The sequence below is a fragment of the Marivita sp. NO-S04 genome, assembly GCF_059070475.1.
Genome location: NZ_CM180980.1, coordinates 1,332,324 through 1,444,256 on the forward strand (window position 1 = coordinate 1,332,324; position 111,933 = coordinate 1,444,256).

Annotated in this window: 116 protein-coding genes (1 of these 116 cut by a window edge); 90 read left to right on the plus strand and 26 right to left on the minus strand. The window is 60.6% G+C overall.

The window, feature by feature from the left end:
• Positions 1-44: 44 nt before the first annotated feature.
• Positions 45-1,271, minus strand: a complete 1,227-nt coding sequence (locus tag ACK3EW_RS07080; protein ID WP_493809024.1) for a multidrug effflux MFS transporter — start codon at positions 1,269-1,271, stop codon at positions 45-47.
• Between the two features lie 176 nt (positions 1,272-1,447).
• Between ACK3EW_RS07080 and ACK3EW_RS07085 the strand changes: the two genes are divergently transcribed.
• The 6 genes from ACK3EW_RS07085 (at position 1,448) to ACK3EW_RS07110 (ending at position 7,219) form a co-directional block, all read left to right on the plus strand.
• The gene (locus ACK3EW_RS07085; RefSeq protein WP_085629740.1) at positions 1,448-2,980 is read left to right on the plus strand and encodes an acyl-CoA carboxylase subunit beta; all 1,533 of its coding nucleotides are present in this window, start codon (positions 1,448-1,450) and stop codon (positions 2,978-2,980) included.
• A 91-nt stretch (positions 2,981-3,071) separates the two neighbouring features.
• Positions 3,072-3,749 carry a DUF6497 family protein gene (locus ACK3EW_RS07090; RefSeq protein WP_493809025.1) on the plus strand — a complete coding sequence of 226 codons (678 nt, stop codon included), beginning with the start codon at positions 3,072-3,074 and terminating at the stop codon, positions 3,747-3,749.
• A gap of 217 nt (positions 3,750-3,966) precedes the next feature.
• Positions 3,967-4,113 carry a hypothetical protein gene (locus ACK3EW_RS07095; protein ID WP_439121335.1) on the plus strand — a complete coding sequence of 49 codons (147 nt, stop codon included), beginning with the start codon at positions 3,967-3,969 and terminating at the stop codon, positions 4,111-4,113.
• Between the two features lie 63 nt (positions 4,114-4,176).
• On the plus strand, positions 4,177-4,539 hold the full coding sequence (locus tag ACK3EW_RS07100; protein ID WP_439121336.1) for a hypothetical protein: 363 nt from the start codon (positions 4,177-4,179) through the stop codon (positions 4,537-4,539).
• A 337-nt stretch (positions 4,540-4,876) separates the two neighbouring features.
• On the plus strand, positions 4,877-5,092 hold the full coding sequence (locus ACK3EW_RS07105; RefSeq protein WP_493809026.1) for a hypothetical protein: 216 nt from the start codon (positions 4,877-4,879) through the stop codon (positions 5,090-5,092).
• A gap of 126 nt (positions 5,093-5,218) precedes the next feature.
• On the plus strand, positions 5,219-7,219 hold the full coding sequence (locus tag ACK3EW_RS07110; RefSeq protein WP_493809027.1) for an acetyl-CoA carboxylase biotin carboxylase subunit: 2,001 nt from the start codon (positions 5,219-5,221) through the stop codon (positions 7,217-7,219).
• A gap of 72 nt (positions 7,220-7,291) precedes the next feature.
• On the opposite strand, the gene ACK3EW_RS07115 is transcribed toward ACK3EW_RS07110, so the two are convergent.
• Positions 7,292-7,765, minus strand: a complete 474-nt coding sequence (locus ACK3EW_RS07115) for a DUF4174 domain-containing protein (protein ID WP_493809028.1) — start codon at positions 7,763-7,765, stop codon at positions 7,292-7,294.
• A gap of 162 nt (positions 7,766-7,927) precedes the next feature.
• On the opposite strand from ACK3EW_RS07115, the gene scpA reads away from it, so the two are divergent.
• The 6 genes from scpA (at position 7,928) to ACK3EW_RS07145 (ending at position 13,408) form a co-directional block, all read left to right on the plus strand.
• Positions 7,928-10,057 (plus strand): methylmalonyl-CoA mutase, encoded by a 2,130-nt coding sequence (scpA, locus tag ACK3EW_RS07120; protein ID WP_493809029.1) that lies wholly within the window; start codon positions 7,928-7,930, stop codon positions 10,055-10,057.
• Positions 10,058-10,134: 77 nt separating this feature from the next.
• The gene (locus ACK3EW_RS07125) at positions 10,135-10,752 is read left to right on the plus strand and encodes a VOC family protein (RefSeq protein WP_493809030.1); all 618 of its coding nucleotides are present in this window, start codon (positions 10,135-10,137) and stop codon (positions 10,750-10,752) included.
• The gene (locus ACK3EW_RS07130; protein WP_493809031.1) at positions 10,749-11,228 is read left to right on the plus strand and encodes a GNAT family N-acetyltransferase; all 480 of its coding nucleotides are present in this window, start codon (positions 10,749-10,751) and stop codon (positions 11,226-11,228) included. The genes ACK3EW_RS07125 and ACK3EW_RS07130 overlap by 4 nt, the downstream gene beginning before the upstream one ends.
• Before the next feature lie 42 nt (positions 11,229-11,270).
• A complete protein-coding gene (locus ACK3EW_RS07135; RefSeq protein WP_493809032.1) occupies positions 11,271-11,954 on the plus strand; it encodes a TerB family tellurite resistance protein in 684 nt (227 codons plus the stop codon).
• 21 nt (positions 11,955-11,975) lie between these two features.
• Complete coding sequence (locus ACK3EW_RS07140; RefSeq protein WP_493809033.1) at positions 11,976-13,007, plus strand: endonuclease/exonuclease/phosphatase family protein; 1,032 nt, start codon at positions 11,976-11,978, stop codon at positions 13,005-13,007.
• A 35-nt stretch (positions 13,008-13,042) separates the two neighbouring features.
• Positions 13,043-13,408: a hypothetical protein gene (locus tag ACK3EW_RS07145; RefSeq protein ID WP_493809034.1), complete on the plus strand. Its 366-nt coding sequence runs from the start codon at positions 13,043-13,045 to the stop codon at positions 13,406-13,408.
• A 3-nt stretch (positions 13,409-13,411) separates the two neighbouring features.
• Here ACK3EW_RS07145 and ACK3EW_RS07150 read toward each other — a convergent pair whose 3' ends face one another.
• The 4 genes from ACK3EW_RS07150 to ACK3EW_RS07165 form a co-directional block, all read right to left on the minus strand.
• A complete protein-coding gene (locus ACK3EW_RS07150; protein WP_493809035.1) occupies positions 13,412-14,464 on the minus strand; it encodes a YeeE/YedE family protein in 1,053 nt (350 codons plus the stop codon).
• A 215-nt stretch (positions 14,465-14,679) separates the two neighbouring features.
• Entirely contained in the window at positions 14,680-15,660 is a 981-nt protein-coding gene (locus ACK3EW_RS07155) for an ABC transporter permease (protein WP_493809036.1), read from the minus strand.
• A complete protein-coding gene (locus tag ACK3EW_RS07160) occupies positions 15,653-16,690 on the minus strand; it encodes an ABC transporter permease (RefSeq protein WP_439120927.1) in 1,038 nt (345 codons plus the stop codon). The genes ACK3EW_RS07155 and ACK3EW_RS07160 overlap by 8 nt, the downstream gene beginning before the upstream one ends.
• 86 nt (positions 16,691-16,776) lie before the next feature.
• Positions 16,777-18,483, minus strand: coding sequence for a peptide ABC transporter substrate-binding protein (locus ACK3EW_RS07165; protein ID WP_439120928.1), 1,707 nt, complete (start codon positions 18,481-18,483; stop codon positions 16,777-16,779).
• A 263-nt stretch (positions 18,484-18,746) separates the two neighbouring features.
• Between ACK3EW_RS07165 and ACK3EW_RS07170 the strand changes: the two genes are divergently transcribed.
• From ACK3EW_RS07170 to ACK3EW_RS07200, 7 genes are all read left to right on the plus strand, one after another.
• Positions 18,747-20,567 carry an ABC transporter ATP-binding protein gene (locus tag ACK3EW_RS07170; RefSeq protein ID WP_493809037.1) on the plus strand — a complete coding sequence of 607 codons (1,821 nt, stop codon included), beginning with the start codon at positions 18,747-18,749 and terminating at the stop codon, positions 20,565-20,567.
• Positions 20,568-20,598: 31 nt separating this feature from the next.
• Entirely contained in the window at positions 20,599-21,522 is a 924-nt protein-coding gene (locus tag ACK3EW_RS07175) for an exonuclease/endonuclease/phosphatase family protein (RefSeq protein WP_493809038.1), read from the plus strand.
• A gap of 16 nt (positions 21,523-21,538) precedes the next feature.
• Entirely contained in the window at positions 21,539-22,705 is a 1,167-nt protein-coding gene (gene argE / locus ACK3EW_RS07180; protein ID WP_493809039.1) for an acetylornithine deacetylase, read from the plus strand.
• Positions 22,702-24,051, plus strand: coding sequence for an NAD(P)/FAD-dependent oxidoreductase (locus tag ACK3EW_RS07185; protein WP_493809040.1), 1,350 nt, complete (start codon positions 22,702-22,704; stop codon positions 24,049-24,051). The genes argE and ACK3EW_RS07185 overlap by 4 nt, the downstream gene beginning before the upstream one ends.
• Before the next feature lie 57 nt (positions 24,052-24,108).
• Complete coding sequence (locus ACK3EW_RS07190; RefSeq protein ID WP_493809041.1) at positions 24,109-25,278, plus strand: M20 aminoacylase family protein; 1,170 nt, start codon at positions 24,109-24,111, stop codon at positions 25,276-25,278.
• A 23-nt stretch (positions 25,279-25,301) separates the two neighbouring features.
• Entirely contained in the window at positions 25,302-26,465 is a 1,164-nt protein-coding gene (locus ACK3EW_RS07195) for a M20 aminoacylase family protein (RefSeq protein ID WP_493809042.1), read from the plus strand.
• A 177-nt stretch (positions 26,466-26,642) separates the two neighbouring features.
• Positions 26,643-27,008: a DUF983 domain-containing protein gene (locus ACK3EW_RS07200; RefSeq protein ID WP_493809043.1), complete on the plus strand. Its 366-nt coding sequence runs from the start codon at positions 26,643-26,645 to the stop codon at positions 27,006-27,008.
• A gap of 96 nt (positions 27,009-27,104) precedes the next feature.
• On the opposite strand, the gene rsgA is transcribed toward ACK3EW_RS07200, so the two are convergent.
• Positions 27,105-28,142 carry a ribosome small subunit-dependent GTPase A gene (gene rsgA / locus ACK3EW_RS07205; RefSeq protein WP_493809044.1) on the minus strand — a complete coding sequence of 346 codons (1,038 nt, stop codon included), beginning with the start codon at positions 28,140-28,142 and terminating at the stop codon, positions 27,105-27,107.
• Between the two features lie 206 nt (positions 28,143-28,348).
• Between rsgA and ACK3EW_RS07210 the strand changes: the two genes are divergently transcribed.
• From ACK3EW_RS07210 to cysE, 23 genes are all read left to right on the plus strand, one after another.
• Complete coding sequence (locus ACK3EW_RS07210; RefSeq protein ID WP_493809045.1) at positions 28,349-29,155, plus strand: glycosyl transferase; 807 nt, start codon at positions 28,349-28,351, stop codon at positions 29,153-29,155.
• Between the two features lie 159 nt (positions 29,156-29,314).
• On the plus strand, positions 29,315-30,577 hold the full coding sequence (gene fabF / locus ACK3EW_RS07215) for a beta-ketoacyl-ACP synthase II (protein ID WP_439121138.1): 1,263 nt from the start codon (positions 29,315-29,317) through the stop codon (positions 30,575-30,577).
• Positions 30,578-30,580: 3 nt separating this feature from the next.
• Entirely contained in the window at positions 30,581-31,741 is a 1,161-nt protein-coding gene (gene mltG / locus ACK3EW_RS07220) for an endolytic transglycosylase MltG (RefSeq protein ID WP_493809046.1), read from the plus strand.
• A gap of 37 nt (positions 31,742-31,778) precedes the next feature.
• Complete coding sequence (locus ACK3EW_RS07225) at positions 31,779-32,516, plus strand: sulfite exporter TauE/SafE family protein (protein ID WP_493809047.1); 738 nt, start codon at positions 31,779-31,781, stop codon at positions 32,514-32,516.
• 245 nt (positions 32,517-32,761) lie between these two features.
• On the plus strand, positions 32,762-33,109 hold the full coding sequence (locus ACK3EW_RS07230) for a hypothetical protein (protein WP_493809793.1): 348 nt from the start codon (positions 32,762-32,764) through the stop codon (positions 33,107-33,109).
• A complete protein-coding gene (locus tag ACK3EW_RS07235; RefSeq protein ID WP_493809699.1) occupies positions 33,027-34,394 on the plus strand; it encodes a DNA-packaging protein in 1,368 nt (455 codons plus the stop codon). The genes ACK3EW_RS07230 and ACK3EW_RS07235 overlap by 83 nt, the downstream gene beginning before the upstream one ends.
• Before the next feature lie 269 nt (positions 34,395-34,663).
• Positions 34,664-35,839: a phage portal protein gene (locus tag ACK3EW_RS07240; RefSeq protein ID WP_493809048.1), complete on the plus strand. Its 1,176-nt coding sequence runs from the start codon at positions 34,664-34,666 to the stop codon at positions 35,837-35,839.
• Positions 35,832-36,059, plus strand: a complete 228-nt coding sequence (locus tag ACK3EW_RS07245) for a GTA head formation protein, RCAP_rcc01685 family (RefSeq protein WP_493809049.1) — start codon at positions 35,832-35,834, stop codon at positions 36,057-36,059. The genes ACK3EW_RS07240 and ACK3EW_RS07245 overlap by 8 nt, the downstream gene beginning before the upstream one ends.
• An 11-nt stretch (positions 36,060-36,070) precedes the next feature.
• Positions 36,071-36,613, plus strand: coding sequence for an HK97 family phage prohead protease (locus ACK3EW_RS07250; protein WP_493809050.1), 543 nt, complete (start codon positions 36,071-36,073; stop codon positions 36,611-36,613).
• A 29-nt stretch (positions 36,614-36,642) separates the two neighbouring features.
• Positions 36,643-37,824 carry a phage major capsid protein gene (locus ACK3EW_RS07255; protein WP_493809051.1) on the plus strand — a complete coding sequence of 394 codons (1,182 nt, stop codon included), beginning with the start codon at positions 36,643-36,645 and terminating at the stop codon, positions 37,822-37,824.
• Positions 37,825-37,991: 167 nt separating this feature from the next.
• Positions 37,992-38,585 (plus strand): head-tail connector protein, encoded by a 594-nt coding sequence (locus ACK3EW_RS07260; RefSeq protein ID WP_493809052.1) that lies wholly within the window; start codon positions 37,992-37,994, stop codon positions 38,583-38,585.
• Complete coding sequence (locus ACK3EW_RS07265) at positions 38,582-38,917, plus strand: head-tail adaptor protein (RefSeq protein WP_493809053.1); 336 nt, start codon at positions 38,582-38,584, stop codon at positions 38,915-38,917. The genes ACK3EW_RS07260 and ACK3EW_RS07265 overlap by 4 nt, the downstream gene beginning before the upstream one ends.
• Positions 38,914-39,324: a DUF3168 domain-containing protein gene (locus ACK3EW_RS07270; RefSeq protein WP_439121026.1), complete on the plus strand. Its 411-nt coding sequence runs from the start codon at positions 38,914-38,916 to the stop codon at positions 39,322-39,324. Before ACK3EW_RS07265 ends, ACK3EW_RS07270 begins: the two co-directional genes overlap by 4 nt.
• 47 nt (positions 39,325-39,371) lie before the next feature.
• Positions 39,372-39,788: a phage major tail protein, TP901-1 family gene (locus ACK3EW_RS07275; protein WP_493809054.1), complete on the plus strand. Its 417-nt coding sequence runs from the start codon at positions 39,372-39,374 to the stop codon at positions 39,786-39,788.
• Positions 39,789-39,790: 2 nt separating this feature from the next.
• On the plus strand, positions 39,791-40,111 hold the full coding sequence (locus tag ACK3EW_RS07280) for a gene transfer agent family protein (RefSeq protein ID WP_493809055.1): 321 nt from the start codon (positions 39,791-39,793) through the stop codon (positions 40,109-40,111).
• Positions 40,108-40,302 (plus strand): rcc01693 family protein, encoded by a 195-nt coding sequence (locus tag ACK3EW_RS07285; RefSeq protein WP_493809056.1) that lies wholly within the window; start codon positions 40,108-40,110, stop codon positions 40,300-40,302. The genes ACK3EW_RS07280 and ACK3EW_RS07285 overlap by 4 nt, the downstream gene beginning before the upstream one ends.
• Positions 40,295-40,945 (plus strand): RcGTA-type gene transfer agent tail tape measure protein, encoded by a 651-nt coding sequence (locus ACK3EW_RS07290; protein ID WP_493809057.1) that lies wholly within the window; start codon positions 40,295-40,297, stop codon positions 40,943-40,945. The genes ACK3EW_RS07285 and ACK3EW_RS07290 overlap by 8 nt, the downstream gene beginning before the upstream one ends.
• A gap of 12 nt (positions 40,946-40,957) precedes the next feature.
• Positions 40,958-41,590, plus strand: coding sequence for a phage distal tail protein, Rcc01695 family (locus tag ACK3EW_RS07295; protein ID WP_439121021.1), 633 nt, complete (start codon positions 40,958-40,960; stop codon positions 41,588-41,590).
• Complete coding sequence (locus tag ACK3EW_RS07300) at positions 41,587-42,474, plus strand: phage/gene transfer agent baseplate hub protein (protein ID WP_493809058.1); 888 nt, start codon at positions 41,587-41,589, stop codon at positions 42,472-42,474. The genes ACK3EW_RS07295 and ACK3EW_RS07300 overlap by 4 nt, the downstream gene beginning before the upstream one ends.
• On the plus strand, positions 42,471-42,914 hold the full coding sequence (locus ACK3EW_RS07305) for a C40 family peptidase (RefSeq protein ID WP_493809059.1): 444 nt from the start codon (positions 42,471-42,473) through the stop codon (positions 42,912-42,914). The genes ACK3EW_RS07300 and ACK3EW_RS07305 overlap by 4 nt, the downstream gene beginning before the upstream one ends.
• 4 nt (positions 42,915-42,918) lie before the next feature.
• Complete coding sequence (locus ACK3EW_RS07310; RefSeq protein ID WP_493809060.1) at positions 42,919-46,875, plus strand: baseplate multidomain protein megatron; 3,957 nt, start codon at positions 42,919-42,921, stop codon at positions 46,873-46,875.
• Complete coding sequence (locus ACK3EW_RS07315; RefSeq protein WP_493809061.1) at positions 46,872-47,231, plus strand: DUF7742 family protein; 360 nt, start codon at positions 46,872-46,874, stop codon at positions 47,229-47,231. The genes ACK3EW_RS07310 and ACK3EW_RS07315 overlap by 4 nt, the downstream gene beginning before the upstream one ends.
• 75 nt (positions 47,232-47,306) lie before the next feature.
• Positions 47,307-48,116 (plus strand): serine O-acetyltransferase, encoded by an 810-nt coding sequence (cysE, locus tag ACK3EW_RS07320; RefSeq protein WP_493809062.1) that lies wholly within the window; start codon positions 47,307-47,309, stop codon positions 48,114-48,116.
• 121 nt (positions 48,117-48,237) lie between these two features.
• Here the strand turns inward: cysE and ACK3EW_RS07325 are convergent, their stop codons facing one another.
• From ACK3EW_RS07325 to pdhA, 5 genes are all read right to left on the minus strand, one after another.
• The gene (locus ACK3EW_RS07325) at positions 48,238-49,518 is read right to left on the minus strand and encodes a pyruvate dehydrogenase complex dihydrolipoamide acetyltransferase (protein ID WP_493809063.1); all 1,281 of its coding nucleotides are present in this window, start codon (positions 49,516-49,518) and stop codon (positions 48,238-48,240) included.
• 1 nt (position 49,519) lies between these two features.
• Entirely contained in the window at positions 49,520-49,774 is a 255-nt protein-coding gene (locus ACK3EW_RS07330; RefSeq protein ID WP_493809064.1) for a hypothetical protein, read from the minus strand.
• On the minus strand, positions 49,771-51,153 hold the full coding sequence (locus ACK3EW_RS07335) for a pyruvate dehydrogenase complex E1 component subunit beta (protein WP_493809065.1): 1,383 nt from the start codon (positions 51,151-51,153) through the stop codon (positions 49,771-49,773). Before ACK3EW_RS07335 ends, ACK3EW_RS07330 begins: the two co-directional genes overlap by 4 nt.
• Before the next feature lie 3 nt (positions 51,154-51,156).
• On the minus strand, positions 51,157-51,585 hold the full coding sequence (locus tag ACK3EW_RS07340) for a hypothetical protein (protein ID WP_493809066.1): 429 nt from the start codon (positions 51,583-51,585) through the stop codon (positions 51,157-51,159).
• A gap of 116 nt (positions 51,586-51,701) precedes the next feature.
• The gene (gene pdhA, locus ACK3EW_RS07345) at positions 51,702-52,718 is read right to left on the minus strand and encodes a pyruvate dehydrogenase (acetyl-transferring) E1 component subunit alpha (RefSeq protein WP_493809067.1); all 1,017 of its coding nucleotides are present in this window, start codon (positions 52,716-52,718) and stop codon (positions 51,702-51,704) included.
• A 293-nt stretch (positions 52,719-53,011) separates the two neighbouring features.
• Here pdhA and ACK3EW_RS07350 point away from each other — a divergent pair, with 293 nt between their 5' ends.
• Complete coding sequence (locus ACK3EW_RS07350; protein ID WP_493809068.1) at positions 53,012-54,901, plus strand: hypothetical protein; 1,890 nt, start codon at positions 53,012-53,014, stop codon at positions 54,899-54,901.
• 33 nt (positions 54,902-54,934) lie between these two features.
• Here ACK3EW_RS07350 and ACK3EW_RS07355 read toward each other — a convergent pair whose 3' ends face one another.
• Both ACK3EW_RS07355 and ACK3EW_RS07360 read right to left on the minus strand, forming a co-directional pair.
• Positions 54,935-55,237 carry an FtsB family cell division protein gene (locus ACK3EW_RS07355; protein WP_439121292.1) on the minus strand — a complete coding sequence of 101 codons (303 nt, stop codon included), beginning with the start codon at positions 55,235-55,237 and terminating at the stop codon, positions 54,935-54,937.
• 139 nt (positions 55,238-55,376) lie between these two features.
• Positions 55,377-56,552 carry a phosphoglycerate kinase gene (locus ACK3EW_RS07360; protein WP_493809069.1) on the minus strand — a complete coding sequence of 392 codons (1,176 nt, stop codon included), beginning with the start codon at positions 56,550-56,552 and terminating at the stop codon, positions 55,377-55,379.
• 125 nt (positions 56,553-56,677) lie between these two features.
• On the opposite strand from ACK3EW_RS07360, the gene ACK3EW_RS07365 reads away from it, so the two are divergent.
• The 3 genes from ACK3EW_RS07365 to ACK3EW_RS07375 all read left to right on the plus strand — a co-directional run bounded on the left by ACK3EW_RS07365 (position 56,678) and on the right by ACK3EW_RS07375 (position 58,937).
• A complete protein-coding gene (locus ACK3EW_RS07365) occupies positions 56,678-57,184 on the plus strand; it encodes a peptidylprolyl isomerase (protein ID WP_493809070.1) in 507 nt (168 codons plus the stop codon).
• Positions 57,177-57,725 carry a peptidylprolyl isomerase gene (locus tag ACK3EW_RS07370; protein WP_493809071.1) on the plus strand — a complete coding sequence of 183 codons (549 nt, stop codon included), beginning with the start codon at positions 57,177-57,179 and terminating at the stop codon, positions 57,723-57,725. Before ACK3EW_RS07365 ends, ACK3EW_RS07370 begins: the two co-directional genes overlap by 8 nt.
• Before the next feature lie 246 nt (positions 57,726-57,971).
• Positions 57,972-58,937: a DUF3179 domain-containing protein gene (locus ACK3EW_RS07375; RefSeq protein ID WP_493809072.1), complete on the plus strand. Its 966-nt coding sequence runs from the start codon at positions 57,972-57,974 to the stop codon at positions 58,935-58,937.
• A 27-nt stretch (positions 58,938-58,964) separates the two neighbouring features.
• On the opposite strand, the gene tyrS is transcribed toward ACK3EW_RS07375, so the two are convergent.
• Positions 58,965-60,215 carry a tyrosine--tRNA ligase gene (gene tyrS / locus ACK3EW_RS07380; RefSeq protein ID WP_493809073.1) on the minus strand — a complete coding sequence of 417 codons (1,251 nt, stop codon included), beginning with the start codon at positions 60,213-60,215 and terminating at the stop codon, positions 58,965-58,967.
• Positions 60,216-60,312: 97 nt separating this feature from the next.
• Here tyrS and ACK3EW_RS07385 point away from each other — a divergent pair, with 97 nt between their 5' ends.
• Positions 60,313-61,365 carry an anhydro-N-acetylmuramic acid kinase gene (locus tag ACK3EW_RS07385; RefSeq protein ID WP_439121291.1) on the plus strand — a complete coding sequence of 351 codons (1,053 nt, stop codon included), beginning with the start codon at positions 60,313-60,315 and terminating at the stop codon, positions 61,363-61,365.
• A gap of 312 nt (positions 61,366-61,677) precedes the next feature.
• Here ACK3EW_RS07385 and moaA read toward each other — a convergent pair whose 3' ends face one another.
• A complete protein-coding gene (gene moaA / locus ACK3EW_RS07390; RefSeq protein ID WP_493809074.1) occupies positions 61,678-62,682 on the minus strand; it encodes a GTP 3',8-cyclase MoaA in 1,005 nt (334 codons plus the stop codon).
• A gap of 80 nt (positions 62,683-62,762) precedes the next feature.
• Between moaA and ACK3EW_RS07395 the strand changes: the two genes are divergently transcribed.
• A complete protein-coding gene (locus ACK3EW_RS07395) occupies positions 62,763-63,248 on the plus strand; it encodes a hypothetical protein (protein WP_493809075.1) in 486 nt (161 codons plus the stop codon).
• On the opposite strand, the gene ACK3EW_RS07400 is transcribed toward ACK3EW_RS07395, so the two are convergent.
• The 3 genes from ACK3EW_RS07400 to glmU are packed head-to-tail and all read right to left on the minus strand — an operon-like array spanning position 63,237 to position 67,088.
• Positions 63,237-63,920, minus strand: a complete 684-nt coding sequence (locus ACK3EW_RS07400; RefSeq protein WP_493809076.1) for a DNA alkylation repair protein — start codon at positions 63,918-63,920, stop codon at positions 63,237-63,239. The genes ACK3EW_RS07395 and ACK3EW_RS07400 overlap by 12 nt on opposite strands.
• Positions 63,917-65,734: a glutamine--fructose-6-phosphate transaminase (isomerizing) gene (gene glmS / locus ACK3EW_RS07405; protein WP_493809077.1), complete on the minus strand. Its 1,818-nt coding sequence runs from the start codon at positions 65,732-65,734 to the stop codon at positions 63,917-63,919. The genes ACK3EW_RS07400 and glmS overlap by 4 nt, the downstream gene beginning before the upstream one ends.
• A 4-nt stretch (positions 65,735-65,738) precedes the next feature.
• Positions 65,739-67,088, minus strand: coding sequence for a bifunctional UDP-N-acetylglucosamine diphosphorylase/glucosamine-1-phosphate N-acetyltransferase GlmU (gene glmU / locus ACK3EW_RS07410; protein WP_493809078.1), 1,350 nt, complete (start codon positions 67,086-67,088; stop codon positions 65,739-65,741).
• A gap of 105 nt (positions 67,089-67,193) precedes the next feature.
• Here glmU and ACK3EW_RS07415 point away from each other — a divergent pair, with 105 nt between their 5' ends.
• Positions 67,194-67,856 carry an HAD-IA family hydrolase gene (locus ACK3EW_RS07415; RefSeq protein ID WP_493809079.1) on the plus strand — a complete coding sequence of 221 codons (663 nt, stop codon included), beginning with the start codon at positions 67,194-67,196 and terminating at the stop codon, positions 67,854-67,856.
• Here ACK3EW_RS07415 and ACK3EW_RS07420 read toward each other — a convergent pair.
• Complete coding sequence (locus tag ACK3EW_RS07420) at positions 67,853-68,308, minus strand: CreA family protein (RefSeq protein ID WP_493809080.1); 456 nt, start codon at positions 68,306-68,308, stop codon at positions 67,853-67,855. The genes ACK3EW_RS07415 and ACK3EW_RS07420 overlap by 4 nt on opposite strands.
• Before the next feature lie 9 nt (positions 68,309-68,317).
• On the minus strand, positions 68,318-68,788 hold the full coding sequence (locus ACK3EW_RS07425) for a pyridoxamine 5'-phosphate oxidase family protein (RefSeq protein ID WP_493809081.1): 471 nt from the start codon (positions 68,786-68,788) through the stop codon (positions 68,318-68,320).
• A 137-nt stretch (positions 68,789-68,925) separates the two neighbouring features.
• On the opposite strand from ACK3EW_RS07425, the gene ACK3EW_RS07430 reads away from it, so the two are divergent.
• The 10 genes from ACK3EW_RS07430 (at position 68,926) to ACK3EW_RS07475 (ending at position 78,998) form a co-directional block, all read left to right on the plus strand.
• Positions 68,926-70,089, plus strand: a complete 1,164-nt coding sequence (locus tag ACK3EW_RS07430; RefSeq protein WP_493809082.1) for an isovaleryl-CoA dehydrogenase — start codon at positions 68,926-68,928, stop codon at positions 70,087-70,089.
• A 213-nt stretch (positions 70,090-70,302) separates the two neighbouring features.
• Complete coding sequence (locus ACK3EW_RS07435; RefSeq protein WP_493809083.1) at positions 70,303-70,608, plus strand: hypothetical protein; 306 nt, start codon at positions 70,303-70,305, stop codon at positions 70,606-70,608.
• Entirely contained in the window at positions 70,605-72,167 is a 1,563-nt protein-coding gene (locus ACK3EW_RS07440) for an AMP-binding protein (RefSeq protein WP_493809084.1), read from the plus strand. The genes ACK3EW_RS07435 and ACK3EW_RS07440 overlap by 4 nt, the downstream gene beginning before the upstream one ends.
• On the plus strand, positions 72,164-72,652 hold the full coding sequence (locus ACK3EW_RS07445) for a lysozyme inhibitor LprI family protein (protein ID WP_493809085.1): 489 nt from the start codon (positions 72,164-72,166) through the stop codon (positions 72,650-72,652). The genes ACK3EW_RS07440 and ACK3EW_RS07445 overlap by 4 nt, the downstream gene beginning before the upstream one ends.
• A 1-nt stretch (position 72,653) precedes the next feature.
• Complete coding sequence (locus ACK3EW_RS07450; protein ID WP_493809086.1) at positions 72,654-74,285, plus strand: carboxyl transferase domain-containing protein; 1,632 nt, start codon at positions 72,654-72,656, stop codon at positions 74,283-74,285.
• A gap of 63 nt (positions 74,286-74,348) precedes the next feature.
• Positions 74,349-76,289 carry an acetyl/propionyl/methylcrotonyl-CoA carboxylase subunit alpha gene (locus ACK3EW_RS07455; RefSeq protein ID WP_493809087.1) on the plus strand — a complete coding sequence of 647 codons (1,941 nt, stop codon included), beginning with the start codon at positions 74,349-74,351 and terminating at the stop codon, positions 76,287-76,289.
• A complete protein-coding gene (locus tag ACK3EW_RS07460; protein WP_493809088.1) occupies positions 76,286-76,957 on the plus strand; it encodes a glutathione S-transferase family protein in 672 nt (223 codons plus the stop codon). The genes ACK3EW_RS07455 and ACK3EW_RS07460 overlap by 4 nt, the downstream gene beginning before the upstream one ends.
• A gap of 48 nt (positions 76,958-77,005) precedes the next feature.
• Positions 77,006-77,857, plus strand: a complete 852-nt coding sequence (locus tag ACK3EW_RS07465; RefSeq protein ID WP_493809700.1) for a hydroxymethylglutaryl-CoA lyase — start codon at positions 77,006-77,008, stop codon at positions 77,855-77,857.
• Positions 77,854-78,630: a crotonase/enoyl-CoA hydratase family protein gene (locus ACK3EW_RS07470; RefSeq protein ID WP_493809089.1), complete on the plus strand. Its 777-nt coding sequence runs from the start codon at positions 77,854-77,856 to the stop codon at positions 78,628-78,630. Before ACK3EW_RS07465 ends, ACK3EW_RS07470 begins: the two co-directional genes overlap by 4 nt.
• Positions 78,627-78,998, plus strand: a complete 372-nt coding sequence (locus ACK3EW_RS07475; RefSeq protein ID WP_493809090.1) for a hypothetical protein — start codon at positions 78,627-78,629, stop codon at positions 78,996-78,998. Before ACK3EW_RS07470 ends, ACK3EW_RS07475 begins: the two co-directional genes overlap by 4 nt.
• Positions 78,999-79,002: 4 nt before the next feature.
• On the opposite strand, the gene ACK3EW_RS07480 is transcribed toward ACK3EW_RS07475, so the two are convergent.
• Complete coding sequence (locus ACK3EW_RS07480) at positions 79,003-80,325, minus strand: MmgE/PrpD family protein (RefSeq protein WP_493809091.1); 1,323 nt, start codon at positions 80,323-80,325, stop codon at positions 79,003-79,005.
• Between the two features lie 154 nt (positions 80,326-80,479).
• Between ACK3EW_RS07480 and ACK3EW_RS07485 the strand changes: the two genes are divergently transcribed.
• The 29 genes from ACK3EW_RS07485 (at position 80,480) to gph (ending at position 104,611) form a co-directional block, all read left to right on the plus strand.
• Complete coding sequence (locus ACK3EW_RS07485) at positions 80,480-80,956, plus strand: DUF411 domain-containing protein (protein WP_493809092.1); 477 nt, start codon at positions 80,480-80,482, stop codon at positions 80,954-80,956.
• 349 nt (positions 80,957-81,305) lie between these two features.
• On the plus strand, positions 81,306-81,671 hold the full coding sequence (locus ACK3EW_RS07490; protein WP_085629592.1) for an NADH-quinone oxidoreductase subunit A: 366 nt from the start codon (positions 81,306-81,308) through the stop codon (positions 81,669-81,671).
• Positions 81,662-82,195 carry a NuoB/complex I 20 kDa subunit family protein gene (locus ACK3EW_RS07495; protein ID WP_439120838.1) on the plus strand — a complete coding sequence of 178 codons (534 nt, stop codon included), beginning with the start codon at positions 81,662-81,664 and terminating at the stop codon, positions 82,193-82,195. Before ACK3EW_RS07490 ends, ACK3EW_RS07495 begins: the two co-directional genes overlap by 10 nt.
• Complete coding sequence (locus tag ACK3EW_RS07500) at positions 82,192-82,800, plus strand: NADH-quinone oxidoreductase subunit C (RefSeq protein WP_493809093.1); 609 nt, start codon at positions 82,192-82,194, stop codon at positions 82,798-82,800. Before ACK3EW_RS07495 ends, ACK3EW_RS07500 begins: the two co-directional genes overlap by 4 nt.
• Positions 82,797-82,985 carry a hypothetical protein gene (locus tag ACK3EW_RS07505; protein WP_493809094.1) on the plus strand — a complete coding sequence of 63 codons (189 nt, stop codon included), beginning with the start codon at positions 82,797-82,799 and terminating at the stop codon, positions 82,983-82,985. The genes ACK3EW_RS07500 and ACK3EW_RS07505 overlap by 4 nt, the downstream gene beginning before the upstream one ends.
• A 1-nt stretch (position 82,986) precedes the next feature.
• Positions 82,987-83,388 carry a nuclear transport factor 2 family protein gene (locus tag ACK3EW_RS07510; protein ID WP_493809095.1) on the plus strand — a complete coding sequence of 134 codons (402 nt, stop codon included), beginning with the start codon at positions 82,987-82,989 and terminating at the stop codon, positions 83,386-83,388.
• Positions 83,389-83,398: 10 nt separating this feature from the next.
• Complete coding sequence (locus ACK3EW_RS07515) at positions 83,399-84,628, plus strand: NADH-quinone oxidoreductase subunit D (protein WP_493809096.1); 1,230 nt, start codon at positions 83,399-83,401, stop codon at positions 84,626-84,628.
• Positions 84,625-84,912, plus strand: coding sequence for a hypothetical protein (locus ACK3EW_RS07520; protein WP_493809097.1), 288 nt, complete (start codon positions 84,625-84,627; stop codon positions 84,910-84,912). The genes ACK3EW_RS07515 and ACK3EW_RS07520 overlap by 4 nt, the downstream gene beginning before the upstream one ends.
• Complete coding sequence (locus ACK3EW_RS07525) at positions 84,909-85,217, plus strand: hypothetical protein (RefSeq protein ID WP_493809098.1); 309 nt, start codon at positions 84,909-84,911, stop codon at positions 85,215-85,217. The genes ACK3EW_RS07520 and ACK3EW_RS07525 overlap by 4 nt, the downstream gene beginning before the upstream one ends.
• An 8-nt stretch (positions 85,218-85,225) precedes the next feature.
• Positions 85,226-86,485 carry an NADH-quinone oxidoreductase subunit E gene (locus ACK3EW_RS07530; protein ID WP_493809099.1) on the plus strand — a complete coding sequence of 420 codons (1,260 nt, stop codon included), beginning with the start codon at positions 85,226-85,228 and terminating at the stop codon, positions 86,483-86,485.
• A gap of 28 nt (positions 86,486-86,513) precedes the next feature.
• Positions 86,514-87,452, plus strand: coding sequence for a helix-hairpin-helix domain-containing protein (locus ACK3EW_RS07535; protein ID WP_439120832.1), 939 nt, complete (start codon positions 86,514-86,516; stop codon positions 87,450-87,452).
• Between the two features lie 19 nt (positions 87,453-87,471).
• On the plus strand, positions 87,472-87,690 hold the full coding sequence (locus tag ACK3EW_RS07540) for a DUF5337 domain-containing protein (protein ID WP_439120831.1): 219 nt from the start codon (positions 87,472-87,474) through the stop codon (positions 87,688-87,690).
• A 3-nt stretch (positions 87,691-87,693) separates the two neighbouring features.
• Positions 87,694-88,992, plus strand: a complete 1,299-nt coding sequence (gene nuoF, locus ACK3EW_RS07545; RefSeq protein WP_493809100.1) for an NADH-quinone oxidoreductase subunit NuoF — start codon at positions 87,694-87,696, stop codon at positions 88,990-88,992.
• Positions 88,993-89,162: 170 nt separating this feature from the next.
• Positions 89,163-89,495, plus strand: coding sequence for a hypothetical protein (locus tag ACK3EW_RS07550; RefSeq protein ID WP_493809101.1), 333 nt, complete (start codon positions 89,163-89,165; stop codon positions 89,493-89,495).
• Between the two features lie 90 nt (positions 89,496-89,585).
• Positions 89,586-89,981 carry a DUF5333 domain-containing protein gene (locus ACK3EW_RS07555; protein WP_493809102.1) on the plus strand — a complete coding sequence of 132 codons (396 nt, stop codon included), beginning with the start codon at positions 89,586-89,588 and terminating at the stop codon, positions 89,979-89,981.
• A 197-nt stretch (positions 89,982-90,178) separates the two neighbouring features.
• Positions 90,179-92,200: an NADH-quinone oxidoreductase subunit NuoG gene (nuoG, locus tag ACK3EW_RS07560; protein ID WP_493809103.1), complete on the plus strand. Its 2,022-nt coding sequence runs from the start codon at positions 90,179-90,181 to the stop codon at positions 92,198-92,200.
• Positions 92,201-92,244: 44 nt separating this feature from the next.
• On the plus strand, positions 92,245-92,607 hold the full coding sequence (locus ACK3EW_RS07565) for a YNQ4 family lipoprotein (protein ID WP_493809701.1): 363 nt from the start codon (positions 92,245-92,247) through the stop codon (positions 92,605-92,607).
• A 7-nt stretch (positions 92,608-92,614) separates the two neighbouring features.
• Positions 92,615-93,643: an NADH-quinone oxidoreductase subunit NuoH gene (gene nuoH / locus ACK3EW_RS07570; RefSeq protein ID WP_085629566.1), complete on the plus strand. Its 1,029-nt coding sequence runs from the start codon at positions 92,615-92,617 to the stop codon at positions 93,641-93,643.
• Between the two features lie 11 nt (positions 93,644-93,654).
• Positions 93,655-94,149 (plus strand): NADH-quinone oxidoreductase subunit NuoI, encoded by a 495-nt coding sequence (gene nuoI / locus ACK3EW_RS07575; RefSeq protein WP_085629564.1) that lies wholly within the window; start codon positions 93,655-93,657, stop codon positions 94,147-94,149.
• Positions 94,146-94,556 (plus strand): carboxymuconolactone decarboxylase family protein, encoded by a 411-nt coding sequence (locus tag ACK3EW_RS07580; protein WP_435671130.1) that lies wholly within the window; start codon positions 94,146-94,148, stop codon positions 94,554-94,556. Before nuoI ends, ACK3EW_RS07580 begins: the two co-directional genes overlap by 4 nt.
• Positions 94,553-95,155 (plus strand): NADH-quinone oxidoreductase subunit J, encoded by a 603-nt coding sequence (locus ACK3EW_RS07585; RefSeq protein ID WP_085629560.1) that lies wholly within the window; start codon positions 94,553-94,555, stop codon positions 95,153-95,155. The genes ACK3EW_RS07580 and ACK3EW_RS07585 overlap by 4 nt, the downstream gene beginning before the upstream one ends.
• Before the next feature lie 71 nt (positions 95,156-95,226).
• Positions 95,227-95,532 carry an NADH-quinone oxidoreductase subunit NuoK gene (gene nuoK / locus ACK3EW_RS07590; RefSeq protein ID WP_072777106.1) on the plus strand — a complete coding sequence of 102 codons (306 nt, stop codon included), beginning with the start codon at positions 95,227-95,229 and terminating at the stop codon, positions 95,530-95,532.
• Between the two features lie 5 nt (positions 95,533-95,537).
• Positions 95,538-97,643 (plus strand): NADH-quinone oxidoreductase subunit L, encoded by a 2,106-nt coding sequence (nuoL, locus tag ACK3EW_RS07595; RefSeq protein WP_493809104.1) that lies wholly within the window; start codon positions 95,538-95,540, stop codon positions 97,641-97,643.
• Positions 97,643-99,187, plus strand: coding sequence for an NADH-quinone oxidoreductase subunit M (locus ACK3EW_RS07600; RefSeq protein ID WP_493809105.1), 1,545 nt, complete (start codon positions 97,643-97,645; stop codon positions 99,185-99,187). The genes nuoL and ACK3EW_RS07600 overlap by 1 nt, the downstream gene beginning before the upstream one ends.
• A 12-nt stretch (positions 99,188-99,199) precedes the next feature.
• Entirely contained in the window at positions 99,200-100,642 is a 1,443-nt protein-coding gene (nuoN, locus tag ACK3EW_RS07605) for an NADH-quinone oxidoreductase subunit NuoN (protein WP_085629554.1), read from the plus strand.
• A gap of 125 nt (positions 100,643-100,767) precedes the next feature.
• A complete protein-coding gene (locus ACK3EW_RS07610) occupies positions 100,768-101,502 on the plus strand; it encodes a biotin--[acetyl-CoA-carboxylase] ligase (RefSeq protein WP_493809106.1) in 735 nt (244 codons plus the stop codon).
• An 11-nt stretch (positions 101,503-101,513) separates the two neighbouring features.
• Positions 101,514-102,287, plus strand: coding sequence for a type III pantothenate kinase (locus tag ACK3EW_RS07615; RefSeq protein WP_439120949.1), 774 nt, complete (start codon positions 101,514-101,516; stop codon positions 102,285-102,287).
• 3 nt (positions 102,288-102,290) lie between these two features.
• Positions 102,291-103,958 carry a ribonuclease J gene (locus ACK3EW_RS07620; RefSeq protein WP_493809107.1) on the plus strand — a complete coding sequence of 556 codons (1,668 nt, stop codon included), beginning with the start codon at positions 102,291-102,293 and terminating at the stop codon, positions 103,956-103,958.
• Positions 103,955-104,611, plus strand: a complete 657-nt coding sequence (gene gph / locus ACK3EW_RS07625) for a phosphoglycolate phosphatase (protein WP_493809108.1) — start codon at positions 103,955-103,957, stop codon at positions 104,609-104,611. Before ACK3EW_RS07620 ends, gph begins: the two co-directional genes overlap by 4 nt.
• Positions 104,612-104,667: 56 nt before the next feature.
• Here the strand turns inward: gph and ACK3EW_RS07630 are convergent, their stop codons facing one another.
• The 4 genes from ACK3EW_RS07630 to ACK3EW_RS07645 all read right to left on the minus strand — a co-directional run bounded on the left by ACK3EW_RS07630 (position 104,668) and on the right by ACK3EW_RS07645 (position 110,374).
• The gene (locus ACK3EW_RS07630) at positions 104,668-106,158 is read right to left on the minus strand and encodes a DEAD/DEAH box helicase (RefSeq protein WP_493809109.1); all 1,491 of its coding nucleotides are present in this window, start codon (positions 106,156-106,158) and stop codon (positions 104,668-104,670) included.
• A 222-nt stretch (positions 106,159-106,380) separates the two neighbouring features.
• On the minus strand, positions 106,381-108,138 hold the full coding sequence (locus ACK3EW_RS07635) for a glycosyltransferase family 2 protein (protein WP_493809110.1): 1,758 nt from the start codon (positions 108,136-108,138) through the stop codon (positions 106,381-106,383).
• 87 nt (positions 108,139-108,225) lie between these two features.
• Positions 108,226-109,833, minus strand: a complete 1,608-nt coding sequence (locus tag ACK3EW_RS07640; protein ID WP_493809111.1) for a peptide chain release factor 3 — start codon at positions 109,831-109,833, stop codon at positions 108,226-108,228.
• Positions 109,834-109,882: 49 nt separating this feature from the next.
• Entirely contained in the window at positions 109,883-110,374 is a 492-nt protein-coding gene (locus ACK3EW_RS07645) for a hypothetical protein (RefSeq protein ID WP_493809112.1), read from the minus strand.
• 138 nt (positions 110,375-110,512) lie between these two features.
• On the opposite strand from ACK3EW_RS07645, the gene ACK3EW_RS07650 reads away from it, so the two are divergent.
• Together ACK3EW_RS07650 and ACK3EW_RS07655 are read left to right on the plus strand one after the other, a co-directional pair.
• Entirely contained in the window at positions 110,513-111,292 is a 780-nt protein-coding gene (locus ACK3EW_RS07650) for an SDR family oxidoreductase (protein WP_493809113.1), read from the plus strand.
• Positions 111,293-111,295: 3 nt separating this feature from the next.
• Positions 111,296-111,933, plus strand: the 5' portion of a protein-coding gene (locus ACK3EW_RS07655) for a YhaZ family DNA alkylation repair protein (protein WP_493809114.1). The gene runs 505 nt beyond the window's last position; the window shows 638 of its 1,143 coding nt (coding positions 1-638); the start codon lies at positions 111,296-111,298; its stop codon lies beyond the right edge, outside the window.

Here is a 111,933-nt window from a genome sequence, read left to right on the forward strand (position 1 = left end):
GGTTTGCAGCTTTGCAGCCTGTCACATCCGAGTTTGCAAATCTGCTACGCGCTGTCCAGCCCCGCGAGCCGTGCCGACCGCCAGATCACCAGTTGGATTGCGATGATGGCGCAGATGGCTGTGGCCAGCATGATCCAGAGCAGGGGCCAAGCGCCGGTGCCCGGAACAAGCATTGCGCCCGCTAGTGCTGACAATCCCGCGCCGCCGCCCAGCATGATTGCGCCGCCCAAGCCGGACGCAGTGCCCGCCAGATGTGGGCGCACCGACAGCATGCCCGCTGTGGCATTTGGAATGGTCATGCCGTTGCCGAGGCCGACAAAGGTCATGAAGCCGAAGAAGGTCCATTCCGACCCAAGGCCCAGCCAGAAGACCAGCATCGACAACAGGATGCCTGTGCAATTGATCAGCGTGCCAATGAACACCATGCGGTTCACGCCGATCCGTGCCGAAAAGCGGCCGGAGATGAAGTTGCCGCAGAAGTACCCGATGGCCGGTGCGCCGAAGAAGAAGCCCAGAACGGCCGGTGTCATCCCGAACACCTCGGTGCCGACATAAGGCGCGCCGCCGAGATAAGCGAAGAACGCGCCTGACGACATGCCCGATGCAATGGCGTAGCCCCAAAAGCGCGGGCTGGTCAGCAGTTCTGGATATTGCGCGAATTGTTGGCCAAGGCTCAGCCCGCTGACCTTGGCGGTTTCGCCAAGATCGCTCCACGTCAGCCAGAAGAGGGCAAGGCCAAGGATCAGCAGCAGCCAGAAATTCGCCTGCCAGCCGAAATACTGGTCCAGCACGCCGCCAAAGGCCGGGCCAATCATCGGCACCACGGCCATGCCCATGGTCACGTAGCCGATCATCGACGCCGCCTGATCCTGCGGCACGCAATCGCGCACCACCGCGCGGCTGAGGACCATCGCGGTCACGATCACAGCCTGTGCCATGCGGAAGCCGAGGAAGGTGTAGATGTCGGGCGCATAGATGCAGCCCAAGGTCGCCACACAGAACCCGCCGATTCCCCACAGGATCACCGGGCGACGGCCCATCTTGTCCGAGATCGGACCGATCAGGATTTGCAAAACCGCGTTGACCGCCAGATAGACGGCCACGGAGAGCTGCATCAGCCAATACTCGGTCTGGAAATAGGCCGTCATGTTGGGCAGGGAGGGCAGGAAAATGTTCATCACCAACGCCGAAAGCCCTGCGAGCAGGATCAGTGTGACAATATGCGGCGGTGTGGAACGGTCGAGAAATCGGACCTTAGAGGCGTAACTCATTACCTATCGCTACGCCTGCGGTTGATGAATGTCCATATACACAGGCGTAACGATACAATTTGCAGATTTGCAATTTGCAAAGTCACCCATTTTCTGAGTTTGCAAATTTGCTCTTTAACACTTGAGGCATAGCCGCACCGCAGTATGTTCGCCGCAAAGCGACAAAGGGACGGTCCATGAAAGATATTCTGCAAGAGTTGGAAACCCGCCGCGCCGATGCCCGTCTGGGTGGTGGGCAAAAACGTATCGACGCGCAGCACGCTCGCGGCAAGCTGACAGCACGAGAGCGGGTCGAACTGTTGCTCGATGAGGGCAGCTTTGAAGAATACGACATGTTCGTCACCCACCGCTGCACCGATTTCGGAATGGAAAAGAACCGCCCCGCAGGTGATGGCGTGGTCACAGGGTGGGGCACGATCAATGGTCGCATGGTTTACGTGTTCAGTCAGGACTTCACGGTTCTGGGTGGATCGGTGTCCGCGACCCACGCGATGAAGATCTGCAAGATCATGGATATGGCGATGCAGAACGGCGCGCCGGTGATCGGGATCAACGATTCAGGTGGTGCACGCATTCAGGAAGGCGTCGACAGCCTTGCCGGTTACGGCGAAGTGTTCCAGCGCAACATCATGGCGTCGGGCGTGGTGCCACAGATCAGCGTGATCATGGGGCCATGCGCGGGTGGCGCGGTCTACAGTCCTGCAATGACCGACTTCATCTTCATGGTGAAGGATTCATCCTACATGTTCGTCACCGGTCCCGACGTCGTCAAAACCGTGACCAATGAACATGTCACAGCCGAGGAACTGGGCGGTGCGTCCACCCACACCAAGAAGTCCTCTGTCGCTGACGGCGCATTCGAGAATGATGTCGAGGCGCTGGCCGAAGTGCGACGTCTGGTGGATTTCCTGCCGCTCAACAACCAACAGCCCAGCCCGACGCGGCCGTTCTTTGACGATGTGGACCGGGTGGAAACATCGCTTGATACGTTGGTGCCGGAGAATGCGAATTCGCCCTACGACATGAAAGAGCTGATCCTCAAGCTGGCGGATGAGGGCGATTTCTACGAGATCCAGGAAGACTTCGCCAAGAACATCATCACCGGCTTTATCCGCCTCGAAGGGCAGACTGTGGGTGTGGTGGCGAACCAGCCGATGGTGCTGGCGGGTGTTCTGGACATCGACAGCGCCCGCAAGGCGGCACGGTTCGTGCGGTTCTGCGATTGCTTTGGCATTCCGATCCTGACGCTGGTGGACGTGCCGGGCTTTTTGCCGGGGACAAGCCAAGAATATAACGGTGTGATCAAGCACGGTGCCAAGCTGCTCTTTGCCTATGGCGAAGCGACAGTGCCAAAGGTGACGGTCATCACCCGCAAGAGCTATGGCGGCGCCTATGTGGTTATGGCGTCAAAGCACCTGCGTGCGGATGTGAACTATGCGTGGCCCACCGCCGAGATTGCCGTGATGGGGGCAAAGGGCGCGACCGAGATCATTCACCGCGCGGATTCAGGCAATGCCGAAAAGATTGCCGCCCATGCTGCGGAATACGAAGACCGCTTTGCCAACCCGTTTGTGGCGGCAGAGCGTGGATTCATCGACGAGGTGATCCAGCCGCGCAGCACGCGCAAACGGGTCGCGCGGGCGTTCGCGGCGCTTCGTTCGAAGAAGCAAGAAATGCCGTGGAAGAAACACGACAACATTCCGCTCTAAGGGGTGCGGTGCGTGTGACCACGCACGCGGCAAATGGGATCAAATGGCTCGAAACGGGTGGCATATTTTGCGCGATGAGGGAGGGCTGACTATGGCGCGGCACCTTCCTGCGCGTTTTGATGTGTCGGTTGTGTCAGACCTTCCGCTTTGTGATGCCGGCCGTCTGGCGCGACAGGTTCGGCAGGATATATGGCGTGCGTTGCAGCGGGTGAGGGGCTTTTCGCCCGTTGTTCGCGTGGAGCGTCTTGAGGATGTGATGCGCGTCACGGCAGGGGGCCGTTTGCCCCGGTCCAGTCAGTCCGTCTGGGTGTCCGAGCGGCTGGACGCGGTGCTGAACGACCCGCGAAAACGGCATCGCTGGCTTTGTTGGGCTGGTGCGTGCAAGCACTCCGTGCATGTGTTCGCAATGATGCTGGCGCTGCCTGTTTTCGCCTCTGAGCCGCTGGATGTGCCTTCGGGCCAACCGGTGACGTTCCACGAAATGCTGTGGGACCGACCGGGAAATGGCCTCGTCTACCGCTTCCGGTTCGTCGCGCCCGAGATCGGGCGAGATGGCCGGGAATACGAGGATGTGGAAATCGACATGCACCATCTGTGCGAAACCTTCGCGATCCCGCGCCTGTCCCCGGATGTCGGCCCGCAGCCAAACCAGATCGTGATTTCCTTTAGCCAGGAAGAAACCGAATTCGGCGTCGCCACTGAAGACGTCACCCAGTTTTTCGAAGCGTATCGCGTCGAAGACGAGACCTGCATCTTGGAGTTTTTCTGATGCTTCCACCATATGTTGCGACACATCGTTCAGGCCGCGTTCGGGTTGAGTCTTTTGCGTCACAGGGCCGCGATGTTGCGGGCTGTGGATATCTTTTGTCCGTGATTTCAGGGTATTCTGAGGCGGACTGCACCCAAGCAGTCATTACCTCGAACCGAGGACAGGCAGGACCAGCAGGTCTTGTTGGGTCCTTTTTTGAACCTGACAGGAGAACTAGATGTCAAAGAGCATCAAGCTTCTTGCCGCGTTCGGTCTTTTTGCAGTCTTGTCCGCGTGCGGACACAAGCAGGCCGAAGAAGAGTTTGTGGTTATCGACCCAGAGCCGATTAGCTACGAGCCCGTGCACACAGGCAAGTACAAGTAAACTTGAAACGGGGCGGGCAGAGGCGTCCGCCCCCTTTTCGCCGATGCTGTGTGGGGGTGTTCCATGCTGAAGCATCGCGGCTTTCCGGGGCGTCTTCCGGGTTCAGATTTCCAATTTGTCATTCGCAGACCGAACCCCAAAGGGGTGACGCCGTTGATCAAGCGCGAGCGCTATCGCGACCGGCGTCCAGCTGACAAACGGGCCGACACAGCCTTTATGGCAGCGTTGTGGGCACATTTCGGAACAGAGCCGTTTGAGCGGGGCAATCTGGATGCCGGACGTCTGAGCTGGCTTTTCGGGCGGGAAGTGCTGCCCTATGGCGATTCGTTCGATCCTGTCAGCTACGAGTCGCTGTTGATCATCAACGAACCCGTGGCGCGGGCCGCGTTCCCAGAAGCGTTCGACGACAATGAGGATTGGGCGTGATGTCGCTTACCCTTGGTCAATTTGCGCGGGAAAAGGCCGATACCATAGGTTGTGCCGCATTTTCCATTGACGCGTTAGGCGGTTGTGGCACTGTGAGGATGTTCCTAGTGACATGGCGTTGGCAGATTGCGCCATTTGTTCACCGTTACCCTTCCCCTGTCGGGCGCCTTGGTCATACCCCATGCCAAGGGCCCGACTTGTTACATTCTAAATCAGTGTGTTACAGTGACGGGCAAGGTTTTGCCCAAAACGCGTCCTGTAACAGGATTGGCTGGAACCAAGACCCGATCCGGGGTGTTACTCCTGCACAGGCAAAGACCTGCAAAGGAGCAGACACATGGACACTCACACAATCAAACCGGCGCCCGCTTTCGCCCTTGTCGCGCTGCTGGGCCTCGCGGCCTGCGGTGACACTCTTGGCGAACAGGCCCTGCTTGGCGGCGCGGCTGGCGGCGGCACAGCTGTTGCGGCGGGGGGCGATCCGCTCACCGGGGCTGCGGTTGGGGCTGCGGCCAACATTGCCTATTGCCAGACCTACCCGGAACGCTGCTGACTCCTCAGCGCGCCCAAACCACTCACGGATTTCGACCGTTCGGACCACACGTCCGGGCGGTCTTTTTTATGCCATCGCTGCGGGATTGCACCCCGGCCAAGAAAAGACTGACGGAAAGGGACAGACATGTTCGACAAGATCCTGATTGCCAACCGGGGCGAGATCGCCTGCCGCGTGATCAAGACCGCCCGCAAGATGGGCATCAAAACGGTGGCCATCTATTCGGACGCCGACAAACACGCGTTGCATGTCGAAATGGCAGACGAGGCGGTGCATATCGGACCGCCGCCCGCGAACCAGTCCTATATCGTCATCGACAAGGTGATGGACGCGATCAAGCAGTCTGGCGCGCAGGCAGTGCATCCGGGCTATGGCTTCTTGTCGGAAAACCCGAAATTCGCGCAGGCCTTGGAAGCGGCAGGCGTCGCGTTCGTTGGTCCGCCGGTGAAAGCCATCGAAGCGATGGGGGACAAGATCACCTCCAAGAAGATCGCGCAGGAGGCCAATGTGTCGACCGTGCCGGGCTATATGGGCCTGATCGAAGATGCGGACGAGGCGGTCAAGATCTCCAACGAGGTTGGTTATCCGGTGATGATCAAGGCCTCTGCCGGGGGTGGTGGCAAAGGTATGCGGATCGCGTGGAACGACGCCGAATGTCGTGAAGGCTTCCAGTCGTCCAAGAACGAGGCGGCCAACAGCTTTGGCGATGACCGGATCTTTATCGAGAAATTCGTCACTCAGCCGCGCCACATCGAGATTCAGGTGCTGTGCGATGCGCATGGCAACGGGATTTACCTGAACGAACGCGAATGTTCGATCCAACGCCGCAACCAGAAGGTTGTCGAAGAAGCGCCCAGCCCGTTCCTGGACGAAGCCACCCGCAAGGCGATGGGCGAACAGTCGGTCGCTTTGTCCAAAGCCGTTGGCTACACCAGCGCAGGCACAGTGGAATTCATCGTCGATGGAGACCGGAATTTCTACTTCCTTGAAATGAACACCCGCCTTCAGGTGGAACACCCTGTGACCGAGCTGATCACCGGCGTCGATCTGGTGGAGCAGATGATCCGCGTGGCCAATGGCGAGCCGCTGACGATCACGCAGGACGATGTGAAGATCAACGGCTGGGCCATTGAAAACCGCCTTTACGCTGAAGACCCGTATCGCGGTTTCCTGCCGTCGATTGGCCGCCTGACCCGCTACCGTCCGCCCGCCGAAGGCCCGCTGGGCGATGGCATCGTGCGCAACGACACGGGCGTGTTCGAGGGTGGCGAGATCAGCATGTATTACGACCCGATGATCGCCAAGCTGTGCACCTGGGCACCGACGCGCGGTGAGGCGATCGAGACGATGCGCAACGCGTTGGACAGCTTTGAGGTCGAAGGCATCGGTCACAACCTGCCGTTTGTCGCGGCTGTGATGGATCATCCGAAATTCATCGCGGGCGAGATGACGACGGCCTTTATCGAAGAGGAATATCCCGAGGGCTTTGAAGGTGTGACGCTGGGCGACGTGGCGCTGCGCAACATCGCGGCGGCGTGTGCGGCGATGAACCGCGTGGCCGAGATCCGGCGCGCGCGCATCTCCGGCACGCTGGACAATCACGAGCGGCGCGTCGGGGAAGAGTGGAACGTTGCGCTGCAAGGTCAGGATTTCGACGTGACCATCGCCGCCGACCATGACGGCTCGACCGTGCGCTTTGGCGATGGCACCGAGATTCGTGTGAGCGGAGACTGGACGCCGGGTGATCAGCTTGCCCGGATGACGGTCAATGGCGATCCGCTGGTGATGAAGGTCGGCAAGGTGTCGGGCGGGTTCCGCATCCGATCACGCGGCGCTGAACTCAAGGTGCATGTCCGCACCCCGCGTCAGGCCGAGCTGGCCCGGATGATGCCTGAAAAGGTGGCCCCCGATACGTCCAAGCTGCTGCTTTGCCCGATGCCGGGTCTGATCGTGAAGATCGACGTGGAAGAGGGCGACGAGGTGCAGGAAGGTCAGGCGCTGTGCACCGTTGAGGCGATGAAGATGGAAAACATCCTGCGCGCCGAACGCAAGGGCACGGTGACCAAGATCAACGCAGCAGCGGGCGACAGCCTTGCTGTGGACGATGTGATCATGGAGTTCGAATAAGCCTGTGACCTGCGCGGCAAGCATAAGCGTCTTTGGTCCGGTGGGGTTTGACCGCACCGGACGTGACGCATGTCACCCGCGCGGCAACCCATCAGTCTGGTCATGGATTTCCTGCTGGCGCGTCGGCATCTTGTCGATTGCGCGGCTGATTTCCCGAACGCTCCACGGCAGGGGCTTGCGCTGTTTGACGCCGCCATCCTTGTCGATGATGGCCAGCATGAAGCCGCGCGGCCTCAGCGCGATGCGCGCGGGGGAGCGTTCTGACGGGTTGGTGTCGGTGATGATCACCACGTCCCGCAGATCAAGCGCGTTCAGATCGCTGGTCAGGTACTGCATTTGTTGCACGTATCGCGGGTCTGCCGGGCTGTCGGCAAACACCACAATCGGACGCTTGATCCAAAGGAATTCGTCAAGCGTCACGTTTTCAGCAGACCGGATCATGTCAATCGACAGATCATCTATTGTCGCGCTGTCATCCTGCGCCTGTCCCGTTACGGGAAAGGCAAACAGAAGTGCGGCCAGCATCGCGGGTAAGACTTTGTTCATGCCTCAAAATATAGGGCGCGCATTGCGCAAAGCGAAGGCACGAAACGGGTTAGCCCGCAAAAAAGTGACCGATGCCATTCTGCGCGCACCCGAACCCATGCTTTTGGTTCCTTGGTTCCACAAGGACACAGGGCCATTGAAGACAAGAGGATCAACAGACCTATGACTGCCAAAAAAGACACATGGCGCGCCTTGGCCGAGAAAGAGCTGCGTGGCAAGCCGCTGGATGCTCTGACGTGGAAGACCCTCGAAGGGATCGAGGTGCAGCCGCTTTATACCGAGGACGACATCAAGGATTTGCCGCATCTGGGCACCATTCCGGGTGAGGCACCGTTCACACGCGGCGTGAAGGCGACGATGTATGCGGGGCGTCCTTGGACGATCCGGCAATATGCGGGCTTTTCCACCGCCGAGGAATCGAACGCCTTTTACCGCAAGAACCTTGCGGCAGGGCAGCAGGGTGTGTCGGTTGCCTTCGATCTGGCGACGCATCGGGGCTATGACAGTGATCACGAGCGTGTCGTGGGCGATGTCGGCAAAGCCGGTGTGGCCATCGACAGCGTTGAGGACATGAAGATCCTTTTTGACGGTATTCCGCTGGATCAGGTGTCGGTGTCGATGACCATGAATGGCGCGGTTATTCCGATCCTTGCATCCTTTATCGTGGCCGGTGAAGAGCAGGGGCACGACAAGGCTGTTCTGTCGGGGACCATTCAGAACGACATCCTCAAGGAATTCATGGTGCGCAACACCTATGTGTATCCGCCCGAGCCGTCGATGCGGATTATTGCGGATATCATCGAATACACCTCGGACAACATGCCGAAATTCAACTCGATCTCGATTTCCGGCTACCACATGCAGGAGGCCGGCGCGAACCTTGTGCAGGAGCTGGCCTATACGCTGGCAGACGGCAAGGAATACGTAAAGACTGCGATGGATCGCGGCATGGATGTGGACAAGTTCGCGGGGCGATTGTCGTTCTTCTTTGCCATCGGCAAGAACTTCTTCATGGAAGCGGCCAAGCTACGGGCGGCGCGTTTGCTGTGGCATCGGATCATGAGCGATGTTGGCGCAAAAGACCCCAAGTCAAAGATGCTGCGCACCCATTGCCAGACCTCGGGTGTGTCGTTGGCCGAGCAAGATCCGTACAACAACGTGATCCGCACCGCCTACGAGGCGATGAGCGCGGTTCTAGGCGGCACCCAGTCGCTGCACACCAACGCGTTGGACGAAGCGATTGCTTTGCCGACCGAATTTTCGGCGCGGATCGCGCGGAACACGCAGTTGATTTTGCAGGAAGAAACCGGCGTGACCAAAGTGGTCGACCCATTGGCAGGGTCTTACTACGTCGAAAAGCTGACCCATGATCTGGCCGAAGCGGCGTGGGCGCTGATCGAAGAGGTCGATGAGATGGGCGGCATGACCAAGGCTGTGGCGTCCGGCATGCCCAAGCTTCGCATCGAGGAAACCGCGGCGATGCGGCAGGCCCAGATCGACCGGGGCACCGATGTGATCGTCGGGGTGAACAAGTACCGGCTCGCCAAGGAAGACGCGCTCGACATTCTGGACGTGGACAACGTCAAGGTGCGTCTGTCCCAGATCGCGCGGCTGGAGAGCATTCGCAGCACGCGGGATCAGGCCGTCTGCGATGCGGCACTGGCCGAGCTTGAGAAACGCGCCGCCGAGGGTGGCAATCTGTTGGAGGCGGCGGTCGAGGCGTCTCGCGCACGTGCCACGGTAGGAGAGATCAGCATGGCAATGGAAAAGGTGTTCGGCCGTCACCGGGCCGAGGTGAAGACATTGGCTGGCGTCTATGGCGCGGCCTATGAGGGCGACGAAGGCTTTGCCGCGATCCAGCGGTCGGTCGAGGCATTCGCCGAGGATGAGGGGCGCCGCCCGCGGATGCTCGTGGTCAAGATGGGGCAGGATGGGCATGACCGGGGCGCGAAAGTGATCGCCACGGCGTTTGCCGATATCGGCTTCGACGTCGATGTGGGACCGCTGTTCCAGACCCCGGCCGAGGCCGCGCAGGATGCGATCGACAACGATGTGCATGTGATCGGGATTTCCTCTCAGGCGGCGGGGCACAAGACTCTGGCGCCGCAACTTGTGCAGGAGCTGAAGGCGCAGGGCGCGGGGGACATTCTGGTGATCTGCGGCGGGGTTATTCCGCAGCAGGATTATCAGTTCCTTTATGATGCTGGTGTGAAGGCGATCTTTGGGCCGGGCACCAACATTCCGGAGGCGGCGCAGGACATCCTGCGGCTGATCCGCGAGGCGCGCGGCTGAGGTCAGGGCAGGCGGACGCGTCGACGCGTCCGCTGTTTTCCGTTGACGGAAAACCCCCCGCATGTGTGAATGTGCGCGTGAAGTTTGAATTGGATCACATCGCGGTTGCGGGCGAAACGCTGGACGAGGCGGTTGCGCACAGTGAAGAGGCCTTGGGCGTGACGCTTGGTGCTGGGGGGCAGCACGCGCATTACGCCACCCACAACCGTTTGTTGGGGCTGGAGCAAGACCTCTATTTTGAAGCCATCGCGCCTGACCCGTCGCAACCCAAGCCGGACTATCCGCGCTGGTTCGGGCTGGACGATTTCGACGGTCCGGCACAGCTCGATAAATGGATTCTGCGCTGTGATGACATCGACGCCGCACAGCGCATGTTCCCCGAAGCAGGCGAGCCGGTGCATCTGAGCCGGGGTGATCTTAGGTGGACGATGCTTGTTCCGCCAGATGGGCGCTTGCCGTTTGGCGGATTGTTCCCCGCCATCATCCAGTGGCACACGGAAACGCCGCCGGGCATGACGCTGCACAGCGCGGGGCTGCGGCTTGAGGCGCTGACGATCTGCGGGCCGGACGTTGCCGCGTTACAAGAGCGTCTGGCTCCGGTTTTGGATGATGATCGTGTGATCTATCGGACCATGGCGGACCGGATGATGCAGGCCGTGTTCCTGACAACAAGCGGGCGGCGTATTCTTACATGATCATACGGCCTGCGCGTGCCGATGATGCCGAGGCGTTGACGGTGATCCTGAACGACGTGATCGAGAACACCACGATCACCTTTACCTCGACCCCGAAAACCGTCGACTTCGTGCGCGATGACATCGCCGCAAGAGGCCCTGCGTTTGTCGTGGCCGAGATGACTGGGCGTGCGGTGGGCTATGCCACTTATTTCCCGTTTCGCAACGGGCCGGGCTATGCGCGGACCAAGGAACATTCCATTGCGCTGGCAGCGCAGGCGCGGGGCACCGGGGCCGGGCGGGCGCTGATGGCGGCGCTTGAAAACGTGGCGCGGGCTGAAGGGGTGCATTCGCTTTGGGCCGGTGTGAGCGCTGAAAACCCCACAGGGCGCGCCTTTCATGCCGCAATCGGGTTTGTGGAGGTCGCCACTCTGCCCGAGGTGGGGTTCAAGTTCGATCGGTGGATCGACCTTGTGCTGATGCAGAAAAAGCTCTGATGCCGCACTGACAAAATTCGCGCTTTCCCGTAAACTGCGCGCATGTCGATCTGGTCGCGCATAGCGGATGCTCTTTCGGCCCTTGCCTCGGGCGAGGGCCTTACAGCTGTGTTCGACAGGCTGCGCTCACCGCCGGAAAAGACCGTGGCCTTCACCATTGCCGTGATTGCGCTTTCGGCCAAGATGGCCAAGGCGGATGGTCTGGTGACCCGCGACGAGGTGATGGCCTTTCGCGAAGTCTTCCACATCCCGCGCGAAGATGAAGAGGGCGCGGCGCGCGTATTCAACCTTGCCCGTCAGGACGTCGCTGGCTTTGAAGAATATGCCAAGCGCATTCGTGCGATGTTCGGTCAGGATCAGGGCACTTTGTGCGATCTGATGGAGGGGCTGTTCCACATCGCTATGGCGGATGGCACTTATCATCCCGGTGAAGATGCGTTTCTGCTGCGCGTGGCCGAGATTTTTGATCTGCCCGACGGATCTTTCCGCCGCCTGAAATCGCGCTTTGTGCCGGATTCGGCACCTGATCCTTATGACGTTCTGGGGGTCGAGCCTGGTATGACACTCAAGGAAATCCGCGCCACTTGGCGGCAGCTTGTCCGCGAGAGCCATCCTGATCGGATGATCGCCCGGGGTGTGCCTGAAGAGGCGGTCAAGCTGTCGGAACGGCGGCTGATCGACATCAACCGCGCGTGGGAAGAGATCGCAGCGCGCGAACATGCCTGATGCCGTACTGATGCGATTTTGATGAGACTTGCCACCTACAACGTCGAATGGTTTGACGCCCTGTTCGATGACACAGGTGCTTTGATCGCAGACGGGTCGTGGTCGGCGCGGCACAATGTGACCAAGGCGATGCAGACCGAAGCCTTGGGTATTGTATTCACTGCGATGGATGCGGATGTGGTTATGGTTATCGAAGCGCCCGACACCAACCGCCAGCGCAACACGGTGCGCGCGCTTGAAACCTTTGCCAAGGCGTTCGATCTGCGCGCGCGCACTGCGGTGCTGGGGTTCAGCAATGACACCCAGCAGGAAATCGCGGTGATGTACGATCCCTATGTGGTGGATATGCGCCACGATCCCAAAGGGCAGGCGCCTGTGCCCGGTGCCCCCCAGATCGCGGGGGCGCCGCGCTTTGACGGGACGTTTCGCATCGACCTCGATATCGACGCGACCGAGGACCGGGTCGTGTTTTCCAAACCGCCGCTTGAGGTCGAAATGACCGTTTTGGCGACCGGACAGGTGATCCGCCTGATCGGGGCACATCTGAAGTCGAAAGCCCCACATGGGGCGCATAACCGCGATGAGGTCATGCGGCTGTCCATTGCCAATCGCCGCAAGCAATTGGCGCAGGCGATCTGGCTGCGGGTGCGGGTGGCGGAACATCTGGAGGCAGGCGATCCATTGATCGTCATGGGCGATCTGAACGACGGTCCCGGTCTGGATGAGTACGAGCATCTTTTCGGGCGCAGTTCGGTCGAGATCATTCTTGGGGATGGGGACGCAGTGCTTTACGATCCGCACGCGTCAAAAGCCTTGTTGCGGCGGATCGGGCCGCAGCCGACCACGGCGCGGTTCTACATCCCGCACGATGATCGTTTTTTGCAGGCACTGTTGGATTACGTGATGGTGTCGCGGGATCTGCGATCCAAGGCCAAGCGGTGGCGTATCTGGCATCCGTTCGATGATCCGACCTGCTGGAAGACGCCGGAGCTGCGAGAGGCGCTGCTCACAGCGTCGGATCATTTCCCGGTGACACTGGATATCGACCTTTAGGTGAAATCCTGGGCGAGATCGCTTATATTGGTCTCATGAAACAGATTTCCGCACTTGCACTGGCCGTGGCGCTGATCCCTCTTGGGGCTGTGGCACAGGACGACGAAGGCACCAGCCTCATGGAAGAGGGCGCAAAGCTTTTCTTTCGCGGGCTGATGAGCGAGATGGAGCCCGCGTTGCGCGAGCTTGAAAACCTAGCTGATGAGATGGAGCCCGCGTTGCGCAGCTTTGCCGAGGAGATGGGCCCCGCGCTGCGCGATCTGATGGATCAGGTGGAAGACTGGTCTGCCTATGAGCCTCCCGTTGTTCTGCCTAACGGGGATATCTTGCTCAAACGCAAACAGGATGCGCCGCCGCTGGAAGGTCTCCCGCCGCCCGAAGGCGACGAGATCGACATTTAAGACTTACTCCGCTGGTTGGGCGTAGGCACTTTGACGTGACGGCTTAAGCGCCGCGTTGGCCAAAAGCGCGCCTGCTGCGATCGACAGGATCGCCAGAAGTGCCGCAATGGACAGCGTCGGCACACCAGCCAGACCCGCGCCCACGGTGCAGCCCCCGGCCAGAACGCCGCCGATGCCCATCAGCACTGCACCGCCTGCATAGCGGCCTGTTTCCGCCGGGGTGTGGAACGACTGCCACTGGAAGCTGCCAAAGACCAACGAGGCCACCAGCGCGCCGATCAAGGTGCCGCCGATCAGACCGACACCGAAATTCGCGGGGATCGATGTGGAGGCCACTGTCCAGAATAGTGTGTCGGCATAGGGCGCGGTGAAGGATAGGCTTTCCAATGCGACCGGGTCGAAGTCGTCATAAAGCACAAACCCAGTGCCGATCCAGCCCGCAGGCACCAGCGTGCCCAGCAGGGCCGCCATGACCAGTGTTGTCACCCGGTTGCCAGAACGAAGCGCCATAGCCAGCGCCGCAAGCGCGATTAGCACTGACCAGACCAGCGCGCCGCCGGGCAGGGTGGCCAAGGACACGGTGTCTCCCAGAGGGACGGTGAACGACCCAAGCGTGGTGCGGACCGGAGCCAGCACGCCTTTCAGTGTGGCATGGGCGGTGATTGCGAAGACCAACAGGACAAACACGCCGCGCAGGTTGCCGCTGGCAGACAAAACAGTGAGGCGGGATACGCAGCCACGTGTCAGCACCATGCCCGCACCGAACATCAGGCCGCCCAGAACGATGGCGAGGATCGGCAGGTCTCCGGCCATGAAGCGGTGATCGTCGAATGTGATCAGGCCCGACAGGACACCGGCTTGCGTGCCCAGAACGGCCACGGCCAAAGCGGTCAGCCAGACCCCCATCGCCTGTTTGCGGTCGTCTCCGACCAGCCCGCGACGGAAGCAGAATTTCGTGCGTTCGGCCAACAGGCCAAAGGCTGCGCCAAGGATCAGTGCAACACCCACCGCGACTTGCGGTGCTGTGTGGTTTTCAAAGCCAAGGGATTCGAACATGGGTCGGTCCTTCCGTCTGTTGATGTGCCAGATGGAGGGAAAGTTTCCTTTGGGCAAGGCGTGCGCGGCCAGTATACGGCGGGTTTTCAGGAAAGGTATCTTGGCGTGGGCGCAGAAACCAGAACAGAATTCTGATTTCCGCTATGTCGCTATGACGGGCGTTCAAGGGATCACCCGCTTGCCGTGCCGATTGATCTTATTTTAGTCCCGCTCGCTCAGCGGCCCCGGATGCGTGGATCGAGCGCGTCGCGCAAACCGTCACCAAGATAGTTCACGCTGAGCACCGTGAGCGAGATCGCAATGCCGGGCAGGTAGACCCGCTCGGGGAATTGCTGCATCCGCTGCACCGCGTCGGCCAGCATCTTGCCCCATGTCGGGAAGTCCGACGGGAAGCCGACGCCAAGAAAGCTGAGTGCGCTTTCCGTGATGATCGCGGTCGCAAGGCCCAAAGTGGCCGAGACCATGATCGGCGACAGCACGTTCGGCAGGAGGTGGCGCTGCACGATGCGGAAGGGCGTGGTGCCGATGGAGCGCGCGGCCAGAATGAACTCGCGTTCCTTGAGGGCAAGGATATCGCCGCGCACGATGCGGGCCGTGGGCATCCAGCTGGTGATGGCGATGATGCCGACGATCAGCACGAACATGCCGCCCTCGGGACCGAACGCCTCGCGCAGGGGTTGGCGGAAGAGCGTCACCGCGACCAGCAGCAGTGGCAGGATCGGCAGCGACAGGAACAGGTCTGTCAGGCGCATCAGCAGCCCGTCCGCCTTACGCACAAAGCCAGCCAGAACGCCGACCACTGTGCCGATGATCAGGCTCAGGATCATTGCAGCCCACCCCACGGCCATCGACGTGCGTCCGCCCTGCAGGATTTGCGCAAGTTGGTCGCGGCCCAGCTGGTCTGTGCCGAAAGGGCGGTTCCACGCTGTTTTGGCGCTGGCATCCCAGAGGGCGTTCCAGATCGGACGCATGTCCTTGTTTCGGATGTCGAGCTTTTGGGCATCGACCTGCCAGAGATAGGAGCCAAGTATCACGGCCAGCGTGATGAAGACGAGGAAGCCTCCGCCGAACATCGCGCCCTTGTGTTTGCGGAGCTGGTCCCACACGTCCTTCCACTGGCTGCGCGGCGGCGCCATCGGGCCCTTGTCGGCGAGCGCCTCGATCTGGTTTGGGGTAGCGTTCACGGGCTCAGTCATAGCGGATCCTCGGGTCGAGAAGGCCGTAGAGGATATCGGCAATCAGGTTGAAGAGAACGATCAGCACGGCAAAGATGAAGGTCAGCGTCATCACCATCGGCAGGTCATTGGCAAAGAGTGCTGTGATCAGCAATTGCCCGATGCCGTTCACCTTGAACACGTTTTCGGTGATAATCGCGCCGCCAAAGATCGACGGGACGTTGAGCGCGATCACGGTGATGACCGGGATCATCGAATTGCGCAGCACGTGAACCGTGACCACCACGGCTTCGCTCAGCCCCTTGGCGCGGGCGGTGCGGACGTAGTCCTGATTGAGGTTGTCGAGCATCGAGGCGCGCATGTAGCGGCTGATCTGGGCCGTCGTCTGAAGCGCCAACACCATCACCGGCAAGATCATTTGTTGCAGCTGGAGCTTGAAGGCGGCCCAGCTGTCCACGACGAGGGTCGTGTCATAGATCGACGGGAACCACCCCAGTTGCACCGAAAAGATCACGATCAGCAGTGGGCCGGTGAAAAACGGCGGGATCGAAAAGCCGATCATCGTGATGAACGTGCCGGACTGATCGAACACCGAATATTGGCGGTATGCGGAATAGATGCCGATGGGCAGGGCAATCAGGATGCCCACGATATAGGCCATGCCCACCACCCAGAGCGTCTGCGGAATACGCTGGATCACGATGTCCATCACCGGGCTGCGGGTCTGCCACGAGATCACGCGCAGTTCGCCCTGATAGAGCTGCGTGTCGGGCAACCAGCCCAGAAGGGTGCTGGAATTGGTCAGGTAGTCGATAAAGACCTTGGGTTCGATCCAAAAGACCTGAACCAGCCATTTCCAATATTGCACCAGCGGCGGTTCACCCACGCCAAGAGCCTGGCGCATCTTTTCCTTGACCTCGGGGGGAACGGTCAGGGGCACCTGCGCCATCGGGTCGCCGGGGGCGAGTTGCAGTAGCATGAAAATGACAAAACTGATGAACAGAAGCGTCGGAACGGCAAGAACAAGTCGTCGGACGGCGAAGGTCAGCATCGTATGGCGCCTCGGGTCATGAGTCTTTTACAGAAATCGAAAAGCAGGGTGGGCACTGGGCCCACCCTGCAGTCACTGACAAGCGATCAGTTGGATTCGATGCGGTACCAGTCCGCAACGTTCCAGAGTTCGCTGTCCCAAACGTTCAGCACAACACCGCCAAGCGTGTTGGCATGTGCGGACAGACGGCCACGGTGGACCAGCGGGATCATCCCACCATTGTCGGTCATCATCGCGCTGAGTTCACGACCGATGCGCTGACGCTCTGCCATATCGGCGGTTGCGCTCAGCTCTGCATGCAGGGCGTCGAACTCTTCCATGCAGAAGCGGCTGATGTTTTCACCCTGCCACTGCGTTTCGGGGCGCGGTGCGTTGGCGCACAGACCGTTGCCAAGATAGGATTGCGGGTCGGTGCCGTTGAAGGTGTTGGCGTACATCTGCACGTCGGCGTAGAACTTCTGGAACGTGTCGGGCGAACCCGCGTCACCACCGAAGAACACCGAGCTGTCGACGTTGCGCAGTTCGACTTCAAAGCCAATCTGTTCCCACCATTCCTTGATCAGCGCCTGGAAATCCTGGCGAACAGCGTTGGTCGATGTCTGGTACAGGATCGAGAGCGGCACGCCATTGTGTTCGCGCACGCCGTCGCCGTCGCTGTCGACGATGCCAGCTTCATCCAGCATTGCCTTTGCACCGTCGATGTCCTGCACGTCGCAGCCTTCGAATGTGGACGCGAAGGCTTCAGGCGCGGGAACCCAGGAACACCCGACCTTGCCGGCCTGACCATAGCCGATTTCCACCAGCAGAGGACGGTCGATGGCCATGGACATGGCTTTGTAGACCGCCGGTTCCTGCAGGAACGGATGCGGGTGCATCGCGGTCGAGCGTTCGCCTTCCGGCAGGCTCGGGTCGGCCCATGTCTGGTTGATCATAATGCGCTCGAGCAGCGGACCAAAGCCAGCCACCGGCACACCTTTACCGCCTGCTTCCATCTGCGCGATCACATCAGGCGCAAGCTGGAGGTTCCACGCGTAATCGAATTCGCCAGTTTCCATCACGGCCTGACCCGCCGCGCGGGCGTCGCCACCACCTTTGAAGGTCACGCTTGCAAAGGCAGGCTTGGCCGGGTCGCGGTAGTTCGGGTTGGCCGACATGGTGATCACGTCGTTCGGTTTGAATTCGTCAACGACAAACGGACCGGTGCCGATCGGGTTGAAGTTCTGTTCGGTGCAGGTAGATGCGGCAGCACCGAGGCAGTTTGCGAACTGTGCAGCCTGCAGGATCGGGCTTTCGCCGCCAACGAACGGGCCATACGGGTTCGGTGTTGGTCCGTCAAAGGTGACGACCACGGTCAGGTCATCCGGGGTTTCAACGCTTGTCACGCCATTGAACTTGGTCAGCTGTGCACAGCCGCCTTCGGGGTGGGTGCAATATTCATGTGTGAATGCCACATCCGCCGAAGTGAAAGGCGTACCATCGGACCACAGCAGGCCCGGTGTGATTTTCCATGTGATCGAGGTCAGGTCTTCGCTGACGCCGCCATTGGCCACGGTCGGGATTTCAGCGGCCAGCCACGGCACCAACTCGCCTTGTTCGTTGTACCGTGCCAGCGGTTCCAGAATCATCGACGCCGCTTCGACGTCCTTGGTCCCGCCCGAAAGGAACGGTGTCAGGATCGAAGGCGCTTGCCAGTAAATGATTTTGACTTCGCCGTCTGAGCCACGCTCGGCAAATGCGGCGGGCGCCAGGGCTACGGCAGCGGCAGCCCCCAAAAGTACGGATTTGAGTTTCATTCGTCTCTCCTTGTTGGACATAGTTTACCCATGTCGTTTTCCTTGGTGGGAGCCTTGGGCGCCTGTTCCGTCAGGTTTTCGGTGCAAAAGCCCGGAAATCACCCTGAAAACGCGAAAGTTTTCCCCCTATGTGCGCATCGAAACAGCTTTTGAGCAAAATGCAAGTCCCGCAGGAGCGATAACATGGACGACGTCGAGACAGAGTTTGACTCTGGCCCTGCGTCGGTTAGCGTTTGAGCAACGAGTGAAAAAGGACCGCGCCCATGCCGGATGGCAGCATCGCCAAAATCGAGAATCTTCGCGTCGAATTTCAGACCAAGTCCGGCACCGTTGTCGGCGTCGAGGATGTTTCGTTCCACATCAATCCCGGTGAAACTGTCTGCGTGGTTGGCGAATCCGGCTCGGGCAAGTCGGTGTCGTCGCTGGCACTGATGCGCCTGATTGAATATGGTGGCGGTGACATTGCGGGGGGACGTTTGCTGTTCGACCGCAAGGATGCGGGCGAGGTGGACCTGTCCAAAACGGATCAGGACTTGATGCGCACGATCCGTGGCAACGAGATCGGGATGATCTTTCAGGAACCCATGACGGCGCTGAACCCGGTCTTCACCGTGGGCAAGCAGCTGACAGAAGGGCTGCGGCTGCACAAGAACATGACCAAGGCGCAGGCCGAGGCCCGCGCACTTGATCTGATGCGGCAGGTGCGCATCCCGGAACCAGAGCGGCGGTTGAAACAATACCCGCACGAACTGTCCGGCGGGATGCGACAGCGCGTGGTCATTGCGATGGCGTTGGCGTGCGAGCCACGATTGCTGATCGCGGACGAGCCAACGACGGCGCTGGACGTGACCATTCAGGCCGAGATTCTGGCCCTGATGGACCGGCTCAAACGTGAGACCGGCACGGCAGTGATGTTTATCACGCATGACATGGCGGTGGTGGCACAGATGGCAGACCGCGTGGTGGTGATGTTCCGCGGCAATAAGGTCGAAGAGGGAACGGTCGAAGAGATCTTTGAGAACCCGCAGCATCCTTACACGAAATCGCTTCTGGCGGCGGTGCCCAAGCTGGGCGAGATGACGGGCACAGACCTGCCGCGTCCGATGCGCCTTTTGGGGCGTGACGGGTCCGAAGTGCCGCCGATCACCGGGTCGGACGAGGTCCTGCTCGAAGTCAAGAACCTGACCACGCGGTTCGAAGTCAAAGGCGGGTTCTTCCGGCGGACGGTGGCGAATGTACACGCGGTCGAGGATTTGTCCTTTTCGGTGAACAAGGGCCAGACCCTTAGCCTTGTGGGCGAATCCGGGTGTGGCAAGTCCACGGCGGGCCGGTCGATCCTGCGGCTGGTCGAACCGATGCAGGGCAGCGTGTTCCTTGACGGCAAAGACATCATGTCGCTGACGCAGTCCGAACTGCGCGAGGCGCGGCGCGACATGCAGATGGTGTTCCAGGATCCGTTTGCCTCGCTCAATCCGCAGATGCAGCTGGCCGATCAGGTGTCCGAACCGATGCGCAATTTCGGCATGGGATCGAGCGGCGAGATGCAGAAACGGGTCGAGATGCTGTTCGACCGGGTGGAACTGCCGCGCAGCTTCATGCAGCGCTATCCACACGAACTGTCCGGCGGCCAACGCCAGCGGATCGCGATTGCGCGGGCGCTTGCGCTGAACCCCAAGCTGATCGTGTCAGACGAGGCGGTGTCGGCGCTGGACGTCTCGGTGCAGGCGCAGGTACTGAACCTGATGCTGGAATTGCAGGCGGAACTGGGAATTTCCTTCCTGTTTATCAGCCATGACATGGCCGTGGTCGAACGGGTCAGCCACCATGTCGGCGTGATGTATCTGGGCCGGATTGTGGAAATCGGCCCGCGCCGCGCGGTGTTCGAAAACCCGCAGCACCCCTATACGCAGGCGTTGATGAAAGCCGTGCCGATTGCCGATCCGCGCAAACGCAAGTCCGAGAAGTATTTGAACTTCAAACCGATTCCGTCGCCGATCCACGGGTTGGACTACGAACCGGAGCCGTCGATCTACCGCGAGGTGGAGCCGGGTCACAAAGTGCTGATCACCGACAGCGGCTACTGAAACCTGCCGTAAACGCCGCTAAGGTCCGCACATGGTACGAGTGTTCAGATGGCTTTCCCGCGGCCTGATTGCGGTCTTCGCGCTTTTGACGTTGGTGGCATGTGCGCTGCACGTGACCCAGACCGAAGGCAATGTATCTGTCGCGCCGCCTGAAGCGGCGGCGCTGAGGATCGCCAGTTACAACGTGCATTACATCTGGCTGGACCGCGAAACGGGGCCGTGGTCGGTCGGTGATTGGGAACGGCGCAAAGGGCCTTTGGACAGCGCTTTCAAGGCGTTGCGCGCCGATGTGGTGGCGTTTCAGGAAATGGAGAGCTTTCGGCGCGGTGATGATGGGTCGGTCAATCTGGTCCGGGATCACTTGACGGCGGGCAATCCGGCCTACGGCGTTGCTGCCACCGGAGATTGGCAGACATTCCCCACCACGCAGCCGATATTTTACTTGAAAGAACGGTTGCAACCCGTTGATCAGGGGTGGTTTTTCTTTTCTGATACGCCTGATGTGATCTATTCGCGCACCTTCAACGGCTCGTTCCCAGCCTTTGCGTCATGGGCACAGTTCGAAGATCGCGAGACGGGTCAAAGGTTCCGTGTGGCCAACGTACATTTCGAATATTCCAGCCGGTCGAACAGGCTGTTGTCTGCCGCTTTGGTGCGGGATCGCCTGAAGCCGTGGATCGACGCCGGTGAAACGGTGTTCCTTGTAGGTGACCTGAACGCCCTGCACGGGGCGCAGACGATGGACATTCTGGAAGATGCGGGTGTCGTCTTTGATCGCTCGCCCGGTGCAACGTATCACCTCAATCGCGGCGTGCATGTGCTTGGGGCGATCGACCATCTGTCCCGTACACCGAACGTGACGCTGGACGCAGGGCCGGTCGTTCTGCAAGAGAAGTTTGACGGCGAATGGCCTTCGGACCATCATCCCGTTTACGCAGACTACCTGCTCCCCTGACCCGCAAAGTGAGACCATGCAAAACCGCCTGAGCCCGCGTGCCATTCTTGACCAATTGGTCCAATTTCCCACTGTCAGCCGTGACACCAACCTGCCTTTGATCGACTGGGTCGAGGCCTATCTGGCCGAACACGGCGTTCAAAGCCATCGGCATGTGAAATCCGATGATCCCTTGAAGGCTGGGCTGTTTGCCCATGTCGGGCCAGAGGTTGCGGGCGGAGTGGTGCTGTCGGGTCACACGGATGTTGTGCCGACCGATGGTCAACCATGGAGCACCGATCCCTTCTCGGTGACCGAGAGGGACGGCAAACTCTACGGGCGCGGCACCACTGACATGAAAGGCTTTGACGCGCTCGCCATCTGGGCGCTGGTCGAGGCGCATCATCGCGGCGTGACACGCCCGGTGCAGATCGCGCTGAGCTATGATGAAGAAATTGGCTGTACTGGCGCGCCGCCTTTGATTGAGGCGATGAAAGGTATTGTGCCGCGCGCTGACACGGTGATCGTGGGTGAGCCGACCATGCTCAAGGCGGTGACGGGGCATAAGGGCAGTGTCAGCTACACCCTTCATGTTCACGGGTTCGAGGTGCATTCCTCGGTTCTGCACACCGGGGTGAGTGCGATCATGTATGGCGGCAAACTGATCGAATGGGCCAACCGCATGAACGACGAAAGTGCCACCGCAACGCCCGCGCCGGTCGCGGCCATGTTCGATCCGCCTTACACGAATGTGCATGTCGGCGTGATCCACGGCGGCACCGCGCACAACATCACGGCCAAGGATTGTGAGCTTGTGATGACGATCCGCGTCGTTCCCGGTGAATCGCTGGAGCACTGGGATAACAGCCTGCGCGCCGCTGTGGCCGAGGTCGAGGCGCAGATGCAGGCCGTGCGTCCGGAAACATGGATCGAGATCACGCCGAACTCTGCCTTGCCGCCGTTCAAGTCTGACGATGCAGGCAATGCGGAAACGCTGGTGCGACAGTTGACCGGGGATAACGGCAAGCAATACGTGTCCTACGGCACCGAGGCGAGCCACTTCCAAAGCGCGGGCTATTCGGTTGTGGTGTGCGGCCCCGGTGACATTGCTGTTGCGCATCAGCCGGATGAATTCATCACGGTTGACCAATTCAACAAAGGACAGGCGTTCATGGAGCGTTTGCTGGATCACCTCTCGACATGATCCCATTCCCGATTTCCGAACAAAGCCCGATAGCCTTTGCCGGGCCATTGCCCGCTGAGACCGATGTGGTGGTCGTCGGCGGTGGTGTCATTGGCGTCTGCACGGCGTTGTACCTTGCCCGCAAGGGGCGGCGGGTAGTGCTGCTGGAAAAGGGGCGCATCGCGGGAGAGCAGTCTTCGCGCAACTGGGGCTGGATCCGGCAACAGGGGCGCGATCCGGACGAACTTCCCATCATGGTCGAGGCGAACCGCCTCTGGACCGAATTGGCCAGCCAGACCAATGTGGATATCGGGTTGAAGCGGTCAGGAGTGACCTATTTGGCCGAGAGCGAGAAAGAGCTTCAGGGCTTTGCCGATTGGCTGCCTTTCGCCACGGCGCAGGGTGTGGACACCGAGTTGCTTGACCGCGTGGCGCTCAAGGCACGGTTCCCGGAACTGGCCAAGGGTGGTTTTACCGGGGCGATCACCACCCCGTCCGACATGCGGGCCGAGCCGTGGGTCGCGGTCCCCGCGTTGGCGGGCATTGCGGTGCGCGAGGGTGCTGTGATTGTCGAGGGATGTGCCGCGCGCAAGCTGTACCTTGAGGCGGGGCGTATCACCGGCGTGTTCACCGAAGCCGGTCGCATCGCCTGTTCGGATGTAGTGGTCGCCGGTGGTGCGTGGTCCTCGCTCTTCCTGCGGGCACATGGGGTGTCGATTCCGCAATTGTCGGTGCGGGCGAGTGCAGGGGCGACCGAGCCTGTGCATCTGCCCCATCAAGGTGCGGCGGCTGCGGGCAAGTTCGCTTTTCGCACGCGGGCTGATGGTGGGGCGTCACTGGCGGCAGGGGGTTTTCACGAGTTGTTCGTTGGGCCTGACGCGTTCCGGGCGCTGCCCAAGTTCCGCGCGCAGTTGATGGCGTCTCCGTTTGGGACGCGGTTTCTGCCTGCGGCGCCCAAGGGCTATCCCGATGCTTGGAGCACCAAACGGCAGTGGGCCGAGGATGAAGTGACGCCCTTCGAGGGCATTCGAGTGCTGAACCCGAAACCCAATGCAGGCAAGCTGCGCAAAGTGGCGGCCGAGGTGGAAAAGCTGTTCCCCGAGGTGGGGCCGATCCGCTACCGCGCGATGTGGGCGGGGATGATCGACACTATGCCCGATGTCGTCCCGGTGGTGGACCGGGTAGACGCGATCCCCGGCCTGACCATTGGCACGGGCATGAGCGGGCACGGCTTTGGCATCGGGCCGGGGATGGGCCGGGTGCTGGCTGATCTGGTCTGCGGCTACGCTCCAGGGCATGACCTGCGGCGGTTCCGTTTGTCGCGTTTCAGTGATGGCAGCGCGATGGATTTGGGTCCGGCGCTTTAAGGCGCTTGTCCTTGATGTTAGCGTCGGTCAGTGTGCCCCTGTGAAATTGGAGGGCCCATGCCAGTCAAGAACAGCATTGCACAAAACTCGGGCACCATCACGGAGTGGCGGCGCTATCTGCACCAGCATCCCGAACTGATGTATGACGTCCATGAGACTGCGGCTTTCGTGGCGGACAAGCTGCGCAGCTTTGGCGCGGACGAGATCGTCACCGGCATTGGTCGGACCGGTGTTGTTGCAGTCATCAAGGGGCGCACGGACACGAAGGGGCGGGTGATCGGGCTGCGGGCTGACATGGACGCGCTGCCGATCAGCGAAGCCTCTGGTGTGGACTATGCCAGCACCGTTCCGGGCAAGATGCATGCCTGTGGCCATGATGGGCACACGGCGATCCTCTTGGGGGTGGCGCAATACCTGACCGAGACCCGGAATTTCGACGGGACGGCCGTGCTGATTTTCCAGCCTGCCGAAGAAGGCGGCGCAGGTGGTCTGGCTATGGTCGAGGACGGTTTGATGGACCGCTGGAACATTCAAGAGGTCTACGGCCTGCACAATTCGCCGGGCATTCCCGTTGGCCATTTCGCCATCCGACCGGGACCGTTGCTGGCGTCCTCTGACGAGTTCGAGATCGTGGTGACAGGGAAGGGCGGCCATGCGGCGGCACCGCACGAGGCGGTAGATACAACGCTAGTGGCGGCGCAGATCGTGGTTGCGCTGCAATCGGTGGTGTCGCGCAACGTCAATCCGGTGCGGCCTGCGGTGGTGACCGTCGGCACCTTCCAGACCGACAGCAACGCATCGAACGTGATTGCCCATTCGGTGCGGATGGAAGGCACAGTGCGGACATTGGCGACCGAAGTGCGGGCACAAGCCGAAGAACGGATTCGCGCTTTGTGCGAACACACGGCCTCGGCCTATGGCGCGACAGCCGAGGTGATCTGGACGCCGGGCTATCCGGTGACGGTGAACCACCCCGACCAGACCGCATTTGCGGTCGAGGCGGCGCGGGCGGTGTCGGACCATGTGGATGATGACACCGATCCGATCCTGCCAGCGGAAGACTTTTCCTACATGCTTGAAGCCCGACCCGGAGCCTATATGTTCCTCGGCAATGGCGACACCCCGATGTGCCACCATCCAGCCTATGTTTTTTCAGATGACGCGATCCCGCTTGGTTGTAGCTGGTTCGCGGAACTGGTCGAACGCCGGATGCCGGTCTCGGCCTGACACGCAACGAAAGGAGGCAGTTCATGCCCGTGAAGAACCGATTTGCCGAACTCCAGGACGAAATCACCGCATGGCGCAGGGATTTGCACGAAAACCCCGAAATCCTGTTTGAGACGCACCGCACCAGCGCCTTGGTGGCAGAGCGGCTCAAGGAATTTGGCTGCGATGAAATCGTCACCGGCATCGGGCGCACCGGGGTTGTGGGTGTGATCAAGGGCAAGAGCGACACCTCGGGCAAGGTCATTGGCCTGCGGGCCGATATGGACGCGCTGCCGATCCACGAGCAGACGGGGTTGGAGTATAAATCCAAGACCGACGGCGCGATGCATGCGTGCGGCCATGACGGCCATACCGCGATGCTGCTGGGCGCGGCCAAGTACCTGAGCGAGACGCGCAATTTCGACGGCACTGTCGTGGTGATCTTCCAACCCGCCGAAGAGGGTGGCGGCGGGGGCCGCGAGATGTGTGAAGATGGTATGATGGAACGCTGGGGCATTCAGGAGGTCTACGGCATGCATAACTGGCCGGGCCGTCCAGTGGGCAGCTTTGCCATTCGCCCGGGCGCATTCTTTGCCGCGACCGACCAGTTCGACATCACCTTCGAGGGCAAGGGTGGCCACGCCGCGAAACCGCAGGAAACCGTGGACACCACCGTGATGGCCTCGCAAGCGGTGCTGGCCTTGCAGACGATTGCCAGCCGCAACGCCGATCCGATTGATCAGGTGGTGGTGTCAGTCACCTCGTTCGAAACCTCCTCGAAGGCGTTCAACGTGATCCCGCAGCGGGTGCATTTGAAAGGCACAGTGCGCACGATGTCGACGGAAATGCGCGATCTGGCGGAAACCCGGATTAAGGCGATCTGTTCGGGCATTGCCGCGACCTTTGGTGGGACGGTCGACGTGAAATACCATCGTGGTTACCCGGTGATGGTGAACCACGACGCACAAACCGAGTTCGCCGCCGAGGTGGCCAAGTCCGTATCTGGGGGCTGTGAAGAGGCCCCATTGGTCATGGGGGGCGAAGATTTCGCCTTCATGCTCGAAGAACGTCCCGGCGCGTATATCCTTGTCGGCAATGGCGACAGCGCAGCGGTGCACCACCCGGAATACAACTTCAACGACGACGCGATCCCGGCAGGCTGTTCCTGGTGGGCCGAGATCGTGGAGCGGAGGATGCCTGCGGCTTAAGCGGGTCATCAACGGGAATGGAGCGGCGGGCTGTGATGGCCCGCCGTTTTTAAGTCGCCTTAGCAAACAAAGGCGTTTGACTGGCACGGTCGGGTTTAAGGCGGTCGTTGTTAATTGACTTGCTGTATGCCATGACAAATGCTGCGTCGCAGCAACATCGGACCATCGGAGAATCCCATGCCAATTGACGAAGAACGCGATACGCGACTGACGGTTTTCCGGGGGCTCACCTTGAAGTGCCCCTCTTGCGGTAAGGGAAAAGTGCTCTCCGGGTACCTCACAGTCAAAGATGAATGTGCCTGTTGTGGTCAGGAGCTTAAGCACGCAAGCGTCGACGATGGTCCCGCATATTTTACGCTTATGGTCGTGGTTGCTTTGATATTCCCGATGTTTGGCGTCATTTATTCGCTGTTTGAGCCTGAGCCGATTTGGGTCGCTCTTTCGATGATGGCGCTTTCAACCATTCTCGCCCTGGTCATCCTTCCACGGGTCAAGGGGGTGTTTATCGGGTTCCAATGGGCCAAGAGGCTGCACGGCTTCTAGGGACACGGACTGCGCCGCAAGTGCGTTTGCCTGAGACGTTGTCAGCCACAGATTGGAATTGCATCGGGCGGGCCATGCCGCCCGATCTTCTGCGTTTTAGTCCTCATACCCGCGCTTATGTTTGCTCTTGTTGCTGACGGCCTCTTTCACCACCCGGCCAAAGGATTTCTGCCGGGCGCGGGCGGCGGCGATGGATTCCGAGTTGTGCTGATCCTCGCGCCGCAGTTTTTGCCAGCGGTCGAACCGCGCTTGATCAAGCGTGCCGTCCTTGAGAGCGGCCTTGACAGCGCAGCCGGGTTCGCTGGCATGGGCGCAGTTGGAGAACTTGCACTGTGCCGCAAGGGTTTCGATGTCGTCAAACAGCTCTTCCAGCCCGTCGCTGGTTCCCGAGAGCTGTAGTTCGCGCATTCCCGGCGTGTCGATGAGCCAGCCACCGGACATCGTCGGTCGTAGGGCTCGGTGGGTGGTGGTGTGGCGGCCTTTGGCGTCGTCCTCGCGGACGGTCTGCGTTGCCTCGGCCTCTCCGGTAAGGGCGTTGCGCAGCGTGGTCTTGCCGACGCCTGACGAGCCAAGCAGAGCGAGGGTTTTCGCATTGCTGCACCACGCGTTGAGGCGTGCCACGTCTTCGGGGTCTTTGGCGTTGACGGCGATGGCGGTGACCAGCGGGGACAGGCGTTCGGCTTGCCGTCTGTAGCTGTCGGGATCATCGCATATGTCGGCCTTTGTCAGGATCACCAGCGGCAGCGCGTTCGATGCGAGGGCAAGTGCCAGATAGCGCTCCAATCGCGCGACGTTGAAATCGGCGTTGCAACTGGTGACAAGGCCCACGGTGTCGACATTGGCCGCCATGCGCTGTGCGCCCACGGCGTGGCCCGCCGCGCGGCGGTGCAGGTCGGTGACCGGGTCAAGGCGGCGGATCGCGCTGGTGCCATCGGTCAGAACCCAGTCGCCGACGGCGTAGGCCCCGGCGCTGTCGGTGGGGATCAGTCGCATTTCGCCCGCTTCGGACAAGGCCACAAGCTGGCTGCGGTGCACCTCGGAGATGCGCGCAGGGACGAAGGGGGTATCCTCTTCGGTAAGCTGACGCGCAAAGTGGTCCGACCATCCAAGGTCGGCGCGTGTGTATTTGGTCAAGGGTTTGATCCTGTCGCTGAGACACCTGCCCCGGTGGGGCGTTCACATGGTCCGGGTGCGGCGATCAGCCTGTCACCCGCAGGGCGCACACAGTCTCCATCATGTCCTCCTGCATCTCAGCTTTGATTTGCCCGGAGTATACGTGTGTGGGTGCAGCGCGCCAAGCGACATCTGGTCATTCGGTCAAACCGTTGCTAAGCGGACGCATGACCATGCCATCTCATGCCACTGTCGCCTGCATCAAATGGGGCACGCTGTTCGGGCCGGAATACGTGAACCGGCTCTATTCCGGCGTGCGGCGCAACCTGTCCTGTGCGGTGCGATTTGTGTGCATGACCGAACATGCCGAGGGGCTGCACCCGGATATCGAAGTGCTGGACCTGCCGGTGGAGCCCTTTGCCGAGCCGATGGCGGCGGCGCTCCAGGTGGCGAACCGGCAAGGAGCGATGCGCAAGGTGTCGTTGTTCAAGCCGGGGTTGATCCCAGATCTTGAGGGGCCGGTTCTGGGGTTCGATCTGGATGTGGTGATCACCGGGTCGCTGGATGATCTGTTGACCTTGGCACCGGGCCATGTGGTGATGCGGCATGATTGGACCGAGGCCCGCAAGGGGCGGCCCACGGGGCATGGATCGGTGTTTCGCTATGATCCGGCGGTGCATGGGTTTCTTTATGACGATCTGGCGGCGGATGCCTATGCGGAGGTCGAGGTCGCCCGCGGGTCAGAGCAGCGCTACACGTCCCACAAAGCAATGGAGAACGGGGTTTTCACCTATATTCCAGGGGATTGGGTGGTGAGCTTCAAGTATGATTGCAATCCGTTTCCGGGCAATTACCTGCACGCTGCGCGCTTGCCTGAGGACGCACGAGTGGTGTGCTTTCATGGACGCCCCAAGATGCCGGAAGCGATTGAGGGTTATCGCGGCTCGCTGATCCGCTACGCCAAGCCGACAGCGTGGTTGCAGGAACACTGGGTCGACCGGGCGCGTGCGGATTTGGGGGACCGTTGGGGATAACGGGGCGATGCGTCGACGCATCGCGTGTTTCCGTTGACGGAAACAGGGCGGACGGCAGGTTGAACCGGCAAGAATGCCCCGCCGGGCGGCTGGACTCTTGCGGGTGCCGCCGCGAACGGGGTAAGAGCGGGCAAGTGCATTCGAGGGAAGGGCAACACCATGCGTCGAGTAGTTGTGACAGGCTTGGGATTGGTGACACCGCTGGCGGACGGCGTCGAGGCGAGTTGGTCGCGCATTCTGGACGGTCAGTCCGGGGCGGGAACGATCAGCAAGTTCGATGCAAGCCATTTGGTGACGACCTATGCCTGTGAAGTGCCTTATGGCGACGGGACCGATGGCACGTTCAACCCGGATGCCTATCTCGAAAAGAAGGAACAGCGCAAAGTCGACGAATTCATCCTGTTCGGTATGGCAGCAGCACAGCAGGCCGTCACGGACGCTGGCTGGATGCCCGAGGACGAGGAAAGCCGGTTGCGCACCGGTGTCATGATCGGCTCGGGCATTGGGGGTTTGAATTCCATCGCAGAGACCGCGCTGCTGATCCGGGATAAAGGTCCGCGCCGGGTGTCACCGTTCTTTATTCCGGGCGCTTTGATCAATCTGATCTCGGGCAATGTGTCGATCAAATACGGCTTCAAGGGGCCGAACCACGCTGTTGTGACGGCCTGTTCCACGGGCGCGCACGCGATTGGCGATGCGTCGCGGTTGATCATGTTCGGGGATGCGGACGTGATGGTGGCCGGTGGCGCGGAGGCCGCGATTTCTGAGATCGGGATTGCTGGCTTCAACGCCTGCAAGGCGCTGTCGACGAAGCGCGGCGACGATCCCAAGGCGGCAAGCCGTCCCTATGATGCGGACCGCGATGGCTTTGTCATGGGCGAGGGCGCGGGCATCGTGGTGCTTGAGGAGTACGAGCACGCCAAGGCGCGCGGTGCGCGGATCTATGCAGAGGTGTGTGGTTATGGTCTGTCGGGTGACGCCTATCACATCACTGCGCCGTCCGAGGATGGCGAGGGTGGAGAGCGCTCGATGCGCGCGGCGTTGAAACATGCGGGGCTGGAGCCTGCGGATATCGACTATATCAATGCGCATGGCACCTCGACCATGGCCGATGTGATCGAGCTGGCGGCGGTTGAGCGGATGATGGGGGATGCTGCGGGCAAGGTGACGATGTCGTCGACCAAATCTGCGACGGGACATCTGTTGGGTGCGGCTGGCGCGATCGAGGCGATCTTTTCGATCCTTGCGATCCGCGATCAGGTGGCGCCGCCGACGTTGAACCTTGATACGCCTGCGGTCGAGACCAAGGTTGATCTTGCGCCGAAGGAAAAGCGGGAACGTCCGATCACCTATGCGCTGTCCAACTCGTTCGGGTTTGGCGGCACCAATGCCAGCGTCATCTTCGGAAAGGTGGATCGCTAAGTCATGTGGCGTCACATCGCGTCCAACGCATTGACCTTTCTGGTCGTGCTGGTTTTTCTTTTTGGCGGCGTCCTCATCTGGGCGCAGAATGAATACGTGTCTGAAGGGCCGTTAGAGCAGCCGATCTGTGTGCAGGTCGATCGCGGGTCGAACTTTCGGCGCGTGTCCGACGCTTTGGCCGAAGACGGTGCTGTGTCGAGTGCGTCGTTGCTGCGGATCGGGGCGGATTACGCGGGCAAGACATCGCAGTTGAAGGCGGGGTCGTTCCTTGTGCCCGAAGGCGCGTCGATGGAGCAGATTGTCGACATCGTCACGCGCGGCGGGGCGAGCACCTGTGGCACGGAAGTCGTGTACCGGGTGAGCATTGCACGTGCCACGGTGCAGGTGCGTGAGCTGGACCCGGCGACGGGGCGGTTTGTCGAGATTGCGGAATTCAACCCGGCGGAAGACGAAGCGCCTGAAGCCTACACCAATGTGAAGGCCGAAGCAGACACGCGGTATCGGGTGGCTTTGGCCGAGGGTGTAACAAGCTGGCAGATCGTGCAGGAATTGGGGCAGATCGACATCCTTGAAGGCGAGATCGAAGAGATCCCCGCCGAGGGGTCTTTGGCCCCGGACAGCTATGAGATCACGCCGGGCAGCGACCGGGCGGAGCTTTTGGCGCGGATGGAATCGGCGCAGGAGCGTATTCTGGCCGAGGCATGGGCGAACCGTCAGGATGGGTTGCCGTATGACAGCCCTGAAGAGGCGTTGGTGATGGCGTCGATCATCGAGAAGGAAACCGGCACGCCGGATGAACGCTTCCTTGTGTCGAGTGTGTTCGTCAATCGCCTTGAGCAGGGGATGCGTCTGCAGACCGACCCCACGGTGATCTATGGCATCACACGCGGTCAGGGTGTGCTGGGGCGCGGTATCCGGCAGAGCGAATTGCGGGCGGAAACGCCGTGGAACACCTACGTGATCGACGGGCTGCCGCCGACCCCGATTGCCAATCCAGGACGGGCCAGCATTGAGGCGGCTTTGAACCCGGATGATACGGATTTCATCTTCTTCGTCGCCAAGACGCTGGACCCTTCAGATGGTCATAATTTCGCGGTCACGCTGGCCGAGCACAATGCCAATGTTGCGGCGTACCGGGCGCTTGAAGCGCAGCGGGACAATTGAGCCTGATCTTGCCTGATGACGCGTCCTCGACATGGGGATGATCGAACTGCTGCTTATTGGAGCGGTGGTGTTTGTCATCGCCGGGTCGGTCAAGGGGCTGGTGGGCATCGGGCTGCCGACAGCTGCGATTAGCATGCTGACCATGTTCATTGATCCACGAACAGCGATTGCGATGGGCTTAGTGCCGATCGTTGTGTCCAACGCGTGGCAGGTCTGGACCATGGGAGATATCCGGGGCGCGTTTCAGCGCTATTGGATTTTTGCCTTGGCGCTTGGGGTCAGCGTGTTCGTCACGGTTGTCCTGTCGGCCGAGATTTCTGATCGGGTGATTTTCCTTGCACTGGGGCTTTCTATTGTGTCGTTTGCCGCGCTGAACCTGCGGTTCACAATGCCGCGCTTGCCGGATCGGTTCGACAAGCTGGGGCAGCTGGGTTTTGGCACTGCGGGGGGCATTCTGGGCGGGCTGTCCGGCGTTTGGGTGGCACCCGTCATTATGTATATGAGTGCGCGGCAGGTGCCCAAGGACGAGTTTGTGCGCGCGGTGGGGTTGCTCTTGTTGATCGGCGGGGTGCCGTTTGCGCTGGCCTATGTGCAGCAAGGGTTTCTGACGCCGGAGCTGGGGGCTATGTCATTGGCGTTGGTCATGCCGACATTGCTGGGCTTTACCTTGGGGGCAAAGCTGCGGTCGAGGTTTTCGAACGAGAGTTTCCGCAAGCTGGTGCTTTACGTGTTCCTGATCCTTGGGCTGAACCTGCTGCGGCGGGGGATTTTCTGAACCGCACCTGTTGTGGTTAAAAAAACCTGAATCACTTCAATTAGTGACCTTATCATGGGTTTTGTGGCCCCGGGCGCGAGGTCTTGCCGAGGTCTTAAACCTTCGCGCGGCGCGTTAGGCGCTTGTTTCCTTATTGACGGTCTATTGCTTCGTGCCTGCTAGGCATCAACAGGTTGCGGGATATTCTGTGGCTTGCCGGTGCGTCGATGGACGGAGATCCATTCAGCACAGGAGGCAGGGATCGCATGGTTTTGATCACTGCAGAAGAGACGGGCAGCGCGCTTGAGATTGAGCGCGATGCTATTGCGCAGGAACTGCGGACCATCCGCGAGATGGTGGCAGCCCTGCGTAGCAAGGTGGAGGCCGGAGAAACGGGCACTGCAACCGAGGCAGCTAAAGCGCTGAGCGAATTGCGGGCCTGGCTGAAACACGCCAAGGATACGGAGGTACAGATTGAAAGACATCGCCGAGAACATGCCGCCATTGAAGGGGCTTACGGGCTTGACCTCGATGCCGCGCGGGTTGCGGTCGGGTGCAGACTTGATCGCCTCCGCCAGTGTTGCCGAGAAGGACGCGTTCCTGAGAAGTCTTGAAGAGGTGGACGGGGCGCTTTTGGCGTTGCCCTACCTGTTCGAGTTCTGGGCGCATCCGCACCAGTTGCCCCCAGAGGGGGACTGGCGGTCGTGGGTGATCCTTGGTGGGCGCGGCGCGGGGAAAACCCGCGCCGGTGCCGAATGGGTGAGACAGATGGTCGAGGGATCGCGGCCTTTGGACAAGGGGGCTGCCCGGCGCGTGGCGCTGGTGGGCGAGACCTTGGATCAGGTGCGCGAGGTGATGATTTTTGGTGACAGCGGGATTATGGCCTGTTCGCCGCCCGACCGCCGGCCAGAATGGCTTGCCACGCGACGGATGTTGCGCTGGCCCAACGGTGCCGAGGCTGTGGCGTGTTCGGCGCATGACCCCGAGAGTTTGCGCGGGCCGCAGTTTGACGGTGCGTGGGTGGATGAGCTTGCGAAATGGAAGCGTGCGCAGGAGGCGTGGGACATGTTGCAGTTCACGCTGCGACTGGGGACGCATCCGCGGGTGTGCGTGACAACGACGCCGCGGAATGTGGGTGTTTTGAGGGATTTGTTGGCGGCACCTTCGACGGTTGTGACGCGCGCGCCGACCGAGTCGAACCGGGCCTATTTGGCCTCATCGTTTCTGGACGAGGTGCGGGCGCGTTATGCTGGCACGCGGTTGGGGCGGCAGGAATTGGACGGCGATCTGCTGGATCAGGCCGAGGGTGCGCTGTGGTCGATGGAGGCGCTGGAGGCGGCGCGCTGTTCGGTGGTGCCGGTGTTTGACCGGATCGTGGTGGCGGTTGATCCGACGGCGTCGAGCGGCAAGGGGTCCGATGCCTGCGGTATCGTGGTGGCCGGGGTGGTCACGGAGGGGCCGCCGCAGGACTGGCGCGCAGTGGTGCTGGAGGATTGCACCGTGCAGGGCGTGTCGCCCTTGGTTTGGGCGCGGCGGGCGATCACGGCGATGGAGCGCTGGGGCGCGCATGCGTTGGTTGCCGAGGTCAATCAAGGCGGTGACATGGTGGAAGCCGTGTTGCGTCAGGTCGATCCGATGGTGCCGGTGGTGCGGGTGCATGCGTCACGGTCCAAGGCCGCGCGGGCCGAGCCTGTGGCGGCTTTGTACGAGCAGGGGCGCGTCGCGCATTACGGGGCGTTTGACGCGCTGGAGGATGAGATGTGTCAGATGACGCGGTTGGGCTATCAAGGGACGGGGTCTCCGGATCGTCTGGACGCGCTGGTTTGGGCTCTGACCGATCTGGTGATCGCGCGGGCGGCGGAATGGCGTGTGCCGCGTGTTCGGACGTTGCGCCGCTGAGCGCACGGTATGGTTTCCAGCCGTTAACCTTTGCTGGGTAGGTTGGTTTCATCAAGACGGCGCAGGACGGGACGCGCCAAGCAATTTGACAGAGCGGTGAAGTGGGGGCCCGGCCTTGCCTTTGGGCAGGCTGAGGACGGGAACGCTGTGTCTGGTGTGCCGGGGGCCTTTGGGGGCTTGGGTCTTTGGCACGAGGTCGGTCGGGAGGGTTCGAGAGACCGTCCCGACCGCGCCGAAACTGAAACGGGATTTGCGAGGAGCGCAGCAGCATGGTGTGGGACATCTTTCGTCAAAGACGCAAAGAAGAGGCTGGGATCGAGGCCAAGGCAAGTGCCACCGGGCCGGTCGTGGCCTGGCAGAACATGGGGCGCGTGGCATGGTCGGCGCGGGATACGGCGTCGCTCACGCGGACGGGATTCACCGGCAACCCGGTAGGGTTCCGGGCGGTCAAGCTGATTGCGGAGGCGTCAGCGGCGATGCCGTTGGTGTTGCAGGATGCAAGCCAGCGCTACGAGGTGCATCCGGTGTTGGACCTGTTGCGTCGTCCGAACCCGGCGCAGGGGCAGGCGGAGCTGTTCGAGGCGTTTTACGGTCAGTTGCTCTTGTCCGGTGACGGGTATTTCGAGGCTGTGGGCGCTGAGGGCGTCCCGGGCGAGTTGCATGTGCTGCGGTCGGACCGGATGAAGCTGGTGCCGGGACAGGACGGCTGGCCTGTGGCCTATGAATACGGTGTGGGCGGCAAGTCGCATCGGTTCGAGATGGGTGAGGGTGCGCGGCCCGTGTGCCATGTGAAGGCGTTTCATCCGCAGGACGATCATTACGGGCTGAGCCCGATGGTGGCGGCGGCACAGGCGTTGGACGTGCACAACGCGGCGTCGCGCTGGTCGAAGGGATTGCTCGACAATGCGGCGCGGCCTTCGGGGGCGATTGTCTATCACGGCACGGATGGTGTGTCGGGGATGGGGACGGATCAGTACGACCGTTTGGTCGAGGAGATCGAGTCGCATCACATGGGAGCGCGCAATGCGGGGCGGCCGATGCTGCTGGAAGGTGGGCTGGATTGGAAACCGATGGGGTTTTCGCCGTCGGACATGGAGTTCCAGAAGACCAAGGAAGCGGCGGCGCGGGAGATTGCGGTGGCTTTTGGAGTTCCTCCGATGTTGCTGGGCATTCCGGGTGAGGCAACATTTGCCAATTATGCCGAGGCGCATCGGGCGTTTTACCGCCTGACGGTGTTGCCGCTGGTGACGCGGGTGACGGCGGCGCTTTCGGCGTGGTTGTCGGAGCATGCCGGTCAGGATTTGGTGCTGAAGCCCGATCTGGACCAGGTGCCTGCGCTGGCGGCGGAGCGCGATGCGCAATGGGCGCGTGTGGCACGGGCGGAGTTCCTGACGGCTGCGGAAAAACGCGCGCTGCTGGGTCTGCCGGTGTTGGCCGATGAGTGACATGCGGGGCGGGTACGAGCCGTTCGACTGTGCGCCTGCCTTGCGGCTTGAGGCGCATGAACGGGTGACGCAGCTGCGGTTCGAGGGGATCTCGGCGCGGCTGGACCGGATCGAGGCGTTAATCGAGCGGCTGGAGCGGCGGGTGTGGCTGGCGGTCTATGGCGTGGCGGCGGCGGTGTTGGCGGATGTGTTCCTGAAGTTCATTCAGGTGACGCCATGAGGGAGTGCGGGATGGATTTGGAACGGAAGTTTTGCCGGTTCGATGCGGATGTGACGGTCACAGATGGCTGTATGATCGAAGGCTATGCGTCACGCTTTGGTCAGTGTGATCAGGGGAATGATGTTGTTGCTTCAGGCGCTTATGGCGCGTCGTTGAAGCGGTTGGTCGAGAGTGGGCGGGCAGTCAAGATGCTTTGGCAGCATGATCCGGCGCAGCCCATCGGCATTTGGGATGAGGTGCGCGAGGACGGCGTCGGTTTGTATGTGAAAGGCCGCTTGCTGGAGACCGTGGCGCGTGGTCGGGAAGCGGCCGCGCTGGTGGCGGCGGGGGCGATTGACGGGCTGTCCATCGGCTATCGCACCAAAGCGGCGACGAAGGACAAGCAGGGCCGCAGGGTCTTGACGGAACTGGAGCTGTGGGAGGTGTCGCTGGTGACCTTCCCGATGCTGCCCAGTGCGCGGGTTGCGGCCAAGGGGGAGACCCCGGTGGAGGCTGATCTGCGGGAGATGGCACGCCTGATCGAAGAGGCGCGCCGGGACTTGGTGGACGGCTAGGGCCACCCTTCAGAGATGGGAAAATCGGGATGAGTGAGACCGGGACAACGTCGCGGAGCGGGGAAGATCTGTCTCCGTTCACGCAGGTGGGTGCCGCGTTGGCAGGGCTGGTGGGCGATATGCGCCGACAGCGCGACGACTTCGACAGAAAGCTACAGGAACAGGAAGAGCGAATGACCAAGATTGATCGAAAGACGGCCTATGCGGGGCGTCCTGCGTTGGCGGGTGGTGTGAAGGCCGAGGACGTGCATTATCAGGCGTTCGACGCCTATTTGCGCAGTGGTGACGATGATGCCTTGCGCGGTTTGGAGATGGATGTGAAATCCATGTCCACCAATGTGAACGGCGATGGCGGGTTTCTGATTGATCCTGTGACATCAGAGACCATTCAGGGTGTTCTGAAAAGCAGCGCGTCGCTGCGCGCGGTGGCGTCTGTCGTGAATGTTGAGGCGTCGAGCTATGACGTGCTGATCGACCGTGGTGACACGGGTGCCGGTTGGGCGGATGAGATCAGCGCCCGGTCCGAGACCGGGACACCGACCATCGACCGTATTTCGATCAAGCTTTATGAGCTGAGCGCAATGCCCAAGGCCAGCCAGCGCCTGCTGGACGACACGGCGTTCGACATTGAGACATGGCTGGCGGGCAAGATCGCCGACACGTTCTCGCGCGCTGAGGCGGGGGCGTATATTACCGGTGACGGCAATGACAAGCCGCGCGGGATTTTGAACCACGGGGCGGTCGATAATGATGTCTGGACCTGGGGCAATATCGGCTATGTGCCGACGGGTGTGGACGGGTCTATTGGCAATGGCGATGCGCTGATCGAACTGGTCTACGCGCTGGGGGCAGAATACCGCGCCAATGCGACATTCGTGATGAATTCCAAGACGGCGGGCACGCTGCGCAAGCTGAAGGATGCGGATGGCCGCCATTTGTGGTCGGACGGGTTCACCAGCGGAGAGCCTGCGCGTCTGCTGGGCTATCCGGTTCTGATTGCCGAGGACATGCCGGACATTGCGTCGAATGCGGATGCGATTGCCTTTGGTGATTTCCGCGCGGGCTACACGATTGCGGAACGCCCGGATCTGCGGGTCCTGCGTGATCCGTTCAGCGCCAAGCCGCATGTGCTGTTCTACGCGACCAAACGGGTTGGCGGCGATGTGAGCGATTTCGCTGCCATCAAGCTGCTGCGCTTCGCTGTCGCCTGATCGGTGATGGCGGACATGGGGAGGGCGGTGCGGGCCGTCTTCCTCATGGGGCGCGCGCCGGTGTGCCGGCGTTGTCTAGCCGCTCCCTCCGTCCGAGCAGCGGCGGCGGCGCGCGTCCGACAACTTACCGGCCTCTGAACGAGGGACAGGTTTGCGGAGAACACGAGATGTATTTGATTGAAGAGAGCCAGATACCGGATACCGCTTTGCCGGTGGCGCGGTTGCGGGATCATCTGCGGATGGGCAGCGGGTTTGTGGAGGACGGGCTTCAGGACGAGCTGTTGGGCGGGTTCCTGCGGGCGGCGATGGCGGCGATCGAGGCGCGGACGGGCAAGGCGCTTTTGGTGCGGGATTTTCTGTGCAGCCTGCATCGCTGGCGGGATGTGACAGGGCAGGTGTTGCCGATTGCCCCGGTGCGATTGATGACGCAGATCACCTTGGTCGATGCGTTTGGCGCGGGGGCTGTGGTGGACGCGGCGCGCTATGCGCTGGTGGCGGATGGCGATGCGCCGAAGGTGGTGCCGATGGGGGGCTGTTTGCCGTCGATCCCGGAGCACGGCAGCGCCGAGGTTCGGTTTCAGGCTGGAATGGCCGACGCGTTCGGCGATCTGCCTGCCGATCTGGCGCAGGCAGTGATGCTGCTGGCGGCGCATTATTACGAATATCGCGACGAGACCACGCTGGGACAGGGCTGCATGCCGTTCGGGGTGACGAGCCTGATTGCGCGCTATCGCCCGGTCCGTCTGGGGTTCGGGACATGAGCCGTCGCTTGACCTCGAAGCTGGTGCTGGAGCGGCTGGAGGCGGTGCCGGACGGTGCGGGCGGGATGCATGAAAGCTGGGTCGCGCTGGGTGTGCTGTGGGGTGAAGTGACCCCTCGGTCCGGGCGCGAGGGCGTTGGCGAGGCTGGGCAGGTGTCGGTGACCGGGTTTCGGGTTTTGGTGCGGGGCGCGCCGCAGGGTCAGTCTGCGCGGCCTTTGCCGGAGCAGCGGTTTCGGGATGGGGCGCGGGTGTTTCGGATCAATTCGGTGACAGAGGCCGATCCCGGCGGGCGGTTCCTGATCTGCCTCTGTGACGAGGAGGTGGCGACATGAGCTATGCGGTGGCGGCGGCGTTGCAGGGGGCTGTGTATCAGCGCTTGCAGAACGACGCAGGGCTTTCGGTGCTGGTTGGTGACCGGGTCTATGACGCGGTGCCCAAAGGGCGGTTGCCGGATTTGTATGTGGCGCTTGGTCCGGAGCGGGCTGTGGATGCGAGCGACAAAACCGGACGCGGGGCGTGGCATGAATTCGTGGTGTCTGTGATCTCGGACGATGCGGGGTTTCAGACGGCCAAGGAGGTGTCGGCTGTGGTTTGTGACGCGCTGATCGACGCGGAAATGGTGTTGGAGCGGGGTCGGTTGGTGGCGCTGAACTTCAAGCGGGCGGTGGCGCAGCGCGAGAAGGCGGGGCGGCGCAGAATCGACCTGACCTTCCGGGCGCGGGTCGAGGATGACGCCTGAGGGCGTCTCGGATTTCAGAGACAGTTTCCAGACAGGGAGTGTGAGGGATGGGTGCTCAGAACGGGAAAGACCTTTTGATCAAGGTCAATGTGGATGGCAGCGGCACGTTTGAGACTTTGGCGGGGCTGCGGGCAACGCGGATCAGTTTCAACGCGGAAGCGGTCGATGTGACCTCGCTTGAGAGCGATGGCGGATGGCGTGAGTTGCTGGCGGGTGCGGGAGTACGAAGTGTCGCGATCTCGGGTGCGGGGGTGTTCAAGGACGCCAGCACGGATGAGCGGGCGCGGCAGATCTTTTTCGACAGTCAGACGCCTGCATTTCAGGTGATCATCCCGGATTTCGGCGTGGTGCAGGCACCGTTTCAGGTGACCGGGCTGGAATATGCCGGGTCGCACAACGGCGAGGCAACGTATGAGCTGTCGCTGGCCTCGGCCGGTGTTGTGGCGTTCACGGCGGCGGTGTGACGATGGCGAACCCCTGGCGCGGTGAGGTGACGCTGGTGATCGACGGGGCGCCGCATGTGTTGCGCCTCACGCTGGGGGCGCTGGCGGAACTGGAGGCAGGCCTCAAGGCGGACACGCTGGTTGATCTGGTGGCGCGGTTCGAGGGCGGGGGCTGTTCGAGCCGGGATGTGTTGGCGCTGATCGTGGCCGGGTTGTGCGGTGGGGGCTGGCGCGGGACTGCGGAGGATTTGCTGGCAGCGGAGATCGAGGGCGGGCCACTGGCGGCGGCGCGGGTGGCGGCGGAGCTTCTGGCGCGGGCGTTTGTGCCGGTGGGGGAGACATGAGCCGGTTTGACTGGCCTGCGCTGATGCGTGCCGGGGTGCGCGGGCTTGGTCTGCGCCCGGCGGAGTTCTGGGCGCTGACCCCGGCAGAGTTGCATCTGCTGTTGGGGGGCGGTGATGCGCCTTTGGGGCGGAGTGGGTTGGACGCCTTGATGGCGGCGTATCCGGACACACAGGGGGATCGGGATGATTGAGTTGGACAGCATTGATGGTTTCGAGGCGCAGGTGAGTGCTTTGGAAGAAGCGCTTGCGGGTGCGTCGAGCATGGCGGGTGGATTTCAGGCCGAGATGGCAAAGGTTCGCGAGTCTTTGTCAGAGACTGGCAAGGGCGCATCCAAGCTTGAGGGCGCGCTGAACAGCGGTTTGAGCCGGGCGATTGATGGGATTGTGTTTGATGGGATGAAGCTGTCGGACGCGCTGGGCACGATTGCGCAATCGATGATCGGGGCGACGTATCGCGCGGCGGTGAACCCGGTGAAGGAGCATCTGAGCGGGATGGTGATGCAGGGGATCAGCAACCTGCTGCCCTTTGCCAACGGGGCTTCGTTTGCGCAGGGGCGTGTGATGCCGTTTGCCGATGGCGGTGTTGTCAGCGGGCCAACGACGTTTCCGATGCGCGGTGGTGTCGGGCTGATGGGCGAAGCTGGGCCAGAGGCGATCATGCCGCTGGCACGCGGGGCGGATGGCAAGCTGGGTGTGCGGGCTGGCGGCGGTGGGCGTGCGGTCAACGTGGTGATGAACATCTCGACGCCGGATGTGCAAGGGTTCCGGCGGTCGCAAAGCCAGATCGCGGCGCAGATGGGCCGGGTTCTGGGCTCGGGTCAGCGGAACCTGTGAGGAGGGCTTGCGATGCAGTTTCATGAAGTAAGGTTTCCGACGGCGTTGAGCTTTGGTTCCATCGGGGGCCCAGAGCGGCGGACGGATTTGGTGACGCTGGCGAGCGGGTTCGAAGAGCGGAACACGCCCTGGGCGCATTCGCGTAGGCGGTACGATGCGGGGATCGGTCTGCGGTCGATGGACGATATCGACACGCTGATCGCCTTTTTTGAGGCGCGGCGCGGACAGATGTACGGTTTTCGCTGGAAAGACTGGGCGGATTTCAAATCGTGCAAGCCCTCGGCGCAGGTCGGGGCCATGGATCAGGTGATCGGGACTGGCGATGGCGTGACGACGGAGTTTGGTTTGTCAAAGGCGTATGCGTCGGGGGATGCGGTCTATGCGCGTCCCGTGGCGAAGCCTGTTGCCGGGACGGTGCTGGTGGCATTGGACGGGGTGGCGCAGGTCGAGGGGGCCGTGTTTTCCGTTGATGTGGTGACTGGAATGGTGTCGTTCTTTACTGCGCCATCTGCGGGGGTCTCGGTAACAGCCGGGTTTGAGTTCGATGTGCCGGTGCGGTTTGACACGGACCGCATTCAGACCTCTGCGGCGACATTCCAGGCGGGTGAGGTGCCCGATGTGCCGGTGGTGGAGCTGCGCGTATGAGCGGGGCGGAGGCACTTGCCGAGCATTTGGGGACGGGTGTCACCACGGTGGCGCGGGTCTGGGAGGTGCGGCGCAGGGATGGGCGGCGGTTCGGGTTTACGGATCACGATCTTGACCTGAGCTTCGACGGTCTGGTGTTCCGCGCGGATACCGGCATGAGCGCGGCGGCGGTGCAGAAGGGCACAGGGCTGTCGGTGGATAACAGCGAAGCGATTGGCGCGCTGTCGGATGCCAGCGTGACCGAGGTGGACATCGCGGCGGGGCGGTTCGACGGGGCCGAGGTGACGGCGTGGCTGGTCAATTGGGCGGATGTCGCGGCGCGCAAGGTGTTGTTTCGGGGATCGTTGGGGGAGATCACACGCAGCGGCGGTGCGTTCACGGCCGAGTTGCGGGGGCTGACGGAGTGGCTCAACCGGCCGGTGGGGCGGGTTTATCAAGCACCGTGTCTGGCGGTGCTGGGGGACGCGACCTGCGGGGTAGATACTGATGCGGCTGGCATGTGGACGGAGGCGGTTGTTACCGAGGTGACGGCTAAGGGTGGATTTGTCCTGTCCGGGGCCAGCGGGTTTGCCGCGCAATGGTTTCAGCGGGGGCGGTTGACGGTGCTGGACGGCGCTGCAGAGGGGCTTTGGGCCGTGATCAAGCGCGATGTGCTGTTCGAGGATGGCGCGCGCGAGGTCGATCTGTGGGAGCCACTTCGGGCTTCGGTGGCTGTCGGGGATCGGGTGAAGCTGATCGTGGGGTGCGACAAGCGGTTCGAGACTTGCCGAGGCAAGTTCGGCAATTTGGTCAACTTTCAGGGGTTTCCGGACATTCCGCAGGAAGAATGGGTGTTGATCCATCCAACAGCAGCGCGGTCGCGCAGTGGTGGGAGCTTGCGGTGACGGGCGAGAGAATTGTCACAGAGGCGCGGCGCTGGATCGGCACGCCTTACGTGCATCAGGCGAGTCTGTGCGGAGCGGGGGCGGATTGTCTTGGGCTGCTGCGGGGCGTGTGGCGCGGGCTTTACGGGTGTGAGCCGGGTGTGGTGCCTGCTTATACGCCGGATTGGTCCGAGCCGCAGGGCAATGAAATGCTTTGGCGAGGGCTTGTTGCGCTCATGGGGGGCAAGCCTGTCGAGCATGAAGCGTCTGGCGACGTTGTTCTGTTTCGGATGCGCGATCGGGGCGTTGCGAAACATCTGGGCATTCAGACACGGATCGGGGTCGAGGCGCGATTCATCCACGCGTATTCGGGACATGCGGTGGTGGAAACGGCGCTGAGCGCGCCTTGGCAGCGGCGCATCGTGGCGCGGTTTGCCTTGCCTGACATTCAGGAAGGATAAAGCAATGGCGACACTGGTTCTTTCGGCGGCAGGTGCTGCGCTGGGCAGCAGCCTTGGCGGATCGGTGCTTGGGCTGTCCATGTCGGCGGTTGGCCGGTTTGCCGGGGCGACTCTGGGTCGGGCCATTGACCAGCGGGTGTTGGGTGGTGGGGCGCGGTCAATCGAGACCGGGCGGCTGGACCGGCTGCGGCTAAGCACGGCGGGCGAGGGTCAGCCGATCCCGCAGATTTTTGGCCGGATGCGGGTGGGCGGGCACGTCATCTGGGCCACGCAGTTCAAGGAAAATGTTTCAAAATCGGGTGGTGGCAAAGGGTTGTCGGCACAGCCGACGATCAAGGAATACAGCTATTCAGTGAGCCTTGCTGTGGCGCTTTGCGAGGGTGAGATCACCAGTGTGAACCGGGTCTGGGCGGATGGTGCCGAAATCTCGGTGCATGATCTGAACATGGTGGTCTATCCGGGATCGCGCGACCAGTTGCCGGATCCGAAGATGGAAGCTGTCGAGGGCGTGGGTTTGGTGCCGGCCTATCGGGGTACGGCCTATGTTGTGTTCGAGGATTTGGACCTGAGCCGGTTTGGCAACCGCGTGCCGCAGTTTTCCTTCGAGGTGACGCGCCCGGTGCAGGACGACCCCGAGGACGTGCCGTTCAACATTCGCGCGGTCGCGATGATCCCCGGTACTGGGGAGTATTCGCTGGCTACAGAAGCGGTGTCGCTGGATGGCGGTGCGGGCAAGTCAAACACTGTCAATGTGAACAGTCCGTCGGACCGGGCGGATTTCATGACGTCGCTCAAACATTTGCAGGACGAGGTGCCGGATTGCGGGGCGGTGTCGCTGGTGGTCAGCTGGTTCGGTAGTGATCTGCGTTGTGGCGACTGTGTGATCCAGCCGAAGGTCGAACAGGTTGCGGCGGATAGTGCCGAGATGCCGTGGGTGGTGAGTGGGCTTGTTCGGGCGGATGCCGGTTTGGTGCCGGTGGACGAGGGGCGTCCTGTTTATGGTGGGACGCCCTGCGATACTTCGGTCGTGCAGGCGATCCGGGATATGACCGCGAAGGGGCTGGAGGTTCTGTACTACCCGTTCATCCTGATGGAGCAGATGCCGGGGAACGGGCTGCCGAACCCTTGGACCGGTGAGATGGAGCAGCCGAAGCTGCCGTGGCGCGGGCGGATCACAGCCAGCGTTGCGCCGGGACAGGTGGGAGACCTTACGGGGGCCACAGCAACAGATGCCGAAGTGGCGGCGTTCTTTGGTGCGGCGCAGGTCGATGACTTTTTCGTGGTGGAGGGTGTCGTTCACTATGCACCCGAAGGATTGGACCTTGGGAGCGACGCCGAGGACGGGTTCGAGGCCGGGGAGGTTCAGCAGGACTGGGGGTATCGACGCTTTATCCTGCATCAAGCGTATTTGTGCGCTGTTGCAGGGGGGGTGACCGCCTTTTGTATTGGGTCTGAGATGCGAAGCCTGACGCAGTTGCGGGGGGCTTCTGGCTTTCCGGCGGTCGATGCGCTGCGGGTGCTGGCGGCAGAATGCCGCGCGATCCTTGGGCCGGATGTGAAGATTGGCTATGCGGCGGATTGGTCGGAGTATTTCGGCTATCATCCTCAGGATGGCAGCGGGGATGTGTATTTCCACCTTGATCCGCTTTGGGCCGATCCGAATGTCGATTTTATCGGGATCGACAATTACATGCGTCTGTCCGATTGGCGGGATGGGGAAGGCCATGCCGATGCCGATTGGGGGGCGATCTACAACCTAGACTATCTGCGGGCGAATGTGGCGGGGGGCGAGGGGTACGATTGGTATTACCCGTCGCAAGAAGCGCGGGATCTGCAGGTGCGGGAACCGATCACCGATGGCGCTTATGGAGAGCCGTGGGTGTGGCGCTACAAGGATATTCGCAATTGGTGGTCGCAGCCACATCACAACCGCGTGGGCGGGGTGCGGCAGGCAGTGCAGACGGAATGGGTGCCCAGTAGCAAGCCGATCTGGTTCACTGAAATCGGCTGTGCGGCGGTGGACAAGGCCACAAATGAGCCGAACAAGTTTTTGGACCCCAAGAGTTCCGAGAGCACTTTGCCCGCCTATTCCAATGGACTGCGGGATGAGTTGATCCAGCATCAATACCTGCGAGCGATGCTGAGCTATTGGGGCGATCCGGAGCATAATCCGGTGTCAGGTCTTTATGGCGCACCGATGATCGACATGGGTCGGGTTTTTGTCTGGGCATGGGACGCGCGGCCTTATCCTTGGTTTCCCAATGTAGACGAGATGTGGTCGGACGGCCCGAACTACCGCCGCGGTCATTGGATCAACGGGCGTGTGTCAGGTCGCACATTGGCCTCGGTGGTGGCCGAGATTTGCGAACGCTCTGGTCTGCGCGACTATGATGTGAGCGCGCTTTTCGGGTTTGTGCGTGGCTATCTCGCGCCGGACGTGACGGATGCGCGACGGGCTTTGCAACCTCTCATGCTGGCCTATGGGTTTGATGCTATCGAGCGCGACGGTGTGGTGGTGTTCCGCAATCGTGATGGTGCGCGCGCGGTGTCGTTGGAGTTCGACCAGCTTGCGACGCATGACGATTTGGGCATCGAGGTGGTTCAAAGCCGAAGCTCAGAAGCGGACATGTCGGGGCGCGTGCGGCTGAACTTTGTCGAGGCGGATGGAGATTACCGTAATATCTCGGAGGAATCCGTGCTGCCTGACGAAGGCACTCATGCTGTGGCCGAAAGCGAAGTGCCGCTTTTATTGACGCGTCCCGAGGGGCGGCAGGCGGTTGAACGCTGGTTGAGCGAAGCGCGGGTCTCGCGGGATGCGGTGCGGTTTGCCTTGCCGTTATCACAACAGGCGCTGGGCGCGGGTGACGTGGTGCGTTTGCCGGTTGAGGCGGGGGCCATGGCGGTGCGGATCGACCGGGTGGAGCAAACAACCCATCAGTTGATCGACGCCGTGCGGGTCGAGGCGGAGGTATACCATCCTGCGGATTTCCCGGATGATCCAACGCCCTCGCGGCGCTTTGTGGCATCCGGGCCAGTGCTGCCGCTGTTTCTTGATCTGCCGCTGATCACCGGCGATGAGGTGCCGCATGCGCCGCATCTTGCGGTGACAGCGGATCCTTGGCCGGGGGATGTCGCGGTTTACGATGCAGCGGAAGATGCGGGGTATTCCTTGAATGGGCTTGTCGGAGTGGCTTCGACGGTTGGGGTCACTCTGAACGCGGTGGCACGGGCGCCTTCGGGGCTGATGGATTACGCGACACTGATCGAAGTGGCACTGACTTCTGGCAGTTTGTCTTCGGTCAGTGAGGCCGGGTTGCTGGGTGGTGCAAACCTTGCGGCGATCGGATCGGGCGACCCCGACGGTTGGGAAATCATTCAGTTCAGGACGGCAGAGTTGACCGGACCTGGTGTATGGCGACTGAATGGCCTATTGCGCGGGCAATTCGGCACGGATGCGCTGGTGCCCGAAATCTTGTCGACAGGAGCGTTTTTCGTGTTGCTTGATGGAACAGCGCGACAGATCGCATTGGCCTCTTCTTTGCGGGGACAGGCGCGGCATTACCGGATCGGACCTGCGGACAAGCCTTTTGATCACGCTGCCTATAAGCACGAGGTACAGGCCTTTGCCGGGCTTGGATTGCGGCCCTACAGCCCGGTGCATCTGAAAGCATATAAGTCTGCTGGGGATGTTTCTGTGTCGTGGATTCGGCGGGCGCGATTGGATGCAGATAGTTGGGACCTGACCGAGATCCCCTTGGGCGAAGACCGTCACGCCTATACCTTGCGGGTTCTGGTTGAAGGGGCTGTTGTTCGGAGCGTGGACCTGACTGCGCCGGGTTGGGTTTACACTGCCGCCATGCAAGCAGACGACGGCGTCGCGGGGACTGTGGATATCGAAGTGACGCAGGTCTCGGACCGGTTCGGAGAAGGGCCAGTGTCGCGGGTCATGGTGTTCGTGTGAGGCCGGTTATCTACAATGACGTGCTTGCAGCAGTCGCAGTTGCTGCGGCTGCGCCGCCTGACCAGCATGGCCCTATCATCGCGAGTCTGATCCGGGAAGCCGATCTGGCGGAGGTGTATCGCAGGCGCTACCAGTCAGCACATCCTGTTTTTGGGGATGGCAGCTTGATGACAGCGGCGCTGCGGCATCAGACGCGCGGGCCAACCTCGTTTCAGTGCGCGGAAGGCCTCGCGGCGTGGATTGCTGTTCTCAAGGCATTGCAAGCGCTGCTGCCATTGTCTGAAGTGGATTTCAGTCTGGATGAGCCAAATCAGTCTCGAACACGATTAAGGCTCTGTACGCATTCCGCGCGCTGATCCTTGCCATCACAGCTTTGCGTTTTCCGAATTCGATCCTATCTGCTAAGCTCTGGCCGTTAAAGGAGAGATGGCATGGCTGAAACACGTGCGAAACTCGCATCGGTTGACCCGGTTTGGGGCCGTATTGTCAAGGAAGCGGACGAGGCAGTTGCCAAGGAACCGCTTTTGGGCGGCATGATTCACTATTCGGTACTGCACCACCCGAGCCTCGAGCGGGCGCTGAGCTACCGGATTTCGCTTAAGCTTGCGAATGGTGAGATGACCGAGCAGATCCTGCGTGAGATTTGTGACGAGGCCTTTGCGTCCGATCCAAACCTCGCGATGGCGGCGCGTGCCGACATTGTTGCGGTCTACGAGCGCGACCCGGCATGTCATCGGTTCTTGCAGCCGCTGCTGTTTTTCAAAGGGTTCCAGGCAATCCAATGCTACCGCGTGGGCAATTGGCTCTGGCGGCAGGGGCGGACGGATCTCGCGTATTTCGTGCAGATGCGGTGTTCCGAGGCGTTCGGCGTCGACATTCACCCGGCAGCGAAGATCGGGCAGGGGATCATGATCGACCACGCCCATTCTATTGTGATCGGGGAAACGGCTGTGGTGGGCGACAACGTGTCGATGCTGCACTCCGTGACGTTGGGCGGGACTGGCAAGGAAGAGGAAGACCGTCATCCAAAGATTGGCGATGGTGTTCTGATCGGGGCCGGGGCCAAGGTTTTGGGCAATATCAAGGTGGGCAATTGCTCGCGGGTTGCGGCCGGGTCTGTGGTGCTGGAAGAAGTGCCGCCCTGCAAGACCGTGGCTGGTGTGCCTGCGCGGATCGTGGGTGAGGCGGGCTGTTCGCAGCCCGCAATCAGCATGGATCAGATTTTACGCTCTGGCGCGTGACGTGAGTTGGGCGATGCGGTGACGCATCGCCTGTTTCCGTTCACGGAAACATTTGGGGGCGCTGCCCCCGCCGCCTTTCAGGCGCCTCCCCCGAGGTATTTTGAGCCCAAAGAAACTCAGGTCACGCCAGCATGGCCATCGGGTTTTCGAGGTTATCCACGATGGCTTGCAGGAGTTCTGCACCGAGAGCGCCGTCGATCACGCGGTGATCGACCGAGAGCGTCATCGACATCACTGTGGCAACCGTGACGCCGCCGTCGTCTGCGACGACCGGCTTCTTGAGCCCTGCGCCGACGGCGAGGATCGCGCCGTGGGGCGGATTGATGACCGCGTCGAAATTCTCGATGCCCATCATGCCCAAATTGGAGATGGCAAAGCTGCCGCCTTGGTATTCATGCGGGGCGAGTTTGCGGTCGCGGGCGCGGGTCGCGAGGTCTTTCATCTCGGCGGAGAGGGCGGACAGGGATTTTTGGTGCGCGTCCTTGAGGACGGGCGTGAAGAGGCCGCCTTCAATAGCCACGGCAACGGCCACGTCCGATGGTTCCAGCTGCAGGATGCGGTCGCCGGCCCAAACGGCATTGGCGGCGGGCACCTGTTGCAAGGCGAGTGCGCAGGCTTTGATGATGAAGTCGTTGACGCTGAGCTTCACACCGCGCTTTTCGAGCTGGGCGTTGAGTTGAGCGCGGAAGGCCATGAGCGGATCGAGGGTGGCGGACCGGCGCAGGTAGAAATGCGGGATGGTCTGTTTGGCCTCGGTGAGGCGTGCGGCGATTGTCTTGCGCATACCGTCGAGCGGAAGTTCGGTATAGGCCCGGCCTTCGTACATCTTGGCGATCGCGCTGGCATCGACCGGTTTTGCAACCGGGGCCGATGCGGCGGGTGCTGCGGCTTGGGCTGTGGCTGCGGCCTGTGGCGTGGCGCTTTCGACATTGGCTTTGACAATGCGACCACGCGGGCCGGACCCTGTAATCTGGCTCAGGTCCAGGCCTTTGTCGGCGGCGATGCGGCGCGCCAAAGGGGACGCGAAGACGCGGTCGCCGCTTTGGGTCGGCGCCGGGGGGGCAGCCGTTGGGGTCGACGCGGCGGCGGCTTCGGCGGGTTTGGCAGGGGCCGCTTTAAGGGCAGGTTCGGGCGACGCGTCCAGATCATCGGTGCTTTCGCCGTCTTCCAGCAGCATCGCGATGGGTGTGTTGACGGTGACGTCCGCTGTGCCCTCAGCGACGAGGATCTTGCCGATCACGCCTTCGTCGACGGCCTCGAATTCCATCGTCGCCTTGTCTGTTTCGATCTCGGCGATCACGTCGCCCGAGGACACCGTGTCGCCTTCCTTGACCAGCCATTTCGCCAGCGTGCCTTCCTCCATCGTGGGGGACAGGGCGGGCATGAGAATTTCGATGGGCATGTCAGGTCTCCTCGATCAGGGTGATGAGGTCATAGGGGTCTTTGGGTGTCTTGCCCGCTTTCAGCGTGGCAACAGCGCGCGTGATCTGGCGCTTGTGGGCACCGATCCATTCGTAAGCGGACTGATGCGACGGGCGTGCCTCGTTCGGAAATTTGTCCATCAGGCATTCCGGCACAAAGGCGGCACCTTTGGGCGTGACCACGTGATAGGCCTCGCGGGCCACGTCGCGGGTGCGGACGGTCAGATCATCGTTCATCGATAGCAGACCTTTTTCGCCGCTTCGATCACCTCGGCCGTTGTGACCAGCGCGTGTTTCTCGAGGTTGGCGGCATAGGGCATGGGCACGTCCTTGCCGGTCAGGTTCAGCACCGGCGCATCAAGATAATCGAACGCGCGTTCCATGATGACCGCCGACAGGTGGTTGCCGATGGCGCCCACGGGGAAGCCTTCCTCGACCGTGATGCATCGGTTGGTTTTCTGTACGCTTGCGATTACGGTGTCATAATCGATGGGGCGTAGGGTGCGCAGGTCGATCACCTCGGCCTCGATCCCGTCTTTGGCAAGCTTTTCAGCGGCATCCAGCGCGTAGGTCATGCCTATGCCGAAGCTGACGATGGTCACATCGGACCCTTCGCGCCAGACACGGGCCTTGCCGAAGGGGACGGTGTAATCCTCGATCTCGGGCACCTCGAACGTCTTGCCATAGAGGATTTCGTTTTCGAGGAAGATCACCGGGTTCGGATCGCGGATCGCTGTTTTGAGCAGACCTTTGGCGTCGGAGGCCGAGTAGGGCATCACCACCTTAAGGCCGGGGATGTGCGCGTACCATGCTGCATAGTCTTGGGAATGCTGGGCGCCCACGCGGGCGGCCGCGCCATTGGGACCACGGAACACCATCGGTGCGCCCATCTGGCCGCCGGACATATAAAGCGTTTTTGCAGCGGAATTGATAATCTGATCAATGGCTTGCATGGCGAAGTTAAACGTCATGAACTCCACGATTGGCCGTAAGCCACCAAACGCGGCACCTACCGCGATACCGGTGAAACCGTGTTCGGTGATCGGTGTGTCCATCACCCGGCGCGCGCCGAATTCGTCCAAGAGACCCTGACTGATCTTGTAGGCGCCTTGGTATTCGCCCACCTCTTCGCCCATGAGGAACACGTCCTCATCCCGGCGCATTTCTTCGGCCATGGCATCGCGGAGCGCTTCACGAACGGTGCTTTGCTTGGTCTTGGTGCCTTCTGGCCACGGTGCTTCGGCCTTGGCGACCGCGAGGGCTGGTTCCGGGTGAGACATGCCTGCTGCGGGCTGATCTTCAGAGCTTTGTGCCTTGTCTGCTGGGGCGAGTGCTTGTACCGGAGCTGCGGGGGCAGCATCGGACACGGTCTCTCCGTCCTCGACCAGCACGGCAATGGGCGTGTTGACGCGCACGCCCTCGGTGCCTTCGGGTATCAGGATTTTGCCGACGATGCCTTCGTCCACGGCCTCAAACTCCATCGTTGCCTTGTCGGTCTCAATCTCGGCCATGATGTCACCCGCCGAAACGGTGTCGCCTTCCTTGACCAGCCATTTGGCCAGCGTGCCTTCTTCCATCGTGGGCGAGAGGGCGGGCATGAGAACTTCGGTTGCCATTGTTCAAGTGTCCTCCGAGCACGTCGTCGCAAGCTGCAAGAGCGCTTCGAACGCTTGGTTTAGGTAAGTAATGTCCCAGTCGCCTCGGATCACGAGGTCAAAATGCGAAGCCACAAATTCTGCATAACACGTCCGGTCGTCGCACGTCGCGCCAGGATAGAGCTGCATATACGTGTTCTTTTCACGCGGGGTCGGGTTGGTTTTCGTCATGCTAACACGAACGCCGCTTGCCTCACTTGCCGGAACGAAGATCTGTCTTTCCGAATAGTTCAATTCGCTTTGATCAAGGCGGAGATCTTTTGCGGCGACCGACGCGACATAGGTGTCGGTTGCGCCGTCATCATGTGACTCCGCGGTTAATGTCAAAGTGCATCCGTCAACCACGAAGCGGTAATCGGCGGTTTGGTATTCGTTTCGCACTTCGCCGGACAAAAGGGTCTCCAATGTACGTGCTGCGTCATCTGCGGATTGCGCAAACACTGGAAGGTGTGTCACGGCCAAAGCTGATACTGCCAAAGTCGCAAGCCTAAGGGGGGCCCGTTCGATCATCAGGCCGTCTCCGCGTCCGCGTAGATATCAGTCCAAAGTTCATCCAAGCTTGGTTCTGGGCTTTCGCGGGCGAACTCGGCGCTGGCGTTGACGATGGCCTTGATCTCTTTGTCGATGGCCTTGAGGTCGTCCTCGGTGGCGTGGCCGCCCTGCAGCAGCATCTCGCGGACATGTTCGATGCAATCGCGTTCTTCGCGCATTTTCTGCACCTCTTCGCGGGTGCGGTACTTGGCGGGGTCCGACATGGAGTGGCCGCGATAACGGTAGGTCTTGATCTCAAGAATATACGGCCCCTTGCCGGACCGGCAGTGTTTGACCGCCTTGTCGCCTGCCGCCTTGACCGCCAGCACATCCATCCCGTCCACCGCTTCGCCGGGGATGCCAAAGGCGGCACCACGGGTGTGCAGATCAGGGGTCGAGGTCGAGCGCTTTTGCGCGGTGCCCATGGCGTATTGGTTGTTTTCGATGACGAAAATCACCGGAAGTTGCCATAGGGCCGCCATGTTGAAGGTCTCGTAGACCTGTCCCTGGTTCGCTGCGCCATCGCCGAAATAGGTAAACGTGATGCGGTCGGTGCCTTTGTATTTGTCGGCAAAGGCCAGACCCGCCCCCAGCGGCACCTGCGCACCGACGATGCCGTGGCCTCCGTAGAAATGCTTCTCTTTCGAGAACATGTGCATGGAGCCGCCTTTGCCCTTGGAATAGCCGCCTTCGCGCCCCGTCAATTCGGCCATGACGCCGTTCGGATCCATGCCGCAGGCCAGCATGTGACCGTGATCGCGGTAGGATGTGATGCGCTTGTCGCCCTCACTGGCGGCGGCTTCCAGCCCGACCACGACCGCTTCCTGACCGATATACAGGTGACAGAACCCGCCGATGAGGCCCATGCCATATAACTGACCGGCTTTTTCCTCGAACCGACGGATCAGCAACATGTCGCGGTAATAGGTTGTCAGTTCCTCTGCTGAGACATTCGGCAAGCTTGCTGCCTTGGCCGATGGTTTGCGTGCCGCCATGGGGCGCCTCCCTGCAAGAAGTTTAGCGTTAAACTTTTTTTCAAAGCCTACGATCAACGTTCCGGCAAAGGCAAGGGGCGATGTTTACGCGCTTTGGGGCGGATTGGGGCGATTCGGTCACTTTTCCACAAACTGGAATGCAAAGTGGCAAGACAATTGCAGGAGGTCAGTACGCACTGTTTAGGCGAACCGTACAATAACGGCTAAAATGGGGCGCATTTTAATAAACCTAGAGACATCTGGGCAAAAATGGGGAGAAATTATGGTTACCTGCTCACTCGGATGCCACAAATATGCCTGAAATCGCCGCATATGGATTTATGGGATCAGAGGCCTCCCAAGGCCTCTTTGGCGCAAATGTGCTCGCCACGCGCTCCAGTCTGGAGCAAGGGGGAGACTATGACCGCCTGATCAAAGAACTGGGTGTCGGATCATTCCGTTACCCGGGTGGGTCGCTGACCGAACGCTATTTCGACATCACAGATCCAAACGCATCGGTTGTGACAGATCGCGATACAGGAGAACTGCGCGAGTTTATCCCGCTGAACGAAGCGCTGGAATATGCCGGCGACGAGGGCCTGTCGGTCACCATCGTGATCCCAACCCGCAACGTGCTTTCCGAGACCACGGATGCCAACGGCGACCGCTTTGCTGCCATCGACGAAGATGCGCTGCGCGGGTTTGTCCGTGACGTGGTGACAGGCGTGCATGGCGATGCCGAGATCGAAGCCTTCGAGCTGGGCAATGAATACTGGGGCAGTGGGCAGATGTCCTCTGTGGAATATGGGCGCCTGGCCAGTGAGATGGCGGTCATCGTCAACGATGAACTCAGCCTGCAAAACTCGGATGCCGAAATCATCGTGCAATCCGGCACCAATTTTGATTTCGCACGCCTTTCGAATGACTATAGCGCCGACATGTCGAGCGCAGACATCCTTGCCGATCTGAACGCGACCTACGATCTGAGCCTTGGTGAAGACAGCCTCTATAGCTCGGGCGCGATCAATTGGACCCATGTGGCCAATGAAATGATCCTGTCCGAATTTGACACCGAGGCAGAGCGCGCAGCGGTTGATCAGGTTGCCGTGCATGTCTATTCGCGCGGTCAGGTCAATGAGGGCCAGCGCACGTTCTTCCTTAATAACACCGACGAGACATGGGGCGAACAGATCCCCGATGCGCAGATCGCGGTGACCGAATGGAACACCGCAGGCAATACCGACAGCCTTGACCGGTCCAGTGATTATGGCCTCTTCCAGTCGCATGAGATGATCAACATCATGGAAGAGTTCATGCGCTATGACGTCGAACAGGCGCATGTCTGGCCGTTGATCCAGAACACCCCCAACACGCTGAGTGTCGATGACGGGCAGGCCGATCTGACGCCCGGTGGCGCGATGTTCAACATGATGCAAGACGCGATGCCGGGAAAGGTCGCGCTTGATCTGACGCCCGAGTCCGGAGCCGATACCGAGGTTCAGGAAGACGGCATCTCGTTGCACGGTTTCTGGGAACCGAATGAGCTTTTGTTCTACATTGCGGCAACCGGTGAAGACGGAGCGGATACAGAGGTCGACTTCTCGGGGCTGGTGACCGATGCAGGTCGGGTCGAAATCTCGGTTCTGGGTGTCGCCGATGGCGCGCCGATCGGGAACAGCAGCTCGGACGCGGTTGTTGAAGACATTGATCCCGCGCTGTTTCTGGATGGCACAACGCTTTCGGTGCAGATGGATCAGGGCGAGATCATGCAGGTTCGCATGTTCGGCTTCACCCCGTCGCAGGATTTTCAGGATGTCATCTCGGACGAAGCGCCTGATGCGCTGCCGGACCCGATGATCGACGACTTTACCGATCAAACTCCGCCGGTTGAAACTGCGCCGGTTGAAACTGCACCGGTCGAGACAGCACCTGTTGAAGAAGCGCCAGTTGAAACCTCGCCGGTCGAGGCAGCCGTTGTTGAAGAAGCGCCGGTTGCGGACGCACCGATCGAAGCTGCGCCGGAACCTGCTGGCATCGACTTCCCGACCTTGGCTGTAACTTCGGGTGTCGAAGAAACATTGGCCTTCGAAGACGCGCGCGCCGCCGAGGACAGTGATACAGACGAGGGCGACGACGATGCAGGCGGCGTGGCCGACCTGATGATGTTCCTGCCGTTCCTCGGCATTCTTGCAATGTTCATGTAGTTCAAAGCGCGGGACCGCTTTGGTCCCGCGGACTTATCGCACAACGATTTCGTCGGTGCGGATCATGCCCAGCATATCGCGGGCGCGCTCATCCAGCAGATCAAGATCAAGATATGTGTCCGACAGGCGGCGGGTGAGGTTCTCCATCCGCGCCAGTTCGATTTTCAGTTCCTGAAGCTCGGCATCCAAAGTGCGGGTTTCGACCATGATTTCGGCACGGCGGAATACGCCGTAGTCGCCCTGAACGGCGGCAAAGATGAAATAGGCGCCCACGCAGAACGACCCTGCGAAAAACACAAGTCCTCCAAGAGCCGGTCGTGTGCGGTGTTGCGTCATCATCTGCCTCTGATCGCACCTCTTGTCGGGCGCGTGCGGGAACCATGGCACAGGGGAAACTGCGAGGGAATTCCCCGTGCTGTAAAAATGCGCGGCAAGCGGCCCAGTGTTGCTTTCCGGACTCGCCCATGGGCGGGGGTCAGCCCAATGCGGCGACACCAGGCAGCGTTTTGCCTTCCATCCATTCCAGGAAAGCACCGCCAGCGGTTGAAATATAAGTAAAGCTTTCCGAGGCATCCGCCTTGTTGAGCGCTGCCACCGTATCACCGCCACCCGCGACCGAGATCAGCTTGCCTGACCGGCTGAGACCCGCGGCATAAGCCGCCGCTGCATTGGTCGCCGCATCGAAGGGCGGGATTTCGAACGCGCCAAGCGGGCCATTCCAGATCAGCGTTTTCGCACGATCAAAAGCCTGACAAATATGTGCCACGCTGTCGGGGCCCGCGTCGAGGATCATTGCGTCGGCCGGGCAGTCTTCGGCTTTGACGGTTTCCGAGTCCGCGCCCGCCTTGAATTCACGCGCGACCACAACGTCACGCGGCAAGAGCAGTTCGCAGCCCGTGGTCGTGGCCTTTTCAGCAATCGCGCGGGCGGTGTCAGCCAGATCGTGTTCACACAGCGATTTGCCCACATCGACGCCCTGTGCTGCGAGAAAGGTATTGGCCATGCCGCCGCCGATCACAAGAATGTCCACCTTCTCAACAAGGTTAGACAACAGATCGAGCTTGGTCGACACTTTCGCACCACCCACAACAGCCACCACCGGGCGCTGCGGATTGCTGAGTGCTGCTTCGAGCGCGCGCAATTCCGCCGCCATCAGGCGACCGGCGCATGAAGGTAGAAGATGCGCAACACCTGTGGTCGACGCATGGGCGCGGTGCGCGGCGGAAAACGCATCGTTGCAGAAGATATCACCCAGTGAGGCAAGGAATTCCGCCATTTTGGGATCGTTCGCTTCTTCCATAGGGGTGAACCGCGTGTTTTCGATCAACACCACCGCATCGGCGGGCAGGGCATCGATCTGGTCACGCGACGGTTGCTCGATGAACGTCACACTGCACCCCAGTGCCTTTTCCAACGCAGGCTGCACCAGACGCAGGCTCATCTCGGGATTGGGCTTGCCTTTGGGACGCCCGAAATGCGCCAGCAGGATCGGCGTGCCGCCCTTGGTCAGGATATCCGTGATTGTCGGCACGATCCGGGTGATGCGCGTCGCATCGGTCACCTGACCGTTGTCCACGGGCACGTTGATATCCACCCGCGTCAGCACGCGTTTGCCAGCAAGGTCCATGTCGTCGAGCGTTTTCCAGGCCATTTGCCCCTCCTGATCTGAGTCCGCCCCGTGATGGCGATGTGCAACGCAGACGTCAATGCGGTCCTTGGCAATCTGTCAGTCGCGCTTTAAGTCTTGCCGCAACATCACATCTGAAGGAGCACGGCATGGCCGAGATCAAAGACCCCGAGAACACCATCCTGATCGAGTTGAAGGACGGCACCGTCACCATCGAATTGTTGGCGGACGTTGCGCCGAAACATGCAGAACGCATGAAGGAACTGGCGCGGTCGGGTGCCTATGACAACGTGTGTTTTCACCGGGTGATCGATGGCTTTATGGCACAGACTGGCGATGTCGAACACGGCGACATGGAAGACGGCTTCAACCTGCGCCGCGCGGGCACAGGTGGGTCGGAACTGCCGGATTTGCCTGCGGAGTTTTCCAAACTGCCGCATGACCGGGGCACGCTGGGGGCTGCGCGGTCGCAGAACCCGAACTCGGCCAATTCGCAGTTCTTCATCAACTTTTCCGACAATCACTTCCTCAACGGTCAGTACACTGTCTATGGTCGTGTCGTTTCGGGTATGGAGCATGTCGACGCGATCACCCGTGGCGAGCCGCCAGCGACCCCGGATCGGATGATTTCCGTTAAGGTGGCCGCAGATGCGTAAGCTGGCGATTGCCTTTTCCCTGCTCGCGTCGCCGGCGTTGGCGACCGGGTTGCAGATCGAAGTGGCGGGTGAGGCCAATGGCACCGTAACCATCGACCTGTTCGAAGATGTGGCACCGCAGCACGTGGCGCAGATCACAGCACTTGCGGAAGAGGGCGCCTATGACGGCATCGTCTTTCACCGCGTGATCGACGGTTTCATGGCGCAAACCGGGGATGTCGAGTTTGGCAAGATCGATGGTGGCGACATGCGCATGGCGGGGCGTGGCGGTTCTGACCGTCCAGACCTCCCGGCCGAGTTTTCGGACTTGCCTTTCGATCGTGGTGTCGTTGGCATGGCGCGCTCGCAGAACCCGAATTCGGCCAATTCGCAGTTCTTCATCATGTTTCAGGAAGGGTATTTCCTGAACGGTCAGTACACGGTGGTTGGCACGGTGACGGACGGCATGGATGTGGTGGATGCCATCAAACGCGGCGAAGGTCGCAATGGTGAAGTTATGGGTCCGCCCGACGTCATGGCGGATGTGACCGTCATCGATTGAGTTTGATGTGCGTGGCCCTTCGGGGCCACGCGCAGGTTCTGCCGCCACCGCCTTTGGGCGGCATCGGCGACTGGCGCGGTTTGCAAAGTTTTGCCCATAAATGTGTGTTGAGAGGGTTTGCAAACGCGCTTTTGCATATTTGCAAAAAGAAGAAGCAACGGGTCGCGCGCTGTCACAGCTGCGTGTGGCAGGCTGTGCACGAGGCCTCATTTGCGGCAAGCTGCTCACAGATGGGGGAATATTCCGATGCGTATACCGGTTTTGTCGTTTTTGATTTCTGTTTTGATTGCCGCGTCCGCAATGGCCAGTCCGGAGTTCTGGCGGCATGAATGGCCGCAGACCAATTTCGAAAAGACCAGCGTGCCAAATTGGGTCGAGATCCTCTCGGGGGGACCACCCAAGGACGGGATTCCCGCGCTCAGTGATCCGACCTTTGTGCGTGCCTCGGGCAAGACCGGAATTGACCCGACCGAACCGGTTATCACGCTTGAGCTGGGCGGGCAGGCGCGGGCCTATCCAATCCGGTATCTGACATGGCATGAGATCGTGAATGACGTGATGGGCGGCGTGCCTGTCGCAGTGACGTTTTGCCCGCTCTGCAATTCGGCATTGACCTTTGATCGGCGGGTGAATGGCCGGGTGCTGAGTTTTGGCGTGTCGGGCAAGCTGCGCAATTCTGATATGATCATGTATGACCGCGAAACCGAAAGCTGGTGGCAGCAGGCGATTGGCGAAGCCATTGTCGGCGATCTGACCGGCGCGGAGTTGGACACGTTGCCAAGTTGGATGGAAAGTTGGGCCGAGTTTACGGAGCGGCATCCCGACGGGCTGGTGATGGCCGAACCGGGATATAACCGCGACTACGGGCGCAACCCTTATCAGGGCTATGACAGTTCGACCCGCCCCTTTCTTTATTCAGGAGAGATGCCGCCACATGGCATCGACGCCTTGGCGCGGGTGGTTCGGGTGGGTGACCGTGCCTGGCCGATGGAGCGTTTGGCCCGTGCAGGTGAGGTACGCGAAGCGGGGGTGGTGATCTCGTGGCGGGCGGGACAGGCCTCGGCCTTGGATACCGCGCAGATCGGTCGTGGCCGCGATGTTGGGTCGATAAGGGTGCGCGACGGGCAGGGCCGCGATGTGCCGCATGATGTGATGTTCGCCTTTGCCTATCACGCGTTTTGGCCGGACGGGGACTGGATGCTGGGGAACTAGACCGGCGCGCGCGGCGCCGGCCCAGAGTTAGCCGAGTTTCACGAGCGCGTGGCGTTTCTTGCCGGCACTGAGTTTGATCGGGCTGGACAAGGCGCTTGCGTCGATCATCAGCCCCGCGTCCGTCAGTGGCTGATCGTCGATTTTTGCGCCATTCTCGGCGATCAGGCGCTTGGCCTCTTTGCCGGTTTTCGCAAGGCCTGTGCGCACGATGAGCTGAACGATCGAAATTCCGTTGCCGACCTCTTCCGAAGTGAGGGCGACTGTCGGAAGGTCATCGCCCACGCCGCCTTTCTCGAAGACTTCCCGAGCGGTGGCTTCGGCTGCCGCTGCTGCATCAGCTCCGTGGCACAGGGTTGTCACCTCATTGGCAAGGATGATCTTGGCATCGTTGATCTCGGACCCTTCGAGCGCGCCAAGGCGGTCGCATTCCTCAATGGGCAGTTCAGTATAGAGCTTGAGGAAACGGCCCACATCGGCGTCGGTGGTGTTACGCCAGAACTGCCAGAACTCGTAGGGGCTACGCATGTCGGCATTGAGCCAGACCGCGCCATCGGCGGATTTGCCCATCTTCTTGCCGTCGCTGGTGGTCAGCAGCGGTGAGGTCAGGCCGTAGATCTGGTGATCCAGCACGCGGCGGGTCAGGTCGATCCCGTTGACGATATTGCCCCATTGATCCGAGCCGCCGAACTGGATCAAGCACCCGTAGCGGCGGTTCAGTTCAAGGAAGTCATAGGCCTGAAGGATCATGTAGTTGAATTCGAGAAAGGACAGCGACTGTTCGCGGTCGAGGCGCGATTTGACGCTTTCAAACGACAACATCCTGTTGACGCTGAAATGCCGACCGATGTCGCGCAGGAAATCGAGGTAGTTGAGTTCGTCCAGCCATTCGGCGTTGTTGAGCATCAATGCCCCGGTGGGGCCGTCTTCGTAGCTGATGTATTTGGCAAAGACCTGCTTGATGCCGTCGATATTGTCGTCGATCTGCGCTGGCGTCAGCAGCGGGCGCTCATCGGCGCGAAAGCTTGGATCGCCCACTTTGGTGGTGCCGCCGCCCATCAACGTGATCGGCTTGTGCCCGGTTTTTTGCAGCCAGCGCAACATCATGATCTGGATGAGGCTGCCCACATGCAGCGACTTGGCCGTTGCATCGAACCCGATATAGCCCGGCACCACCCCTTGCACCAACGCCTCGTCAAGGCCCTGATAATCGGTGCAATCGGCCAGAAAGCCACGCTCCATCATGACGCGCATGAAGTCCGATTTGGGATGGTAGGTCATGGGGTTGCCTCGTTATAGAATGGTGAGGGCAGCTATACGCAGGGCAGGGGAAAAGGTGAAGGGCAAGTTGGCAGATCCGATCTGGGCCGTGGGCGCGATGTCGGGCACGTCTCTGGACGGGGTCGATGCGGCGCTGGTCCTGACGGACGGTGTGACGATTTCTGAATTTGGCGCGTCGGGGTATCGGGGCTATTCGGACGCGGAACAGGCGGTGCTGCGTGCGGCCTTGGGCAAGTGGCCGGGGGATGATCTGGCAGAGGCTGCCGAGGTTGTATTCCGGTCCCATGTTGCGGCGTTGCAAGGTTTTGAGGCTGACGTGATAGGCTTCCACGGCCAGACCCTGGCGCATGAGCCACAGGGGCGCGGCACACACCAGTTGGGTGATGGCGCGGCATTGGCCGAAGCTTTGGGGCGTTCGGTGGTCTGGGATTTCCGATCGAACGACGTGGAGTTGGGGGGCGAAGGCGCACCTCTTGCCCCGTTCTTTCACTGGGCTTGTGCGAAATGGATCGGTGCGGATGCGCCATTGGCTTTCCTGAACCTGGGCGGTGTTGGTAACCTCACTTGGGTCGATCCTTTGTCGACCGCACCCGAAGGCGAGGGCGCATTACTGGCCTTCGACACCGGCCCGGCCAATGCGCCGATCAACGATCTGATGATGGAGCGGCGCGGCGTTGCCTTCGATAAAGACGGCGCTTTGGCCGCGCAGGGACAGGTTGTGGACGGCGCTTTGGAGTTGTTCCTTGAGGAAGGGTATTTCCGCAAAATGCCGCCCAAGTCTTTGGATCGAAACGATTTCTCCCTCATGCTTGATCTCGTTCGTGAATTGGACGACGCCGATGCGGCGGCCACCATGACGGCTATGGCGGCGGCGGCTGTGATGCAGGGGATGGAGCATTGTCCGGTCCCGCCACAACGTGTCTTGGTCACCGGAGGTGGGCGGCACAATCCGGTGATGATGGCGATGCTGACGTCTGCTCTGGATTGCCCTGTGCGGCCCGTTGAGGCGGTTGGGCTGAACGGAGACATGCTCGAGGCGCAGGCTTTCGCCTACCTCGCGGTCCGCGTGATGCGCGGGTTGCCGACCTCGGCTCCGGGCACCACGGGCGTGCGCGCGCCCGTCGGCGGTGGTCAGATTTCGCGAGTGTGATCAGGTGAGCGCCTGCGGCGCACAGGTTTATGCTTTCTGCGCCTTCGGCGCATCAAGCGGTTGGGGCGCTGCCCCAAACCCCGAGGTATTTTGGGCCCAAAGAAATCCGCAATACACCAAATCGCCCGCCACGTACATGACGTGACGGGCGGTGAAGCAATCTGAATGATCAGGAGCTTCTTCGGGCACGGTCATCGGCGCCTCCGCCTGTACCGCGATTACTGGGTAGCGCTCTATCGTTAACAGATCGTTTCTTTGGGCTAAAAATACCTCGGGGAGCGCGAGGGGCTGGCCCCTCGCAGGTCCTACGGTTTAGCCGCCGGTATGGCTCATATGGCGCGAGACCCGGCCATCCACGGTCTGACGGGAATAGTCGAAATCATGCCCCTTGGGTTTCAGCGTGATCGCGTCGCGGATCGCCTGTTCCAGCGGGGCGTTGCTGCTTGGGTGGTTGCGCAGAGCCGAGCGCAGGTCGGCATTGTCTTCCTGGCCCAAGCACATGAACAGCTCTCCGGTGCATGTCAGGCGCACGCGGTTGCAGCTTTCGCAGAAATTATGCGTGAGCGGTGTGATGAAGCCGATCTTCTGGCCTGTTTCCTCGACCCGGACATAGCGGGCGGGGCCGCCCGTGCGTTCGGGCAGGTCGGTCAGGGTGAACTGTTTGCGCAGCTCGTCCCGCAGGTCGCTGAGTTTCCAATACTGGCCGAGACGGTCCTCGTTGCCGATATCGCCCATCGGCATCACTTCGATGAAGGTGAGGTCCATGTCGCGGTTGTGGCACCATTCGGTGAGGGTGAAGAGCTCGTCCTCGTTGAAGCCTTTGAGCGCCACAGTATTTATCTTGAGCCGCATCCCGGCTTTCTGCGCGGCGTCAATCCCCTTGATGACCTGCGGCAGACGGCCCCAGCGGGTGATATCGGCGAATTTCTGGTCGTCCAGCGTGTCGAGCGAGATGTTGATGCGGCGGACGCCAGCAGCGTAGAGGTCATCTGCGAAACGGTCGAGCTGTGAGCCATTGGTGGTAAGGGTCAGTTCCTTGAGCGTGCCAGCTTCGAGGTGGCGCGTCATCGACCGGAAGAATGTCATGATATCCCGACGAACAAGTGGTTCGCCACCGGTGATCCGCAGTTTTTCGACTCCCAAGCCAATGAAGGTCGAACACATGCGATCCAGCTCTTCCAGCGTGAGCAGTTCCTTCTTGGGCAGGAAGGTCATGTTTTCCGACATGCAGTAGACGCAGCGGAAATCGCAGCGGTCGGTGACGGAGACGCGCAGATAGGTGATCGCGCGCTGGAAAGGGTCAATAAGCGGTGTCATGCTGGCGAGCCTAGCCTTTCGTCGGAGAGTGAGCAAGTATGGTGCAACACTGAAATGCAAGACGAAGGTCGGAGGCGCTGATGCGAAAGACGGTTGGAATTCTGGGGCTTTGCGGGATTCTGGCGGGCTGCGGTCAAGTTGGGCTTTTGCCATCCGCAAACCCGACACAAAGCGAGGGGCAAACCCGACCGCAATCGCGCCCCGATGCCCTGCAGACAGAGGTACGTCCGCCTCCGACAAATGCGCGTACGGTAGACGAGTTTGACACCACAACCGCCGAGGAACGGGCTGCGGCAGTGGCCCCTACAGCTGCAAGTGCCGAACAGGCCTTGGGGGGCACCGTTGTGTCCTTGGGCAGCCCCGCGCAGCCGGGTTTCTGGCTTGAGACATCGCTTGTGTCTGCGCCCGCCAAGGGCCGCGTTCTGTATCCCGCCACTGGCGAATCCGTTCAGGTCGATCTGATCCCGATCGACGGGGGGGGCAGTCGTTTGTCGCTGCCTGCGATGCGCCTGATTGGTGTGCCTCTGACCGATCTGGCAGAGGTGCAGGTGTTTTCAGGCGGGTAAGTGCCGCGAGGCTTCTTTGCGCGCGAAGGATTTCATCTGGTCGCCATAGGTCGCCAGAAACGCACGGGTGCGGTTTGGGTCGTGTTTGGACAGATCGCGCAGCCACCATGCGACCGCTTTCTGGATGAACCAGTCGGGATCGGTCACATAGGTCGAAGCCCAGCCTAGGATTCGGTCTCGTGCGAGGGTTTCGTCTTGCGTGGGATGGTTCTGCTTGGTCCAGGGCAGGGTTATGACCAGCGCCGCGCGGCGGCTCCACATATGATCGCTTGTGATCCAGGTTTCGACCACATCCAGACGTGTGGGGTCTGCCGTCAGGCGACGTTGGCCCGCCATACAGGCATGATCCGCGATCGCCCAGCTGTCGAAATCGGGCACCCACGAGGTGATGAGATCCCATGCGTTTGCGTCAGAGGGTTTGATCCGTGCCTGCGTCAGCAGTTTGGCTGCGGCGACGCGGGCCTCGAAAATGTTGGTCTGCCAAAGATCGTGCGCAAGCATGAGGCGGGTTTCGAGATCCATCGCCTGACGCCACTCGCGGACCAGCATGTCCGTATTGGGATTGGCGACGCCCAGATATTGGCGGTCGACCTTGTGGTAGGCGGCCATTTGTTCTGCGCGCCCCGGCTCTGCCTTGGCGCGCAGTTCGTCCAGTGCGTTGTCCAGCGTCATTCGACTGTGACGGATTTTGCAAGGTTGCGTGGTTGGTCCACATCGGTGCCTTTGGCGATTGCTGCGTGATAGGCGATCAGCTGCGCGGGCAGAGCATAAAGCAGGGGTGACAGGATCGGGTCCACTGCGGGAAGGATCACGGTGCGCCAAACATCGGCACCCGCAGCTTCGGCCCCGGCGGCATCGGTGATCAGGCAGACTTTGCCACCGCGTGCCATGACCTCTTGCATGTTCGACACGGTTTTTTCGAACAGCGCGTCGCGCGGTGCCATGACAATCACCGGGACGTTCTTGTCAATCAGGGCGATGGGACCGTGCTTGAGTTCACCTGATGCATAAGCTTCGGCGTGTATATAGCTGATTTCTTTCAATTTAAGTGCGCCTTCCAGCGCGAGTGGATACATCAATCCCCGGCCAAGAAACAGCACGTCCCGCGCTTCGGCAATCTTGTGAGCCGCGTCCGCCATTGTCGGGTCGCGGTCAAGCGCGACATTGAGCAGGCCCGGCAGCGCGCGCAATTCCCCTAGCTTGTCGGCGAGTTCATCCTGGGACATCACCCCCCGTTGCACGGCGGCGTGCAGCGCGAGTAAGAGCAACGTGTTGAGCTGGCAGGTGAATGCCTTGGTGGAGGCAACGCCAACTTCGACACCCGCATGGATCGGCAGGGCCACATCGCTTTCTCGCGCGATGGAGCTTTCGGCCACGTTGACCACCGAGACGATGCTGTCGGCCTTGCCCTTGCAGTAGCGGAGTGCGGCCAGCGTATCGGCGGTTTCGCCGGATTGGGACACGAACAAGGCCACAGTGCGCGGTGTGATCGGCGGTTCGCGGTAACGGAATTCGGAAGCGATATCGACCTCGACCGGCAGTTTGGCGAGCTGCTCGAACCAGTATTTCGCCGTGAGGCACGCATAGAACGCGGTGCCGCACGCGACCATGGTCAGGCGGTCGATCTTGGCGAAATCGGGCAGGGCGTCGGGCAGGACAATCTGGTTGCCGTCAAGATAGGCGCGCAGGGCATCGGCCAGAACGGTGGGCTGTTCGGCGATTTCCTTGGCCATGAAGTGTTTGTATCCGGCCTTGTCGACGCGGGTGGCATCGGTGTTGATGGTCCGGCTTTCGCGCATTACGCGCGCACCGCTTTCATCAAAGATATCAACGGTCTGACGAGTCAGAACGGCGCAGTCACCTTCTTCGAGATATGTGATTGTGTCGGTCATGGGGGCCAGCGCAATCGCATCCGATCCGACAAACATCTCGCCGTCGCCATGCCCGATGGCCAGCGGGCTGCCTTTGCGGGCGGCGACAATCAAATCGTCTTCGCCATCGAACAGGAACGCCAGCGCGAACGCCCCTTCCAGTCGTGCAAGGCACGCGCGGGCTGCGTCCACATGGGACATGCCCTGCTTGATGTAGTGGTGCGTCAGCAGCGCGACGGTTTCGGTGTCGGTATCGGTCTGCGGCGTGATCTGGTGTTCGGCCAGTTCGGCGCGCAGGTCTTTGTAATTCTCTATGATCCCGTTGTGGACAACAGCCACCGGACCAGACTGGTGCGGATGGGCGTTCTGGGTGTTGGGTTCGCCATGGGTGGCCCAACGGGTGTGGCCGATCCCGGACTTTCCCGGCAGGGGATCGTGCACCAAAAGGTCTGACAGGTTCACCAGCTTGCCAACAGCGCGGCGGCGATCCAAAGCGCCATTATTGACCGTGGCGATCCCAGCGCTGTCATAGCCGCGATATTCGAGCCGTTTGAGGGCTTCGACCAAAAGCGGGGCGGCCTCATGCTGACCCAGTACACCAACGATCCCACACATAAACCTAACCCTTTGCCATTTTGGCTTTTTTAGCGCGCAACATACTGAACAGCTTGCGTGCAAATCCCGGTTTGTTGTTCTGTTCTGCCCGGCTTATGGCCATTGCCCCATCCGGCACGTCTTTGGTCACCACTGTGGCGGTGGCTGTCATCGCCTCATCGCCGACCGTGACAGGGGCAACAAGCATCGTGTTCGATCCAATAAAGGTGTCGCGGCCAATGATGGTCTTATGTTTCATCACGCCGTCGTAATTGCAGGTGATGGTGCCCGCGCCGACATTTGTACGCGCGCCAATCTGGGCGTCACCGATGTAGGTCAGGTGATTGACCTTCGCGCCTTCGTCGATCGTGGCGTTCTTGATTTCAACGAAGTTACCAATGTGCACATGTTCGGCCAGTTCCGCACCGGGACGCAGGCGGGCAAAGGGGCCCACGGTTGCGCCACGGCTGACATGGGCGCCTTCCAGATGGCTGAAGGCGCGGATGCGTGCACCGGATTCGACGGTGACACCGGGGGCGAAGATCACGTTGGGTTCGATTTCCGCGTCGCGGCCGATAATGGTGTCGAAGGACAGAAATACTGTGTCAGGGGCCTGCATCATCACTCCGTCTTCGATCAGAGCGCGGCGTTTGGACTGTTGAAACAACGCTTCCGCCGAGGCGAGTTCCAGACGGGAATTGATGCCTAGCGTTTCCGCCTCGTCGCAGGTCACGGCAGTGGCTTTGAGACCGCGCGCATTGGCGATTCCAACAATATCGGGCAGATAGTATTCGCCTGCCGCATTGTCATTGCCGACCGCCCCTAGCAGATCGAACAGCAGGTCCTTGCTGACGCAAACCACACCCGAGTTGCAAAGCGACACGGCGCGTTCGGCCTCTGTTGCGTCCTTGAATTCGACGATCTGCATCAGCGCAGAGCCGTCCATAATCAGGCGGCCGTAGCGGCCGGGGTCGGCGGCCTCAAACCCAAGCACCACGACGTCACTCGACGTGCGCGCCGCGATCATTTGTTCGAGGGTTTCCGTGGTGATGAACGGCGTGTCGCCATAGAGCACGATCACATCGCCCTCGAACCCGTCTAACGCTGTCTTTGCCTGTGCAACGGCGTGGGCTGTGCCAAGCTGTTCGTCCTGACGCACTGCGATCGCGTCGGCGTCGAAATCCTGTGCAGCTGCTTCGACCAGATCCGCACCGTGGCCTGTAACGACGATGGTGCGCTCGGGCTCCAAGGCTGATGCGGACAGCATGGCGTGGTGCAGCAAAGGTGCACCGCCGATCTTGTGCAGGACTTTCGGAAGGTCCGATTCCATGCGGGTGCCCTTGCCTGCCGCAAGAATGACCAAAGCTGTGCTCATCAGGTTTCTCTTTGTCTTTTGCCTGTGGTCCTTTTATCGGTCTTGGGGCGTGCCGCAAGGCGCGAGATTTCACACATGGTTGCGACTTGTGACAGGAGACACGCAGTGCGTACGGTAATTTTTGATCTCGACGGCACGCTGGCCGATACAAGTGGCGACCTGATCGCGGCGGCCAACCATTGCTTTGACCAGATGGGATTTGAGACCCGGCTTGATCCGGTCGCGGATGCGGGAACGGCGCTAAGAGGCGGGCGAGCGATGCTGACGCTTGGTCTGGAACGGGCTGGGCAGTATTCCGCCGAACTGGTCGATCAATACTACTCGGTGCTGTTGTCGGCCTATGGCGAGGCCATCGACACCTACACCGTGCTCTACCCCGGCGCGATGGAGGCGGTCGAGGTCCTTAAGTCGAACGGAATGGCGGTAGGTATCTGCACCAACAAGCCCGAAGGCCTTGCTGAGACGTTGATGACACGGCTTGGTGTACGCGGCGCATTTGGGTCATTGATCGGGGCGGACACGCTGCCCACCCGTAAACCCGATGCCGCGCCCTATATCGCGGCGGTCGAGCGGGCAGGTGGCGTTGTTACACAAAGCTGTTTGATTGGGGACACAGTCACCGACCGCGACACCGCCCGCGCCGTGGGTGTCGCCTGTGTGCTGGTCGGCTTTGGTCCGGCGGGCGGCGATATGGCCGCGCTGGAACCGGATGCGATCATTCAGCATTTCGACGAATTGCCCGAAGTCGCGACGCGGCTGCTGGGTTAGTCCGATCCGTAAAGCGGTACAGTCGACATCGACACTTTGGCCGATCCGTCCGTCAGTTCAGCAGCGTGGGCGATGTAAATCAGGGTCTGGTTTTTTTCGTCAAAGATACGCTTTACCCTAAGCGACTTGAGAATGATCGACCGCGATGCGCGGAACACGTCTTCGCCGTCGTCGTCGCGGTCTATATCGCCGATTGTGATCGGGCCTGTCTGGCGGCATGAGATCGACGCGTTTGATGGATCTTCAAACCAATTGCCTTTGCTCAGCCGGTCGAACAGCCCGCGTTCGAAGTAGGCGATGTGGCAAGTCACTCCCGCCACATCCGGGTCGGCGATGGCTTCGATGATGATGTCATTGCCAACCCAATCAACGCCAACTTCGCCCACCTGTTCGGCCTGCGCCGGGGGCAGTGAAAGCAGGCCAAGTAGGCAGGCGGTTCCCAATCTGGTCATGTGTAGTCCTTAAAAATGGATGATACCGTATGTGCCGGTATCGGGTTTGGCATCGGTGACATTCGCTTTGATCGTCTCGAACAGGTACTTTGCGGTGCCATCGGTGGCCCAAATCTCGGCTTCGGATGGAGTGTATTTCATCAGTCGAACCGAGTCATCCTCGCGCCCATTGTCAAACCATGCAGCGGCCATCGGCGACCAAAGCTCATCCAGTTTGTCGCTATCCTGCGACGCCGACAGATGCCCTTTGATGGTGCCGTACATGTGACCCGCCGAATCGCAGAGGTAGATTTTGGATTCGTCGCCAGTTTTCGCGGCCTTGAAGCTGTCGTGATCGGCGGATGTGATGAACCAGATCGCGCCGTCTTCTTGGCGTGCCAGCGGCGACATCGGCACAGGCGTTCCGTCGCCAGAGCCAAGCAGAATGACGTGAATCTTGCTCATATTGCTCCAGAAAGTATCGGTCAGTGTGGCTGTCATGGAATGTCCTTTCGCTATTGATGCGGTTCGCTCTCCCAACGCCCAGTACTGCGGACAGTTCCTTGCGCTTGACCTGATGCCGGGGTTTCTCGTAAGATTTGAACAAGTGTTCAATAAATCCGCTTGGGGAGAGGCGAATGTTCAACGCGACCATGCAGTTTGATCTTGGGGAAGACGTCAATTCCCTGCGCGAAATGGTGCATCGCTGGGCGCAGGAGCGGGTGAAGCCGATGGCGGCCGATATCGACCGCACGAATGAATTTCCGCCCGAACTGTGGACCGAGATGGGGGAACTGGGCCTGCTGGGCATCACCGTTGACGACCAATACGGCGGTGCGGGCATGGGATATCTCGCGCACACTGTCGCGGTGGAAGAGGTCGCGCGGGCGTCTGCCTCGGTGTCGTTGTCCTATGGCGCACATTCCAACCTGTGCGTGAACCAGATTAAACTGAATGGCAGTGACGCGCAAAAAGCCAAGTACCTGCCGGGTCTGATCTCGGGCGAGCATGTGGGTGCATTGGCCATGTCCGAGCCGGGGGCCGGGTCGGACGTGGTGTCGATGAAGCTGCGCGCTGAAAAGCGAAACGATCATTACAAGCTGAACGGCAACAAATACTGGATCACCAATGGACCGGATGCGGACACGCTGGTGGTCTATGCGAAGACCGACCCCGATGCCGGGTCCAAGGGTATCACCGCCTTCCTGATTGAAAAGACGATGAAAGGTTTCAGCACCTCCCCGCATTTCGACAAGCTGGGGATGCGCGGATCGAACACCGCCGAGCTGATCTTCGACGATGTCGAAGTGCCGTTCGAGAACGTCCTGGGCGAAGAGGGCCGCGGCGTGCGTGTTCTGATGTCCGGTCTGGATTACGAACGTGTGGTGCTTGCGGGCATCGGCCTTGGCATCATGGCCGCCTGTCTGGACGAAATCATGCCCTACATGGCCGAGCGCAAACAGTTCGGCCAGCCGATTGGCAGCTTCCAGCTGATGCAGGGCAAGATGGCGGACATGTATACCGCGATGAATTCCGCGCGTGCTTATGTATATGAGGTGGCCAAGGCCTGCGACCGGGGCGATGTGACCCGTCAGGACGCCGCCGCCTGCTGCCTTTACGCCAGCGAACAGGCGATGGTGCAGGCGCATCAGGCGGTGCAGGCGATGGGTGGCGCGGGGTTCCTGTCCGACGCGCCGGTCGCACGGATTTTCCGAGATGCCAAGCTTATGGAGATCGGTGCCGGCACCTCTGAAATCCGGCGCATGTTGGTGGGCCGCGAGATGATGGCGGCGATGGGATGAAGCGCAATCCGAAAAGTGGGCACCGGTTTTCGGAATGAATTGCGCGACAATGCACAAGCGCAATCCGAAAAGTGGGCACCGGTTTTCGGAATGAATTGCGCGACAATGCACAAGCGCAATCCGAAAAGTGGGCACCGGTTTTCGGAATGAATTGCGCGTTGTCAAAAATGCAAAGAGGATCGCGTTGATGACATTGAAAAGCTTGATCCTCTGATGCCGGGCTGGGTCTGGTGGGTGCCTCTTGGGCTTGCCACACTGGTCGGCGCACTCTTGGCGTTCCGCTATGGCTGGATCGCTGCCACGATAACGGAGACGGATGTGATCAATGCGATGGCCTCCCGCTATGTGACCCAAGACGGTGGACCCGGTGCAACAGCTGGCGATTGCGTCGGTCTGGCGGGGCAAGTGGATGGCGCGTGGATCACTGTGCGCTGTGGCTCGCGCGTTTACCATGTGAACCGGTTTGGGCGGCTGATCGCGACCAGCGGAGCCGATGGATTCGAAAGGCCTTCGACATGACGACCCGTCCGATGCTACGCCCTGCCGCTTATGATGCCCTGTGCAAAAGGTTCGACTGGGACCTGCCCACATCGCTGAACATGGCGCATCAGGTGTGCGATGGCTGGGCCGCAACAGAGCCTGACCGCATAGCGATCCTTGAGGTCACGCCCGAGCGGGTGCGCAAGGTCACCTATGGCGATCTGTGGTATCGGTCGCGGCAGGTCGAGGTGGCGCTGATCGAACGCGGTGTGATGAAAGGTGACCGGGTGGGCGTGTTGCTGTCGCAATCGCCGCTTTGCGCCGCCGCCCATATCGCTGCGTGGCGGTTGGGGGCAATCTCGGTGCCGTTGTTCAAGCTGTTCCGCACCGACGCGCTGAAATCCCGGATTGATGATGCGGGGCTGGGTGTTGTTGTGACCGACCTTGAAGGCGTCGTGCAACTGACCGGGTTGGGTGTGGCGACCGTGACGCGCAGTGATCTGGGTGCGTCCTCTGGCACCCGCGCGATTGTTGAGACCGGACCCGAAGACGCAGCGGTGTTGATCTACACGAGCGGCACAACAGGGTCGCCCAAGGGGGCACTGCACGGGCATCGGATGCTGACCGGCCATTTGCCAGGTGTCGAGATGAGCCACGACTTCTTGGGCCAAGACGGCGACGTGATCTGGACCCCTGCGGATTGGGCGTGGATCGGTGGCCTTTTCGACGTGCTCATGCCGGGGCTTGCGTTGGGAGTGCCGGTGGTTGCGGCGCGCATGCCGAAGTTTTCGGTCGAAGAATGCGCAAGGATTTGCCAGGAAGGCACCGTGCGCAATGTGTTTTTTCCACCAACCGCGCTTCGGATGCTCAAGGCAGCGGATGCGCGGATCGACGGCTTGCGGTCGGTCGCCAGCGGCGGCGAGCCGCTCGGTGCCGAGATGCTGGCTTGGGGCCGCGACGCGTTCGGTGTGACAATCAACGAGTTTTACGGCCAGACCGAATGCAACATGATCGTGTCGTCCTGCGGTGCGTCCTTCGATGCCGTGCCGGGGTCGATGGGCCGCGCGGTGCCGGGGCATCAGGTGTCAGTGATCGGGCCGGAGGGCTTGCCCTGCGAGGGTGAGGGCGACATCGCCGTGCGCCGCGGATCGGCGTCGATGATGTTGGAATACTGGCGCAAACCCGACGCGACCGCCGAGAAGTTCCGGGGCGATTGGATGATCACCGGTGATCGCGGGATCAAGGACGGGGATACCATCACCTTTTTAGGGCGCGAGGACGACGTAATCACCTCAGCGGGTTATCGCATCGGACCGGCTGAGATTGAGGATTGCCTGCTGACCCATCCGGCGGTGGCGACCTGCGGTGTTGTGGGCAAGCCCGACGCGCTGCGCACCGAGATCGTCAAGGCCTATGTGGTTCTTAAAGAAGGCGTTAACGCATCGGTAACAGATCTTCAGTCATGGGTAAAAGATCGCCTTGCAAGCTATTCTTATCCAAGGGAAATCGAATTTTTGACAGATCTGCCGATGACCGTCACTGGAAAAGTTATCCGCAAGGAATTGAAAGCGCGCGCTGCTCAGGAGGGCAAGGCATGAAACGGGGTTTGATGATGGCGGCGCTGCTCTGTGTTCCTCAGGTTGGCACAGCGCAAGAGTTCACAATAGACCAGCAGATCGTGCGTGACTGCTTCGAGAATACCGAGATCGGTGCGCTTTATCCCATCTGTCTTGGGGAGGCGTCCGGCCAGTGTCAGGAGCAGCCGGGCGGATCGACCACTATCGGGATTTCAGAGTGTATCGAGGCGGAAACCGCGATGTGGGATGTGATCCTCAACGAAGAATACAAATGGACACAGATGGCCAACGAAACCGCGGACGAGCAGGGGCCGTCGCAGGTGCTGGACCGCTCTGACGCATTACGCGATGCACAACGGGCATGGATCGCCTTTCGCGATGCCGATTGCGCGGCGCGCTACGCGATGTGGCAGGACGGGACGATCCGCACCATAGTGGGGGCCAATTGCCACCTGACAATGACGGCACAGCGCGCGATCGAATTGCGCGATATGCGGGGGCAATAAGATGAAACTTCGGTCACAGGCGATTGCGTCGTCGGAACAGTTCAAGGCGAACATTGCCGCGCATGAAGAGGCACTGCGCGTGGTTCGTGAGGCAGCCGATCTTGCGGCTGCAGGAGGTGGAGAACGGTCGCGCGAGCGGCATGTCTCGCGCGGCAAGATGCTGCCTCGGGACCGGGTGGCCAACCTGCTCGACCCCGGATCGCCCTTTCTGGAGGTGGGTGCTGTGGCGGCACATGCGCTTTATGACGGGGCAGCACCTTGCGCCGGGGTGATCGCCGGTGTTGGCCGGGTGATGGGCCGTCAGGTCATGGTGGTGTGCAACGACGCCACCGTGAAGGGCGGTACGTATTACCCGATGACCGTCAAGAAACACCTTCGTGCGCAAGAGATTGCCGAGGAGAACCATCTTCCCTGCATTTACCTTGTCGATAGCGGCGGTGCGAATCTGCCCAATCAGGATGAGGTCTTCCCCGACCGCGACCATTTCGGGCGCATCTTCTACAATCAGGCGCGGATGAGCGCGAAAGGGATCGCGCAGATCGCCGTTGTGATGGGGTCCTGCACGGCGGGCGGCGCTTATGTGCCCGCGATGTCGGATGTGACCATCATCGTGAAGGAGCAGGGGACGATCTTCCTCGCCGGTCCGCCTTTGGTGAAAGCTGCAACTGGCGAGGTTGTCACAGCCGAGGATCTGGGTGGCGGTGACGTGCACACGCGGCTGTCGGGTGTGGCGGATTATCTGGCCGAGGATGACGGGCATGCGCTGGCACTGGCGCGTCGCGCCGTAGGCGCGCTTAATCAAACCTGTGCGGTTGGGTCATTGGGCGGTGCGTGTGGAGCATACACCCTACGGCAAACGGCAGAAGACCCGGCGTATGATCCGGACGAGATCTTCGGCGTGGTGCCGGGCGACCTGCGCACGCCCTATGATATTCGCGAAGTAATCGCGCGGGTGGTAGACGGATCCTATTTCGACGAATTCAAACCGCGCTTTGGCGAGACTTTGGTGACGGGCTTTGCTCATGTCGACGGCTGGCCGGTGGGGATCATCGCCAACAATGGCGTGTTGTTCTCTGAGGCCGCCCAAAAGGGGGCCCATTTCGTAGAACTGTGTTCGCAGCGCAAGATCCCTCTGGTGTTCCTGCAGAACATCACCGGTTTCATGGTGGGCCGGAAATACGAGAACGAGGGCATCGCGCGGCATGGGGCAAAGATGGTGACGGCCGTGGCCTGTACCTCGGTGCCAAAGATCACCATGCTGGTGGGTGGATCGTTCGGGGCGGGCAATTACGGCATGGCCGGACGCGCCTATCAGCCGCGCTTTTTGTGGACATGGCCGAACTCGCGCATTTCGGTGATGGGCGGCGAACAGGCGGCGGGCGTTTTGGCGACGGTAAAGCGCGACGCAATGGAGAAGCGCGGCGAGGCGTGGTCGTCAGAGGATGAGGCCGCGTTCAAGAAACCCACGGTGGATATGTTCGAGAAACAGGCGCACCCGCTCTATGCTTCGGCGCGGTTGTGGGATGATGGGATTGTGGATCCCCGCAAGACACGGGCGGTGCTGTCGCTGTCGCTGGAGGCGGCTTTGAACGCACCCATCGAGGACACGCGGTTTGGTGTGTTCCGCATGTAATTGGGGGCCAGCCCCTAAACCCCCGGAGTTTACGGGCAAGATGAAGAGAAGCGATGGTGCGAGATGTTTGACACGATCCTGATAGCCAACCGGGGCGAAATTGCTTGCCGGGTGATCGACACTTGCCGCCGTTTGGGCGTGCGCACCGTGGCGGTGCATTCGGATGTGGACGCGCAGGCGCGCCATGTGGAGATGGCGGATGTAGCGGTGTCTTTGGGTGGGGCATCCCCCGCCGAGAGTTACTTGCGAGGTGATGCGATCATCGCGGCGGCGCAGGCTACTGGCGCGCAGGCGATCCATCCCGGGTATGGGTTCTTGTCAGAAAACCCTGAGTTCGTTGACGCGGTCGAGGCGGCGGGGCTGGTGTTCATCGGGCCTTCGGCCTCGGCGATCCGGGCGATGGGGCTCAAGGATGCAGCCAAGGCGTTGATGGCGGAGGCGGGTGTGCCCGTGGTGCCGGGCTATCAGGGCTCGGATCAGTCGCCGGACTTGCTGGCGCGTGAGGCCGAGGCGATTGGCTATCCGGTGTTGATCAAGGCGGTTGCGGGTGGCGGCGGCAAAGGCATGCGGCTGGTCGAGGCGCCCAAGGGGTTCGCCGATGCGTTGGCTTCGGCCCAGTCCGAGGCAAAAACCGCCTTTGGCAATGCGCATGTGCTGATCGAGAAATACATCACCAGCCCGCGCCATATCGAGGTGCAGGTCTTTGGGGATGGCGAGACGGCGGTGCATCTGTTCGAGCGGGATTGTTCGTTGCAGCGGCGCCATCAAAAGGTGATCGAGGAAGCCCCCGCGCCTGGGATGACACCCGAGATGCGGGACGCGATGGGCCACGCGGCGGTGCGTGCCGCAGAGGCCATTGGTTACAAGGGCGCGGGGACGGTTGAGTTCATCGTTGATGGGTCGGACGGGCTGCGCCCAGACGGGTTCTGGTTCATGGAGATGAACACGCGCCTGCAGGTGGAGCATCCGGTGACCGAGGCGATCACCGGGGTCGATCTGGTGGAATGGCAGCTGCGTGTGGCGGCGGGTGAGCCTTTGCCCTGTGTCCAAGGCGACCTGACGATCACGGGGCACAGTTTTGAGGCACGGCTCTACGCCGAGGACGTGCCAGCCGGGTTCCTGCCGGCAACCGGGCGGTTGGCGCATTTGGCTTTTCCCAAGGGTGCGCGGGCCGATACCGGTGTCAGGACGGGGGATGTGATTTCACCGCATTATGATCCGATGATTGCCAAGGTCATTGTGCATGGTTCATCGCGTGCGGTTGCCTTGCGCAAACTGCGGCAGGCTTTGGCGGAGACACAGGTGGCTGGAACCGTCACCAATCTTGCCTTTCTGGGGGCTTTGGCGCGGCATAAGGGGTTTTCGGTTGGGGATGTCGATACAGGGTTGATTGGGCGCGACCTTGTGGCTTTGACAGATGTGCCGGACCTCGCGCCAGCAGTCACCGCGCAGGCGGTTCTGGCGCTGGTTGGTTTGGACCGTGCGCCGCAAAACTTGGACGGTTTTGCGCTTTGGGCTCCGGTGGCGCAGTACTTGGCAGTGGCGTTTGGTGAGGACATCCTTGGGTGTCGGATTACGACCCGTGGTCCGGGTGAGATCGACGTGGCGGTCAACGGGCAGATCGTGGCGGCGCGTTATGGTGCCAATGGCTGGCGCTTTGATGGGCAACCCGGTTCGGCAGTGTTCGTTGAAGACGGGGTTGCAACGGTGTTTGGAGACCTGACAACCGTGCTGCGCCGTGTCGATCCGCTGGATGTGGATGCCGGGGCCGGGGCGTCGGGCGATCTGATCGAAGCACCGATGCCGGGATTGGTGCGGCAGGTCTTTGTCAGCGCCGGGGCCACGGTTGCCAAGGGAGACAGGCTGGCCATACTCGAGGCGATGAAGATGGAGCATTCCCTGCTTGCCGCGCGTGATGGTGTTGTTGCCGAGGTCATGGCCCAAGCCGGGTCTCAGGTCGAGGCGGGTGCGGTGCTGATCCGTCTGGAAGAGGAAGAGATATGATCCGATTGCACCATTGCCCTCAGACCCGGTCCATGCGGACGCTTTGGCTGCTCTATGAGCTGGAGGTTGACTTCGAAGTTGTGCTGCATGCCTTCGACAGGTCGTTGCGCGATCCGGAATACCTGTCGTTGTCCCCTGCGGGACGTGTTCCAGCGCTTGAGATCGACGGCGAGCGGATGTTTGAGACCGGGGCGATCACCGAATATCTGTGTGAGCGGTTCCCGGAGGCAAATATGGGGCGGGGGCCGGATGATCCGGACCGGATGGCCTGGCTGGTCTGGGTGCATTTTGCGGAGACCATCAGCCAGCACGCCGCGGCGCTGACGCAGCAGCATATCATGCTTTATGAGGACGCAATGCGCTCACCGGTTGTGATGAAGCTGGAAGCCGCACGGTTGGACAAATGCTATGACGCGCTTGAGGCGCGGCTGTCGACGCCGGTGGAAAACCGGGATTATCTGCTGACCAGCGGATTTTCTGCAGCAGATGTGTCGGTTGGACAGGCGATCTATATGGCGCGGCATTTTGCCAAGCTGGAGGGGCATCCGGCGGTGGCCGAATGGTACGAGCGGATTACGGAGCGGCCGGAGTTCCAGAAATCGCTGCCGGAGGCGGGCACCGGGCTTTATGCGCAGGAGTTTTACCCGGCGTGGGAGGCAATTGGCTGATGTCAGGCCGTGCATATTTGGAAAAAGAAGAAGCAGGGGGATGGCAAGTTGACCGAGCGGGTCGAAATTTTTGAGGTAGGACCGCGCGACGGGTTGCAAAACGAAGCGCGTTTGATCCCGGTCGAAGAAAAGATCGCTCTGGTCGATTGTCTGTCTCGGGCCGGGTTCCGGCGGATCGAATGCGCAAGTTTCGTGAGTCTGAAATGGGTGCCGCAGATGGCGGATTCGGCAGCTGTTTTGGCCGGTATTACGCGGATGCCGGAGGTTTCTTACGCGGCGCTCACGCCGAACTTGCGGGGGTTCGAGGACGCGTTGGCCGCCGGGGCCGATGAGGTGGCGATTTTCGGATCGGCATCGGAAGGGTTCTCGAAAGCCAATATCAACGCGACCATTGCCGAGAGCCTTGAGCGGTTTCGGCCGGTGGCCGAAGCAGCCGTTGCCGATGGTGTGCCGCTGCGGGGCTATGTGTCTTGCGTGGTCGAATGTCCCTATGATGGGGTCGTGGCCCCGGACGCTGTGGCGCGGGTGGTGGCGGCGTTGCGCGACATGGGCTGCTACGAGGTGTCTTTGGGTGACACGATCGGACGCGCGACGCCTGAAAGCATCGTCGCGATGCTGGGCGCCGTATTGCAGGAAATGCCGGCAGAGCGATTGGCGGGGCATTACCATGACACGGGTGGTCTGGCCTGTGACAATGTCGAGGCGTCATTGGGCCTTGGCTTACGGGTCTTCGATGCGGCGGTCGGTGGTTTGGGCGGTTGTCCCTATGCGCCGGGCGCTGCGGGCAACGTGGCGACGGAGGCCGTGGCGGAGCGGGTGGCTTCGCTGGGGTACGAGCATGGTCTGGACATGGATGTGGTCGCCGCGGCGGCTGAAATGGCGCGGAGGATGCGGGGGTGAGTTTGATCCGGTTTGAGACAGATGCGCGCGGGGTGGCGACGCTGACGCTGGCGCGCGTCGATAAGCACAATGCGTTGTCGGCGCAGATGATGACCGAGTTGGAAGAGGCGGCGCGGCGCTTGGCCAGCGACCCGGCGGTGTGGGTGGTTGTTCTTGCGGCAGAAGGTAAGACCTTTTGTGCGGGTGGTGATCTGGCTTGGATGCGCGAGCAGTTCGACATGGATGCCGACACGCGCCGGGTGGAGAGCCGCCGGATCGCAACTGTTCTGGGCGCGCTTTATGATCTGCCACAGCCGCTCATTGGTCGGGTGCAGGGCAATGCGCTGGGGGGAGGCGTTGGTCTTGTTTCGGTGTGTGACGTGGCAATCGGGGTCACCGGGGCCAAATTTGGGTTTACGGAAACGCGGTTGGGGCTGATCCCGGCCAATATCGGGCCATACGTGCTCGCGCGGATGGGCGGGACACGAGCCTCGGAGGTGTTCATGTCAGCGCGTGTGTTCGGAGCAGAGGAAGCCGTCCGGTTGAACCTGCTCAGCCGTACGGTCGAACTGGACGGTTTGGACGATGCCATCGAGGCTGAGGTTCTGCCATACCTGTCCTGCGCACCGGGAGCTGTGGCCGAGGCCAAGGCGCTGATGCGTGACCTTGCCGGTCGGGTGACGCCGGAGCAGGTGGATCTTGCCATCGACGCTTTGGCGCGCCGGTGGCAATCGGACGAGGCGCGCGAAGGGGTAGGCGCCTTTTTCGACAAGCGTGCGCCTAGCTGGCAATGACGGTTCAGATCGCACACCTTTATGCGACAGCAATGCTCGCGATTGCGTTTTTTCAGGTGGCGCTGATCCTTGGCGCGCCCTTGGGTCGGTATACGCAAAGCGGTCAGCATGAAGGCGCGCTGCCGCTGTCGGGTCGCATCATTGCAGCGGTATCGATCCCTGTGGTGCTGTTGCAGGGATTGGCGATCTTGTCGGCGGCCGGATTTCCGGGGCTGGGCTGGCCGGTCTGGACAGGCTGGGTGGCACTTGCCGTGACGGGTGTAAGTACGGTTCTGAACTGGATCACGCCGTCAAAGCCGGAACGCATGGTCTGGGGACCGATCATGCTGGTCCTGTCGGCGATGGGGTTGGTGGTCATGACGGCCTGAGGCGTCAGACAGCCGTTGTGAGCAGGGACAGAAGAGCGGTGAGATCGTCCTCTTCGCCCAAAGACAGAACGTGGGTTTGGATGTCGTGCGCGCGGGCCTGACCGAGCATCGGTTCCGCGTAGGCGTAGTACTTGGATATAACAGTATCTAGAGACACAGGGTTTTCCGGGTCTCCAAGGGCTTCGGTCGGGCCAGAACGGAGTTCGCGCCCATCATTCAAAACCAAGGTGACGTCGGCAATTCTCTTGGCCGGAAAGGCTGCGTTGTAGGTATCGCTTTCACGGATCACCATAGATCGGGCCAGGCGTTGAATTTCGGGGTTTGAAAAGCTGGCTTCGTTCACGTCCGCAGGGCCGCAGGTCCCGCGGACCATGCCAACGGCGGTTGGAAAGGCGGTGGAGTATTGGGCTTCCTCGGTTGTTTTGGGATCAGTGACTGCCAGTCTGCGGGACTGGTGAAAGGTCGTGATGTCGATCCGAGTGACGTCCCGCGAGGTCAGGCCATGGGTTTGGCGCAGGTTCAGCACGGCTTGCAACGGAGGCTGTGCCCACCGGCAAACCGGATAGGCCTTGAAATACTGCTCGGTGATCCGCCAATTGCTGCCAAGATCGGCCCACAAGTCAGCGACTTCGCCCTGTTCCACGGTGAGGGCTGGTGCGCCCGTAAAGCCATCCTGCGCGAGATAGGCGGCGGAGACACCTGCCATCGCGCCCCAGCCTGATCCGTCCTTGACCATCGTGGGATGGTCGATTGTGCGCATCATCTGGCTGCGCGGTCCGTGATATTCGGCGATGCCGATCGCTTCGCGGGTTTTCGTTGCGTTCAGGCGCAGCACACGCGCGCCCATAGCGGCCACGGCCACGGCGATCCACGCGCCGGACGTGTGGTAGTCAGTGGCTGTCCTGTGCAGGGCAATCCCCGCGCGTGTTCCGATTTCGTATCCGAGAACCAGAGCCGTCAGGAACTCTTGGGCGTCATGGCGCTGTTCGGCTTGCGACATGGCAAGGAGAGATGGGAAAACGCCGCAGCCGACATGGCCTTTGGTGAGTTTATGGCCGTCATGGGCATCCAGCGCGTCTATGGTCATGCCGCCAGCCAGCGCGGCCCCTGCGGGGCTGACCTCGCGCCCGTCAAAGAGCATACGTGCGCCATCACCGCCAAAGTGGCGGGCCGCATGGGTATGGATGATCCGCGACAGCGATGTAGCGCGCCCTCCGGCAGCCACACCGATCAGGTCAAGAAGCCATTGGCGGGCGAAACTGCGGACATCGTCTGGCAGGTCGTGATAGGTCGTGTGGTGCAGGAAATTGTGCAAGGTCGTTTTCATGGCTGAAGCTTTCGCGGCGTAATGGGGCAAGTCTCCGCACGGCGCTTGGTCTGTCGCGGTCAAAAACGACCTTGGAGGTCATTTGTCCCGGAGTGTGTTGACCTTTCCCCGTGCTCAGGGTTTCGTCCAAGAAAGCCGTAACGAAGGAAACCGTATGCCACAGATGTCTCATTCCCGAAGATCGGTCCTGTTGGGGGCGGCGGCGCTTTTGGTTGCAGCGAAAAGCGCGCAGGCCCAAACCGCGCCGCAAATGCATGTCTTCAAAGACCCGAATTGCGGCTGTTGTTCGGCGTGGATCGAAATCCTTGAACAGGACGGTTTCATCATCACCACCGAGGCCCGCACCAGCGGTGGATTGGTGCAGGAAAAAATCAAGCGTGGGATTCCGCGAAACATGGCGTCCTGCCATACGGCGGATATCGAGGGCTATGTGATCGAAGGCCATGTGCCGCCTCAGGACATTCGCAAACTGCTGGCCGAGCGTCCAGATGCCATCGGGCTTGCGGTGCCGGGGATGCCGTTTGGATCACCGGGGATGGGGCCTGAAAGCCAGCGCGAGGCGTATGAGGTTCACCTGATCCTTCGGGATGGTGCCACAGAGATCTACACACGGTACGACGCAGCAGCCTGACCGATTTGCGGGAGTTCGCCAGCGCGTGCACGGCCTGTGACCCGGTGTCAGACAAGAGACTCATTTTTCGTAATGCAAGCGGACGCAAAGGTGTTCGTGCTCAGTGATCTGGCAGATGCCGCGACGCAACGGCGCGGTCGGGTCGGGTCGCCGGTGCCGCCCAATTGCCGCATGTCCCTAGAAACAGGGGCAAAATCCCCATGATCCATCTGTTTTCACGCAAATATTCGTTGCGTGTAAGATGTTGCCCTGCGGTTGACCCTTGGCAGAGACGGGAGTAGATCAGCCCCAAGTCAACCTCGCCACTTGACGGCGCGTCTTGGTGCGCGATGGGAAAAGGAGCCTCGTCTTGGAAGACATGCTGCGGGAATACCTGCCAATCCTCGTATTTTTGGCCATAGCCATCGGATTGGGCCTTGTCCTGATCCTTGCTGCCGTGATCATCGCGGTGCGCAATCCGGACCCTGAAAAGGTGTCTGCGTATGAATGCGGGTTCAACGCGTTCGACGATGCGCGGATGAAGTTCGATGTGCGCTTTTATCTCGTGTCGATCCTCTTCATCATTTTCGATCTGGAAATTGCCTTCCTCTTCCCGTGGGCGGTGGCCTTTCAAGACATTAGCATGACCGGCTTCTGGTCGATGATGGTGTTCTTGGGTGTGTTGACCATCGGATTTGCCTATGAGTGGAAAAAAGGAGCGCTGGAATGGGAGTGATGGCTGGCGCGAATACCGCAGGGGCGGACAAGGAACACGCAACTCAGGCGCTCAATGCGCAGCTTGCGGACAAAGGCTTCCTTCTGACCTCGACCGAAGACATCATCAACTGGGCGCGCACCGGGTCGCTGCACTGGATGACCTTTGGTCTGGCCTGCTGTGCGGTCGAGATGATGCACACCTCGATGCCGCGCTACGATCTTGAACGGTTCGGGACAGCACCGCGGGCATCCCCACGCCAGTCCGACCTGATGATTGTCGCAGGCACGCTGACCAACAAGATGGCGCCGGCGCTGCGCAAGGTCTACGACCAGATGCCCGAACCGCGTTACGTGATCTCGATGGGGTCCTGCGCCAATGGTGGTGGGTACTACCATTACAGCTATTCCGTCGTGCGCGGCTGTGATCGGATCGTGCCGGTTGACGTTTACGTGCCGGGCTGCCCGCCGACAGCGGAAGCGCTGCTTTATGGCATCTTGGCGCTGCAACGGAAGATCCGCCGGACAGGGACGATTGTAAGATGAGTGAAGCGCAGAACGAACTTGGTCAGCATCTTGAGTTGAAGCGCCCGGGCTGCGTGATCGCATGGGACGTGACCCATGGCGAATTGAACGTGGATGTTGCGCCGTCGAACATCGCCAATTTCGTCGAGTTCCTGAAGACCGATAACACCTGCAAGTTCTCGTCGCTGGTGGACATCACGGCGGTGGATTACCCGGATCGCCCCAAGCGGTTCGACGTGGTCTACCACTTCCTGTCGATGTACCAGAACCACCGTATCCGCCTGCGCGTCAGCATCCGCGAGGACGAGATGGTTCCGTCGATCACCGATGTGCACCCGAGCGCCAACTGGTTCGAACGCGAAGTGTTCGACATGTTTGGTATCCTCTTTTCAGGCCACCCGGACCTGCGCCGCATCCTCACCGATTACGGTTTCCGCGGTTACCCGCTGCGCAAGGATTTCCCGACCACGGGCTATACCGAAGTCCGCTACGACGAAGAGAAAAAGCGCGTGGTTTACGAGCCGGTGAGCCTTGTTCAGGAGTATCGGCAGTTCGATTTCATGTCCCCATGGGAAGGCGCGCAATATGTGCTGCCGGGTGACGAAAAGCAGGACGCCAAAGCATGATGGGTGGCGGCGGTGGTTTTCTGTGGTTCCTGGTCATTGGCGTATTGATCGTCGTGCCCTTCTGGAAGCTGCTGCCTCGCTATGGCCTGCCCAACTGGGCGGCCCTTTTGACGATTTTCCCGCTGATCGCCTCGGTTTTCCTGTGGATCATGGCGTTCAAGTCGGATGAGGCAGGGCGGGGCTGATATGGACGGCAGCGCGGCACCCAAAATGCGGACGTTCGACGCGGTTCTCGCGCAGGCTGTGGCGTATTCCGAAGCGGTTTATTACGCACGCGCGGATGTGTTTGCGGATATGTGCCACGACCAATTCAGCATGACGCTGGTGAATGATGACGGCACGATCCAGCATTGGGACAAGGCGGCGTATCTCGCGCGGGTGTCCGGACGGACGGCGTTCAGCGGTGACGCGTCCTACGAGATACTGGGCGTGGATGTCAGCGGTGACTGCATGGCGCGTGTGCATCTTTGGGTGGATGTTCCCCCAGCCCGCTACGAAGATCACCTTGGGTTCGTCCTCACGGATGGATCATGGAAACTGTTGACCAAAGTATTCCGGACGGCGGCCCGTCTGGATGCAGCGGAATGAGGAGAGCATGATGGACGGCTCCAAATTCGACGACGGAAGTATCGACGCGGTCTCTGGCGAACAGAGCATCCGCAACTTCAACATCAACTTCGGCCCGCAGCACCCTGCGGCGCACGGTGTTTTGCGGCTTGTCCTTGAGCTGGACGGTGAAATTGTAGAACGCTGCGACCCGCATATCGGCCTGCTGCACCGTGGCACCGAAAAGCTGATGGAAAGCCGGACATATCTGCAGAACCTGCCGTATTTCGACCGGCTTGATTATGTGGCGCCGATGAACCAGGAACATGCATGGTGCCTGGCGCTTGAAAAGCTGACTGGCGTGGAAGTGCCGCGTCGGGCCTCGCTGATCCGGGTGCTTTATTCCGAGATCGGGCGCATCCTGAACCACCTTTTGAACGTCACCACACAGGCGATGGACGTGGGCGCTCTGACGCCGCCGCTTTGGGGTTTTGAAGAGCGCGAAAAGCTGATGGTGTTCTACGAGCGGGCCTGTGGTGCGCGTCTGCACGCCGCGTATTTCCGCCCCGGTGGTGTCCATCAGGATCTGCCCGGCGATCTGATTGACGATATCGACCAGTGGGCAGATGAATTCCCGCGCGTTCTGGGCGATATCGACGGACTTCTGACCGAAAACCGCATCTTCAAGCAACGTAACGCTGATATCGGCGTCGTGACCGAAGAGGAAATCCTTGAATGGGGTTTCTCGGGAGTGATGGTGCGCGGTTCCGGCCTTGCATGGGATTTGCGTCGGTCGCAGCCTTATGAGTGCTACGACGAATTCGACTTCCAGATTCCCGTCGGCAAGAACGGCGACTGCTATGATCGCTACCTCGTCCGTATGGAAGAGATGCGTCAGTCGCTGAAGATCATCAAGCAGGCCATCGAAAAGCTGCGCGCGCCCGAAGGGCAGGGTGACATCCTTGCCCGTGGTAAGGTCACGCCGCCGAAACGGTCAGAGATGAAGACCTCAATGGAAGCGCTGATCCATCACTTCAAACTCTATACCGAAGGTTTCCACGTGCCCGAGGGCGAGGTGTACGCCTGCGTCGAGGCCCCCAAGGGTGAATTCGGCGTCTACCTTGTGGCGGATGGCAGCAACAAACCCTACCGCGCCAAGCTGCGTGCGCCGGGTTTCTTGCACCTTCAAGCGATGGACCATGTGGCCACTGGTCACCAACTGGCCGACGTGGCCGCCATCATCGGTACGATGGATGTCGTGTTCGGAGAGATTGACAGATGACAACACGGCTCTTTGCGCCTTTGGCAGGATTGGGCCTGCTTGCTGCCTGTGCCATGCCACCCGAAGGCGTGACGCCGGTTGATCTGGTCGCCTTCGATGAGGCGGTTGCCTCAATCGGCTGTGATTTGGTCAGCGAAAGCGACTACCTGCCAGTGGAACTCCAGACCGGGCTGACGCGTGAGCAGGTGATCCAGACCGCCGCCTTCCGGGTCGCCTCGGAAGAGGCTGTGAAACTAGAGAACGGCGGTGTTCGCCTGATCACCGGGGCATGTGCACGGGCATGATCCGTTTGGCTGTCATAGCTGTTCTGGCCTTTGCCGGACCTGCTGCGATGGCCTTTGAGCCGGGACAGTCAGATTACGTGTTTTCCTCTGATCTGAGCGCGCAGGGTTTTGCGCCGTTTGGAACGGGCGGGTCCGGCAACACGCTGTATGGCATGTCCAACGGCTCTGACATCTACCTTTGCTTTCTCTTCGACACACCCGAGGATCAAGCCACGCGACAAACTGCGCTTCTTGCGGAACTGGCTGGAACTGCCACGAGCCGCACCATACCGAACATTCCCGTTGTCTGTGTGATGACGCAATAGGAACCGACATGCTACGACGCCTTCATTCCGAACAACCCGCAAGCTTTGCTTTCACTCCTGCGAACCAGGCTTGGGCCGAAGCACAGATCACCAAGTATCCCGAAGGCCGTCAGGCCAGCGCGATCATCCCGCTGTTGTGGCGCGCGCAGGAGCAGGAAGGCTGGCTGACCCGTCCGGCGATCGAAGCGGTCGCGGACATGCTTGGTATGGCTTATATGCGGGCGCTTGAAGTGGCGTCGTTTTACTTCATGTTTCAGCTGCAACCCGTTGGCTCTGTTGCCAATATCCAGATTTGCGGCACCACATCCTGCATGATCTGCGGTGCCGAAGACCTGGTGGCTGTTTGCAAGGAAAAGATCGCGCCGAAGCCGCACACTCTCTCGGCGGACGGCAAGCTGACATGGGAAGAGGTCGAGTGCCTTGGTGCCTGCGCCAACGCGCCGATGGCGCAGATCGGCAAAGATTACTATGAAGACCTGACCGCTGCGCGGTTTGCAGAGATCCTTGACGAACTGGTTGCGGGCGAAGTGCCGGTTCCCGGTCCGCAGAATGGGCGGTATGCGGCCGAGCCGAAATCCGGCCTCACCAGCCTGACCGATTTCGAAAGCGGTCGTCATAAGTACAATGCGTCGGTGCAGCTGGCCACTGACATTGGCGATACTGTCAAACGGATCGACGGGACCGAAATCCCGCTGTTGCACCCTTGGGGTGACGCAGGTGGGCGTCCGCAGACCGTGGCCAAGGCCGCCAATGACGTGACAACCCCGTCGCGCCCCGCAGCAGAAGCCGCACCCAAGCCGGAAAACGCACCTTCGCCTGATGCGGCGTCGATGGTGAAACCGTCCTCCGAACTGGCTGGCGAGACCGAGCTGGCTGCGCGCAAGGGCACGTGGAAATACGCCAAGGCGACAACCGCCAAGCAGGTCGAGCGTGAAGAGCCGTCGACCTCTGCACCCGATGCCGCTGAGGGACCGGGCACCAAGCCCGAGACCCTGACGGAAGCGCGCGACGGGCAGGGCGATGACCTGAAGCGGATCAAGGGCATCGGTCCCAAGCTGGCCGAATTGTGCAACCGCCTAGGATTTTATCACTTCGATCAGATCGCAGGCTGGACCGCAGACGAGGTGGCTTGGGTTGATCAGAACCTTGAGGGGTTCAAGGGCCGCGTGTCCCGCGATAATTGGGTCGAACAGGCCAAGACACTTGCCTCAGGCGCCGAGACAGAGTTTTCTGCACGTGTCAAGAAAGGTGATGTTTACGACAAGTAACATCTGAACACGGACAGGGAGAGTACGAATGCAAAAAGAGAATTCTGGCTTCGGTTGCCAAATAGGATCATGGGCCTTGGCCGCAGGGGTGGGGCTTCTTGTCTTCATCTTGCTGATCGTCATTGGAGGCTGGGGCCTGATCGGGTCCATCTTCATGGCTGGTCTGGCATTCGCTGTCCTGGGACTCGCGTTCAGCTGGATTTTCTGTCGTGACCTGCCTGCCGCGCGCGGCCCCGGAAACATTGATGCTGCGAGCGCGCGTGAGACCTCCGCATCTGCACCAAAGGCAGCGGCCCCTAAAGCGGCATCGCCAAATGCACCGCCGGTCTCTGTGCCGCCAGCGCCGATTGCGGACGAGAGCACCAGCCCGGCCAAAGCCGCGCCGGTTGGGTCCTCCGCATCTGCCGCTGCGGCCTCTGCACCCGCAGCACCTGCGCCCGCTGCAAGCCCCAAGGAAACCGTTCAGGCCGCAAGTGCACAAGCCGATGCAGAAGCTGGTGCACAAGTGAAACCGTCGACGCGTCTGGCCGGTCAGGACGAGCTTGCCGCGAAGAAGGGTGAATGGAAATACGAGTCCGAAGCCAAAGCTCCGGCGAAGAAAGCCGCTGCTAAATCGACCCCTGCGGCTGAGGCAACGCCTGATTTTGATGGCGACGGAAAAGCCGAAGGCAGCGACGAGGGGACCAAGCCCGCCACCCTGACTGCGGCCCGCGAAGGCGGCCCGGACAACCTCAAGGAAATCAAGGGTGTGGGGCCGAAGATGGAAAAGATGCTTCACTCCATGGGCTTTTTCCATTTTGACCAGATCGCGAACTGGACCGCTGATGAAGAGGCTTGGGTGAATGCCAACCTCGAAGGCTTTAAGGGACGTGTGAGCCGCGACAACTGGGTCGAACAAGCAAAAATTCTCGCCTCTGGCGGGGAGACAGAATTCTCCAAGCGCGTCGATGACGGTGACGTGTACTGACGGGGATTGAGACCAGACCATGAGCCGGGATTCAGACGAGGCACGAAAAGGGCGGCGCATTGCGCTGTTCATCGCAGCAATTGGCCTCTTCTGGATCTTGGTGACCGCCATCGGGTCCGAATATGGCTGGAGCCAGCGGACCCGCGCCCTGTTCGACCTTGCCGCAATGGCGGGGTTCGGGGCAGGACTTTGGATGACATACCAACTCTGGCGTGCGCGCCAGGCTGACAAGGATTGAGCAATGCTGAGCGATCAGGACCGGATCTTTACCAATATCTACGGGATGCACGACCGGACCCTCAAGGGTGCGCAGGCACGTGGCCATTGGGATGGCACGGCCAAGCTGATTGAAAAGGGCCGGGATTGGATCATCGACGAGATGAAGGCCTCGGGCCTGCGGGGCCGGGGGGGCGCTGGCTTTCCCACTGGTCTCAAGTGGTCGTTCATGCCCAAGGAAAGCGATGGCCGCCCAAGCTATCTTGTTGTGAACGCGGATGAATCCGAGCCGGGTACTTGCAAGGACCGCGAGATCATGCGCCATGATCCGCACACGCTGATCGAAGGCTGCCTGATCGCGTCTTTCGCGATGCAGGCGCATGCTTGCTACATCTACATTCGCGGCGAATACATCCGCGAAAAAGAAGCCCTGCAGAACGCCATCGACGAGGCATATGACGCTGGACTTGTTGGTAAGAACGCATCTGGATCGGGGTGGGATTTCGATATCTACCTGCACCACGGCGCGGGTGCCTACATCTGCGGTGAAGAAACCGCGCTTCTGGAAAGCCTCGAAGGCAAAAAGGGCATGCCGCGCATGAAGCCGCCGTTTCCGGCGGGGTCGGGGCTCTATGGCTGCCCGACCACTGTGAACAACGTCGAATCCATTGCCGTTGTGCCGACGATCCTGCGTCGGGGCGGCGAATGGTTCTCGGGCTTTGGCCGCCAAAACAATGCAGGCACCAAGCTGTTCGCGATTTCGGGCCATGTAAACAACCCGTGTGTTGTTGAAGAGGCCATGTCGATCTCGTTCGAGGAATTGATCGAAAAGCATTGCGGCGGCATTCGCGGCGGTTGGGACAACCTCAAGGCAGTGATCCCTGGCGGGTCGTCCGTGCCCTGCGTGCGCGGCGAAAACATGCGCGATGCGATCATGGATTTCGACTATCTGCGCGGTGAGCTTGGTTCTGGCCTTGGCACCGCAGCGGTCATCGTGATGGACAAGGAGACCGACATCATCAAGGCGATCTGGCGTTTGTCCAAGTTCTACAAGCACGAAAGCTGCGGTCAGTGCACGCCCTGCCGCGAAGGCACCGGCTGGATGATGCGCGTGATGGACCGTCTGGTGCGTGGCGAGGCCGAGGTCGAGGAAATCGACATGCTGTTCGATGTGACCAAGCAGGTCGAAGGCCACACGATCTGTGCCCTTGGCGATGCGGCGGCCTGGCCGATCCAGGGTCTTATCAAGAACTTCCGCGATGAGATCGAGGACCGCATCAAGGCACAGAAAACTGGCCGCGTCAGCGCGGTTGCGGCGGAGTAAGCGGGAAGCCGGTTCGAACCGGCTTTCTCACGCGGTTTCGAAACCGCGTTTCAAGGCCGTTCGAACGGCCTTTGACGAAGGCGCTTCGAAGCGCCTTTTTACGTCTCGGGGCTTGCATGCACATCCTGTCTAAGCGCATGGTGCGGCAAGACATTCCAAGGGGTGACTCCATGAAATCAGGTTGGATCTGTGCATCGGTCCTGTGTCTGCTTGCGGCTTGCGGGCGGGGCGATTTGGACACCGTGACCTTTGAGGGCGCGCGGTTCGGTGGCGATTTGCGGTCAGAACGCAGCGACCGCGCCGGATTTGTCGCACGCGGCGGCCCCGCTTCGGTCAGCCTTGAGGGCGCAAAACAAGCCGCAACCTATCAGGTCGTCCAGCACTGCATCGCCTATCTAGGCAGCTCGGATGTGACATGGGTCAACGGTCCCGATGTTCCGGATGATCAACTGGTGATCGAAGATGACCGCGTTGTCCTTACAGGGCGCTGTTTTGAGCCATAAATCGCTGAAATTTCAAAAGATGTGGCGCTTGATATTGAATAGCCGTCGCGTGCGTCCCCATATTTGACACAGACCAACTTGAGTGAACCGATGCGACTTTTGACGGCCCTATTGATTGCGAGTCTCTCCTTTTCTGGTGCGGCATTTGCCAAGCCTCCACTGCGCGATGTGGCGGAAATCGACGACGCGTTGATGCATGTGGCGATTGCCGATGCGATCCGGAAGTCCTGCAACGATATCAATGCCCGCCTGATCCGTGCCTATTCGGAACTTACGCGGTTGAAATCTCTGGCCCGTGATCTGGGCTATTCCGAGGACGAGGTGGAAGCCTACGTGACCTCCAAATCTGAAAAAGCCCGGATGAAGGTCAAAGCCGAACAGTACTTGCAGGCAAACGGCGTGCGCCCGGATGACATCCCGGCTTTGTGCCGGTTTGGGCAAGAACAAATTCAGGCGCAAACCGTGATCGGGCAGTTGCTCAGATAAGCCTCTGACAGCGTTGGCCTTGCGGCATTTTGTGCAGGTGCAGAAAAATGCGCCCCGCGTCGATATTTCACCGCAACTTTTTGCCTGAAGATCTGGCCTAATCCAACAAGCCACGTTAGAAGGCGGGCGACGTCAGCCGATCGCCTGTTTGCCACGGCATCGACTGCGCCAGCCAAATGGGAACAAAGGGCTCGGGCATGTCTGACTTGCGCAAGATCATCATTGATGGGAACGAAGTTGAAGTAGAAGGCGCGATGACGCTGATTCAGGCTTGTGAACAAGCCGGGATCGAGGTGCCGCGCTTCTGCTATCACGAACGTCTTTCCATCGCCGGCAACTGCCGGATGTGTCTTGTCGAAGTGGTCGGTGGCCCGCCCAAGCCTGCCGCAAGCTGCGCGATGCAGGTCAAGGATTTGCGACCCGGGCCGGAAGGTCAGCCGCCGGTGGTCAAGACCAATTCGCCCATGGTGAAAAAGGCGCGCGAAGGGGTGATGGAGTTCCTGCTCATCAACCACCCGCTGGATTGCCCGATCTGCGATCAGGGCGGCGAATGCGACCTTCAGGATCAGGCGATGGCCTACGGTGTCGATTTCAGCCGGTTCCGCGAACCCAAGCGTGCGGTCGAGGATCTCGATCTGGGCCCGCTGGTCGAAACTCACATGACGCGCTGCATCTCCTGCACACGCTGCGTCCGTTTCACGACCGAAGTCGCGGGCATCACCCAGATGGGCCAGACAGGCCGGGGCGAAGACAGCGAGATCACGTCTTATCTGGGTGAAACCCTCAACTCCAACATGCAGGGCAATATCATCGACCTGTGCCCAGTGGGCGCGTTGGTGTCTAAGCCCTACGCCTTCACCGCCCGTCCGTGGGAGCTGACCAAGACCGAATCCATCGACGTGATGGATGCGCTTGGGTCGAATATTCGCGTGGATACCAAAGGTCGCGAAGTCATGCGATTCCTGCCGCGCAATCATGACGGCGTGAACGAAGAGTGGATTTCCGATAAGACGCGTTTTGTCTGGGACGGTCTGCGCCGGCAGCGTTTGGACAAGCCTTATGTGCGCGAAAACGGCAAGCTGCGTCCGGCCACATGGCCAGAAGCGTTGACCAAAGCGGCCGAGGCGATGAAGGGCAAGAAAGTCGCCGGTCTTGTTGGCGATCTGGCTCCGACCGAAGCGGCTTATGCGCTTAAAACCTTGATCGAAGGGCAGGGCGGCAACGTCGAGTGCCGCACCGATGGGGCCAAGCTGCCTGCGGGCAACCGGTCGGGTTATGTTGGCACATCGACCATCGAAGACATCGATACTGCAGACAAGATCTTGCTGATCGGCACCAACCCTCGTGAAGAGGCGCCGGTGCTGAACGCGCGCATCCGCAAAGCGTGGGCCGCTGGGGCGGATGTGATTGTGGTCGGTGCGCCAGTGGATCTGACATACGAATACGAACACATGGGCACGGACAGGGCTGCACTGGCCCATGTTGCTGATCTGGACATGGCATCGCTGCAGGACAAAAACTGCGTAGCGATTGTTGGGCAGGGCGCGCTGCGCGAAGCAGACGGAGCTGCCGTATTGGCAATGGTGCAGGCAATCTGCGAAAAATCGTGCGACCAGAAACTGATGGTTCTGCACACCGCTGCGGGCCGCGTTGGCGCGATGGATGCAGGTTGCACCACCGAGGGTGGTATGGATGCGGCAATTGAAGGTGCGGACGTCATTTACAATCTCGGTGCCGATGAGGTCGAGATCGCGGATGGTCCGTTCGTGATCTATCAGGGCAGCCATGGTGATCGTGGCGCACATCGTGCCGATATCATCCTGCCAGCCGCCGCTTATACCGAAGAACAGGGACTTTTCGTCAACACCGAAGGCCGCCCACAGCTTGCCATGCGTGCCAGCTTTGCGCCAGGTGAGGCGAAGGAAAACTGGGCCATCCTGCGGGCGCTTTCTGCCGAATTGGGGGCGACGCTGCCTTTCGACAGCCTTGCACAGTTGCGACAGGCCTTGGTCAAGGCCGTGCCGCATCTTGCGATGATCGATCAGGTTCCGGAGAACGCGTGGCAAAGCGAGCCTGCGGGCAAGCTGGGTGATGCGGATTTCCGCAACGCCATTCAGGATTTCTATCTGACAAATCCGATTGCACGGTCGAGCACGTTGATGGCTGAACTGTCGGCGGGTGCGCGCGCCCGCAAGGACACCAAGATCGCGGCGGAGTGAAGAGGGTGCGCCATCTGGCGGTCATAACACCAGTTGCTTTGGCGATGGTTGGCGGTTTGTCGGGCTGCGATGCTGCAGAGCCCGTCGACCAGCGCTTTGTGCCGGAATATGAAGGCGTAGAGACAACTTTGCTGGACGGAGACCTGGTCAAGTTCGACGTTTCAATGCGCGGCGCACGCGCAAATTCGGACGTCGCTGACTATGCCGAATGCGCTGCGGCGCAATACGCGCTGATCCGGGGTTACGGGTTTGCGCGGCATTTGCGCACAAATGTATACGAAGAGGCTGGCCTATGGCGAGGAGATGCGGTTTACACCATCTCGCCGGCGCTGCCCCGTGGGGTGCGGACCATCGACGCCGAAGTCGTGACCGCCTCCTGCGTTGAAAACGGAATACCGATGGTTTGAGGACGTGATGGCTGACTTCTTTACCACCCCCCTAGGGATCGGCGTGATCATCGTCGCACAGTGTCTTGCGGTACTGGGCTTTGTGATGGTCAGCCTTCTCTTCCTCGTCTATGGCGACCGCAAAATCTGGGCCGCTGTCCAGATGCGGCGCGGACCCAACGTAGTTGGCGCTTACGGCCTGCTGCAAACCGTGGCTGACGCGCTGAAATACGTCGTCAAGGAAGTGGTTGTGCCTGCGGGTGCAGACAAGCCGGTGTTCATGCTCGCCCCAATGACCAGTTTCGTGCTTGCGATGGTGGCTTGGGCGGTGATCCCGTTCAATGACAGCTGGGTTCTGTCTGACATCAACGTGGCGATCCTGTTCGTTTTTGCCGTGTCCTCGCTCGAAGTTTACGGCGTGATCATGGGCGGTTGGGCGTCGAACTCGAAATATCCGTTCCTTGGCTCGTTGCGGTCTGCCGCGCAGATGATTTCCTACGAAGTGTCGCTGGGTTTGATCATTATCGGCATCATCATCTCAACCGGATCGATGAATTTTGGTGACATCGTGCGGGCGCAGGACGGGGATTACGGGTTCTTTTCGTGGTACTGGCTGCCGCATTTCCCGATGGTGTTCTTGTTCTTGATCAGTGCCTTGGCTGAAACCAACCGCCCGCCTTTCGACCTTCCCGAAGCGGAATCCGAACTGGTTGCGGGCTATCAGGTGGAATACTCGTCTACGCCCTTCCTGCTGTTCATGGCGGGGGAATACATAGCCATCTTCCTGATGTGCGCGCTGATGTCCCTGTTGTTCTTCGGTGGCTGGCTGTCGCCCATTCCCGGGCTGCCGGATGGTGCGCTGTGGATGGTCGGCAAGATGGCTTTCTTCTTCTTCATCTTCGCGATGGTAAAGGCGATCACGCCCCGTTACCGCTATGACCAGCTGATGCGCATTGGTTGGAAAGTGTTCCTTCCGTTCAGCCTTGCTTGGGTGGTCTTCGTGGCGTTTGCAGCAAAATTCGACTGGTTCTGGGGCGCATTTGCGCGCTGGGTATAAGGAGAGCAACGATGACGCAGATCGACTACGGACGCGCCGCCAAGTACTTCTTGTTGCAGGACTTTTATCAGGGCATGAAGCTTGGCCTAAAGTATTTCTTCGCGCCCAAGGCAACGCTGAACTATCCGCACGAAAAAGGCCCGCTGTCGCCGCGGTTCCGAGGCGAGCATGCGCTGCGTCGCTATCCCAACGGCGAAGAGCGTTGCATTGCGTGCAAACTGTGTGAGGCGATCTGCCCGGCACAAGCGATCACGATTGATGCGGAACCCCGCGACGACGGCTCGCGCCGCACCACGCGCTATGACATCGACATGACCAAGTGCATCTATTGCGGTTTCTGCCAGGAGGCGTGCCCGGTGGATGCCATCGTCGAAGGGCCGAACTTCGAGTTTTCGACCGAAACGCGCGAAGAGCTCTATTACGACAAGGCCAAGCTTTTGGACAACGGCGACCGCTGGGAAGCCGAGATCGCGCGCAACCTCGAACTGGATGCGCCGTACCGATGACCGATCCGAAAACCCCTTTTGAGCTGATGATGCAGCAGGCGCAGGAAATGGCGAAAGCGTTCAATCCGGCGCTGTCGTCATTCGACCCCAAGGGGTTTGAAAAAATGTGGCCGACCATGCCGAAAGACGCCATGGAAATGTGGTTCGGCAAGGGGATCAGCAAAGACGGGCTGGATGCCAAGACGCGGCTGCTGCTGACGTTGGCCGGTCTGACAATGCAAGGCGCGCAGGCCGATACGCAGGTGCGCATGACCGTGCGACACGCTTTGGCCGCAGGTGCCACCAAAGACGAGATTGCCGAGACCATCGCCCAGATGTCGATGTTCGCCGGTATACCCGCCATGACCCGCGCGATGGAACTTGCGCGGGATGTCATGGAAGACGACAAAAAGGATGACGAGACATGAGCGTCTTTGCCTTCTACCTCTTTGCCATTTGCACCATTGCGGGTGGGCTGTTCACAGTAATAAGCCGCAATCCGGTACACTCGGTGCTGTGGCTGATCCTCGCCTTCCTGTCCTCTGCCGGATTGTTCGTGCTTCTGGGCGCGGAATTCGTGGCGATGCTGCTGGTGATCGTCTACGTGGGCGCGGTGGCGGTTCTGTTCCTGTTCGTCGTGATGATGCTGGATGTGGATTTCGCCGAACTTAAGGCCGAGATGGCGCGTTATGTGCCACTGGCGCTGCTGTTTGGGGTCATCATCCTGATGCAATTCGCGCTGGCTTTTGGCGCATGGGAAAGCAACGCAGCGGCCGAGGGTCTGCGCGCGCAGGTGGTTCCGGTAGACCGGCACAACACCGAAGCGTTGGGCATGATCCTCTACGATCAGTATTTTCTGCTCTTCCAGCTTGCGGGTCTGATCCTGCTGGTGGCGATGATCGGCGCGATTGTTCTGACACTGCGCCACCGGTCGGACGTCAAGCGCCAGAACGTGCTGGCGCAGATGTACCGCGACCCGGCCAAGGCGATGGAACTGAAAGACGTGAAGCCCGGACAGGGCCTCTAAAGATACGCGGCCCCGATCCGTTTGGGGCGCTTTGACAAAGAAAACGACGGGGCACACCCCGGAGGGACGTGATGATAGGACTTGAGCATTACCTGACGGTGGCAGCCGTGCTGTTCGTGATCGGGATTTTCGGGCTGTTCCTGAACCGCAAGAACGTGATCATCCTGCTGATGAGCATCGAACTGATGCTGCTCGCGGTGAACATCAACCTTGTCGCGTTCTCGAGTTTCCTTGGCGATCTGGTGGGGCAGGTGTTCACCTTGTTCGTGCTCACGGTCGCGGCGGCCGAAGCGGCCATCGGCCTTGCCATCCTCGTCTGTTTCTTCCGCAACCGTGGCTCTATCGCGGTTGAAGACGTTAACGTGATGAAGGGCTGACGATCATGGAAACGCTTATCCTGTTTTCCCCGCTGGTCGGCGCCATTCTGTGTGGCTTTGGCTGGAAGTTCATCGGAGAGACCGCCGCGCAATGGGTGGCCACGGGTCTTCTGTTCTTTGCCTGTGTGCTTTCGTGGATCGTCTTCCTGACCCATGACGGCGTCACCGAGACCATCAACATCCTGCGCTGGATCGAGTCCGGTACGCTGAGCACCGAGTGGGCGATCCGTCTGGACCGTCTGACCGCGACCATGCTGATCGTCGTGACCACGGTGTCGGCGCTCGTGCATCTTTATAGCTTTGGCTACATGGATCACGACCCGCAGTGGAAAGAAGGCGAAAGCTACAAGCCGCGCTTCTTTGCCTATCTGTCGTTCTTTACCTTCGCCATGCTCATGCTGGTGACATCGGACAACCTTGTTCAGATGTTCTTTGGCTGGGAAGGCGTGGGCGTCGCGTCCTACCTGCTGATCGGCTTCTACTACCGCAAGCCGTCTGCCAACGCCGCCGCAATCAAGGCCTTCGTGGTCAACCGGGTGGGCGATTTCGGCTTCGCGCTTGGTATCTTCGCGCTGTTCTTCCTTGTCGACAGCATCCGCTTTGACGCCATCTTTGCAGCCGCGCCGACGCTGGCCGAGACACAGCTGACCTTCCTCTGGACCGAATGGAACGCGGCCAATCTGATTGCCTTCCTGCTGTTCATCGGCGCAATGGGCAAATCGGCACAATTGTTCCTGCACACGTGGCTGCCGGACGCGATGGAAGGCCCGACCCCGGTGTCCGCGCTGATCCACGCGGCCACCATGGTGACGGCGGGTGTGTTCCTTGTCTGCCGCATGTCGCCGCTGATGGAGTTTGCGCCTGAAGCGATGGTGTTCGTGACCTTCCTTGGTGCGTCGACTGCCTTTGTCGCGGCGACCATCGGGTTGGTGCAGACCGACATCAAGCGCGTGATCGCGTATTCGACCATGTCTCAGCTGGGGTATATGTTCGTGGCCGCAGGCGTTGGCGCCTATAGCGTGGCGATGTTCCACCTGTTCACGCACGCGTTCTTCAAGGCCATGTTGTTCCTTGGCGCAGGGTCGGTCATTCACGCGATGCATCACGAGCAGGACATGCGGAACTATGGCGGCCTGCGGAAAAAGATCCCGTACACGTTCGGCGCGATGATGATCGGCACGCTGGCCATCACCGGTGTTGGTATCCCGCTCACCGGATGGATCGGCTTTGCTGGCTTCGCGTCCAAGGATGCGGTGATCGAGAGCGCCTATGCCGCGGGTCCGATGGGCTATGCCTTCTGGATGCTGGTTGTCGCGGCGCTGTTCACAAGCTTCTACAGCTGGCGTCTGATGTTCCTGACCTTCTACGGCAAGCCGCGCGGCGACAAGCACACGCATGAACACGCGCATGAAAGCCCGATGATTATGCTGATCCCGCTGGGCGTTCTAAGCCTTGGGTCGATCTTTGCCGGGGCCATCTGGTACAACAGCTTCTTCGGTCATACCGACAGTGTCGCCAAGTTCTTTGGTGTGCCTTATGCCGAAGCCGGTGAGCATTCCGCCGAGGGCGAAGGCCACGGTGAGACGGCTGCGGCCGATGCCGGACACGCCGAAGAGGCCAAAGGTGGCGAGCATCACTATGTCTTTGCCGGTCAGCCGGGCGAGGGTGCCATCTATGTCGGCCCCGATAACGACATCATAAACGAAGCGCATGAAGTGCCGAAATGGGTCAAGGTCAGCCCGTTCATCGCGATGCTGCTTGGTCTTGCGAGCGCCTACTGGTTCTACATCGTCAATCCAAAGCTGCCCAAGCGCTTGGCCGAAAGCCAGCGTCCGCTGTACCTGTTCCTGCTGAACAAATGGTATTTCGACGAGATTTACGATTTCCTTTTCGTCAAATCCGCCAGCATGCTCGGGCGCGTGCTGTGGAAGCGCGGCGACGGCAATGTCATCGACGGGTCGATCAACGGGGTCGCCATGGGCTTTATCCCGATGCTCACGCGGCTCGCTGGTAAGGCGCAGTCTGGTTACATCTTCACATATGCCTTCTTCATGGTGATCGGCATCGCAGCCCTTGTCACATGGATGACGCTGAGCGGAGGAGCACGCTGATGGATAACCTTCTTTCCATTGTCACGTTCCTGCCAGCACTGGCGGCTGTGATCCTGCTGGTCTTCCTGCAGGGCGACGATGAGGCGGCCAATCGGAACGCCAAGTGGTTGGCGTTGATTGCGACCTCGGCCACCTTCCTGATCTCGCTTTTCATCCTGCTCCAGTTCGATCCCCAGAACACCGGGTTCCAGATGGTCGAACAGGCCGAGTGGTTGTTGGGCCTGCAATACAAGATGGGTGTCGATGGGATTTCGGTTCTGTTCGTCATGCTCACAACGTTCATGATGCCGTTGGTGATTGCGGCAAGCTGGGACGTGAACACCCGCGTCAAGGAATACATGATCGCATTCCTGCTTTTGGAAACGCTCATGCTGGGCGTGTTCATGGCGCTTGATCTGGTGCTGTTCTACCTCTTTTTTGAGGCGGGCCTGATCCCGATGTTCCTGATAATCGGCATCTGGGGTGGCAAGAACCGCATCTACGCGTCGTTCAAGTTCTTCCTCTACACCTTCCTTGGATCGGTTCTGATGCTGGTGGCAATGGTCGCCATGTTCTCGGACGCGGGGACCACCGATATCGAACAGTTGCTTGTGCACCAGTTTGGGTCGGAAAGCTTCTCGCTTCTTGGCATTCAGATTGTGGGCGGCATGCAGACGCTTCTGTTTCTTGCCTTCTTCGCATCGTTTGCTGTCAAGATGCCGATGTGGCCGGTCCACACATGGTTGCCGGATGCGCACGTTCAGGCCCCGACCGCTGGGTCTGTTGTTCTGGCTGCGATCCTGCTGAAAATGGGCGGCTACGGCTTCTTGCGGTTCAGCCTGCCGATGTTCCCGGTGGGATCGGATGTGCTGGCACCGTTGGTGCTGTGGATGTCGGCGATTGCGATTGTCTACACCTCGTTGGTTGCACTGGTGCAGGAAGACATGAAAAAGCTGATCGCCTATTCGTCCGTCGCCCACATGGGCTATGTGACAATGGGCATTTTTGCCGCCAACCAGCAGGGTATTGATGGTGCGATTTTCCAGATGATCAGCCACGGCTTCATCTCGGGCGCGCTCTTCCTGTGCGTTGGTGTGATTTATGACCGGATGCACACACGGGACATCGACGCTTATGGCGGTCTGGTAAACCGGATGCCGGCCTATGCGCTGATCTTCATGCTGTTCACCATGGCCAATGTCGGCCTGCCGGGGACATCGGGCTTTGTCGGTGAATTCCTGACGCTGATGGGCATCTTCCAGGTCAACACATGGGTTGCGGCTGTGGCCACATCCGGTGTGATCCTGTCGGCCGCTTATGCGCTGTGGCTTTATCGTCGGGTGGTCATGGGCGACCTGATCAAGGAAAGCCTGAAGACCATCACCGACATGTCACGCCGCGAGCGGGCGATCTTTGCGCCGCTGGTCGTGGCGACGATCCTCTTTGGCGTCTATCCGGCCCCGATCCTCGATACGATCGGACCGTCGGTCGAAGCGCTGGTTTCAAACTATCAAGTCGCGGTTGCGGAGGCGGATCTCGCCACGCAAGTCGCGCATAGCGAATAAGGGGGCTGGGCTATGCTCTCGGCTGATCTGGGTATCATCCTGCCGGAAATCGTGCTGGCCGTTTATGCGATGCTGGCACTTCTGGGCGCGGTCTACACTGTCAAGGATGGGGCTGCGTCGCTGCTGGTCTGGGTGACGAGCGGTCTGTTCCTTGCCCTTGCGGTCTGGATCGGGCTGAATGGGGCAGGGACCAACATTGCCTTCAATGGGATGTTCGTGGATGACGGGTTTGCGCGCTTTGCCAAGGTGGTGATCCTTGTCTCTGCCGCCGCCGTGCTGCTGATGTCCGAAGCCTACATGACCCGACGCGGGCTCCTGCGGTTCGAATATCCGCTGCTGATCGCACTGGCGGTTGTGGGCATGATGATGATGGTGTCCGCAGGTGACCTGATGGCGCTTTATATGGGGCTCGAACTGCAATCGCTCGCACTGTATGTGGTTGCATCCTTGCGCCGCGACAGCCTGAAGTCGACCGAGGCGGGCCTCAAGTACTTTGTGCTGGGTGCGCTATCCTCCGGCCTTCTGCTTTATGGTGCCTCGCTCGTTTATGGCTATTCCGGCACAACGCTTTTCTCGGGGATCATCCAGACGGCGGTACATGGCGATCTGTCGCTTGGTCTGCTCTTCGGTCTGGTATTCCTGATTTCTGGTCTTGCGTTCAAGGTTTCGGCCGTGCCGTTCCACATGTGGACACCCGACGTCTACGAAGGCTCGCCCACGCCGGTCACCGCGTTCTTTGCTACCGCACCCAAGGTTGCCGCAATGGCCCTGTTCGCGCGCGTCATGCACGACGCCTTCGGTGCGGCAGTCAGCGATTGGAGCCAGGTGATCGCGCTGCTGTCGGTGCTGTCGATGTTCCTTGGGGCCATCGCCGCCATCGGCCAGACCGACATCAAGCGTCTGATGGCGTTTTCGTCCATCGCGCATATGGGCTATGCCCTGATGGGGCTGGCGGCAGGCACCGCGTTCGGCGTGCAGGCGATGCTGATCTATATGGCGATCTACGTCACTATGAATGTCGGCACATTTGCCTTTATCCTGTCGATGCACCGCGACGGTCAGCCGGTGTCGAACATCGGGTCTCTGAACATGTATTCCAAGCGTGAGCCGGGCAAGGCGCTGGCGATGCTGGTGCTGCTGTTCAGCTTGGCCGGTGTGCCGCCGCTGGTGGGCTTCTTTGGCAAGCTCTATGTGCTGCGCGCGGCCTACGAGGCCGGGCTAGCGTGGCTGGCGATTGCCGGCGTGATCGCGTCGGTGATCGGGGCGTTCTACTACCTGCGGATCGTCTTCTACATGTATTTCGGCGAAGAGCGTGATGACGCGTTGGACAGCAGCCGGTCTCCGATACTCTGGGGCATGCTGATGGCAAGCGCGGTGATCATGGTGGTCGGCGTGGTCAACCTGTTCGGGATCGAAGGTGCGGCTGCGGCTGCTGCGGCGACCCTTGTCAACTAAACCGGCTTTCTTGTTAAAAGACAGTGACGCGCCATTGGCGCGTCACTTTGTTTTTTGCGCCCCGCTGCGCGGGTCGCGATGCCTCCGGCGGGTGTTTATCTGGCAAGATGAAGGAGCGGGTGATCTTGTCTGATTGGCCTTTGGGATATGGGCGGCAGGTGCTGGCCGAAGTGGACAGCACGATGCTTGAGGCCGGGCGACAGGCAACCGGTTTGGCGGGGCCCACCTGGATTTGCGCGCTGCGGCAGACCGCGGCACGGGGACGGCGTGGCCGCGCCTGGGTCAACCCTGAGGGCAACTTTGCGGCCACTTTGGTGCTGCCAACCTCGGACGCGCCGGAAAAGCGCGCCTTGCGCAGCTTTGTGGCGGCGCTCGCGCTTTATGATGCTTTGGTTGGGGTGTCGGGCCGTGTCGATGGGCTGACGCTCAAATGGCCGAATGATGTGCTTTTGACCGGAGGCAAGGTGGCGGGTATTCTGCTGGAAAGCCTCGGGTCGCATTTGGCGATTGGGATCGGTGTGAACTTGATTGCAGCGCCCGCGTCTTCCGAAGTGGAGGCCCGTGCTGTGGTGCCGGTCTCTGTGCTGTCCGGTCTTGGGGTCGAGGTGTTGCCAGAGGTGTTCCTTGACATTCTTGCTGCGGCCTATGCGCGACATGATGCGCAATTCGTGACCTACGGGTTTGCGCCCATCCGGGAGGCATGGCTGACCCGCGCGGCACGGTTGGGGGAGGTTGTCACCGCGCGGATGGGCGACCGCGAGGTCACGGGCACGTTCGAGACTGTGGACGCCGAGGGCCGGATCGTCTTAAACACCGCTGCAGGCCGTCAGGCGATCGCCGCGGCGGATATTTTCTTTTAAGGGGCAAGGCCATGCTTCTGTGCATTGACTGTGGCAATACCAATACCGTGTTTTCGATCTGGGATGGCACGCGCTTTCTTTGCACCTTGCGCACGTCGACCCATCACGGGCGCACTGCGGATGCCTATTTCACGTGGTTCTCGACCCTGATCGGCCATTACAAGATCGAACCGGATATCACCGATGTGATCATCTCGTCGACAGTGCCGCGCGTTGTATGGAACCTGCGAGTCTTCTCTGACCGGTTCTTTGGTGTGCGTCCCATCGTTGTGGGCAAGCCTGAATGTCTGTTGCCCCATCCGCCTCGGGTCGATGTGGGCACCGGCGTGGGGCCGGACCGGCTGGCCAATGCGGTGGCGGCATTCGACCGGCATGGTGGCGACTGCGTTGTGGTCGATTTTGGCACGGCGACGAATTTTGACGTTGTGGCCGAGGATGGCGCTTATGTCGGGGGGGTGATCGCTCCGGGGGTGAACCTGAGCCTCGAGGCGTTGCACCAGGGTGCTGCAGCGCTGCCGCATGTGGATATCTCGCAGCCGGAGCGTGTGATCGGCACCAACACAGTGGCCTGTATCCAGTCGGGTGTCTTCTGGGGCTATGTCGGGCTGATCCAAGGGATCACAACGCGCATCAAGGCTGAATATGGCCGTCCGATGAAGGTGATCGGCACCGGTGGGCTTGCGCCCTTGTTCGCGCAGGGTGAGCTGCTATTTGACACAATTGAAGATGACCTGACCATGCATGGTCTGACGGTCATACACGCGTATAACACAGAAAACGGATAAAACATGAGCGGTGAACGGATCATCTACCTGCCCCTTGGCGGGGCCGGCGAAATTGGCATGAATGCCTATGTCTATGGCTATGGCAAGCCGGGTCAGGAAAGGCTGATCCTTGTTGATCTCGGTGTGACCTTTCCAGACATGGATGGGACACCGGGAGTCGATCTGATCCTTCCGGACATCACATGGCTGAAGGAACGCCGTCACCAGCTCGAGGCGATCTTTATCACCCACGCCCATGAGGACCATGTGGGCGCTGTTGGGCACTTCTGGGAAGAGCTTGGTGCGCCAATCTACGCGCGGGCCTTCACGGCGCATATCGCGCGGCTCAAGATGGAGGATGCGGGGCAGTCGCCGGAAACCGTACGGACCGTGTCGCCTTGGCCCGAAACCGTTGAAGCCGGGCCGTTCAAGGTGGGGTTCTTGCCAATCTCGCATTCCATTCCCGAAAGTTCGGGTCTGGTGATCGACACGCCAAAGGGGCGCTTGGTGCATTCGGGCGACTTCAAGATCGATGAAACGCCGGTTGTCGGCGAGGCGTTTGACCGGGCGCTTTGGGAAGAGATCGGCAAACCGGGTGTGAAAGCACTGATTTGCGATTCCACCAATGTGTTCTCTTTGCATGAAGGTCGGTCAGAGGCGACCGTTGGTCCTGAGATCGAAACGCTGGTGCGCGATGCCAAGGGCATGGTTGTGGCGACCACTTTTGCCTCCAACGTGGCGCGTGTCAAAACTCTGGCCGAAGCAGCGGTTCGGGCTGGGCGATCGGTCTGCCTATTGGGCCGCGCGATGCGGCGGATGATCGAAGCGTCGATCAAGACCGGCGTTTTGGCGGATTTCCCAACGGTGATCAGCCCGGAAGAGGCCACACAGATCCCGCGCGAGAACCTGATGTTGATCGTCACTGGGAGCCAGGGCGAACGGCGTGCGGCCTCGGCGCAGCTTGCGCGTGGCAAGTACCAAGGTCTGACAATGGCCGAAGGGGATATGTTCCTGTTCTCGTCGAAAACGATTCCCGGGAATGAACGTGGCGTGATCCAGATCATGAACGCGTTTTCCGAGCAGGGGGTGGACGTGGTCGATGACAGCTCTGGCAAATACCACGTGTCTGGCCATGCGAACCGTCCTGATCTGGAAACCATGCATGCCGTCGTGAACCCGCAACTGGTTGTGCCGATGCATGGCGAACATCGCCATCTGCGCGAACATGTGAAGGTTGCCGGGGCTGGCGGACGCAAGGGCGTTCTGGCAGTGAATGGCATGATGATCGACCTCAGTGGAAATGAGCCGACCGTGGCCGAATATGTTGAAACGGGGCGCACCTATCTGGACGGCTCGGTCAAGATCGGGGCCTTGGACGGGATCGTGCGCGACCGTATCCGCATGGCGCTGAACGGGCATGTGATTGTCACGGTCATTCTGGACGAAGACGACGAATTGCTGGGCGAGCCGTGGTGCGAAGTCATGGGCTTGCCGGAGATCGGCCGCAGCAACGCGCCGTTGGTCGACGCGCTGGAAGAAGACCTGTCACAGTTTATCGGTCGGGCCGGGGCCAAGACCATCACCGACGATGACAAGCTCGAAGAAGGGCTGCGCCGGATCGCGCGCCAGACGACGCAGAACGAAATCGGCAAGAAGCCCGAAGTGACCGTTGTGATCAGCAGGCTTGCATGACGCGCGCGGTTGTCTTCGACCTTGACGGGACGCTGATCGACAGCCTTCCTGATATCGCGGCAGCGGCCAATGCGCTTTTGGCAGATCATGGCATGCTTCCGCTGCCTCAAACACAGATCGGCGGGTTCGTCGGTATGGGGGAGCGGGTGTTTCTTGATCGGCTGATCGCGGCGACAGCGCTTGATGCGGCAGAGTATGACGCGCTGATGGTCGAGTTCATCACGCATTACAAAGCCAGCACAGGTCTGACCACGGTGTTTCCGGGTGCATTGGACGCGGTGAAGGCGCTCAAGGCCGAAGGCTATAAGCTGGGTATCTGCACAAACAAACCCGGTGGGCCATTGGCGGCTGTGTTGGATGCGCTTGATTTGACCAAGTGGTTCGACGTGATCATTGCGGGCGACACATTGCCGGTGCGCAAGCCCGATCCGGCCCCCCTGCATCTGGCGTTTGAGCAGATGGGGGCTGACATGGGTGTTTATGTCGGGGACAGCGATGTTGATGCGGAAACGGCGCAGCGGGCTGGAGTGTCGTTTGCGTTCTTCACCGAAGGCATCCGAACCAAGCCGGTTGACGCGATCCCGCATGATCGGGCGTTTGACCGGTTCGAGGATCTACCAGCCATCTGTCAGGAGATCCTGCGTCCGATCTAGGAGGGCGATGCGTCATCGCATCGCCGCGTTTCCGTTGACGGAAACGCGCCCCTTGGTCAGCCAGCGCGGCGTTCGTCAAAGCTCAGCGCGATGAAGGATGGCATGTGGTCGCCCATGCCCACGACATTGCTGTCGCGGCCACCGCGATCATTCCGTCCGCCGCGATCGTTGCGGCGGTTGCGGGACCGATCCTGATCCTGTTTTGGCGCGTCGTCGCGGTTTTCAACCTTTGCAAGTTCTTTCGGAGCCTCGGCCTGAACCGGGACTTGTGTCTCAACCTGAACGTCTTGCGCCGTCTCGACTGGTTTTGAACGGCCACGTCCCCCACGAGAACGACGGGGTTTGCTGTCTTTCTTTTCGTCCGGTGTCTCGTCCGCTGATGGCGCGGCTTCGGTTTGGACCAGCGGGTTATCGATGCGCGGGATTTCTTTCTGGATCAGCTTTTCGATGGCGTCGAAATTCTTTTCGTCTTTCGCGCCGCAGATCATCATCGCCTTGCCCTTGCGACCGGCTCGTCCGGTACGGCCGATGCGGTGCACGTAGTCCTCGGCATGGCTGGGGACATCGAAATTGAACACATGGCTCACTGCAGGTACATCCAGCCCGCGTGCGGCCACGTCCGAGGCGATGAGGAAGCGCAACGTGCCTTCTCGGAAGCCTTCCAGCGTCTTTGTCCGCTGGGACTGGTCCAGATCGCCATGGATGGGTGCCGCGTCCAGACCGTATTTCTTGAGCGATTTTGCAACGATATCCACGTCTGACTTGCGGTTGCAGAAGATGATCGCGTTCGAGCAGGCGTCGCCTTCACCTTCGATCATCTTGCGCAAGAGCGCGCGCTTTTCCGTGCCTTCGCGGTCGCGGCGCGATGCCTTGAACATCACCACACCCTGTTCGATTGTCTCGGACGCTGTGGCCTGACGGGCCACTTCGATGCGGGCCGGGGCCGACAGGAAGGTGTTGGTGATCCGTTCGATCTCTGGCGCCATGGTGGCCGAGAAGAACAGCGTCTGGCGTGTGAACGGTGTGAGCGAGAAAATGCGTTCGATATCTGGGATGAACCCCATGTCCAGCATGCGGTCGGCCTCGTCGACGACCATCACCTGCACACCCGTTAGCAGCAGCTTGCCGCGTTCGAAATGGTCCAGCAAACGGCCGGGTGTGGCGATCAGCACGTCGACGCCTTTATCGATTAGCAAATCTTGTTCTTTAAAGCTGACCCCGCCGATCAGCAGAGCCTTGGTCAGCTTTACGTGCTTGGCATAGGTGTCGAAGTTCTCAGCGACCTGGGCCGCCAATTCGCGGGTCGGGCACAGAACAAGACTGCGTGGCATTCGGGCGCGGGCGCGTCCACGGGCGAGCAGTGTAATCATCGGCAGCGTAAAGCTTGCGGTCTTGCCAGTTCCCGTTTGCGCGATGCCAAGGACGTCACGTCCTTCCAAAGCCGGGGGAATGGCGCCTGCCTGAATGGGGGTGGGCGTGTCGTAGCCCGCCTCTTCAATAGCTTTCAGGACTTTCGGGTTGAGGTTCAACTCAGAGAATTTTGTCATGTGTATCCGTTATTCACGGACTGACTACGCCCGTGCGTCTGTTGCCATCCGGCCCGTATGGCCCTGTGGTTGTCCACAGTCTCGATGCCCCGCGTATGTACTCTTGGAAGGCGGTGGGGTCAATGAGGCGCATCCGGACTGCGCTGATGTGCCGTTCCCTAGCAGGTTTTGGTGTCAAAGCAGCAACAATTCCACAGCCCGGCAGAAAGGCGCTGCAGGTCGTCAGTCCGACAGGGATAGGCCGAACACCCGTTCCACCGCCGCGTCCGGGTTGAACTTTGGTGTCAGCAACAAACCGTGTTTCTTCAGGCGCGCCCGCAGATCGGGGGTGTCCTCGCAGACTTCGGTGAAGAACAGGCGCAAGCCGTCCTCGCCTTCTTCGTCGCGGAGGTAGCGCAGCAAATGGCCGGTATTCTTGAGCGCGTCGTCCGATTTCACGCGATATGACCCTTGGGCCTGTCTGAATTCCAGCTTTTCGATGAAGTTGTCCCAGTTCGGCGCGTGCAGGTGGCCCACGAACGCGCCATCAAGCGTCGCCGTGTTGAGCACGTCTTCCCCCTTGAGACGCAGTCGGTGAATGGCCAGTCGGACATTGCCCAAACCGGTGCGGGCGAACACCTTGCCTGCAAGATGGCTCAGGAACCCACCGCGCACATAACTGCCAAAGGTCGGGTAAATCTCGGTGACGGCTGTGGGCGGCACGTCATCGCCTGTTGTCCGCAGTTTAAAATGGCGCGGCATGTCTTTGGCATCCCGGGCTGCAAGCGCTTCGGCCGGATAAAGCCGCGCACCGGCCATCTCATCGGGCACTGACTTCAACAGGGTGGACAGTTTCTTGGGGCTGAGGATGAACTCGTCAGTGTCGATATGCCCAAGCCAATGCACATGCTGATGCGCCTGTTTCAGTGCCTGCGTGGCGTTGAAAGTCTGCCGCAACTGGTGGGCGTCGGGCCGGTTCTTGCCCTTCCTTTTCCAATAGGCGGCATCGCAGACCGTTACCGTGACCTTCGGATGATCCTTGAGCAACGCACAGACATCCGGATCGGGTGCGTCAAGATAGAGATAAACATGACCCGCGCCGATATCGAGATGATGCGCGACAAAGCGTGCAACATCCAAAAGCGGCGCGTTTGTGGTGCAAACCACCCCCCAGGTGGGGGTCTTGGCTGAGACCGGCTGCACGGGCAGCGTGATGCCATGTTCCGCTTCGGTGTCGGTGTCCGGCTGATCATCCCGTCGCAGTTTGCGGACGCGCAAGCGGTGCAGGCGGTGGAAGACGGTGCGCGGGTCGTCGACCAGCCGTTGCAGCATGTCCTGCGCCAAGGGGCGGATCACCGGGTCGGTCTCAGCCTCGTCCCACAGCCGGCCGATCAGGTTTGCATCCAGCCCACCGTCCTGAAGTGAAAACGCGTTCATCTGCAAGGGCAGTGGCCCACTTGCACGCCCATCCAGCGTAAAGGGTCGATCCGCCTCGCGTCCGGAATAGAGCCGTTCGCTTTCATAAAGTTTCATTGCGCCGAACAGGGTCGACAGCGCCAGACCGGTGCTGCGCTGTGCTGGTGTGGTGCCATGATCGCCAAAAGTCGTCAGGCTCGAAACTTTCCAAGGCAGGTCCATCTCGGTCAAAAGCAGGTCCGCATGTTCGGCCCAGAGCCGCAGGAACAGGTCCGCAGTATGGGGCGGCTGGCTGCGCTTACGCAGATGCGCGATCAAGAGACCATTCAGGTGCAGCAAGGCGTTCTGGCCGTCAAGTTCGTGTGCGATGTCCCAGCTTTTGCGGGCGTTGTCGGACAGGGCGCGGGTGCTCTCATCGGGCACGGACACCCGCGTTCCGGCGAGTGCCTGAAGGTCGCAGTCCAACGGAGGCAAGGATTCTCCTTCGGCAAAGCTCAAAGGCGCGCGCCGTGCATTCATCTGCTCAAGGATGCCCGCCATCCCGTTTGGATATGCCGGGTTTGGCGATGGTTTTTGACTGCTCATACGTGCAGAGTGCCGCTTCGCTGCGGTCTGATCAATGGAAAAGGCATTTGAAAATGCCTTGATCAAGCCCGTTTGAACGGGCTTGGGTCAGACCATCATTTCCTTGGTCGCCGACAGGGTCACGTCAGGATAGTCGCGCCCGATCCGGTCGATGTCCCATTGCAGGCGGGTGAGGTACACGACGTCTCCGTCATTGTCCTCAGCCATGTGCTGCTTGTTGGCGTTGACCAGCTTGTCCACCGCCAATTTGTCACCATGGACCCAGCGGGCAGAGGTGAATTGCGATGCTTCGAACCGAACGGGCAGTCCGTATTCCAGCTCGATCCGGCTGCCCAACACCTCGAATTGCAGCGCGCCCACGACGCCTACGATGAATCCCGAGCCGATCATCGGCTTGAACACCTTGGCGGCACCTTCTTCGGCGAATTGCATCAGCGCCTTTTCGAGATGCTTGGATTTGAGCGGATCGCCCGCGCGCACGGTCTGCAACAGCTCGGGCGCAAAGGACGGTATGCCCATCACCTTGAGCGCCTCGCCTTCGGTCAACGTGTCACCGATGCGCAATTGCCCGTGGTTCGGAATACCGATGATGTCACCGGCCCATGCCTCTTCGGCCAGCTCGCGGTCGGAGGCCAGAAACAGCACCGGGTTTGTGATCGACATCGGTTTTTTTGACCGCACATGGGTCAGCTTCATACCGCGGTTAAAGTGCCCCGAGGCCAGTCGAACAAACGCCACGCGGTCGCGGTGCTTGGGATCCATGTTCGCCTGAACTTTGAAGACAAATCCGGAAACCTTTGTTTCTTCAGGTAGAATTTGTCGTGGCGTCGCTTTTTGTGGCTGCGGTTCCGGGCCGTACGTTCCGATCCCGTCCATCAATTCCTTGACGCCGAAGCTGTTGATCGCCGAGCCAAACCAGATCGGTGTCATGTGCCCTTCAAGGACCGCTTGCGGGTTCAACGCGGGCAACAGCTCGCGCGCCATCTCGACCTCTTCTCGTAGTTTTGCCAGCAGGTGCGCGGGCACGTTTTGCTCTAGCTTGGGGTCATCAAGCCCATTGATTTCAATGCTTTCGGCGACCTTATTGCGATCCGCGCGGTCCATGAGTTCAAGCCGGTCACGGAGCATGTCGTAGCACCCCATGAAGTCCCGACCAACCCCGATCGGCCAACTGGCGGGGGTCACATCAATGGCAAGATTCTCTTGAATCTCGTCAATAATATCAAAGGTATCGCGGCTTTCCCTGTCCATCTTGTTACAGAATGTCAGGATTGGCAGGTCGCGCAGGCGGCACACTTCAAACAGCTTTTGCGTCTGGCTTTCCACACCTTTAGCGCCGTCGATGACCATGACGGCGGCGTCCACTGCGGTGAGCGTGCGATAGGTGTCCTCGGAAAAATCCGAGTGCCCGGGAGTGTCCACAAGGTTGAACCGGAAGTTCCTGAAATCAAAGGACATCGCAGAGGCCGAGACCGAAATGCCCCGGTCCTGCTCCATCTTCATGAAATCCGACCGTGTGCGTCGTGCTTCGCCCTTGGCGCGAACCTGACCCGCCATCTGGATCGCACCGCCGTACAGAAGAAACTTCTCTGTCAGGGTCGTCTTGCCGGCGTCCGGGTGCGAGATGATGGCAAAGGTGCGCCGCCGAGCGATTTCGGCGGGCAGATCAGGGCGATTTGAAACGGTGTCCAGCATGGGCGCGCATATAGGCGGCGCAGGGCGACTTGTCTATAAGCCGCGTCGATCAGCCGATCAGTCGCAGGGTCTGGTTTGCAGTCTGTGGCGCATGCGGTCTGGTCATTGGCAGCGTCACCGGGTCGTCCTTTGGCAGGATTGCCGGGACAACCGCGTCTTCGCGGCGCTGAATATCGATGAGGATGTATTCCACGCTTGTGCGGAATCCGGTTTCCGACACGAAATAGAGCTGGCCGTTGCAGACTGCTGCGTAGACGTCGATCCGTTGACCCGTGATCGACATGAAAATCATTTCGGCAAGGGTTACCAGTTGCGCATGCGGGGCATTGGCGGCCATGGCCAATGTGAATGTTTCGTGGTCTGCGTCGTTGGTCGTCACGGCGAGCCAACGCGCGTCGCGCTTTGGCAGGAACGTATCGCCAAGGATTAGATCCTGGATGTGGTGGATCGGATCGCCACGGCAAACGCCGAATTCGGCGCGGATCCCGTCGGCCGGGCAGGCTTTGAAGCGATGTGGTAAAGGTCCAGTGGCAGCAGCCATAAACAGAAACTCTTTAGTAATTCCCGAATTGCGCACATTGCGTCGGGATGGGTTTAAGATCCTCTGGAAATGTGGCACCTCTAAGGGCATGCCGTGGCTTTTCACGGACAAATCTGAGCAAAAATTGGGAGTGAGCGGATGGATCTTGGGATCAGCGGAAAGCGCGCGCTTGTATGCGCATCAAGCAAGGGTCTTGGCCGTGGATGTGCCGAAGCGTTGGCGGAAGCGGGCGTAAATCTTATCATGAATGCACGGGGCTCCGACGCGCTCGAGGCCGCAGCCGAGGACATTCGCAAGGCCTACGGGGTTGAGGTCACGACCATTGCCGCCGACATCGTCAGCGAAGACGGCCGTGCCAAGGTGCTGGAAGTTGCGGGAGATGTGGACATTCTTGTGACCAACGCCGGCGGTCCGCCTCCGGGGCTGTGGTCCGATTGGGCGCGTGATGACTTCATCAAGGCGCTGGACGCCAACATGCTGACGCCGATCGCACTTATGACTGCGCTGATGCCGGGCATGATCGATCGCGGCTGGGGCCGGGTGGTCAACATCACCTCACAATCGGTCAAGGCACCGATTCCGGCACTGGGCCTGTCAAACGCCGCACGCACCGGTTTGACCGGTTATGTTGCCGGCACCGCGCGGCAGGTCGCCGAACATGGCGTGATCGTCAACAACCTGCTTCCGGGCATCCATGCCACGGACCGCGCTGATCAATTGGATGGCGGTGTGTCCAAGGCGCAGGGCATTTCTGTCGAACAGGCGCGCAAGAACCGCCAAGGGACGATTCCCGCGCGGCGTTACGGCACCCGTCAGGAATTCGGCGCGACCTGCGCGTTCCTGTGTTCGCAGCATTCCGGCTTTATCGTGGGCCAGAATATCCTGATCGACGGTGGCGGCACCAACGCGACCATCTAAGGCATGGCGCGGGGACCGGACGGGGCAGGGCAGGCACAAGGGTTTTCCCTGAAGGACGAATTGTTCAATGCCCGCACCATCGGGGGTTTGGCGGCGGAATTCGCTGTCCTGCCGGGGTTCGATCCGGACCGCTTTACCAAAGAGGCCCTCGCGGGGTTATCATCGCGGGGGCTGCTCGAACGGCTCGATTGGTTGGCCGATTGCATCGAAGCGCAATTGCCCAGCCGGTTCCCCGAACTGGCCGACGCCCTAGAAGCTGCGATGCCTCCGGTCCTTGACCCCACCAACACAGATGATGACTTCGGCCGCTTCATCCATGCGGTGCCCGGCATTCTTGCGGTGCGCCACGGGCTGGAAGACCACCGCGACCGTGCGCTTGATCTGCTGGAGGCCGCGACCCAACGCTTTTCGATGGAGTTCTATATCCGGCCCTTCCTAAACCGCTGGCCGGACGAAACCCTCGCTCGGCTGGATCGCTGGGTGGAACACGAGAATTATCACGTGCGCCGGCTGGTCAGCGAAGGTACACGCCCGCGTTTGCCTTGGGCCGCGAATATCCAACTTGATCCGCTGGTGCCGCTGCGCTTTCTGGATGCGCTTCACGCAGACCCCACCCGATATGTGACCCGGTCCGTCGCCAA

Coding starts and splice junctions, on each gene's coding strand:
- ACK3EW_RS07080 (WP_493809024.1), bottom strand. CDS start 1,271: ATGAGTTACGCCTCTAAGGTCCGATTTCTCGACCGTTCCACACCGCCG.
- ACK3EW_RS07085 (WP_085629740.1), top strand. CDS start 1,448: ATGAAAGATATTCTGCAAGAGTTGGAAACCCGCCGCGCCGATGCCCGT.
- ACK3EW_RS07090 (WP_493809025.1), top strand. CDS start 3,072: ATGGCGCGGCACCTTCCTGCGCGTTTTGATGTGTCGGTTGTGTCAGAC.
- ACK3EW_RS07095 (WP_439121335.1), top strand. CDS start 3,967: ATGTCAAAGAGCATCAAGCTTCTTGCCGCGTTCGGTCTTTTTGCAGTC.
- ACK3EW_RS07100 (WP_439121336.1), top strand. CDS start 4,177: ATGCTGAAGCATCGCGGCTTTCCGGGGCGTCTTCCGGGTTCAGATTTC.
- ACK3EW_RS07105 (WP_493809026.1), top strand. CDS start 4,877: ATGGACACTCACACAATCAAACCGGCGCCCGCTTTCGCCCTTGTCGCG.
- ACK3EW_RS07110 (WP_493809027.1), top strand. CDS start 5,219: ATGTTCGACAAGATCCTGATTGCCAACCGGGGCGAGATCGCCTGCCGC.
- ACK3EW_RS07115 (WP_493809028.1), bottom strand. CDS start 7,765: ATGAACAAAGTCTTACCCGCGATGCTGGCCGCACTTCTGTTTGCCTTT.
- scpA (WP_493809029.1), top strand. CDS start 7,928: ATGACTGCCAAAAAAGACACATGGCGCGCCTTGGCCGAGAAAGAGCTG.
- ACK3EW_RS07130 (WP_493809031.1), top strand. CDS start 10,749: ATGATCATACGGCCTGCGCGTGCCGATGATGCCGAGGCGTTGACGGTG.
- ACK3EW_RS07135 (WP_493809032.1), top strand. CDS start 11,271: ATGTCGATCTGGTCGCGCATAGCGGATGCTCTTTCGGCCCTTGCCTCG.
- ACK3EW_RS07140 (WP_493809033.1), top strand. CDS start 11,976: ATGAGACTTGCCACCTACAACGTCGAATGGTTTGACGCCCTGTTCGAT.
- ACK3EW_RS07145 (WP_493809034.1), top strand. CDS start 13,043: ATGAAACAGATTTCCGCACTTGCACTGGCCGTGGCGCTGATCCCTCTT.
- ACK3EW_RS07150 (WP_493809035.1), bottom strand. CDS start 14,464: ATGTTCGAATCCCTTGGCTTTGAAAACCACACAGCACCGCAAGTCGCG.
- ACK3EW_RS07155 (WP_493809036.1), bottom strand. CDS start 15,660: ATGACTGAGCCCGTGAACGCTACCCCAAACCAGATCGAGGCGCTCGCC.
- ACK3EW_RS07160 (WP_439120927.1), bottom strand. CDS start 16,690: ATGCTGACCTTCGCCGTCCGACGACTTGTTCTTGCCGTTCCGACGCTT.
- ACK3EW_RS07165 (WP_439120928.1), bottom strand. CDS start 18,483: ATGAAACTCAAATCCGTACTTTTGGGGGCTGCCGCTGCCGTAGCCCTG.
- ACK3EW_RS07170 (WP_493809037.1), top strand. CDS start 18,747: ATGCCGGATGGCAGCATCGCCAAAATCGAGAATCTTCGCGTCGAATTT.
- ACK3EW_RS07175 (WP_493809038.1), top strand. CDS start 20,599: ATGGTACGAGTGTTCAGATGGCTTTCCCGCGGCCTGATTGCGGTCTTC.
- argE (WP_493809039.1), top strand. CDS start 21,539: ATGCAAAACCGCCTGAGCCCGCGTGCCATTCTTGACCAATTGGTCCAA.
- ACK3EW_RS07185 (WP_493809040.1), top strand. CDS start 22,702: ATGATCCCATTCCCGATTTCCGAACAAAGCCCGATAGCCTTTGCCGGG.
- ACK3EW_RS07190 (WP_493809041.1), top strand. CDS start 24,109: ATGCCAGTCAAGAACAGCATTGCACAAAACTCGGGCACCATCACGGAG.
- ACK3EW_RS07195 (WP_493809042.1), top strand. CDS start 25,302: ATGCCCGTGAAGAACCGATTTGCCGAACTCCAGGACGAAATCACCGCA.
- ACK3EW_RS07200 (WP_493809043.1), top strand. CDS start 26,643: ATGCCAATTGACGAAGAACGCGATACGCGACTGACGGTTTTCCGGGGG.
- ACK3EW_RS07210 (WP_493809045.1), top strand. CDS start 28,349: ATGACCATGCCATCTCATGCCACTGTCGCCTGCATCAAATGGGGCACG.
- fabF (WP_439121138.1), top strand. CDS start 29,315: ATGCGTCGAGTAGTTGTGACAGGCTTGGGATTGGTGACACCGCTGGCG.
- mltG (WP_493809046.1), top strand. CDS start 30,581: ATGTGGCGTCACATCGCGTCCAACGCATTGACCTTTCTGGTCGTGCTG.
- ACK3EW_RS07225 (WP_493809047.1), top strand. CDS start 31,779: ATGATCGAACTGCTGCTTATTGGAGCGGTGGTGTTTGTCATCGCCGGG.
- ACK3EW_RS07230 (WP_493809793.1), top strand. CDS start 32,762: ATGGTTTTGATCACTGCAGAAGAGACGGGCAGCGCGCTTGAGATTGAG.
- ACK3EW_RS07235 (WP_493809699.1), top strand. CDS start 33,027: ATGCCGCGCGGGTTGCGGTCGGGTGCAGACTTGATCGCCTCCGCCAGT.
- ACK3EW_RS07240 (WP_493809048.1), top strand. CDS start 34,664: ATGGTGTGGGACATCTTTCGTCAAAGACGCAAAGAAGAGGCTGGGATC.
- ACK3EW_RS07245 (WP_493809049.1), top strand. CDS start 35,832: ATGAGTGACATGCGGGGCGGGTACGAGCCGTTCGACTGTGCGCCTGCC.
- ACK3EW_RS07250 (WP_493809050.1), top strand. CDS start 36,071: ATGGATTTGGAACGGAAGTTTTGCCGGTTCGATGCGGATGTGACGGTC.
- ACK3EW_RS07255 (WP_493809051.1), top strand. CDS start 36,643: ATGAGTGAGACCGGGACAACGTCGCGGAGCGGGGAAGATCTGTCTCCG.
- ACK3EW_RS07260 (WP_493809052.1), top strand. CDS start 37,992: ATGTATTTGATTGAAGAGAGCCAGATACCGGATACCGCTTTGCCGGTG.
- ACK3EW_RS07265 (WP_493809053.1), top strand. CDS start 38,582: ATGAGCCGTCGCTTGACCTCGAAGCTGGTGCTGGAGCGGCTGGAGGCG.
- ACK3EW_RS07270 (WP_439121026.1), top strand. CDS start 38,914: ATGAGCTATGCGGTGGCGGCGGCGTTGCAGGGGGCTGTGTATCAGCGC.
- ACK3EW_RS07275 (WP_493809054.1), top strand. CDS start 39,372: ATGGGTGCTCAGAACGGGAAAGACCTTTTGATCAAGGTCAATGTGGAT.
- ACK3EW_RS07280 (WP_493809055.1), top strand. CDS start 39,791: ATGGCGAACCCCTGGCGCGGTGAGGTGACGCTGGTGATCGACGGGGCG.
- ACK3EW_RS07285 (WP_493809056.1), top strand. CDS start 40,108: ATGAGCCGGTTTGACTGGCCTGCGCTGATGCGTGCCGGGGTGCGCGGG.
- ACK3EW_RS07290 (WP_493809057.1), top strand. CDS start 40,295: ATGATTGAGTTGGACAGCATTGATGGTTTCGAGGCGCAGGTGAGTGCT.
- ACK3EW_RS07295 (WP_439121021.1), top strand. CDS start 40,958: ATGCAGTTTCATGAAGTAAGGTTTCCGACGGCGTTGAGCTTTGGTTCC.
- ACK3EW_RS07300 (WP_493809058.1), top strand. CDS start 41,587: ATGAGCGGGGCGGAGGCACTTGCCGAGCATTTGGGGACGGGTGTCACC.
- ACK3EW_RS07310 (WP_493809060.1), top strand. CDS start 42,919: ATGGCGACACTGGTTCTTTCGGCGGCAGGTGCTGCGCTGGGCAGCAGC.
- cysE (WP_493809062.1), top strand. CDS start 47,307: ATGGCTGAAACACGTGCGAAACTCGCATCGGTTGACCCGGTTTGGGGC.
- ACK3EW_RS07325 (WP_493809063.1), bottom strand. CDS start 49,518: ATGCCCATCGAAATTCTCATGCCCGCCCTGTCCCCCACGATGGAGGAA.
- ACK3EW_RS07330 (WP_493809064.1), bottom strand. CDS start 49,774: ATGAACGATGATCTGACCGTCCGCACCCGCGACGTGGCCCGCGAGGCC.
- ACK3EW_RS07335 (WP_493809065.1), bottom strand. CDS start 51,153: ATGGCAACCGAAGTTCTCATGCCCGCCCTCTCGCCCACGATGGAAGAA.
- pdhA (WP_493809067.1), bottom strand. CDS start 52,718: ATGGCGGCACGCAAACCATCGGCCAAGGCAGCAAGCTTGCCGAATGTC.
- ACK3EW_RS07350 (WP_493809068.1), top strand. CDS start 53,012: ATGCCTGAAATCGCCGCATATGGATTTATGGGATCAGAGGCCTCCCAA.
- ACK3EW_RS07355 (WP_439121292.1), bottom strand. CDS start 55,237: ATGACGCAACACCGCACACGACCGGCTCTTGGAGGACTTGTGTTTTTC.
- ACK3EW_RS07360 (WP_493809069.1), bottom strand. CDS start 56,552: ATGGCCTGGAAAACGCTCGACGACATGGACCTTGCTGGCAAACGCGTG.
- ACK3EW_RS07365 (WP_493809070.1), top strand. CDS start 56,678: ATGGCCGAGATCAAAGACCCCGAGAACACCATCCTGATCGAGTTGAAG.
- ACK3EW_RS07370 (WP_493809071.1), top strand. CDS start 57,177: ATGCGTAAGCTGGCGATTGCCTTTTCCCTGCTCGCGTCGCCGGCGTTG.
- ACK3EW_RS07375 (WP_493809072.1), top strand. CDS start 57,972: ATGCGTATACCGGTTTTGTCGTTTTTGATTTCTGTTTTGATTGCCGCG.
- tyrS (WP_493809073.1), bottom strand. CDS start 60,215: ATGACCTACCATCCCAAATCGGACTTCATGCGCGTCATGATGGAGCGT.
- ACK3EW_RS07385 (WP_439121291.1), top strand. CDS start 60,313: ATGTCGGGCACGTCTCTGGACGGGGTCGATGCGGCGCTGGTCCTGACG.
- moaA (WP_493809074.1), bottom strand. CDS start 62,682: ATGACACCGCTTATTGACCCTTTCCAGCGCGCGATCACCTATCTGCGC.
- ACK3EW_RS07395 (WP_493809075.1), top strand. CDS start 62,763: ATGCGAAAGACGGTTGGAATTCTGGGGCTTTGCGGGATTCTGGCGGGC.
- ACK3EW_RS07400 (WP_493809076.1), bottom strand. CDS start 63,920: ATGACGCTGGACAACGCACTGGACGAACTGCGCGCCAAGGCAGAGCCG.
- glmS (WP_493809077.1), bottom strand. CDS start 65,734: ATGTGTGGGATCGTTGGTGTACTGGGTCAGCATGAGGCCGCCCCGCTT.
- glmU (WP_493809078.1), bottom strand. CDS start 67,088: ATGAGCACAGCTTTGGTCATTCTTGCGGCAGGCAAGGGCACCCGCATG.
- ACK3EW_RS07420 (WP_493809080.1), bottom strand. CDS start 68,308: ATGACCAGATTGGGAACCGCCTGCCTACTTGGCCTGCTTTCACTGCCC.
- ACK3EW_RS07425 (WP_493809081.1), bottom strand. CDS start 68,788: ATGACAGCCACACTGACCGATACTTTCTGGAGCAATATGAGCAAGATT.
- ACK3EW_RS07430 (WP_493809082.1), top strand. CDS start 68,926: ATGTTCAACGCGACCATGCAGTTTGATCTTGGGGAAGACGTCAATTCC.
- ACK3EW_RS07435 (WP_493809083.1), top strand. CDS start 70,303: ATGCCGGGCTGGGTCTGGTGGGTGCCTCTTGGGCTTGCCACACTGGTC.
- ACK3EW_RS07440 (WP_493809084.1), top strand. CDS start 70,605: ATGACGACCCGTCCGATGCTACGCCCTGCCGCTTATGATGCCCTGTGC.
- ACK3EW_RS07445 (WP_493809085.1), top strand. CDS start 72,164: ATGAAACGGGGTTTGATGATGGCGGCGCTGCTCTGTGTTCCTCAGGTT.
- ACK3EW_RS07450 (WP_493809086.1), top strand. CDS start 72,654: ATGAAACTTCGGTCACAGGCGATTGCGTCGTCGGAACAGTTCAAGGCG.
- ACK3EW_RS07455 (WP_493809087.1), top strand. CDS start 74,349: ATGTTTGACACGATCCTGATAGCCAACCGGGGCGAAATTGCTTGCCGG.
- ACK3EW_RS07460 (WP_493809088.1), top strand. CDS start 76,286: ATGATCCGATTGCACCATTGCCCTCAGACCCGGTCCATGCGGACGCTT.
- ACK3EW_RS07475 (WP_493809090.1), top strand. CDS start 78,627: ATGACGGTTCAGATCGCACACCTTTATGCGACAGCAATGCTCGCGATT.
- ACK3EW_RS07480 (WP_493809091.1), bottom strand. CDS start 80,325: ATGAAAACGACCTTGCACAATTTCCTGCACCACACGACCTATCACGAC.
- ACK3EW_RS07485 (WP_493809092.1), top strand. CDS start 80,480: ATGCCACAGATGTCTCATTCCCGAAGATCGGTCCTGTTGGGGGCGGCG.
- ACK3EW_RS07495 (WP_439120838.1), top strand. CDS start 81,662: ATGGGAGTGATGGCTGGCGCGAATACCGCAGGGGCGGACAAGGAACAC.
- ACK3EW_RS07500 (WP_493809093.1), top strand. CDS start 82,192: ATGAGTGAAGCGCAGAACGAACTTGGTCAGCATCTTGAGTTGAAGCGC.
- ACK3EW_RS07505 (WP_493809094.1), top strand. CDS start 82,797: ATGATGGGTGGCGGCGGTGGTTTTCTGTGGTTCCTGGTCATTGGCGTA.
- ACK3EW_RS07510 (WP_493809095.1), top strand. CDS start 82,987: ATGGACGGCAGCGCGGCACCCAAAATGCGGACGTTCGACGCGGTTCTC.
- ACK3EW_RS07515 (WP_493809096.1), top strand. CDS start 83,399: ATGGACGGCTCCAAATTCGACGACGGAAGTATCGACGCGGTCTCTGGC.
- ACK3EW_RS07520 (WP_493809097.1), top strand. CDS start 84,625: ATGACAACACGGCTCTTTGCGCCTTTGGCAGGATTGGGCCTGCTTGCT.
- ACK3EW_RS07525 (WP_493809098.1), top strand. CDS start 84,909: ATGATCCGTTTGGCTGTCATAGCTGTTCTGGCCTTTGCCGGACCTGCT.
- ACK3EW_RS07530 (WP_493809099.1), top strand. CDS start 85,226: ATGCTACGACGCCTTCATTCCGAACAACCCGCAAGCTTTGCTTTCACT.
- ACK3EW_RS07535 (WP_439120832.1), top strand. CDS start 86,514: ATGCAAAAAGAGAATTCTGGCTTCGGTTGCCAAATAGGATCATGGGCC.
- ACK3EW_RS07540 (WP_439120831.1), top strand. CDS start 87,472: ATGAGCCGGGATTCAGACGAGGCACGAAAAGGGCGGCGCATTGCGCTG.
- nuoF (WP_493809100.1), top strand. CDS start 87,694: ATGCTGAGCGATCAGGACCGGATCTTTACCAATATCTACGGGATGCAC.
- ACK3EW_RS07550 (WP_493809101.1), top strand. CDS start 89,163: ATGAAATCAGGTTGGATCTGTGCATCGGTCCTGTGTCTGCTTGCGGCT.
- ACK3EW_RS07555 (WP_493809102.1), top strand. CDS start 89,586: ATGCGACTTTTGACGGCCCTATTGATTGCGAGTCTCTCCTTTTCTGGT.
- nuoG (WP_493809103.1), top strand. CDS start 90,179: ATGTCTGACTTGCGCAAGATCATCATTGATGGGAACGAAGTTGAAGTA.
- ACK3EW_RS07565 (WP_493809701.1), top strand. CDS start 92,245: ATGGTTGGCGGTTTGTCGGGCTGCGATGCTGCAGAGCCCGTCGACCAG.
- nuoH (WP_085629566.1), top strand. CDS start 92,615: ATGGCTGACTTCTTTACCACCCCCCTAGGGATCGGCGTGATCATCGTC.
- nuoI (WP_085629564.1), top strand. CDS start 93,655: ATGACGCAGATCGACTACGGACGCGCCGCCAAGTACTTCTTGTTGCAG.
- ACK3EW_RS07580 (WP_435671130.1), top strand. CDS start 94,146: ATGACCGATCCGAAAACCCCTTTTGAGCTGATGATGCAGCAGGCGCAG.
- ACK3EW_RS07585 (WP_085629560.1), top strand. CDS start 94,553: ATGAGCGTCTTTGCCTTCTACCTCTTTGCCATTTGCACCATTGCGGGT.
- nuoK (WP_072777106.1), top strand. CDS start 95,227: ATGATAGGACTTGAGCATTACCTGACGGTGGCAGCCGTGCTGTTCGTG.
- nuoL (WP_493809104.1), top strand. CDS start 95,538: ATGGAAACGCTTATCCTGTTTTCCCCGCTGGTCGGCGCCATTCTGTGT.
- ACK3EW_RS07600 (WP_493809105.1), top strand. CDS start 97,643: ATGGATAACCTTCTTTCCATTGTCACGTTCCTGCCAGCACTGGCGGCT.
- nuoN (WP_085629554.1), top strand. CDS start 99,200: ATGCTCTCGGCTGATCTGGGTATCATCCTGCCGGAAATCGTGCTGGCC.
- ACK3EW_RS07615 (WP_439120949.1), top strand. CDS start 101,514: ATGCTTCTGTGCATTGACTGTGGCAATACCAATACCGTGTTTTCGATC.
- ACK3EW_RS07620 (WP_493809107.1), top strand. CDS start 102,291: ATGAGCGGTGAACGGATCATCTACCTGCCCCTTGGCGGGGCCGGCGAA.
- gph (WP_493809108.1), top strand. CDS start 103,955: ATGACGCGCGCGGTTGTCTTCGACCTTGACGGGACGCTGATCGACAGC.
- ACK3EW_RS07630 (WP_493809109.1), bottom strand. CDS start 106,158: ATGACAAAATTCTCTGAGTTGAACCTCAACCCGAAAGTCCTGAAAGCT.
- ACK3EW_RS07635 (WP_493809110.1), bottom strand. CDS start 108,138: ATGAGCAGTCAAAAACCATCGCCAAACCCGGCATATCCAAACGGGATG.
- ACK3EW_RS07640 (WP_493809111.1), bottom strand. CDS start 109,833: ATGCTGGACACCGTTTCAAATCGCCCTGATCTGCCCGCCGAAATCGCT.
- ACK3EW_RS07645 (WP_493809112.1), bottom strand. CDS start 110,374: ATGGCTGCTGCCACTGGACCTTTACCACATCGCTTCAAAGCCTGCCCG.
- ACK3EW_RS07650 (WP_493809113.1), top strand. CDS start 110,513: ATGGATCTTGGGATCAGCGGAAAGCGCGCGCTTGTATGCGCATCAAGC.